This window comes from Campylobacter sp. LMG 17559, assembly GCF_024723605.1.
GTDB lineage: Bacteria > Campylobacterota > Campylobacteria > Campylobacterales > Campylobacteraceae > Campylobacter_D.
In genome coordinates this window covers 1-87,016 of sequence record NZ_JANQCZ010000007.1, presented here as the reverse complement: position 1 = coordinate 87,016, position 87,016 = coordinate 1, and the positions used below count along the sequence as shown (strand labels likewise).

Below are 87,016 nucleotides of genomic sequence, written 5' to 3'. Positions count from 1 at the left end.
AATCTTGTATTTTTTTCTGATCAAAACTTTTTTAAATTACATTCTTATTTTAATTATTTTTTTAAGTGTTTTATATTAAAGCTAAATTCAAATTTCTTATATGTTAAATTAGAGTATTAAAACTAATGAAAATCATTAAAAGCAAGATTAACAATATTTTTATTTACTATTAATTTAAATTCTTTGAAAAATTTTATTAGGAAATTGGTTGCGAAGGGGAGATTTGAACTCCCGACCTTCGGGTTATGAGCCCGACGAGCTAACCACTGCTCTACTTCGCGGCATCATATGAAGTGGATGGGGTAAAGGGATTCGAACCCCTGAATGACAGGACCAAAACCTGTTGCCTTACCGCTTGGCGATACCCCAATAAATCGAAGTAATTTTTAAATTAAAAGTGGTATTATATATTATTTTTTACATAATGTCAAGAAAAATGTTATATAATTTCTTAAAAAATAAAAAAGGAGATTAATAGTGGGATATATTAGTGTAGAACAAGCTATAAAAGAACTTCAAGATGGCAAAATGCTAGTTATGGTAGATGCAGAAGATAGAGAAAATGAGGGGGATTTGATTTTCCCTGCGCAATTTAGCTCACAAGAAAAAATAAATTTTACCATTACTCACGCAAGAGGTGTGGTGTGTGTAGCATTGAGTGAGAACTTAGCTAAAAAATTTGAACTACCTTTAATGGTACCTAAAAATACATCAAATCACGAAACAGCTTTCACCATAACCGTTGATGCAAAAAATGCAACAACGGGAGTAAGTGCTTATGAAAGGGATATGACTATACAAATTTTTGCTGATGATAATGCAAATGCATGTGATTTTGTACGTCCTGGCCATATTAATCCTTTGATAGCAAAAAAAGGTGGAGTTTTAGAAAGAACAGGCCATACCGAGGGAACAGTGGATTTATGTCGCTTGGCAGGATTAAAAGAAGCATGTGTAATATGTGAAATTGTTAAAGATAATGGAGATATGGCTAGAAGAAGCGATTTGCTTGAGTTTTGCAAAAAACACGCTATTAATATGATTACTATTTCAGATTTAATCGAGTATCGTTTAAAAAATGAAAGTTTGATTTCTTTAATTAAAGAAGAAGACAGTATTTTAGCAGGTTTTAAAGCTAAAAAAATGACTTTTAAAGATCACAATGAAAATGAACACATAGCTTTTAGCTTTGGTACTTTGAAAGAATGTGAGAATGTTAAATTTTATCTTAGTGGAAGCGACTTTGAGCTTCTAACTTCTAATAAATTCAATGAATTATTAAAACAAATTGAGTTTTTAAGCCAAGAAGGTGGCGTAATCATTTTCATGAAAAATGAAAAACAAGAAAACACACAATTTAAAAATTACGGCATAGGAGCGCAAATTTTAAGGTATTTAAAAATTTCAAAAATCAAACTTCTAAGTCAAAATACCGATAAAGAATTTATAGGCTTAAAAGGTTTTGGGCTTGATATTACAAGCAGTGATTTTAAAGCTTAAATTCTAAAAACTTAAACTTATCGCCAAAGTTAAACATCAAATTTTTACTTTGGCTGGTAAAGTTTTTACAAATTTTGGGGTTAGCATTTTTAGCTTGTTCGATAATTTCTTCTAAACCAAAGTCAATTAAGGCTTGATTTTGATTTTTATATTCTAACACTTCAAAGCCCTCTTCTTTTAAAACTTGTAAAAAATGGTCAAAATTTACATTATATGTAATATCACTTTTAGCAAAAAAATCTTTTAAATTCTCTTCAAAAAGATTATACACTTGATGATTTTTATACATTCTAATGCTAATTTTTTCTTCTTTTTTTGCATAATCAAAACATGCAAAAGTTAGTTTTTCACAAGTTTGTTTTAGTTTGGATAAAAAAGGCTTATAAGAGATACAAAGCTCGCTATTAGTGATAGCATATTTTTCACATTCTTTTAAAAGATCTTCATTCATAGGCTTAAAAACAATGTTTAAATCATCATCAACATATGCCATTGTTCTATCTTTTATAAGTTCACATGCAAAACAATCAAATAATTCATTAGCATAAAAAAAGGCATTTTTAAAATGACATTCTTCTAAAGAATTATAAATTTTCAAATCTAAATCATATTCATCAAAAAGTTTTTTTTGAACACATCTTAACTTTTCATGTGGCTCTATGATAAAACACTCAATCTGCTCTAAAACATCAGCTCTAAGAGTGTATAAAGCTTGTATGAAATCAAGCATTAAATGCCCTTCATTTGCCCCTATTTCTACAACTTCAACCGGTAAAGTTAATTTTTTATCATCTATAAGTTTTAAAAAATGATTAGCTAAGAGCACTCCAAAAAGATTTCCCACACTAACTGCAGTATAAAAATCTCCATTTTTGCCAACACTCACAGCTTGGGAGTAATATTTATCAATCCAAATTTGAAAAAACTCACTAAAAGCTATCATTATAAAGCATTAAATTTAGCTATAAAATCAAGTGGATCAACTTGCACACCATTGACTAAAATTCCAAAATGCAAATGCGGTCCTGTAACTCTACCACTAGCTCCACTCAAACCTACAAGCTCGCCTTTTTTTACCTTTTGCCCTACTTTTACATTAAGTTTTGATAGATGATAATACTGAGAATAAATCCCATATCCATGGTCAATCACCACTGAATTTCCTGCATAGTAACGATTTGAAGCAATCCTTACAATACCATCATTACTCGCATAAATTTTTGTCCCACTTACTGCTCTAAAATCAGTTCCGCTATGATAACTTTTAAGAGTATCATTAAACAATCTTGCTTTTCCAAAAGCACTTGTAATTTTACTTTCTAAAGGATATGCAAAATTGCCTTCAAATAAAGCTGTATTAGTATAAGTATTATAAACCTTAATAGCTTCTTGATATTCTTTACTAATGCGCTCAAGTGTTTCTTTAGGTGGATTAACCTTAGAAGCACTAACTTTTAAAAATTCTTTTTTATAGTTTCCTTCACTAAATTTTATGTTAATTTCTTCTTTGGAATTATCTTTAAATTCAGCTATTAATTTTCTATCTTTAGGATTTTTATAAGGCATAGCTATACTAACAATAACTTTATTTTTATACTCAAAAAAAGGAAGTTTTTTAGAATTTGAACTAACTTGCAAAAAATTACTTTTATCAAATTCTAAAAAAACTACTTGACCTTTTACAAGCTCAATCTCTCTAGCTTCTAAAGTAAAAATCAAAAAACATAGAAAAAAAAGAATTCTTCTCATACACTAAGCTCTTTAATATCAGCTATTTTTAAAAACTCACGATAGATTGCACACACCAAAGCTTGACGATTATTTTTGATATTTTCATCTTTATCATTAATCATTACTTTATCAAAAAAAGCATCAATTTGTGGTTTTAGCGCAAAAAGACTTTCTAAAAGCTCTTGGGTATTGTTTTCTTTTGTTTTACACTGCATAAAAACTTGGTATAAATCTTTTTCCTCTTGAGCGTTAAACAAATTTTCATTAACTTGAGCTTCACTCAATACTGCAATATTTGCTAAACGCTTAAAAGTAGCAAAATTTTGACTAAAATCTGCCTTATTTGCGCTTTGAATCAAAGCTTTCATACAAGAATCAATATAAATAACATCATAAGTTTTAGAGCTAAGCACAGCTTTAACAAAAGAAGCATTTACTTCATAAAAAGTATACAAACGCTCTAAGATAAAATCTAATAAAATTTTCAAATCAAAGCTTTTATATTCACTAGCTATTGCTTCTAAAAACATCTTAAGATCAAAATTTTTATTTAAAGCTAGGATAATTTTTAAAACACCATTTGCTGCTCTTCTTAAAGCATAAGGATCTTTTGTGCCACTTGGGATTTTCCCCATTGAAAAAAGCCCCATAAGTGTATCAAATTTATAAGCTAAAGCTACAATAGAGCTAAATTCATTACTTGGCATAGCTGAATTATCGCCATTTGGAAGGTATTGCTCTTTAATCGCCAAAGCAAGCTCATCGCTCATACCCATAGCTTTAGCATAATAAGATCCCATAATACCTTGAAGATCAGTAAATTCATACACCATTTGAGTACTTAGATCAGCTTTTGAGTATTCTATGGCTTTTAAGATTTCATCTTTTTGGGTATTAGCAAAAATCTCACAAAGCTTAGCAGCGATTTTTTGTTCTCTAATGATTTTATCTTTTAAGGTTCCAAGTCCTTCAAGATAAACCATTTGGCTTATTTTATCATTATTTAAGCCCTGTGCTAAGTCATTTTTCCAAAAAAACATCGCATCACTTAATCTTGCTCTTAAAACCCTTTCATTTCCATTAATGATTTTAGAATAATCCTCACAAACCGCATTAGAAACTACAATAAAATGATTGCTTAAAGTATTGTTTTTAAATACTGCAAAATAGCGTTGGTTTTCTCTCATGGAAGTGATGATTACCTCACTTGGGATTTCTAAATACTCTTTTTCAAAATGCCCTAATAATGCCTTTGGATACTCTGTAATAGCTACAACCTCAGCTAAAAGCTCATCATCTTCTGCAATAGTAATATCATTTTCTTTTTCAAGCATCTTTAACTGTTCAATGATAAGCTTTTTTCTTTGTTCTTGATCTAAAATAATATAATTTTGCTCTAAAGTTTTAAAATACTCATCAATATTCGCAAAAGCTATCAAATCATAACTAACACTTCTATGTATAAAAGTACTTTTTGCACTTTTAACACCATAGCTTTCAAATTCAATCAACTCATCATTTAATACACAACAAAGCGAGCGAATAGCTCTAATAAATTCAAAACTACCATCGCCCCATCTCATAGTTTTACCAAAGCTCAAGCTTTTTAAGAAAGCTTCAATCATTTGAGCTAAAACTGCTTTGCTCTGTAATCCTTGCACTTGTTTTTGACAATACAAGACTTCTTTGCCTTTAATTTCTTTAAATTCAAGCTCTTCTTCTTTTAAACCACTTTTTTCTAAAAAACTAAGCCCTGCTTGAGTAAGCTTTCCATCTTTATAAGCTATCGCCCTAGGTGCACCTATAAATTCCACAAAAGAATCATCTTGTTTTTCTTTAAAATTTTCATGAATAAAAACTAATCTTCTAGGAGTATAGAAAAATTTAAATTCAGATTCTAAATGATACTCTTGTAAAATCTTTTCCCATTTTTTAGTAATATTTGGAAGCTCTTTTAATAAAGGAATAGCAGGAAGTTCTTCTGTGCCTATTTCTATTAACAATTTCATTTTACACTCTTTTTTAAAAAATTTTAGTGTATTTTACCTATTTTTTTTAAAATCTTTCTTTGTTTTTAGTTTTTCTTCTCTTTGTTTAGCTTTTTCTTGCATTTGGCGGTTAAAGCCAAACACAAGAAAAACCATAAAAGCTATAAACAAAGCAATAATAATATAATCTATCATTAGTCCCAACACTCTGCGTTTTTAATACCAAGTTTTGAAGCACTAAATACCGGATCTCTACCTTGTCTTTTTTGCTCGCTAAAGTCTTTTAATACCTTTTTCACTATACCACCAAGCAATAAAATAGAAATGATATTAATCGTAGCCATAAACGCCATGGTAGTATCAGCTAAATCCCACGCAAATTTTAAATCCATATTTGCACCAATAAAAATCATAAGCACAGCACTTGCTTTAAAAAGATTGATAATAATAGGATTTTGAGTAAGGTATTTAATATTTGCTTGAGCATAATAATAATTTCCTATCAAAGAAGTAATAGCAAATAAAACTATACTAACAGTAGTAAAATGCACACCTAAATTTCCATAATATTCTTTCATGGATTCTTGCACCAAAGGCAGTGCTGTTAAAATAGGCTTACCATCTACGCCGATATTATTTGCATAAGCAAGTGAAAATAATACTAAAAATCCTGAACTTGTACAAATAATCACATCAATTAATACAGAAAATGCCTGAATAACCCCTTGTTTTGCAGGATGAGTTGTAAGAGCAGAAGCTGCTGCATTTGGTGCTGAACCCATACCCGCTTCGTTTGAAAACAGTCCTCTTTTTATACCTATAACTAAAGCAGAGCCTGCAAATCCACCAAAAATAGCTTCAAAATCAAAAGCACTTTTAAAAATCATAGAAAACACTTCAGGAATTTTATCAAAATTCATAAACATCGCTATGATAGATAAACCCACATAAATCATCGCCATAATAGGAACGATAACCGAACTTACTTTACCTATTTTAGTGTGATCACCAAAAAACATATAAGCAGCAAAAACAGCTAAAATTGCTCCTATTACAATAGGCCACCAACTTTGAGCAAAACTCACTTCGCTAGCATCAACCATGCCTTTATAGTAAAACTCAAATGCTGAAGTCATAGTTTGGCTTTGAAGACCATTAAATCCATAAGCATAAGTGATGATCAAAATCACCGCAAAAACAGCTCCAAGCCATTTTAAATTTAAGGCTTTGCTAATATAATAAGCAGGACCACCTTTAAAACTTTTACCATCACGACTTTTATAAACCTGTGCTAAAGTACTTTCTGCAAAAGCTGAGGCACCACCAAAAAACGCCATAGCCCACATCCAAAATAAAGCACCTGGTCCACCCAAAACAACTGCTACTGCGATACCTGCGATATTTCCTATACCAACTCTTGAAGCTGTTGAAATCATCAAAGCTTGAAAAGGAGTAATATGGTGTTTTTCATGCTTTTCTTGCTTTTCTGTTAAGATATCAAACACATAAGGGAGCATTCGAAATTGCACAAAACCGGTCAAATAACTGTAATAAAACCCTGTGACAATAAGTAAAATTACTAAAATAGAATAATACTGATTATTCACAAAGGCAACAAATTGGGATATCAAATCCATATTTATCTCCTTTTTTATAATTTCTGAGCATAAATTTATCATAAAAAAAATGAATTTGTCATAAAAAAATATAATTTTAGGTTAAATTTATTTTATTTTTTAAAGCTATGTGAAAATTTAACTCAAAATACTAGTAATAAAATCATATAAGACACCTTTAAGTAAAAAGAAAACTTAATTTTTATACACTTAGATTTTTAAAATTTTACAAGGTGTGTAAGTTGAAACAAAATACGATGAAAATTTTTGTATTTTTTGCCATTATTGTTTTTTGGGCTTATTTCTCATTTCCTATTGAAATTTTACAAGTCAAAGATCAAAATGGTTTAGCCACAGGTGAATATGCTTATACCATAGAAGCTAAAGCTTATGTTCATAGTTATTTCACAACACTTGGTTTAACAGTGGGTGGGATTTTAATAGGAATAGTGCTTGGTTTTTTCCTAGCATTTTTAAGATTTTTAGAAATCCAAAGTTTAAATTTTATTATAGATGAATACATAGACATTATACGTGGAACCCCACTACTTTTACAACTTTTAATTTTTTCAGTAGTGATTTTTGCTACTTGGAGTGATAATTTTTATGTAGCTATTATCGCGCTTGGGCTTAATAGCTCTGCTTATGTAGCTGAAATCGTAAGAAGTGGAATTCAAAGCGTAGATAAAGGACAAATGGAAGCAGCAAGAGCAATGGGACTTAATTATTCTGCTTCTATGAGACTAATCATCTTCCCACAAGCAATTAAAAACATTTTACCTTCTTTAATGAATGAATTTATTTCCTTATTTAAAGAAACTTCAATAGTGGGTTATATTAGTGTTATGGATATTACCATGCAAAGTAAAAGCTTACAAGCAATCTATTACAACCCTAAGCCTATTATTTTTACAGGACTTGTGTATTATGTAAGTGTTAAAATTTTAACACTCATTGCAAGATTTATAGAAGTGAGATTAAATAAACATGATTAAAATAGAAAATTTGATTAAAAAATACGGAGATTTAGAAGTTTTAAAAGATATTAGCGTTGAAGTGCATAAAGGCGATATTATTGCTATTATAGGGCCTAGTGGAGGCGGAAAAAGTACTTTTTTACGCTGCTTAAACAAACTTGAGACACCAGATAGTGGTAATATTTATATTAATAATGTCAATATACTTGATAAAAAAGCAGATATCAATAAAATTCGTCAAAAAGTAAGCATGGTGTTTCAACATTTTAATCTTTTTAATAATAAAAATGTTTTAGAAAATTTATGCTTAGCACCAGTACAAACTAAAATCATGAGCAAAGACGAAGCAGTAAAAAAAGCGCGGGAGCTACTCAAAAAAGTTGGCTTAAGTGACAAAGAAAGCTATTTTCCTCACAAGCTTTCAGGTGGACAAAAACAGCGTATTGCTATAGCAAGATCATTGATGATGAATCCTGATGTGATTTTATTTGATGAGCCAACTTCGGCTTTAGATCCTGAGATGATAGGTGAGGTTTTAAACATTATGAAAGAAGTGGCTAAAGAAGGTTTAACTATGCTTGTAGTTACACATGAAATGGGCTTTGCAAGAAATGTAGCTAATCGAATTTTCTTTATGGATAAAGGTATTATAGCAGTAGATGAATGTCCTAAAGTAGCTTTTGAAAACCCAAAAAATGAAAGATTGAAAGAATTTTTAAATCAAGTTTTAAATCATTAAAATTTTTTAAAAGAGGCAAAATTTTGCCTCAAAGCTTCATAACTCACTATGCCTACGCTTGTAGCTAAATTTAAACTTCTGCCACAATCTTTCATCGGTATAGTAATAGCATTTTCCCATTTTTTTTGCATTAAATCCATAGGTAAACCAAAGCTTTCACTTCCAAAAAACAAAAAATCGCCTTTTTGATAATTTACGTCAAAATAAGCTTGAGTGGTTTTAGTTGTTGCAAAGAAAAATCTATCTTGAAATTTTTCATATTCTTTTAAAAAATCTTCTAAATTATCCCATAATAAAGGATTTAACTTTTTCCAATAATCAAGCCCTGCTCTTTTAACTGCCTTTTCATCAATACTAAAAAGTGGATTAATAATATGCAAAGTAAATCCTGCATTAAAACACATTCTACCTATACTTCCTGTATTTTGCGGTATACGAGGCTCAACTAAGACTATATGAAACATCTTTTTCCTTAAATGGTGTCCCCAGCAAGGTTTGAACTTGCGGCCTCAGAATTAGGAATTCTGCGCTCTATCCAGCTGAGCTATGAGGACAAATATTTTTATTATTTTAAGAAAAAATTTATTTTATAGAGCTTAAATTTTAAGCTCTATAAAAAAACATTTTGGATTTTCATCAAAACCTAAAATTCCATTATGTGCATCAATAATTTGTTTTGACAAAGAAAGTCCTAGACCATTGCCTTTTAACTTAGTTGTTTTAAAAGCTTCAAAAACCATTTTTTTATCTTTGATACTTACCCCGTTATCATAAACTTTAATAAAGATTTTATCTTCTTTTTGCTCACATTTAACTTTTATACAACCATCATCATTTTCACTTTCTTCAATAGCATCTATGGCATTATAAAGCAAATTTTGCAAAACCAAAGCAAGCAAAGATTTATCTGCGTTGATTTTTAAATCTAAAAATTCAAATGTAAAATCAATATTAGCTAGATAATTATAAGCTCCAATAGCTTGTTCGCATTCATCTTGTAATTCTTTTAAATTAAATTCATTTAAATTAACATGCACTCCTTTTGTAAAAAGCAAAGTAGAATTTACAATACGCTCCACCCTAGAAATAGCTTTTTGAATTTCTAATACTATATGCTTATTTTTTAACTCACTTCTTTCAAACAAAGTTGAACTTAACAAAGAAATAGAACCGATAGGATTGCGTATTTCATGTGCTAGGTGTGCTGCTACTGTACCCATACTGGCTAATCTTTCATTCCTTTTTTCATCGCTAATATCAGTGGCGCTAACTATAAGTTTATCCGCATGAGAGGTGACTTTTATTAAATAAAATTTATGATCAAACTCAAGCTCATAGTGAGTTTTTTCAAGATCAATTTTTTCTAAAAGTTTTGGTTGTTGATTAGCTAAGTTATTTTGAAGTGTTATCTTTTTATTAGTATCTAAAACCCATAAAGCCATTGGTAAAACTTCTATAATATCACTTACCATTTGTCTTAACGCAGTGTAGTTTTCATTAAGTTGCTTATATTCATTTTCTATAACATAGGTTTGCTCTATTAAGGCTTTTAGCCCTTGTTGTAAGTTTTCTTTTTCACTAGAATCTAAACTTTTTAAAATATTCTCATCCACACTTAATCCTTAATTAAAAATTGAAAATCTTCTAAAGTATATAAAAGCAAATTACGCTCCTTATTTAAAATAAGCTCTTTACTAAAGCCACTCTTTGAAAAAAGCACATATAAATTAGGTTGAATTTGTAACTGTTTTGCTTTGTTTTTTAAGGTATTTAAAATATTTTTACATATTTTTCTTTCTTTAAATTTAACCTCACCTAAAACACAAAAATTTTCTTTTTTATAATAAAGATCTATCTCACAATAATAATTCCAAAAACTATACACCTGCTCTACCTTAAGCTTTTTAGCTAAAAATTCTTTACACAAAAGCTCAAAAGTAAAGCTTTGATATTTTTCTAAATTTTCTTGGATTACCTCCATTATCTCGTTGTATCTTTTCATCGTAATTAAGTTTAAATTAGGATATATAAAATAAAAGAAAAATCTCAATCCTTGATTTTTAAAAACAACCTTATCTTGAATGCTATATGAGCGTAATTCTTTTTTAATCTTTTGTCTTTTATTTTTCACAATAGGCTTTTCTTGACTTTTTTCCAAAGTCAAAATATTTTTTTCTAAAAGTTTATTAACAAGTCCTAGAGCTTGAAAATGCGGAATAGATTTATTGATAGAATAGCGTTTTCTATCATTTTTACTTAAAACGCTCAAAGCCTTCAAAGCATTATCATCTAAATTTAAATAAGATAAAATATCAAAAGCTTTTAAAATAAAAACATTTAAAATATTATCATATAAACTTAATTTCAAATCAAATTCAAACTCATCAAAAATACTATAAAAATCAAAAATATTTTTAAGCTCCAAAGTTTCACAGCGTTTTGAAAAATCACTAAAATTTATAACCACATCCTTATTTTAAATATTTTGTATGATATAATTTTAACAAATTTTTGGGGGATTTTTTTGAATATTGAAACATTAAAACAAGATATTATTTTAAAAAAAGGCATATATTATTTTGATTTTACAGCTAGCGCTTTAGCATTAAAAAGTATAGAAAAAGAAATAAAAAAAATTCTTACAACTTATGCAAATACACATTCAGATAGCTCTTTAAATTCTTTCATCACGCAACAGCATTATGAAAATGCAAGAATAAATTTAAAAAAATACCTTGAATTAGATGATAGCTTTGCTCTTATAGCTTGCGGTAATGGATCTTCAGCTGCTATTAAAAAATTTCAAGAACTTTTAGGTCTATATATACCCCCGCTTATTAAAGAAAAATACTTTAAAAATACAGATAAAAGCACCTTACCTTTAGTTATAGTAGGACCTTATGAACATCACTCTAACGAACTTTCATTCAGAGAAGCTTTGTGTGAATGCGTTCGCATACCCTTAGATAAAAAAGGCGAGTTAGATTATGCTTTTTTGGAAAAATTGTTAAAAAAATCCAAAAACAGACAAATCATAGCAAGCTTTAACGCTGCTTCAAATGTCACAGGAATTTTAAGTGATTATAAAAAAATCTACACTCTAATCAAACAATATGATGGCGTAGTCGCCTTTGATATTTCCACCTTAGCTCCTTATGCTAACTTAAATCCTAAATTTTACGATGCAGTGTTTATCAGTTCTCATAAATTACTTGGTGGTGTAGGATCTTGTGGCTTACTTGCTATTAAAAAAAATCTATGTGGTAATACTCCTAGCTTTGCTGCAGGTGGAACCGTAGGCTATGTTTCAAGAACTTCTCAGCAATACTTATGCGAGGTTGAAAATTTAGAAGAAGGTGGCACACCTGGAATTATTCAACTTATTAGAGCAAGTTTAGCTTTTAAAGCACGCAATGAAATAGGTTTAAAAAATATAGAAAAAAAAGAAAAAGAGCTTTGTGAGTATTTTTTAGAACAATGTACAAATTTTCCAAAAATGATCTTATATGCAAAAAATATCACTCATAGATTGCCTATTTTTGCTTTTAACATAGAAGGAATTTCTCCTTTTGATTTAGCTTACAAACTAAGCAAAACTTATAAGATAGAAACAAGAGCAGGCTGTGCTTGCGCAGGACCTTATGGGCATGATTTACTAAAATTAAAAGATAATCAAGAGCTAAAATTTAAACCGGGTTGGCTAAGAGTGGGTTTTCATTATACACACACAAAAGAAGATATAGAGTATTTTTTTAAAGCCTTGAAAGCAAGTATCAAGGCTTTAAGTTGATTATTGTAAATCGTATTTTTCTACGATTTTTTGGTAAGTACCATCAGCTTTAACTTTTTCTAAACCTGCATTAATTTTTTGAACAAGCTCAGTTTGTTTTCCTTTATCAAAAGCTATACAAAATCCTGAACTTCCATCATTTTCTTCTAAAAATGCTTCTAACTCTTCATTAGTTTTTAAATAACCTTTACCGATATCTTTATCTGTTAAAACTGCATCAACTTTACCAGCTTTTAAAGCCAAAATTGCAGCTAACATTTCTTCGCTAGCCACCACTTGAGCATTTGGAATAGCCTTAGCAGCACTTTCTTGGATGGTTCCAAGTTGAACACCTATTTTTTTACCTTCCAAACTTTGTTTATCACTAATACTAGAATCTGTTTTTAGTTTTAAATATAAATTTTTGGTATTAAAATAAGTATCACTAAAATCCATACTAGTAAGTCTTTGTGGTGTTGAACTCATAGCAGAAGCTATCATATCAATCTTTCCAGCTTTTAAAGCAGGAATCAAACCATCAAAACTCATGTTTACCCACTCAAGTTTTAAATTTTCTCTTTTTGCAATCTCTTCTAGTAAATCAACATCAAATCCGGTAATTTTTGCATCTTTAACAAAATCAAAAGGAGGATAATTTGCAGCTATACCTACTTTATAAACTTTTTCACTAGAAGCACTAGCTTGATTTTTATCGCTTGAGCAAGCACCTAAAGCCAATATACCAAATAACGCCAAAACAACATATAATATTTTTTTCATTTCTTTCCTTTGTTAAAAATTAAAAATAAAATTGATAAATGATTATAATGTGTTTAAACGCCTGTATTTCTTCATATCCGCCTCCTTGTATAATAAATATAGCATAATTATAGCAGAAAAAAGTTTTTTGTAAAGACTTGATAGCAAATATTTTTTATTTAAGTTATTTTTTATATATTTTAATTAACAAATTTATATTTTTACCTTTTTGCTAATCATTAAAACATAGCCTATTCCAAGACAAATAGACCACATTGAACTACCTCCATAGCTTAAAAGCGGCACAGCAACACCTTTTAATGGAGTCAAGGAAATAATTCCAAAAGCATTCATAAAAAATGAAAACAATAAAAGCAAAGCTACACCCGAACAAAACAAAAAATGAACTTTATTTTCACAACGCCCTGCTATTCTAAAAATTCGAAGTATTACCATCAAATATATAAAACAAATAATACTTAATCCCAATAGTCCTATCTCTTCAGTAATCCCTGATAAGACAAAGTCCGTGTGCACCTCACTTAAAAATCCTAGTTTAAAAGTTCCAAGCCCCAAACCCTCTCCAAAAAATCCACCATGAGCTATAGCATTTAAACTATGTGAAATTTGATAAGGCTCTGAGTTGTGACTTACTCTTAAAACACTTGCTAGCCAATCAGGAAAGAAAGGTAAAAACGCATCTTGGATATTTCCCCACCAAGCAGAAATACGCTGAATTCTTCTTTGATTACTTAAGATTACCAAAACCCCAATCATTCCAACAATAACCACACCAAAAGCAAAAAGTCTTTTACTAGCTCCTGCAAAAAAAGCTAAAGCAAAAACCAAGAAAAAAGAAATAACGCTTTGCCCTAAATCATTTTGTGTCATATAAATATAACCAATAACAAAAGCAGCTAAAATAAAATAAGGAATTAAAATTAAAACTTCATGTTTGATTGCTTTTTTGCTATCATCGATTCTTCTTGTATAAGACCAAGCAAGGAAATAAATCAAACCTATTTTAAAAAATTCAACTGGAGAGATAGATAAAGGACCAAGCCTAATCCACCTTTTAGCACCACCTGCTGCAGTAGCAAGAAAGGTAGGCAAAAAAGGTAAAATAAGTATAAATAAAAAAGAGATGAGTAAAACGCTTATCATCAAATAATGCGCCATTTTACTATCAGGATTTAATCTTGAAACAAAATAAATAATAGCTATACCACTAAGCCCAAAAAAAAGCTGTCTGATAAAAAAGTGAAATTCATTATATTCTAAATAAAGAACAGTAAAAGCACTTAAAGAATATGAAAAAAGTATTCCTATAGTTATAAGAATGCAACTTAAAAAAAATAACTTTCTATCAGCAACCAATGTTATTCCCTAAATTTTTATAAAAAATTAATTTTAATAAATTGCAACTTAAAATGATGTTATTTTAGCGTCAAGTGTTATTTTTATATAAAGATTTTAAACTCTCATAAGCAAGCTGAATTTTCTCAAATTCTTCACGGCAATAAGCTTGTTCGATCTTACTTTTACCTTGATGGCGATCAGGATGATAAATTTTAACCAAATTAAGATAATTTTGTCTAATAGTAGCAAAATCATCACTAGAATTACATCCTAGTGTTTGAAAATAATTTTCAAAAAGCTTTGCCAGAGCATTAAATTTCCAATTAGTACTAGCTTTGTTTTTCATTTTATTTCTAAATTCTAAAAGCTGAGTTTCATTAATCGTAAAATCAACACAATATTTCAAATGCTCATTTACACTAGCTAAAATTTCTAAAAGATTTAAAGTATTATCATCTTTGTATTCTACTGAAAAAATACAATTTTTTTCATCATACACGCTTTTATGATCTTTAAAATACTGCTCTAAATACACAGCAAATAATTTTTCATTCGAACTTAGTGTGATTAAAATATTCTTTTGTGCAAAACCTATTTTAGCAAAGATTACAGGTTTTAAAGTATTTGCTTGAGCAAGATTTAATTTAAAGGTTTTATAATGTGCAAAAGCAAGATTATCAATTTGATTTCCAGTATTTTTTTTATATTTGTGGTTAACAAGTTTTAAAAAATATCTTCTTTGAGGAATTTCATTTTCTACAAAAAAAGACAAGGTTTTATTTTTATTACCTATAACTTTGGAAAAATTTTTACGGATAAGATCTTGAAAATATTTAAACATTAAAAAATCATCAGTATTAACACTAACTGATTCTAAAGTTTGCACTACTTGCATAAAATCCTCTCTATAAACCTAACTCCACAAAAATGCTTGCTCATTTAAAGCACTAGTGTGTTTTAAAATTTCATTTGGACTATAATCGGCTTTATATGCTAAAGATTGACACCCTTTTACAAAATATCCCAAATAAATATATTTTAATTTTTTTAATTGTGCAAGTTTAATTTCTGTTAAAAGTGAGTATTTACCAAGACTTAGATGGGAAAAATCTGGATCATAAAAACAATATATACTAGAAATTCCATCTTCTAAAATATCAATCAAATCAACACAAACTAACTTATTGTCTATATAAAAATCAAGCTCGTATCCAAAAGTACCAGCATTATCTACATAAAGATTATAATATTTTCTAAAATTTAAATCATAAATTTTCCAATTTCTTTTATCTTTTTGGTAATGGTGATATTTTTCATAAAGCAATAAATGCTCATCACTTAAAGAAGGTTTTTGTAAGATTATTTTAGTGGCTGTATTTTTTTTCAAAACCCTGCGATAACTTTTGCTAAAATGAAAATTTTCTACTAAAATACGTAAATTTTGACACTCATTACAATCATTACATATTGGTCTTGAAAAATACGAACCAAAGCGACGCCAACCTCTTGAAACTAGTTCTTGATTTTGTGTTTTTGTGATAAAAGATATATAATTATACTCATTTCTACAGTATCTATTTTCAAGATAAGGACATTCTTCTTCTAAAGTACAAAAACCAATAATATTATTCATTAAATCTTTTTAATATCACTATTTTTTACAAATTCTATAAATTCATTAGCCAAACGCTCTTCTTTTAAAAACATATCTTCAAATTCTTGCTCTTGTTTTTTATCTTCATTTTGTCTAGCTAAATCTTTTTGTATGGCATCTAAGTCAGTATTTTTCATACTAACTCCACTTTTACTCGCTTTAACCTTTTCTTTTTTTACTTGACCTTGTTCTTTTTGGAGTGCTTTTTTTATATCTTTTAATTCATCTAAAAAACTCATGATTGTCTACTTTCTTTTATCTTTTTTAAAGTCGCAGCTATTGCAGCAATTACTTCTTCTTTGTTTTCTTGGTGTCTATCTTCTGTTTTTTCTAAAAGCTCTTCCATATGTGTTTCTATAAAAGAAGTATCAAAATACCCTCTTCTAAATTCTCTTATTTTGGTAATTGCAATCAAAAATGGCACAGTTGTTCTAATATCATCAATCACAAATTCTTTCAAAGCTCTCTCAAGTCTATTAACCGCACTATCATAACTTGAACCTTTAACGATTAATTTTGCAAGCAAAGAATCATAATAAGGTGGCACAGTATAGTCTTTATATAAATGACTATCCACTCTTACAGACGGTCCTAAAGCTGGAAAATATTCTGTGATTTTACCCGGACTTGGAATGAAATTTTTCCATACATTTTCTGCTGTAATCCTAGCTTCTATCGCAAAGCCTCTTGGTTTTATATCGCTTTGCTCAAGATCTAAAATTTCCCCATTTGCTATACGAATTTGTCTTGTGATAAGATCAATTCCTGTGATTTCTTCTGTGATTGGGTGTTCTACTTGAATTCTTGTATTCATTTCCATAAAATAAAATCTATTATAATCATCAAGTAAAAACTCAACCGTCCCAACATTGGTATAACCCACAGCTTTTGCAGCAGCTACTGCGGTAACTCCTATGGTTTTTCTTAGTTTTTCTGAGATACTTGGACAAGGTGCAATTTCAATAATTTTTTGATGTCTTCTTTGTATTGAACAATCCCTTTCACAAAGATGGATGATATTACCATAATTATCTGCTAAAATTTGAAACTCAATATGCCTTGGATTAATAACATATTTTTCCATAAAAACTTCATCATTTTTAAAAAAGCTTAATGCCTCTCTTTTGCACGCTTCAAAAGATTTTTCTAAATCTTCTTCTTTATGTACTACGCGTATACCTCTACCACCACCGCCACCACTGGCTTTTAAAATCACCGGATAACCTATTTTTAAAGCTTGAAGTTTGATTTCTTCTAATGTACAATGATTTAATTTTTCAGTACCTGGAACCACAGGAATTCCATTTTTTTTCATTAAATATCTTGCTATATTTTTATTTCCCATTTTACGGATAACATCTGATTTTGGCCCTATAAAGATAATCCCTGCTTCTTCACATTCTTTAGCAAACTCATAATTTTCACTTAAAAAGCCATATCCAGGATGTATAGCATCAGCCCCGCAAGCTTTAGCAATTTCAACTATTCTTTTACCATCTAAATATCCTCTTATAGCATCAGTTCCTATTCTATACGCTTCATCAGCAACTTTTACATGCAAACACTCATGATCAGGCTCAGTATAAACAGCAACGCTTTTTATATGTAAATCCCTACAAGCACGGATTACCCTTACTGCAATCTCACCCCTATTAGCTATTAAAATCTTATGTATCATTACTTTGCCTTAAGCTAAAATATTATTCAAAGAAGATTAGCATAAAAATATAAAAATTCTATAAAATTACTTATTTTTGCTAATTTTAAGAATTTTTTGATAAAATTACTCTTTTATTTTGCGCCCATAGCTCAGCTGGATAGAGCATTTGATTGCGGTTCAAAAGGTCAGAGGTTCGAATCCTCTTGGGCGTACCACTTTATTTACATTCTTTGTCTATAAAATTCCTTTCTAAAATTTTCAAATTCATCTTTGATAATAGCTTCACGCATTTGCTTTACCAAATTTAGATAATAATGCAAATTGTGAATACTTGCAAGTCTAAAAAAGGTTAATTCTTTAGCTTTAAATAAATGATTCAAATAAGCCCTTGAAAAGTTTTTACATGTATAGCAAGAACATTTATTATCTATAGGGGCATGATCAGTGATAAATTCTGCTTTTTTGATATTAAATTTTCCAAAGCTAGTAAATAAAGTTCCATTTCTTGCATTTCTTGTTGGCATCACACAATCAAACATATCAACACCTCTTGCTACATTTTCTACTAAATCTTCAGGTGTGCCAACTCCCATTAAATATCTAGGACGATTGTTATCCACATAAGGCATCATAGCTTCAACCGTATCGTACATAGCCTCATTTTCTTCTCCTACGCTCAATCCACCTATAGCAAGTCCATCAAAATCCATCTCACAAAGTGCTTGAGAACAAATTTTTCTAGCTTCAAAATCCGTTCCACCTTGGATAATACCAAAGATATTTTGCCCTATTCCTACACTTTGGCTTTGCTTTAATTTATGATAATCAATAGCTTCTTTTGCCCATTTTATAGTACGTTTTAAAGAAAGCTCTATTCTTTCTTTACTTGCAGGCAAAGCCACTAAATCATCTAAAATCATCATAATGTCTGAGTTAAAATCATACTGAGCATCTAAAACACTTTGCGGGGTAAAATAATGCAAACTTCCATCAATATGACTTTTAAACTGAATTCCTTTTTCATCAGGTTTGGAATTTTTACTTAAAGAAAAAGCTTGAAAGCCTCCACTATCTGTTAAAAAAGATCCATTAAATTTACTAAAACCATGCAAGCCACCCATTTGCTTAATCACTTTAGAACCTGGTCTTAAATACAAATGATAAGTATTTGCTAAAATAATTTTTGCATTTAAAATTTTACTCATATCAACAGCATCTAAACTTTTAATCGCAGCTAAAGTCCCAACTGGCATAAAAATAGGAGTTAAAATTTCACTATGTGTAGTTTTTATACGACAAGCTCTGGCATTTGCACTTTTATATTGAACTTCAAATTCCATTGATTTTCCTATATTTTTTGCATAATCATACCAAAGACTTGCTTATAAGTTTTTTGAAAGAAAGCCTGTTTTTAACAGGCTTAAGATTTTAGTAGTTTTTTACAAATTCAACGATTTTTTCACAACCTTCAATGATATCTTTTTCATTAGTTGCATAAGAAAGTCTAAAATACCCTTCCATACCAAAACCTATGCCTGGTACTAAAGCTACTTTTTGCTCTTCCAATAATCTTTTACAAAATCTCATAGAATCATTATCAACTTCCTTGCAAGAGATAAATAAATAAAAAGCTCCTTGTGGAATTTGTTCTAATTTTAACTTATCGCTTTTAGCTAAAATTTCACACGCTAATTCTCTACGTTTTAAAAAGGCTTGTCTCATCATTTCAATATCGCTATCTGCTTTTCCAAGCAAGGCCGGTAAAGCTGCATGCTGAATGATTGAGCAGATATTTGAAGTGCTTTGTCCTTGTAGTTTTTTAACAGCATTATTAAACTCACTCATTTTACTTGCCATATAACCAAAACGCCATCCTGGCATAGCACCGCATTTACTAAGACCATTAATACTTACAGTTCTATTTAAAGCATCTTCACTCACTTGCGCAAAAGCACAAAATTCTCCATCATAAACTAATTTTTCATAAATCTCATCACTCAAAACTACGATTTTAGTTCCTTCTAAAACCTTAGCTAAAGCAGTAATTTCTTCTTTAGAATATATAGCACCTGTAGGATTTGATGGGGAATTAAACATCAAAACCTTTGTTTTTGGAGTAATAGCTTGTTTTAATTGCTCAGGAGTAATTTTAAAGCCATTTTTTGCTTCACCTTCTATAAATACAGGAGTTCCACCTGCAAATTTCACCATTTCAGGATAACTCACCCAATAAGGACTTGGTATAATAACCTCATCACCTTCTTCAACCAAACACTCAATCGCCATAAATAAAGAATGCTTAGCACCAACATTAGTAATGATTTCGCTTGCTTTATATTCTAAATTATTATCATTTTTAAATTTATATTGTATAGCTTCTATAACTTCTTTTATACCCACAACAGGTGTATAAGCCCCACAACCTTTTTCAATAGCTTCAATTGCCGCTTTTTTAATAATTTCTGGAGTATCAAAATCAGGCTCACCTGCTGAAAAACTAATAACTTTTTCACCATTTGCTTTTAAAGTTTTGGCTATATCAGTCATTACTAAAGTTAAGGATTCTCCTAAATTTTGAGATCTTTGACTTAGCATTTTTTATCCTTTATTTTTTGCTTTGATTTTTATTTGTGTTAATTGTTACAACTTGGAGCTTAAAAAAATCTACGAATAAAATTAAGAGTGTATATTTTTATAAATTTGTGTAGAAACTATACATTTTCTACACATAAAAATTTTACATTGTTTCTTTGAGTAATTATTCTAAAGCTTCTATATCGCTTTCATTATGATGGATAAAACGTTCATCTTTTTCTATAGTTTCAACCAAACGCCCTACTCTTTCCCATCTAACTTTTTTGTTTTCATCCCATGAAAAATAAATAAACCAAGGCTGTCCAACTATATATTTATAATCTACACTTCCCCAAAATCTACTATCACTAGAATGATCACGGTTATCACCCATCATAAAATACTCATTTTCAGGTACCTTATAATAATAAGCATTAAAACCATAAATATTATTAGCACCTAATTCATCAAAAGAAGCAGGCTTCATAGCAAATTGACCTAAATTTAAATAGCGAAAAAACACGCTTTCTATATCTACTCTAGAATCATAATGTATTCCTTTTTCTACAAAAGGTTCTTTTACAAAAAGCCTTCCGCCTATGATTTTTGTTTTATTAGGATAATAATCTTTCATATACTCATCACCCTCAACCATACGCACATACAAGGTTTTATTTGCAAAAACAACCTCATCCCCACCCTTAGCCACACATCTTTTTACATAATGAATTTTTGGCTCATGTGGATATCTAAATACTACAATATCTCCTCTTTTAGGACCCTCAGCGCTTACTAAATGTCCATTTTTATTAAAATCAGGTAAAACAGGCACTTCTATCCAAGGAATATGCGGAGTTGGAATACCGTAAGAGAATTTTTTTACAAATAAAAAATCCCCTACTAATAAAGTATTTTTCATAGAACCACTTGGTATAGTAAAAGCTTGTATAAAGAAAAATATAATCAATAAAACAACTATTAAAGTCCCTGTCCAAGATTGCGTGAATTTATAGATTTTTTTCAAAAAATTCATTTTTTAATCCTATTTTTAGCCGATTTTATAGTATTTTCTAAAAGCATTGCTATAGTCATAGGCCCTACCCCGCCTGGCACAGGAGTAATATAACTAGCTTTTTTACTTACATTTTCAAAATCAACATCACCCACTATTTTCCCATCAACCCTATTAATCCCCACATCAACTACTACCACACCCTCTTTAACCATATCTTCTTTTAAAAGATTTGGACAACCTGCTGCTACGATGATAATATCAGCATTTTTTGTATAAGCTTTTAAATCTTTTGTATAAATATGACAAATACTCACACTAGCATTAGCATTTAATAAAAGTGTAGCCATGGGACGACCTACTATATTAGAAGCTCCTATTACAGCTACATCAGCACCTTGTAATTTTATATCATAATGCTCTAAAATTTTCATAACACCCAAAGGTGTACATGGCAAAAAACCACCTTTTAAATTTAAATTTAAATTCCCGACATTAAAAGGATGAAAACCATCTACATCTTTATTAAAATTAATACTTTCTAGGATGATATCTTTATTAATATGTGCTGGTAATGGAAGCTGAACTAAAATTCCATCAACACTATCATCATGATTTAAGGTATTAATCAAAGCCAAAAGTTCATTTTGAGTTGTATTTACATCAAGTCTATAAACCAAAGACTTAATCCCACATTGCTCGCAAGCCTTTGCTTTAGAACCCACATAAGTAGCACTAGCAGGATCTTCACCTACTAAAATCACGGCCAAACAAGGCTCTATGCTTTGGGTTTTAAGTTCTAATACTTCTTGTTTTAGATTATTTTTTATCTCATCACTTAGCTTTTTACCATCTAAAAGTGTCATTTCTTTCCTTAAATTTATAGCTTTCTTTAACTTAAAAAATTGTATCATAATAAAACTTCTTTTTTGTTAAAGGTGATAAATGAAAATTATTTTATTTTTGTTTTTTATAGTTTATGGTGTTTGGGCTGAAGATTTTATCTCACCTAAAGAATACCAAGAATCCCTTTACAAAAATCCAAGAGGCATAAGTTGTGCTAAATGTCATGGTGATGGAGGTCAACAAATACTAGGATATTATACTAAAAATGGAGAAAAAACTCCTTTTATAGTGCCAAGTATTAAAAACACTCCTTATACACGTTTTAGAGAAATTCTAAGCCAACCTCAAGAGGCAAAAAGCATTATGCCAACTTACTCATTAACAGAAGATGAGATGAAATCGCTTTATGATTATATTACTAACAACAAAAGGAGTAACAAATGAAAAATAATAAAAAGGCCTTTGAAGAAGCTTGTGAATATATAGCGGGTGGGGTTGATTCTCCTGTGCGTGCTTTTGCTAGCGTGGGTAGCAATCCTTTATTTATCAAGCAAGGAAAAGGTGCTTATATTAGCGATATAGAAGATAATGCTTATATAGATTATGTACAAAGCTGGGGACCTTTACTTTTTGGACATTGTGATGAGGATATTGAAAAAGCTTGTAAAAAAGCTTTAGAACATGGTTCAAGCTTTGGCGCACCAACCCTAGCTGAAACTAAATTAGCTAAATTTATCCTAAAAGATTGGCCGCATTTAGACAAAATACGCTTTGTAAGTAGTGGCACAGAAGCTACTATGAGTGCTATTCGTCTTGCAAGAGGATTTAGCAAAAAAGATAAAATCATCAAATTCGAAGGGTGTTATCATGGGCATTCTGATTCTTTACTAGTAAGTGCTGGAAGTGGCGCCGCTACTTTTAACACCCCAAGCTCACTAGGAGTATTAACCGATGTAGCTAAAAATACTCTAGTAGCTATTTATAATGACATTGATAGTGTTAAAAACTTAATCAATAATGATGATAATATAGCTTGTATCATTATAGAGCCAATTGCAGGAAACATGGGCTTAGTACCTGCTAAAATAGAATTTTTACAAGAGCTAAGAAAACTATGTGACGAGCATCAAATTCTTTTAATTTTTGATGAAGTTATGAGTGGTTTTAGAGCTTCATACCTAGGCTCTTTTGGAATTAATAATATAAAAGCTGATATAGTAACTTTTGGTAAGGTTATAGGCGGAGGTATGCCTGCGGCTGCTTTTGCTGCAAGAGCTGAAATTATGGATTTATTAAGTCCTTTGGGCGGGGTATATCAAGCAGGAACACTAAGTGGCAATCCTCTTGCTATGGCTGCAGGTTATGCGAGCTTAAAAAAAGCAAGAAATTATGAAGGTTTATATGAAAAATTAGAAAAACTAGGTAAAAGACTTACTCAAGGCTTTAAAGAAGCTGCAAATGATTGCAAAATTCCTTTGCAAGTTAATTGCGTTGGTTCTATGTTTGGATTTTTCTTTTGCGAAAACCCTGTTAATAATTATCAAGATGCTTTAAAATCAGATACTAAATTATTTGCTAAATTTCATGCACAAATGCTAAGCAAAGGTGTGTATTTAGCACCATCTCAATTTGAAACAGGTTTTATATGTGAATGTATGGATAAAAAAATCATTGATAAAACTATACAAGCAGCACAAGAAAGTTTTAAAGCCCTATGAATAAAAGACAAAAAATCATTCGCAAAGGTATAGAAGCTGCAGATGGATTAAGCCTTGGCATATCCATGGTTGTAGCTGTTTTAATCGGAGTTGGCATAGGCTATTTTTTAAAAAACTTAACCGGCATTATTTGGCTTTTTTGGGTAGGAGTGTTTATAGGAGTAGCTGCAGCGATTTTAAATGTTTACAAAGCTTACAAAGCACAAGTAAAAAGCTATGAGGAATTTAAAGAAGAAAATCGCTATAAAGATTTAAAAAATGATCCTAAAGCCTAAAATTTTACTAAAACTCTTGCTAGGATTGAATTTACTTTTCTTAGCAGGAGTTTTTTTCTATAAAGAATTAAGCTTTAAAACCTTTATAAGCTTTGAATTTGGCTTTTTAGCCCAAAATTTAATCATTCTAATCTCTTTTTTAAATTATAAAAATTTTATTTTTAAAGCAGCTAAAAATTATGATTTCACACAAAAGCCTTTGCAAATTTTTGCTAAAAAACAATATTCTTTGCCAAAAATTATAAAATTTATCTATATAGATGACGATTTAAAACCAAAATTTAAAAGTATTTTTAAAAACGCATTAGCTTTTTTTTCTTTGTTCAAAATTTTTGCTTATGTGTTTTTAATAGCAGGATTTTTATTTTTAGAGTTTCAAGGCTTAATGAGTATTTTTGCCTTGTTTTGTGCAATGTTTGTCACACCCATAGCGGTATTAATATATAATTTTTTAATAAGAAAATGTTGAGCTCAAAGAGAACGATTAGATCATTAACTGCATTGTTTTTTGGTATGATTTTTGTTTTTATAGGAAGTGCTTTAACGGTAAATTCTATAGCAATTATTTTAAAACATAACGATGTTAGTAATTTTTATATAGGGATAATAGGCAGTTGTTATTTTCTTGGTGCTATGGTAAGCACTATTAGCGCCCATAGAATAGTTTCTAAAGTAGGACATATAAGATCTTTTGGGATTTTTGCCATCATTTTTGGTATAGCCACTATGCTTCATAGTTTAAACTCTAATCTATATTTTTGGATGATTTTGAGATTTTTGCTTGGTTTTTGTTACTATGCGCTTTTAATGGTCATAGAATCATGGCTTAATGAAAAAGCAAAAAATGCTATTCGCTCAAGAGTAATAGCCTTTTATGAAGTAGTATTTTATTCATCATCAGGCTTTGGAATTTTACTTATGTCATTTGATTTCCCAAGTAATACAGTATTTATTTTAAGCGCTAGTTTTATTATGTTTGCTTCTATTCCTTTATTTTTAATCCGTATTAAAGAGCCGGTTTTACCACAAAAAACCAAAATTTCCATCCCTAAAGTTTTTGATATAGTGCCTTTAGCTTTAGTGACAAGCTTTATAGCAGGTATGCTTTTAAATGGATTTTTCTCCATGGCCTCTTTATTTATACTCATACAAGGATTTGGCGCAAAAGAAGCTTCAATTTTTATATTTTGTACCATGTTAGGAGGATTTATATCTCAACTTTTCATCGGAACCCTTTCTGATAAAATTAGTCGTAAATTTGCTATTATTTTATGCGCTTTTACCGCTTTAAGTGCTATGCTTTGTATTTTATTATTAAGCTATAATATTTATTTAAAATACTTTTTTGGCTTTTTACTAGGTATGGGAATGTGTTGTTTATATGCTCTTTCTTTAGCTAGAGCAAATGATATGCTTGATGATTCTAGCAAAAGAGTTGAGCTAGGTAGAGCCGTTCTTTTTACTTATTCTTTTGGTGCTTTATTTGCGCCTGCTGTGCTTGGAACTTTGATGTATTATTTTGAAGGCAATGGTTTTATGTATTTTTACATCGTTTTGTTAGCTGTTTTAATTGCCTTTGCTATAGATAAACCAAAATTTAAAAATCTAACCAAATTTAAAAGAAAACCAGGTAATATGGTAATGCTAGATGATAACTAATATTTCTAACAATCAAAATCAATTTGCAAAAAACGAAACAAGCAAAGACAACAAAAGCGAGAAAACAGACAAAAAAACCTCACTTAATGATGCTTTAAAAAATCCTTTATTTTCTAAAAATGATCCTGAAGTCAAATTACCTAAAGATTATGTAAGCAAAATTGATCAAAAATTACAAGAATTATTAAATAAACTTTTAGATCAAATCAAAACCAACAAAGATCCTGATTTAGCAGTGTTAAAAAATCACAAAGATTTAAATTTTGCACCTAATTTTGCTAATGAAGTTAAAAAACTTCAAGCAGAGCTTTCTAAAAATCCTGAATTTGAAAAACTACTTAAAGTTTTAGAAGATCTAGTTAAACCCGCTAAAGATATCAACAATAAAAATCTTTCATCTTTGGTAAAAAATTCAGGTGTATTTTTAGAAGCAAAACTCAATCATTCTTTAAAAGAGCAAAATTTACCACAAAGCTTTTTTAATCTTTTAAATACCATAAAAGGGGCTACTAGCGAAAATCTAAAACGTGATATAAGTAATTTAGATCTTAAAAATCTTGACACCACAAGCACCTTAAAAGAACTTATTCACATCTTACAAAATCATAAAAAAGATAATAAAATTTCTTTAGAAAATACAAACTACAAGACACTTTTTAAACTATTTGATAAAATAGAAAATTTTAAAAACTATATCAATAAAAATCCAAACTCCATTAGCCAAGAAAAGCTACAAAATATTGCTAATAATTTCATTAAAAATCTTAATAAAAATTTAGCACTTATCAACAAAGAACTAGCCAAACCTGAAAATATAAAAATTCAAAATACGCATATATTAAAAGAACTTAGTCAAAACATTAAAGATCTTATAACGCTTTTAAAAGACATAAAAAATCACAAAAACAAAACTGAAATAACACAAGAAAATTTAAATAAAACTTCACACACTAAAGACATCAAAGAAGAGTTAAAAGAGGAAATAAAAACTCCACAAAAAAACACAGAGGATAAAAAAGAAATTCAACAAAAACAAGAAAGCATAGCAAAAGATAAAGAAATTCAAAATATAAAAGAAGAAAAAACATCACAAAGCAAAGAAATCAAAGAAAATCCCAAAGAAGAGCCAAAAACACCACAAAAAAATACTGAAGAACCAAGCAAAAATGATAGCAAAAGTCAAAATTTACAAACAAATAATACCAAATTAGAAGATATATTTAAAAGCACTTCGGGTAAAATTTTACTAGAAGATATTTTCAAACAAAATGTAAGTAAAAATCTTAATTTTAGCCAAAATCTACAAGAAGAGCTTTTAAATAATCTTAACAAAGAACTAGGCCTAATAGGAAGAAAACTCAACGAGGTTTTAAAAGCTTTAGATCCTAAAAATTATGAGGCAAAAAATTCTTTAGATGATATAAAAAATATAGAAAAAAAATTAGAACTTTCTATAAAAGATCTTGGAAAAATTACTCCAAAAGATAGCACAGAAATTTCTTCAGAATTACAAAAAGATATCAAATCCACTCTTTTACAAGTTTCCAATCTGGCTAAAAATTTAGACAATGAAAACATACTAAATCAAGCAAATCGTCTTATAGCTCAACTTGAGTTTAACCAGCTTTTATCTTTAGCTAATAATAGTATTCATACTTTTTTACCTTTCTTTTGGGATGATTTAGAAAAATCCAATGTAGTTTTTAAACGTGGCAAAAAAGATAAATTTTATGCGCAAATTAATCTTGAATTTGAAAAATTAGGAAAAATCAATGTATTTTTATCTCTAAGTAATGATAAATACATTGATATAAATATGATGATAGAAAATGCTAATTTTAGAAAAAAACTTTATGAAAGAGCACATGAGCTAAAAAAATCCTTAGTTAAAGTAGGACTTCTAAGCTCTAATTTTTTCATCAGTGATATAGTTAAAAGCAAATTTCATAATCAAGAAGAATACAATGACTTTAATATGGGTTTTGATACAAGGGCTTAAAAATGGCTAAAAAAACAAAAAAAGCCGTTGCGCTAGGCTATAACAAAGAAGATCAAAATGCACCAAAAATTCTAGCTAACGCTAAAGGTGAAAACGCTGCTAAAATCATCTCTTTAGCTAAAGAAAATGGCATACCCATAAAAGAAGACAAAGATTTAGTAGAAGTTCTTAGCAAGCTTGACTTAGGTGATGAAATCCCACCTAATATGTATAAAGCGGTGGCTGAAATTTTTGCCTTTTTATATAAAGTTGCTAATGAAGATGAGACTAAGCAAAGTCCGCAATCTTCTTAGAAAATTCAACTTGCTCATAAGCGTTTTTACTAAATTTTAAAAACCCTTTTTGAGCGATTAAAACTATAGTTGAACCTAGCTCAAAATTTCCAAGTCTTTGACCTTTTTTTACAAAAAGCTCATCATAAGTATGAGTAAAATCAAAATTTGCAGCGTTAGTTTGTATGCTAGTATCAAAGCTAAAATGCATTTTACCAACATTTAGCGCACCCACAAATACCATCCAAAGTATAAATTTTCCTTCCACTAAGCACTTTAAAACTACTCTTTCATTTTTAGTATAAAGATTTATAATCTTAGCCAACTTTGCCTCACTCACACTAAATAAAGCCCCGCTCATATAAGTAGCACTTAAAATTTGCATATTACAAGGTGCATGATAATGATGATAATCTTTTGGAGATAGATAAATATTTGCATAATCTATGCCGTTTTCTAATTCTTCTTTACTAGCTGAGTTTTTTAAAAGCTCTTCTATACTATAACTTGAACCTTTAATGCTAAAGGCTAAATTTTCTTTTAAATCATTTTGAAAACTACTTCCAAGTTCTAAAATTTTACCATCACTTGGACTTATAAAGCCATCTTCTAATTCTCGTTCATTTAACAAAGTTCTTGTAAATAAAGCATTTAAGCTCTCGTATTCTTCTAAAGGTTTAAATTCACTCATATTAATATTAAAAGAATTTACATAAGCTTTATTTATATTTTTTTGTATGATTTTTGGAAATTTATATTTTGCTATGATTCCAAATATTTTTGAAGCACTATTACTAAATCCCACTCATTCTCCTTTTAATCTAATCAAAGCTATCTCACTAGGAGCTAAAAATCTCACAGCAGGCCCCCAAAATCCAGCCCCACTGCTTACATAAAGCAAACTATCTTTGCTTAATTTATAAAGCCCATACACAAAGCCTTGCTCTAAATATACTAGCAAAGAAAAAGGGAAAATTTGTCCTGCGTGTGTATGTCCTGATAAAATCAAATCAAACCCACTCACATCATAGGTTTTTACATATTTTGGCTGATGCGTGATTAAAATATTAACTTTTTCTTGATTGATTTGAGTTTTAATTTTTTCTATATTGCTTTCTTTAAAACCCAAACGTTTAGCAGCCAAATCCAAAGTCCCACTTAAAGTAAAATCTCCAAAATCAATACTTTCATCTTCTAAAACTTTGAAATTTTTAAGCGTTTTAAGCTTTTTGCTTATTGCATTTATATCATTATAATACTCATGATTTCCATAAACAAAATAAGTACCATATTTTGATTTAAAATTTTCTAATAGATCAATATAAGACATACTAGCAATATCTGCATCAATTAAATCCCCAGCTATGATAATTATATCAGCATTTAAAGCATTAACCTCATCGATTAAGGTTTTTAAAAAATCTTCACCTAAATTTTTACCCAAATGCACATCAGAAAGCAAAGCTATGTTTAAATCTTCTTTTAAATTTTTAATTTTAATATCTACTTCATTAACCCTAGGTGTACTAATAGCATTTACAAAACCTTTAAACACCATACTAACGCTAAGTATAATAAGCCAAGAATCAAAAATTAATTTTAAAAACTTTCTTCTTTGGACACTGAAAATTTGCTCTTTTTTATTTTCGTTAAAGAAAATCCATGAGCCAATTTCAAAAACCACTCCAAAAAGCAAGAAAAAACAGGTAATAGTAGGAAAAATCGCTAAAATATAATAAAGCTTTTCATGCAAAAAATCCCCGCGCATATTTATAAAAAAGATTAATTCACATGCAAAAACTATTAAAACAAAAGCTAATACAAGCTTTTTATAAGGTTTTAAAAAATCAACCTTACTTAAAAATCTTTTATAAATATACCAATTTGCCAAAGCAAAAAATAAAACTAATAAAGTAAAAAAAACAAACACTCTCATAGTGTAATTTTATTTAAGCAAAATTAATACTTTTTAAAGTAAAATCGCAAAAAACATTTGGGAAAGAAATTTGGCTTTAATAGATTTAATTGACGCAAATAAGAAATTTAATACAAAAATAGTTTTAGAAAATGCAAATTTTAGTGCAAATTTAGGAGAAAACATCGCCATTATAGGCAAAAATGGCGAAGGAAAATCAAGCTTTCTAAAAGCCCTTATGGGAACTTTAAAACTAGATAGCGGTAGAGTGATTAAACAAAATAATGCTAGCATAGGCATGCTAAGCCAACAAGTAAGCTTTGAAAGCACCTTAAGTGTGAGCGAAGCCATCAAAAAAGAACTTGAAGAAATTTATCAAGCCTTAAAAGAATTTGAAAACTATAATGAAAAACTAGCTCTTGATCCTGAAAATAAAGAATATTTAAAGAAAGTAGATGAATTAAGTTTATTTATAGATTCAAAAGATGCATGGAATTTAGACCAAAAAATACAAAGAATACTAGAAGAGTTTAAACTATTAGAGTATAAAGACAGAACACTTTGCTCTTTAAGCGGAGGAGAGATAAGACGTGTAGGGCTTTGCACGCTTTTGCTGAAAAATCCTGATATATTATTGCTTGATGAGCCAACCAACCACCTAGATGTATATATGAGTGGATTTTTAGAAGAAAGATTAAAAGCTTCTAAAATGTGTGTTATTTTCATCTCTCATGATAGATATTTTATCGATGCAATAGCACAAAAATGCGTAGAAATAGAAGCAGGAAAATTAAGCGTTTTTGAAGGCGGATACACACAATATCTAGAAAAAAAAGCAGCTATTTTAGCTTCCTTAGCTAAAAGTCATGAAACCTTACTTAAGCAACTAAAAAGCGAGGAAGAATGGCTAAGAAGAGGAGTTAAAGCTAGACTTAAACGCGATGAAGGACGCAAAGAACGCATTTTTAAAATGCGCGAAGAGGCTAAGAAAAACCCAGGGGCTATCAAACGCTTACAGCTTGAAATCAAAAGAGCAAGTAAAAATTTCAACCAAACCCAAAGTCAAAACCGCAAAAAAATGCTTTTTGAACTTAAAAATATCTCAAAATCCATAGCAGGCAAGACACTTTTTAAGGACTTTAATGCACGAATTTTACAAGGTGAACGCATAGCCATAGTAGGTAAAAATGGCTGTGGGAAATCTACTTTCTTAAAGATTTTACTTGATCAAATTCCACTTGATAGCGGGGAAATTAAAAGAGGTGAAGTTAAAATAGGCTATTTTGATCAAAGTAGGAGCTTACTCAATACCGATAAAAAACTTTTAGAAATTTTTTGCCCAAATGGCGGTGATCATATTCAAGTGCGTGGTAAAAATATGCATGTTTATGGATATTTAAAACAATTTTTATTTCCAAAAGAATTTTTAGAGCAAAGTGTGAGTGTGTTAAGTGGTGGCGAGAAAAACAGAGTTGCCCTAGCCTTACTTTTTACTAAAGAATATGATGTGTTAATCTTAGATGAACCAACAAATGATTTAGACATAGCTACGATTAATATCTTAGAAGAATACTTACTTTCTTTTGAAGGTGCGATTTTGCTTGTCTCGCATGATAGATATTTTGTTGATAAAATAGCAACTAAACTTTATGCTTTTGAAGATAATGCAAATATTAATATAGAAGTTCTTTCTTATAGTGAATATTTAGAAAATGAAAAAGAATATAAAGACTTTGAAGAATTTTCTAAAAGCTTAGAAACAAACACCACCGCAAGCGTAAAAACAAAAGAAAAATCGAGTAAAAAACTAAGCTATAAAGAAAATGAAATTTTAAACTCATATCCTGATAAAATTCATAAATTAGAAGAAGAAATCAAAGAAATCAAAAATGCCCTAAGCAATCCTGCAATCTATCAAGAGCTAGGTATAAATACCCTTTATAAAAAGCTAAATTCCTTAGAAAATGAACTTAGTATTTTAGAAGAAGCTTATTTTGATGTTTTGGAAAAAAGTGAAAGCACTGATTAATTTTATATATTTTAAATAAGATAAAATTACTCAAATTTATTTAAGGAAAAATTATGACTTTAATAACTATTTTATGTATTTACACGGCCTTTTTGGTTTTTATATCTTATATGCAAATTTCTTTTTTAAAAAAAGAAAGAGAAAAACAAGCAATTATTTTAAATGAGCATGATTATAAAAATGCTGCAAATATCGCCATAGAAAATGAAAAATACAAAATCTTTTCTAATCTTTATAATCTGATGATTAATATTTCTTGGATTAGCTTTGGCTTTTTATATTTAAAAGAAATTTTCATCAAAGAAAATTCTACTTTAGAAAATACTTTATTTTTACTTACATTTTTATTTATTATTAGTATTTTAAATTTACCACTTAGTTATTATGAAAGCTTTATAAAAGATAAAAAACACGGCTTTTCAAATATGACTTTAGCACTTTTTATTAAAGACAGCATTAAATCTTTAGCCCTAATGCTTATTTTTGGCTTTTTAATCATCTATGCTTTAGTGTTTTGTTTTGAATTTTTTAGCACATACTGGTGGATTGTTGCTTTTGCTTTAAGCTTTATAATCATACTTATTATAAATCTCATCTACCCTACGCTTATTGCACCTATGTTTAATAAAATGAAAAAACTTGAAGATGAGAATTTATTAGAAAAAATCACCAATTTAATGCAAAAATGTGGCTTTAGTGCAAATGGTGTTTATGTTATTGATGCAAGCAAAAGGGATAAAAGATTAAATGCTTATTTTGGCGGTTTATTTAAAAGTAAAAGAGTGGTGCTTTTTGATACACTTTTAAATGCTTTAAAAGAAAAAGAACTCATTGCTGTTTTAGGTCATGAGCTAGGTCATTTTGTGCATAAAGATTTACTAAAAATGTTATTTTCTAGTGCTTTGATGCTTTTTGCTTTATTTTTTATCTTTGCACATTTACCAAGCTTTTTTTATATTGAAAGTCATTTAGATGGGGTTAATGCTGGAGTTTTTGCGCTTTTATTGATTTTTGGAAATATTTTTACTTTTATTATCTCTCCACTACTTAATAAAATGAGTCAAAAAAATGAATTTAATGCTGACTTACATGGAGCAAAACTAAGCTCTAAAGAAGATATGAAAAATGCTCTCATAGCTTTAGCAAAAGAAAATAAAGCCTTTGTTAAAACAAGTAAAATTTATACTTTCTTTCATCTAAGTCATCCTTGTATTTATGATAGAATCAAAGCTTTGCAATGATTTCAATCAAACAAGCTTTAAAGCAAGCTTACGCAAAAGATCCTACTCACAAAGAATATATACTTTTTATTCTTTGTGAGCTTTTGCAAAAAGATAAGGCTTGGATTTTTTTAAATCCTGAATTTCAAATCGATGAAAAAGTTTTTTTAGAATATGTAGATAGATTTTTAAATGGCGAACCTTTTGAGTATTTATTTCAAAAAACACAGTTTTATGGTTTAGATTTTTTTACTAAAAAAGGTGTTTTAATACCGCGTTTTGATAGTGAAATATTACTTGAAAGATGCTTAGAAATTTTAGATCATAACTCTTTTGAAAATATACTTGAAATTGGTTTTGGGAGTGGAATTTTAAGTATCTCTCTAGCAAAGTTAAAGCAAATTTTCATACAAGCTTGCGATATTAATCCAAAAGCACTAGAGCTTGCTAAAAAAAATGCAGATTTTCATAATGTTTCAAATTTGATTGATTTTCAACTTTGTGATTTTAAAAATATGCAAGGAAAATTTGACTTTATTTTTTCTAATCCACCTTATATAAAAAATAATTATCCTTTGGATAAATGGGTGCAAAATGAACCGCATAATGCTTTATTTGGCGGGGACAAAGGTTGGGAAATTTTACATGAAATTATCCTTTTTGCCAAAAATCATAACACAAAAGTCTTAGCGTGCGAGTTTGGTTATGATCAAAAAGCAATTTTAAATAAAATTTTAGAAGAAAATGATTTTAAAGCTACTTTTTATCAAGATTATAATGGATTTGATAGAACCTTTGTTGCGTGGAATTTAAAAAATTAGACTATAATTATCTTTTTATAGGAGAAAATATGAAATCAATATATTTATTTTTATTAGCAAGTTTAATTGGGATTGAAATTAGCATAGGTGTATTTTTAGCTCCGACTATATTTTATCCTGCTAAATTCATAGGCGAAGGGGTTTTAACTCATTTTCAAAGCGGACTTTTAATGACACACATTTTTGTGCAATTTGGTTATGTTTTGCTAGGCGTGAGTGTTTTATCTATTTTAATGGAAATTTTCTCATTTAAGGATAAAAATTTAACTTTTAAAATAAATTTTTCAAAATTTATGCTTTCTTTAATCATTTTGGCACTAAGTTTGCTTTTTGTATTTTACTTCACTGCTTATGTTTTAGAAGCGCAAAGCTTAGGAGAAGAAGCAACTAAGACTCAAGAATTTATAAAAATTCATGGTGCAAGTGAAGTTGTGATGAAAATTATCATGTTATCACAAGTAATTTTGTTTTTTTTAAATTTTAAAACAAAAAAGTGATATAATAAAATAAGTCTTTAAAAGGAGTCAAAGATGAAAATAGGCGACATAGGAACAACTCAACAAAACCATTACTTAAATCAAGCTCAAAAAAGCCAAGAAAAAGCTTTAGAAAATATAGCCGCAATGCGTGCTATAGACGGGAGTGATGGGGCAAATTTAGCCATAGCTGATTCTTTAAGAAGTCAGTATAGCACTATAGATCAAGGTATTTTAAACGCTTATGATTCAGTGGGTGTTTTGCAAATTGCAGACTCAGCGCTAAATAATATCTCAGCTACTGCAGATAGACTTAATGAACTTTCAGTACGCTCAAATAGTGCTGCATTAAATGATAGACAAAAAAGTATGCTAAATGCCGAAGCAAATAAACTTATAAGTTCAATCAATGATGCATTTTCAAATGCAACTTTTAATGGAAAAAATGTCTTCCAAAGTATGGATTTTGTTGTTGGAGCTGGGGTTGAAAGTATTAATTTAAATCAACCAAGCACAGCAAACTTAAGTCTTGAAAACCAAGATGGAATTCGCGATTTTCAAGATCAAGTAGGTTCTTTACGCGCAGATATTGGTGCTGGGATTAATGCTATCCATTCTAACATCAACTCATCTTTGCAAACTAGCATTAATACTAAAGAAGCTGAAAGCAAATTGCAAAATAATGACTTAGCACAAAATATCAATGATTTTAATGCAAACTACTTAAAAGAAAATGCATTTTTATTTGCAAATGCTCACTCAAATGTAATGTTGCAAACTAAACTAGCAAGTTTGCTTCAATAAAAAAACTCCCAAATAAGGGAGTTTTTCAAGGAAAAATATGCAAGATAGTGCTTTGTTAAAGCAAGTTTTAAAACATCCTTTATATGAAAAAATCCAAAAACTTAGTATCAAAATTCAAGAATCAAGTTATCTTATAAATGATAGCTTTGATATTTTTTGTGATAAAAGCTTAGATGATGAAATTAATAGTATTGCCTTAGAATTAAAACCTTGGCGCAAAGGACCTTTTAAAATTAATGATTTATTTATAGACACAGAATGGCAAAGTTTTATAAAATTTAATATATTAAAACCATATATGCAAGAGATCAAAGGCAAAATAGTTGCAGATATTGGCTGCAATAATGGTTATTATATGTTTAAAATGCTTGAATTTAATCCTTCAAAACTCATAGGTTTTGATCCTTCTATAAAGTATTATTTACAATTTTTACTTTTAAACTCTATTGTAAAAACTCCTATACAATATGAACTTTTAGGTGTGGCTGATGTACCAAATTATGGCATAAAATTTGATGTAATTTTTTGTCTTGGCGTAATTTATCATCGCAGTGATCCTATAGCCATGCTAAAACAACTCAAGCAATCTTTAAATAAAGATGGCGTAGTCTTTTTAGATACTATGTATATAGAAGATGAAAGAGAAATTGCACTTATCCCTCAAAAAACTTATTCAAAAATACCAAATATTTTTTTCATTCCGTCGATATTGGGTTTAAGAAATTGGTGTTATAGAGCTGGATTTAGTGAATTTGAAGTTATAGCAACCAAACAAACTGATTTTGAAGAACAAAGAAAAACACAATGGATTGATTCTTATTCTTTAGATCAATTTTTAGACGAAAATGACTCAAATTTAACTTGTGAAGGCTATGAAGCACCAAAAAGAGTTTATGTTAAATTAAAGGTGTAAAAATGGCAAGAACAGTAAGTGCTGTTACTATAGAAGAGCTAATAGACCCTGAAGAATTAAATCGCATTAAATCAGAACTTATCACTTGTCCAGGGATAAATAATGCTTTAGCAGGAAGTATTTCTCATATAGAAAAAAACTTTGCTAAAGGTATCTTAATCACAACCCATGATATGGCAGTAGATGAGCTAGGATTAGTGCATAGTGGTTTTGTATTTAATGCGGCAAATTATATAGCTCAAGCTGCAATCAATAAAGAATTTAGCGTCTTAATAGGCTCAAGAAGCTTTTTTTATGCGCCTTTAAAAGTTGGAGATGTTTTAAATCTTGAAGCAAGCGCTCTATTTAGCGATGATTCAAGAAAAAGAGAGGTTAAAGTAGTTGGCTTTGTAAATGATATTAAAATTTTCGATGCATCTTTTCAAGTAATCACCACAGATGATCATATATTTAAATTAAAACAAAGTCAAAGCACAAGCTCTAGCAGTCAAAACCAACAAGAAACCTCCAAGCAAGATGCTACTCCAGAGGAATTAAATGCTGTTTTAAAAGGAATCGGGGGTTAAAGGTAAATCCACCCAATTCTTTGGGCATTCTTTATGGTAAGTCCCGCTTGCATCATAATATTCTTTACAATCATCATAAAAGCGGTTTGAAATTCCTCTTTCATTTACAAAACAACCGCCAAAAAATAATGCTAAAAATCCAATGAAAAATATTTTTTTAAACATCTCTTTTCCTATTTTAATCTTATTTGTTTACGCCATTTGTAAGGCTCTATAGGATTTTCATCTACCCATAAGCCTTTTTTATTTTCTTTGGCATAATTTTGCTCATTTACATATAAATCACTATAATGTTCATAAGCCCAAGCAAAACCATTTTTAACCATAACTTGATTGATATCTTTATCATTTAAATACACAATGGCTAAAATTCTACCATATTTATCCTCATCTTTTACATTCAAAACCACTTCTTTATTCAAGACAATTGCATTTAAAAATTGCGTAGCCATTTTTCCATAGGCTTGATCACTCTCAGGCGCGTCTATACCAAAAAGTCTGATTTTAAGCTTTTCATCTTCAAATTTAGCCTCAATAGTGTCTCCATCTACTACACGACTTACTTTAGCATTAATATATGAGCCACTATCATAATTTAAAATATAAGCAAAAGCAAACAAAAAAAGTACAATTAAAAATTTCTTTGGATCTTTTAATAAAGTTATCAATAATTTAATTTGCTTTTTAGAAATTTTCATTTAAACCTCATCTATATAAAAATATGCCATAATTACAATAAAAAGGAGATTTTATGCAAGAAATTATACAAAATTTTAAACAAATTACTCAAATACCTCATTGTAGTTTTAAAACCGAAGAATTAAAAAATTTTCTCATTGACTTTGCTAAAAGTCAAAACTGCCAAGTAAGTGTTGATAAAGCGGGCAATATCCATGCATATAAAGGAAAACCTAAAATTTGCTTACAAAGTCATTATGATATGGTTTGCATGGGAGAAGCTCCAAATATACAAATGTATGAAGAAAATGGATATTTAAAGGCTAAAAACTCGAGTTTAGGTGCAGATAATGGCATAGGAGTATCATTAATGATGCAAGCTTTAAAAGAATTTGAAAATATCGAATGTCTTTTTACCAATGATGAGGAAGTTGGACTTTGTGGAGCAAATAATCTTACCCACATTTTGATTTCAAACAAGCTGTTAAATTTAGATCATGAGAGTGATGATGAAGTTGTTATAGGTTGTGCTGGTGGTGTAGATATTTTTGCTAGCTTAAACTTAGAAATAGGCGAAAAAGAAGGTGAATGCTATGAAATAGAGGCAATTGATTTTAAAGGTGGACATTCAGGGATTGATATAGTAAAAAATATTAAATCTTCTATTAAAGAAGCAAGTTATTTTATCACTCAAAACCAAGGTGAGCTTTGTGAGTTTAACGCAGGTGAGAGAATCAACTCTATACCAAAACATGCTAAAATCATAGCATTTTTTAAAAATCCCCCAAAAGAAAATAATCATTTTAAAGTGAATTATATAGGTAAAATCAAAAGGACATATTATAAAAATTCTCAAATCATTTTAAATCTTATCAATGCTTTTGCACAAGGTGTTAGAACTTTTAATCATCAATTAAATTTAGTCCAAACGAGTATCAACCTTTCGTTAGCTTATGAAAAAGAAGGTAAATTTCATTTTGAACTTTTTGCAAGATCAAATGATTTACAAGAGCTTAAAAATATAGAATTTGAAACCTTAACTTATTTTAAAATGCAAAATTGTGAAGTTTCAAGTGCAAATTTTTATCCGCCTTGGGCTAACAAAGATACTAATTTTGGAGAAGAAATTCTAAGTTATTTCAAAAAAGAAAATCCAAACGCCAAGCTTTATACTATACATGCTGGTTTAGAATGTGGTATTATAAGTGAAAAACAACCGCTAGAATGTTGCTCCATAGGCCCAAATATCCATAGCCCTCACTCAACAGATGAAAAATGTGAAATAGCTTCTATTGAAAAAATCAGCAAAATTCTTTTTGCTGTCTTAAAAAATTACCAATAAGCAAAAAACCAATATTTTGACAAACAAATTCAAAATATTGGTAAATATTTATTTAAATAAGAAAAAATTTTATTTACTATTAATAAAACTTACACTATACTCTCGCATATTTTAAAAACAAGGAGAGAGTATGGAAATGCTAACTAGCCTTAGCGAAGGCACTCAATTTAGTATCCAACTAGCCGTAGTTCTCATTTGTCTTTTTTATGGGGCAAAAAAAGGCGGTATCGCTCTTGGTTTACTAGGCGGTATAGGTTTATTAGTTTTAAGTTTTGGTTTTGCTGTAGCACCTGGAAAACCTTCTATTGATGTTATGCTTACTATCTTAGCTGTTGTTGTTGCTAGTGCAACTTTACAAGCTAGTGGTGGTTTAGATGTAATGTTGCAAATTGCAGAAAGAGTTTTAAGAAAAAATCCTAAATTTTTAACCATCTTAGCTCCTTTTGTAACTTGCTTTCTGACCATGCTTTGTGGAACCGGACATGTTGTTTATACTATGATGCCTATTATTTATGACATTGCTATTAAAAATGGCATTCGTCCAGAAAGACCAATGGCTGCTTCTAGCATTTCTTCTCAACTTGGAGTTATAGCAAGTCCTGTTTCAGTTGCTGTTGTAAGTTTAACCGCATTACTTTTAAATCCAGAAATTAATAAACATCCTTTAGCAGGATTTGATGGCTATGTAGATTTACTTGCTATTACTATACCTTCTACTTTAGTGGGCGTTTTAGCTATAGGAATTTTTTCTTGGTTTAGAGGAAAAGATCTTGATAAAGATGAAGAATTTCAAGCTAGAATTAAAGATCCAGAACAAAGAGAATACATCTATGGTGATAGCAAAACTCTTCTTGGACAAAAACTTCCAACTATTCAATGGGTAGCTATGTGGATTTTCTTAGGTGCTATTGCAATAGTGGCTATACTTGGAGCCTTCCCAGAACTTAGGCCACAATTTACCTCAAAAGGCGTTACTAAACCTATGAATATGGTTGCAGTAATTCAAATGTTCATGCTTTTAGCAGGTGCGGCACTTATCATCTTTACTAAGCTTGATGCAAGTAAAATTGCAAAAAATGAAATCTTTAAATCAGGTATGATAGCTTTAGTAGCTGTTTTTGGAATTTCTTGGATGGCAGATACTATGTTTGCAGTACACACTCCTATGATGAAAGAATCTTTAGGAAATATTGTTATAGAACACCCTTGGACTTATGCAGTTATGCTTTTATTAATTTCTAAATTTGTTAATTCTCAAGCAGCAGCAATTGCAGCTTTTGTGCCACTTGCATTAGGAATTGGTGTTGAACCAGGTATTATCATTGCTTTTGCGGCAGCTTGTTATGGATATTATATTTTACCAACCTATCCAAGCGATCTTGCAACTATACAATTTGATAGATCAGGTACTACAAAAATAGGTAAATTTGTTATCAATCACAGCTTCATCTTGCCAGGTTTAATTGGTGTAATTGTTTCTTGTATAGTGGGTTATTTCTTAGCTTTAGGTGCAGGATATTTATAAAATCAAAGGGCTTGTTTTAAAGCCCTTTTTTATTTAAATGCTTTTTCTAAATCAATAGGCATAGCCTGATAACCAGTACTTGCTCCACTAAAGCGAATTTGTACTGAAGGTTCTTTAGCTCCCCATTTAAACTCATCTATTTCAGGTTTTGGTTCTCCTATAGCAACACCCTTGCTTAAATCAAAAGCCATACCAGCACTAGCACTATAAACCATAATCGAATTTTTATCTTTATAATACTCAGCTAAAGAAGTAATAGGTGAAAACCATTTATTGCCTCTTTGTTTGCCATATTCCCAAATTTGCTCTACGGTTTTATTTTTTTGATCTATTTTATATACAACCGCTCTTGAATATTTCATCGAAGCAAAAGCAGGTTGTGTTATAGCTCTTGCATCACCATTGTCAAAAGCTGTAATATAAATATATCTTTTATTAGATTTTTCATCTATTCTAAAAGCAGTGTGTTGTGTCCATGTAAAATCAAAGCCACCTTCCTTATTTTTATAACCAGGACATTTGCTATAATCATCTTCACAAATTATATTTTTGCCATTTTTATCAATGGGTTGTAAAAGTGCTTTTTTATACTTTTCTCCCCAGCCCTTATGTGCTCCTAATATCCATTTTACTTTTTTATCACGTCCGATTTTTATAATAGCGCTTTGATGACGACTTGAAATGATAATGCTATCATCACTTGGATCATAATCTACACTATTTACATGAGCCCAGTTACGCCCTACTCCAGTGCCTGCTATATCCCCAAAAATTTCACTTGTATCCATTTTGGCTAATTCTTCATTGCTTAGAGTTTTACCCGCTTTTGAAACATCTACATTTAAACAAACCGCACCTTGATCTAAAACTTTGATAATATTAGCTCTATATGGATCTAAAATTTCAAAAAGCCTCCACTCATCTACCACATTGCCATTATTATCAACCTCTAATATCACATCACGCACCGAGCGCACATTTTTACCATCAGGACGCTTAACATTAGCCAAGGCTACTCTTAAAAGATAATTTCCATTTGGCATTTGACTCATAGAATGAGAAAAATCTATATAAGAAGAAGGTAAAATGCGGTTAAAAATTTCTCTACCCATTAAATCATATTTTACATATCTTTGACCAAACCCAAAGCTTAATGCCCCATCTGAATTTTGTCTAAAGCCCATCATAATACCACGATTATAAATATTGTTTTTATCCATTAGCTTATCATTATCTAAATACCAACGAATTTCACCCTTTGTATCGACAATGAAGGCATTAGAAGCCTCATCCCATTCTAAAGCACCACCACTTGGGTTATTCCATATAGCTTGAGAGCTTTTTGCGCTGTATTTTCCTGGAGTATTATTTACTAGATATAATCTATCTTCAAATTCTTTATCTACTTTAAGTACTTCCACTTTTTCAAAAGGCACACCTCTTTGCACAAGACTTCCACTTGGCTCTATATTTACCCCACCTGTTGCTATTTTATATACCTCATCTATTACTTTTTCACTTTTTCCAAAAGCACTTTTAGTATAGCTTACTTTTACTGTGTTTAAATATGATGGATAAAGCCCAAAAATAGGAATTCCTCCATAAGTTTTAATTTTATTAGAACTTACCTTATAAGATATGGTTTGTCCATTTGGCTTTGGAACTATAGTCACACTCACATCGCTTAACTCATATCCTCCATCTACAATCACAGCACTAAGCGGGGATAAACCATAAGGATTAAGCTTTATGGTTCCAATTTGTCCTTGCACATGATAGTCTATCTTAGCCCCACTTGCTCCGCCTACAGCTAAAGCTAAATTTGGCGCTAAAACCACGCTAGCTAGCAAGCTTAAGCTGATGATTTTTTTAATTTTCATGCTTGTCCTTTATTAAGATCAATAACACCTTTAAAATAAAGGCATTACTTAACTGAAAGTTCTTTAACTATACGGATTAGTTCTTCTAAAGAAGTAATGTATTCAGGATTGATTTGATACTTACCATTTACTACAAAAGCAGGCGTGCCATAATTTCTTGAAATTTCATTAGCCACATCATAAGCAACTAAAAGCTCTTTGGCTTCTTTAGTTTGTAAAAATTTTTGCAATTCTTCTTTACTAGAACCGATAGCATTTAAACCTATTTTATAAAACAAATCAAGATTATTTAAATTTAACTTTTGCTCAAAATGACTTACAAAATACACATCAGCAAGCTTATAAGTAAGACTTTTTTCACTAGTAACATCTAAACCTAAAGCTTTTTCTTTAAAAGAAGCTAAAGCAAACATCTCATTTAAAGCCCCACCATACTCACTCATAGAACTTACCGAAAAAAGATCATATTTTAAATTTGGCAAAACCTCTTTAACCTTTGCTAAAGTGTGAAATTGATGATGGGTGTAACAATGAATGCAACGATAAGAAAATACCTCTATTAGAGAATTTTGTGCATTTGGGATAGGTGTTTTTAAAGTAATATACTCTTTACCCTCACTTAACGCATTTGCATTTATAGCAAAACTGAGCGTACAACAAACAATCAAAAAAATATTTTTTAAATTCAATTTTAACTCCTATATCATGATATTGCAATATAATTATATTGCAATATCATAAACATCAGGATTCAACCACACCTCCAGCATCTTTTCTTGATTGCTCACTAGATTGAACCATAATTCCTTTTGTATATTTCAACAGTTCCTCCCATTCTTTCTTTTGTAGCAAGATGCCTTTTTGAACACTCTCTTCGTAATTTTTTTCAATAATATCATGAGAAATACTTACATTCTCATCATTTCTGATTAAAGGATTTTTAGAAATTTCAATATAAAGCGCTCTTTCATCTAAATTACAAGGTATATTTTTCATTAAAATATCTGGAAAATCTTCATTATTTTTTATAAAGTATTCCACATACTGAGATTGCTTTATGTCATACCAATAAGCTTTAACATATAAATTTTTATTTGATAATCTTTTTAACTGAGAATACACAAAACACCTATTATAACATTTTGAAATTTTTATATTTAAAGAATTATATTGATTTAAAAAATCAAGCGCATACGCAATAATAATTTGAATATGACATAATATGCTATGATGATTAAGATCAACACTTAAATACTCATTTGTAATATTTAATGTTATATCTAAATTGTCGCTTTTCAAATAAGGCGCAGCTTTAAGAAAATTTGACAATCCATTTAATCCAGCCATTTGCATGTCAATAACCATAGATGCAATTAAATCAGCTTCTCCAAGATTTAATTTTAATCCATTATAAGCTTTAATACAAGCAGCTTTAAGTTCGTTTTTGGAAACATAAACATTATTATTAGATAAATCACAAACATTATGCTTATTTTTTGGCAATAATGGAAACATCCACTCATTAGCATGAATTTCATCCATTAAAGGTGCATTCTGAAACAATGTCACTTGAACCCATCTATCTGATCTTGGATCATACTTTGTTACACCAAACATAGACAATTTAGCTCTTAAAAGATGCATAGGCAAAAAGTCTTTTGCTAAAACATTAGCTCTTATATCACCCATTGCACAGTTTCCCATAGTCCAAGCTCTTCTAGCTATAGATGTAAAACAAGGGTTTTCTAGTAAAAATTTACTTATATGTAAATAATCATCCTGATTTTTTAAAGCATTGTAAAATTTAACCACTTGCCTAGCAATATCTAAAGGTTGTTCTAGTTCATCTCCATTATCAATACCTCTTACTCCAAGCCTAGGCTCTTCTTTTTCTTCAGATATATACCAAAACCAATAATTATTTTCAGGATTTTCAAAATTAATACCTAAAGCCCAATCATATTTTTTCTCTATTACATTTTTAATTTCAGAAATTTTAACACCAGTAAGTTCTAATGGAGTTTCATCGATTGTCATCATTTTATCGTGTATATCAACTAATTCAGGATACAGTTCTAATAAACACGAAAGTACGATTTCTTGTGCTTCCAAAGAATATTTTTTTGTATATTCTACAAATTCCTCAATAACCATAGAAGCATTTATTTTTGTTTTTATTTCTTTTACTATATAAGAAAGCTCACTTGAAGCTATTTTGTTTAAATTATCTTGCCTTGAATCTATTGTTGTTATTTCTTTAAGATGTAAACTTGCTCTTTTTAAATAATCAATCAATTCTTTAGCCTTACTCATATCAAGCTTTTGTTGCATAACTTTTGACAACGCTAATTCTCTTTGATAAAGCCAATTATCAACAACTTTTGGGTGTTTAATCAAATAAGGAGCCATACCAAGTCCAGTAGCATTTCCCACACCTAAATATCTTTGAATATCTCTATCAAGTTCTACAGCTTTATCTCCACCACGCTGTTTGGCTATATAATTTACCCAATCTAAACTAAATTGCCTTACAATATAAACAGCGCACATTTCAGCAGAAAATGACTGAGAAAAATCTCCATTTTTTTGCAGATTATCAAAATCAGAAATTCCAAATTTTCCACTTCCATATACAGCTGTGGTTCTTAATATATAACCAACTTTAGCTAGTTCATCTAAATCAGGTTGTTTTCCATTAGCTAAAGAATTAACAATATATTCAAAAATTCTTACACTTTTATTAGCCCTTGCTAAAACAAAAGCATTGTTAAAATTTCTACCAGCTTCTTGCAGTGGAACATTTTCTTTTAAAACAGTCAATAATCCACTATCAATCTCTCCATTTACAAAAGTAAAAGTAACATCCCACTTATTTGCTATAACTCTATCATTTCTTTCTTCATCTTTTATATAATTAGCGAATATAACAAGATGATATATTCCATGAGGTGTTCTAACTTGATATATTACATCACCAAATCCTTTATCATCTAAATCCCATAAAATATTTTTTAATACCCATTTTTCTTGAGCAATTTTCCTCATCAAAGTTCTAGTAAAACTAAGTCTAGATGAGTGCATAGAGCCCAGTCTTTCTAAAGACATGACTTCTTGTGGACTTCTTAATTTCATATCATTTTTCATTTTGTCTCCTTTTTTGTATTAACGTAAATTTTGCTCATCTGCCATTTTAATTGCAATCTGTATAGAGTTCCATAAGGTTGGTAATAATATAAATGAAACAGGTACAGCAGTAATTACTATAAATGATTGTAAAGCCGAAATTCCTCCCTGTCCGATAGATATTAAAATAATTGCCAATACCCCCATTAAAATTCCCCAAAAAGCTCTAAGAAGTTTACTAGGTTCAGTGTTCCCACTAACAATAACACTCATAGTATAAGTCATAGAATCACCAGTTGTAATAATAAAAATAGCTGCCAATATCAAAAATAATGCTGAAATAAATGTTGACAATGGCAATGACTGTGTGATTGCTATTAATGCAGCAGGTATATTAAAACCTTTAAAAGCAGAGCTTATGCTGCCTGGATTTTCAATCTCAAAATACAATCCTGTTCCACCAACAATAGTAAACCAAAACATTGTAATAATTGGTGCGCAAATACTTACAGCTATAATAAGCTCTCTTAAAGTCCTACCTCTTGAAATTCTAGCAATAAAGATAGCCAATACTGGACCATATCCTAAAAACCACCCCCAAAAAAACAAAGTCCAAGATGCAAGCCAAACAGTATCTTCTCTATAAGTAGCCATAGGTATAAAATTTTGTATCAAAGTTCCAACACCTTGAACATAAACATCCAAAATAAATTTTGTAGGACCAAAAATAAAAATAAAAAACATCAAACCTACAGCTAAAATAACATTCCATTTACTAAGAATTTGAATGCCTTTTGCTAAACCTCTAAGTGAAGATATAGTATAAACTAAAATAGCCAAAATAATAATACTCATTTGAGTGATTATATTATCTGGTATTTGAAAAATCATATTTAGTGCATAAGAAATTTGTAAACCTAAAAATCCTATAGGTCCTATAGTACCAGCAGCAACAGCCACAATACAAAAAGCATCTATTAAAGAACCAATCCATCCGTGTATAACTTTATCACCAAAAATAGGATAAAGAATAGTTCTAGGTCTTAAAGGAAGGCCTTTTTCATAGTGTAAATACATTAGCACTATTGTGGTAATAGTTCCAGAAACAGCCCAAGATAAAAAACTCCAATGCATGTAAGATTGCGCTAGAGCTTCTGTGATTTTTTGAAAAATATTACTAGTATTTCCAAATACAGGAGATGGAGAAACAAAATGAGCTATAGGCTCTCCAGCAGCCCAAAAAACACCTCCGCCTGCAAGTAAAGTACACATAATAATAGATATCCATTGAAATGTACTCATTTCAGGATTTTTAATATTACCCAAAACTACGCCGCCTGTTCTTCCCCAACTAAGCCCGATCCCAATAATAAAAGTCAAAAGTAGTAAAATTTGCCAATATGCACCAAAGTATTTTGCTGAGACATTAAAACCAAACTCAACGATCGCACTAAGTAACTTTGAATCAATTAAAGCTATTACAACAAATATCATCAAAAATCCACTACTACAAATTAAAGTCAACTTATCAATACGAGTATTGTTTTTAGGAGCACTGTTTAACATTTTAACTCCTTAGCAAGTTTGAGCTTTTAAGCCATCTTGTAAAAAATGAAGCCAATTAAGACCCATGATTTTTTTTACATCATTCTCAGAAAACCCATAATTAATCAATCCTTTATAAATATTATATAAGCCACTAGAATCATTAAACCAAGACACATTTTTAGGCCATGTGGAATTAGTAGCACTACCTTCGCCATAATCTTTTATCTTAGACCATCTGCCATTGCGCATCCATTCTAATACATCTAATGGTTGATTTAAACATAAATCACTTCCTATACCTATATGATCAACCCCTATCATATCTGCCAAATCAGCACTCATTTTACAAAAATCATCCAATGTACAATCACTTCCATTTGGCAAATGAAAAGGATATAAAGACAAACCTATCAAACCTTTTCTCTTAGCTAAAGCTTTTATCACCTCATCGCTTTTATTTCGCAATCCATTGTGCGCAAATTTAGGATTAGCATGAGATATACATATAGGGCGAGACGATATGTCAATAGCTTCCAATGTTGATCTATCACTACTATGAGACATATCAACAATCATACCAACCCTATTCATTTCTTCAATCGCTTGTTTGCCAAAGCGAGTAATACCACTGTCGTTTTTTTCATAACAACCAGTAGCCAATAAGCTTTGATTATTATAAGTTAGCTGCATAATCAACAAACCAAGCTGTCTCATAACAGATATTAACCCTATTTCATCATCAATCAAAGAACAATTTTGCGCTCCAAAAAAAATCCCTACCTTATTTTGAGCTTTTGCTTTTAAAATATCTTCGCTTGAAAAAACAGGCAATATATATTCATTAAATTCTTCAAAAAATCTATGCCACTGGGCAAATCTAGTGAGTGTTTCTCTAGCATTTTCATGATATACTAAAGTAACATGCACAGCACTAACACCACTTGATTTTAAAAATTTAAAATATTCTTTATCCCATTTGCAATATTGCAAACCATCTATAATGATATCTTTCCCAAACATAACCACCTCCTTTTTGTAAACAACATTTAATAAGCTTTTACATAAGTTGTTTTTACAACTGTGTAAAATTCCTTCGCATAAGAACCTTGCTCTCTTGGACCAAAGCTAGATTCTTTTCTGCCTCCAAAAGGTACATGATAATCTGTTCCAGCTGTAGGAAGATTAATCATAACACAACCACTTTTTGCTTCTTTTTTAAATATGTTTGCATTTTTTAAACTCGATGTTACAATCCCTGAAGTCAATCCAAAACGAGTACCATTATTAAGCGCAACAGCTTCTTGTAAATCTTTTGCTTTAATCACACATGCTAATGGAGCAAAAATTTCTTCCTGATTAACATCCCAATCATTTTTAGTATTAATAAATAAAGTAGGAGACATATAGTAACCATTTTTATCAAGTGATAATTTTTTACCACCAAATACCAATTCCGCTCCAAGATCTTTAGCTCTTTGAACCCATTTGAAATTAGATTCAAATTGTTTATTATCGGCTACTGGTCCCATAAAAATTCCATCATCTAAGCAATGGCCAACCTTTAATGTTTTCATTCTAGAAACCATTTTCTCAACAAAAGCATCGTGAATACTTTCTATAACAATCAAACGAGAACTTGCTGTGCATTTTTGTCCAGTACCTGAAAAAGCTCCTGCAATAGCACACTCAACAGCAAGATCAAGATCTGCATCATCCATAACAACTAAGGCATTTTTACTACCCATTTCTAATTGACATTTAACAAAATTTGCAGCCGTAGCACGTGCTATTTTTCTACCAACATCAACAGATCCAGTAAAAGAAAGTGCGTTGATATTTCTAGAATTAATAATAGTCTCACCAACTTCTCCACCACTACCTAAAACTAAATTAAATACACCGCTTGGCAATCCATGCTCATGAATAATCTCAGCCAAAGCTACAGCAGAAGCTGGAGTGGTATTAGCTGGTTTCCATACTATACTATTACCAAAACAAAGAGCAGGAGCTATTTTCCAAGAAGCTGTTGCAATAGGGAAATTCCAAGGAGAAATAATACCAACAACACCAACAGCCTCTCTTGTAATCTCAACATCAACACCACTTCTTACAGACGCTGCATTTTCCCCAATTTGTCTTAATACTTCAGCTGCATAATATTGAAAAAATTGACCTGATCTAAACGCTTCTCCTTTTCCTTCTATTTTTGTTTTTCCTTCTTCTAAAGATATGATTTTTCCAATCTCATCGCTTCTATTCATTAAAGATTCACCGATTTTATAAAGCAAATTTGCCTTTTCTTCTAAAGGAGTTTTTTCCCAAGAAACTTGAGCCTCTTTAGCAGCATCAATAGCTAGCTCTACTTGTTTTTTATCAGCCTGTGCTACATCCCCTAGATCATTATCAATATCAGATGGATTAATATTTTTTATAGTATTAACACCCTCTACCCATTGACCATTAATATATAAACCCTTAGTACAATCTAACATTTTATCTCCTTTATAATTTTAATTATGAGTTTGCGCATAAACTACAAATTCAACCAGCATTTCTTCTCTAGCCAAACCAGAAACAATAAATGCAGCTCTATTTGGATAAACTGTATTGAAATAGGTTGAATATATCGAATTTACAAATTTTAAATCTTCTCTTTTTGTAACATAAATTAAAATCTGTAACACATCATCTAATTTAGAACCAGCACATTCTAAAGTATGAATAAGATTTGAAAAAACTTGCTTGGTTTGCGCTTCTATACCACCAGTAACAACCTCTCCATTTTTATCAATAGGAATTTGTGCTGTATATAAAATATTATTTGATACAACCGCCCATTCTAATGGAGATTTTGAGGGGAATAATCTTGTTTTAACCGCTATTTTACTTGACATACAACTCCTTTTTGTATTGTTATATTTTCAAGTCTATAGGAAAAAAACTTAATAAATACTTAATGCCGACAATAAATATATTATATATTTTCTTACCTTGAAAAAACATGTAAATATGTGAATATTGGTAAATATATTTAAAAGATATCCCTATGATTAAAACATCAAATAAGTTAGTAAGGTAGTTTTAGTTTTAAAATTGAATATATACTTATTATATGATTATATCAAATCAAATATTGTTTAACAAAATTCTCAAAATAATCAATAATGTCATCAACATATTCCAAAGCTTTTTCTGTGTTTTTTTGATACACAGCTTTTAATATATTCTTGTGTTTTTCTTTTACAATATCATGTTGACTATTTTGAGCATAGCGATACCAAAATCTCCTTGAAATCCCTTGCACGTTTCTCAATTCTTCGTAAATAAAATAATTTTTAGAAGCTTTAGCTAATACATCTTGTCTTTTATCAAGCCATGATAAAAAATTTATTTCATCATAATTTTCAATTTCATTTAAAAGTTCATTTATAGCTTTTTTATCATCCTCAGTAAGTCTTTTTATAGCACATTCTATACAAAGTTTCAAAATAACTCTTCTTACTTCCAAAAGTTGCATTTGTAAAGAAGCATTCATTTGTGGAACCATTATTCCTGCTTTTGATATATTCACCAAATAACGTTTTGAAAGCAACAATAATGCTTCTCTTACAGGCGTACGTCCAACATCAAGCATATTTGCTATGCCCTGTTCTGTTAAAATACTACCAGGTTCTATTTCACAAAAAACTATTCTTCTTTCTAGTTCATCATATACTTGTTCGGCTAAAGTTTTATTTTTCACTTTTTTCATGTAATTTCCAAATATAAAATAAAAATTATAGAATAATATCTAATTATTAATGTATTTAAGACAGAATATTAATGATTAAAATTCATATTTGATATTCAATTTACTTTAAATATAATGTATTATAAAAAACAAAAAAGGATTTTTAAATGCAAATACGAATTTATTATGAAGATACCGATGCGGGTGGAGTGGTATACCATAGCAACTACTTAAAATTTTGCGAAAGAGCAAGAAGTGAGATATTTTTTCAAAAAAACGCAAAAATTTTTGATAAAAGCAAAGGACATTTCCTACTTACTAAAGCAAATTGTAGCTTTTTAAGACCTGCTAAACTTGGAGATCTTATAGAAGTAAAAACATTTATCACAAAGCTTAAAAAAGCTTCAGTTTGTATAAAACAAGAGATTTACAAAGATAGCACCAAGCTTTTTGAGGCTGAATTTACCCTAGCCTTTTTAAAAAATGAAAAAATAGCCCCTATAGATGAGGCTATAACTAAGGTTTTTACTGATCTTACAAAGGAGTAAAACCTAAGCCTTGCGAGCGTATGATTTTAACCTTATAGTCAAATTGATTATCATTTAAACTCTCATCGAAAATTCTTTGAGAGTCTTTATCTAAAAACTGCGTATAAAAATAATCAAGCCCCACGCTAGTTGCATACGCTATCCAGTTGTAATTAATATTTTGCGAAAAAAGCTCATTAAGATAGCTTAGAGTTTGATCCTCATTAGAAATGGAATTTGCTAGTAAAAGTTTTTTTCTATCATTAATTTGCGTTAGGCTTAGCAAAATAGGATTATAATTAATCTGAGTTGATAATAACACAAAAGGTTCTATATCATAAGTTCTTATTTGTGAGCTTATAAGTGCTGTTTTTATCAAAGAAGTATTTAAAATAATACTAGAATCTTGAAAACTTCTATTTTGATTTAAAATACTTCTAAAATCAAATTTAGAACTATTAATAGTATAAATTTTCTCGCTACCATTACCTATGTTTAAAACATTCTCATCTAAGCGATTTGCCAAAGGTGTTCCATCTGAAAAAATAATATTTTTACCATTGGAGTATTCTAAAAGTTTTTGAATTTGTTTTTGATAGTCTATACTTCCAAAATACACATTTTCATTTTGCGTATCAAAATTTCTTTTATGTGCAGTAGGTATGAAAACTTTTACATTTAAATCAAGGCTTTCTTTTAATAAATTTTTCACACCTTTATCTGTAAAACCTGCGATAATATAATTAAATTTTTCTTCTTGAGCTTGTTTAAAAGCTTTAGTTATCTTGTTCTCATCTTCTGTGCCTATTAAAAACACCTTTACTTTTATTTGCGCTCTTTGTCTTAATAAATACGCTATGCTTGAGTTTATAATAGTGTTAGAATAGCTTTTAATCGTTTGCTCAGGTATAATAATAGCTAATTTTACACTAGCATTTTTTTGAATTCTTTTTTCAAAATCTATGATGGAATTTAAAAGTTTAGTATAAATATTAACCAAAAGTTCATTTGCATTATCATTGTTAAATCTTGATAAGAAATTAAAATAAAGTCCTGTTTCTAACAAAGTAAATAAACAATCATTATCACAATTTTGAAATTCTAAATTAGGATAAAAAGACTCACTAGGTTCTATGGGCGATGGTTTTTGCTCTTTCGCAAAAGCACTTAAAGTTAAAACAAAACTCATCATCAAACAAACTAAACTTTTTCTCATAAATAACCTTTTATTTTTTTAATATCTTCTATAAATTCAGCATAAAAGCTAGGATTTTTACTCAAAAAATTCAAATCATAACTTGGCAAAAGCAAAGCATTATTAAAACGCATACATTGCCCTTTGTATTTTTGAAAGTTCTCAAAACCCAAACTTGCAAAAGCTTCTTGACCAAGACATAAAATAATCTTTGCTTTTACAAAATCAAGCTCGTTATAAAAAAACGGCAAGCATAATTTTAGCGCCTGATCATCTATTTTAAAATTACTAAAACATTTAAACATATAAGAAAAATATATCTCATCTTCTTTTAAATTTAAAAGCTCTTTACATAATCTTAAAAACTCTTGTTTATTCTTAGAAGCAAAAAACTTTCCACTTTCGTTTTCTTCTTTATCAATAAAAGCTTGATAAATCAGAATTTTAGCATTTTTGGCTTCTTTTTCTATTAAACTATACTTTCTTAATTTAGAAAAATGACAAAGATTGCAAGTTTCTACTCTTTCGTTTAATTCTTTAAAACTTAAGTTAAAATGTCTAATTTGCTTTTGTTCATCAAAGTATTCATAACCAAAAGCTTTTAGATAATACAAACTGCGTTTATTCATCACATCAATGCTTCTAAATTTTCACCCTCTAAACGATAAGTTCTCCACTCACTCATATGTCTTGCATTTAACTTGGTATAAAATTCAATCCCCAAATCATTATCATTTAAACAAACCCACTCTAAGCGTTTAAGATTTTTTTCTTTGCAAATTTGCGCTAGATATTTAAAAACAGCTCTAGCATAACCTTTTTTTCTATGCTTTGGTTGTATGTAAATATCTTCTAAGTACAACCCACCCAAGCCCCAAAAAGATGAAAAAGTAAAATAATACATCACATAGCCTATTATCTCACCATCAACCTTTAGGCTCAAAGCCTTAGCGTATTCATGTTTAAAGAATGATTCTTCAAGTTCTTTGCTTGTGCATTTTACATCTTCAAGCATATTTTCATGAATAGCAAGTTCTTTGAGTAATTCTAAAATTTTTTCCAAATCTTCTTTTTTACTCTCACAAATTTCAAAAGCCATTATTTTTCCTTAGTTTACAAAATAAAATCAAAATTTAGCAAAAAGTTTTAAAATAACTCTTAATTAAAAGCAGATTTAAGTAAGATTTTGCTAACATACTCGCTTATTATTTTGTTTTTTATTTTAAGTTAAGGAAAAAATATGAAAAGAACATATCAACCACATAAAACTCCTAAAAAAAGAACTCACGGCTTTCGTGTACGTATGAAGAGCAAAAATGGTCGCAAAGTGATCAATGCTAGACGTGCTAAAGGTAGAAAAAGATTAGCGGTATAAAAGATTTTCTAAGTATTAACGACTTAGGAGAGTTTGCAGCAATTTATAAAGAAGGTAAAAAATGGCATTGCGAAGGCATGATTATCTTTTACTCTTTAAGCGAAGAAAAAAAATTCGCCGTTGTTGCTAGTAAAAAAGTTGGAAAAGCTGTTATAAGAAATAGAGCCAAAAGGCTCTTAAGATCAGCTTTTTTTCAGGTTAAAAATCAAGTTGAAAACGGAAAATACATACTTGTAGCCAAAACGAGTATCACTGAAATTCCTTTTTTAAAATTAGAAAAAAACTTGAAATGGGGTTTGAAAAAAATAGGATGCATAAAATAGTTTGTCTAAAATTTATCAGATTTTATCAACTCTTTATCAGTCCTTTTAAACCACAATGCTGTAGATATTACCCAAGTTGCTCTGAGTATGCCTTATGGCAATTTAAAAAAAATAATATTTTTAAAGCATTTGGTGCAGTTTTTTTAAGAATTTTAAAATGCAATCCGTTTTTTAAAGGTGGTATTGATTATCCTAAAATACGCAAGAATAATCTAAACTCAGGTATATGTTTTAAACCTAGTTTTAATGCTTTAAAACAACTCAATTATCTTTATATCCCTTGCAACGATAATCAATTTTTTTTAATTAAGATTATATTTCCAAAGGACAATCCGTGTCAGAAAATTTATCTCAACAAAAACGCATATTAATTGCTGTTGTATTATCATTTTTATTTTTTGTAGTTTATGATTATTTTTTTATACCCAAAGCTCCACAAACTGAGCAAAATATCACTCAAATAGAACAAAACAACTCAGCTCCACAAAGCACTACAAGTACTAACTCTCAAGCTCCAAAAACAGAACTTAGCGTTAATCAAAAAGAAGAAATAGCAGTTGTTAAAAGTGAACATTTTGAAGCACATATTGACTCTTTAGGTAGGATAGCTAAATTTTATCTAAGTGATGAAAAATACAAAGATGAAAATGGCAAAAGTATTAATCTAGTAGATACTTCTTTATCACCTTTACCATTAGAAATAAGATTTAGCGATGCAAAAATCAATCAAGAGGCATTTAATACACCATATACCACAAGTCAAAAAACTATCAATGTCAGCGATGAAAACACAACCTTGATCCTTACTCAAAATTTAAATGATTTAGTAGTAACCAAAAAAATCACTTTCCATAAATATGGAAACTATGATTTAGAGGTTAATCTAAGCAAAGACGCAGCTTATTTTATCACACCAGGTTATCGTCCAAATATAGCAGTTGATAGCTATACAGTACATGGGGTTTTGATCTTAGATAAAGATGATAAAATCACAATGTTAGAAGATGGCGATGTAGAAAATGATGAAAGTTTTTCTAATGTAACCCTTATGGCGGCTTCAGATCGCTATTATAGTGTTTTCTTTTATAATTTTGAAAAACCTTTAAATGCAGTAGTTACTAAAGATAATCACGAAAATTCTATCGTTTTTGCAAGTGCGACAAATACTTTTAAGGCAAGCGGTTATGTTGGCTCAAAAGAGCATGAAATTTTAAGAAGCATTCATGCGGATTTAGATGATGTTGTGGAATATGGTTGGTTTACTTTTATAGCTAAGCCTATGTTTGAATTTTTAAATTTCTTACATGGCTACATGGGCAACTGGGGTTGGGCTATTGTAGTGATGACTTTAATTGTGCGCATTATTCTTTTCCCACTTACTTACAAATCAATGATTTCTATGAATAAACTCAAAGATTTAGCGCCTAAAATGAAAGAAATCAGAGAACGTTATAAAGGCGATCCGCAAAAGATGAATTTGCACATGATGGAACTTTATAAAAAACATGGTGCAAATCCTATGAGCGGATGTTTACCAATACTCATTCAAATTCCAATTTTCTTTGCAATTTATAGAGTTTTACTAAATGCTATAGAGCTAAAAGCTGCACCATGGGCTTTTTGGATTACAGATTTATCTGTGATGGATCCATGGTTTATCTTACCTATATTTATGGGTCTAACTATGTTTATCCAGCAACTTATCACACCAATGGCTATACAAGATCCTATGCAAGAAAAGATTATGAAATTTTTACCATTAATTTTCACTTTCTTCTTCTTAACCTTCCCAGCAGGTTTAACTTTATATTGGTGTGTAAATAATATATGCTCACTTATTCAACAAGTGATTGTAAATAAACTTTTCAAAAACCACAAAAAAGAGGAAATAGCTAAACATGAACATAGAAGCTAAAGACTTACAAACTGCACTCATAGAAGCCTCAAAACAACTTGAGTGCTCTGTGATTGATCTAGAATATGAAGTTATTCAACATGCTAAAGCAGGATTTTTTGGTTTGTTTAGAAAAAATGCTATTATTTGTATTAAAGGACACAAAAAAACCAAAAAACCTCATCAAGAAAAAGCTAAAAAAAATCAAAACGAGAATTTTAGCAAACATTCACAAAAAAATCTTGAAAAAAATGAACACTACAAAGAACACAGAGAAAGTTTTCAAAAACCACTTGAAGCCAATGCTCCAACGAAAGAACATTATAAAGTAAAAAATGATGCTATTTTTGATTCATTTCATAAAGAATCACCAGAAGAAAAAAATATCGCTTCTTATATTGATGAGATAAAAATTTCACTAGAAAATTTACTGGCAACTTTTGATTTTGATATCAAGGTTATACAAGTTAGTGTTTGGGACGAAAATTGTGTATTGATAAAACTTGATGGAGAAGATGCAGCTTTACTTATAGGCAAAGAAGCCCATAGATATAAGGCTTTTTCATATTTACTTTATAACTGGCTTAGCGCTAAATATAAAATTCAGCCAAGACTAGAAATCGCTCAATTTTTAGAAAATCAAACCCAAGCTATAGAAAATTATTTAAAAATTCTTATAGAAAAAGTAGAGAGTACAGGAAGAGTCCAAACAAAGCCTTTAGATGGAATTTGGCTAAAACTTGCATTAGAAAAATTAAGAGAACGTTTTCCTGATAAATATGTAGCTATTAAACAAAATGACGATCAAAGATACATCGTTGTAAATGATTTTTTGAAGAAAAATGAATGAATGACACTATAGCTGCTATAGCCACAGCCCATGGAGTGGGCTCTATAAGTATCATTAGAGTAAGTGGGAAGAAAGCTTTAGAGCTTGCATTGAAAATTACCCACAAAAAAGAATTAACGCCCCGCTATGCACACTTGTGCAAACTTTATAAAAACAACAATGACTTCTTAGATGAAGCTTTAGTGATTTATTTTAAAGCACCCTACTCTTTTACAGGAGAAGATATAGTAGAATTTCAACTTCATGGGGGTTTTTCTTTGAGTGAAATTTTACTTGATGAGCTTATTTTAGCAGGAGCGCGTCTTGCTAGCCCTGGAGAATTTAGCAAAAGAGCTTGTTTAAATGGCAAAATGGATCTTTTAAAAGCTTTAAGTATACAAGATGTCATCATGTCAAAATCAACAAGTGCTGCAAATATCATAGCAAAAAACATTAAAGGTGATTTAAGTAAATTTTTAAATACCATTAGAATGGATCTTGTTCAAACCCTTGCTTTTGTAGAAACTAGTATTGATTATGCAGATGATGACTTACCACAAGATTTACTTGATCAAATCATTACCATGTGTGAAAAAAATTCAAAACTTTTACGCGATATAGTAGATATTTCTTTAAGTAAAAAAGGACTTATAGAAGGCTTTAAAGTTGCTATTATCGGTAAGCCAAATGCAGGAAAAAGCTCCTTATTAAATTCACTTTTAGCTTTTGATAGAGCTATTGTTTCGAATATTGCAGGCACCACAAGAGATCGTATCGAAGAAAGTTTAAAAATAGGTTCACATTTAATCAAAATCATCGACACAGCAGGTATAAGAAATGCAGATGATGAGATAGAAAAAATCGGAGTTAACTTAAGCTATGAAAGTATTAAAGAAGCAGATATTATCATAGCTGTTTTTGATGGATCTAAAGAATTTGAAGAAGAAGATGAGCGTATTTTACAAGCTTTAAAAGATTGTGATAAAAAAATCATTTATGTTTTAAACAAAAGTGATCTAGCCACCAAATTTAAACATGAAATTAGCACTTCTTGTATACGCATTTGCGCCCAAGAAAACACCCAAGCCATTAAGGAAAGTTTAAATGAATACTTAAATACTTTAGATGGTGATGGAATGCTAATTAGCAATACCTTAATACTCAATGCTTGTAAAAATGCTAGCGAAGCTATTTTGCGTGCAAGAGATTTATTAAAAGAAAGTTCTTTAGAGCTTTTTGCTTTTGAATTAAATTTAGCCATAGGAGAGATAGCTCAATTTACAAAAGATTTTGAAAGAGATGAAATTTTAGATGCTATGTTTAGTAATTTTTGTTTAGGAAAATAAAAAGGAGAGAAAATGGATAAAGAAATTATAAAACAACACAAAATTAGCGACGAGGAATATCAAGAAATTTTAAATATATTAGGTAGAGAACCTAATTTGCTAGAGCTTGGAGTTATTTCTGCTATGTGGAGTGAGCATTGCTCATATAAATCAAGCAAAAAATACCTTAATGGCTTTCCGACCAAAGCTCCTTGGGTGATCCAAGGTCCTGGCGAAAACGCTGGAGTAATAGATATAGGCAAAGGAATGGCAGCTGTATTTAAAGTAGAAAGTCATAATCACCCAAGCTTTATAGAGCCATTTGCAGGTGCAGCAACAGGTGTGGGTGGAATTTTACGCGATGTTTTTACCATGGGCGCAAGAGTTGTTGCAGGTATGAATTCTTTAAAATTTGGTAATATCCATGATGAAAAAATAGGCAAACATCAAAAATATTTAGTTAAAGGTGTAGTAAGTGGAATTTCACACTATGGTAATTGCATGGGTGTACCTACCATAGGTGGAGAATGTGCTTTTGATGAGTGCTTTAACGGAAATATCTTAGTTAATGCTTTTGCACTTGGAACTTGCAAAATCGAAGATATTTTTTATGCAAAAGCTGAAGGTATAGGCAATCCTGTAATTTATGTGGGTTCAAAAACTGGTCGCGACGGGCTTGGCGGAGCTGTAATGGCAAGTGATAGCTTTAATGAATCTAGTAAAAGCTTAAGACCAACCGTGCAAATTGGCGATCCATTTGCTGAAAAATTGTTAATGGAAGCTTGTTTAGAACTTTTCAAAACTGATTATATAGTTGGAATTCAAGATATGGGTGCAGCAGGACTTACTTCAAGCTCTTTTGAAATGGCAGGACGCAGTGGTAGCGGTATGAAACTTTATCTTGACAAAACCCCTATGAGAGAAGAAGGTATGACTCCTTATGAGTTAATGCTAAGTGAATCTCAAGAAAGAATGCTAATTTGTGCCAAAAAAGGCTATGAAGAAAAAGTTATTGAAATTTTTAACAAATGGGGGCTTGATGCAGCTATTATAGGTGAAGTTACCGATACTGGCAAAATGGAACTATTTTGGCATGATGAATTAGTTGGCTTAATCCCTATTGAACCGCTAAGTGAAAAAGCACCTATACTTGATAGACCTGTGGCTAAACCAAAATACTTAGATGAGATAAAAAACTATCAATTTAAGCTCAACATTCCTACCCAAGAAGCATTTGAAAAACTCCTTGCAGATGAAAATGTTAGCAATAAAGCTTATATTTATGAGCAATTTGACTCAAGCGTACAAACTAATACTTTAAAAAGCAATGGAGCTTTAGGAGCCAATAGCATTAGAATCAAAGAAAACAATTGCTTACTTTCTATGGCCATTGAGTGTAACTCAAGATTAAACTATGTAAATCCAAAAATCGGCGCAGCAGCAGCTGTTGCAAGTGCAGGAAGAAAAATAGCATGCTCAGGAGCTAGACCTTTAGCAATTAGCGATTGTTTAAATTATGGTAACCCACAAAACCCCGAAGTAATGTGGCAATTTGCCCAAGGTTGTGAAGGTATTAAACTCGCTTGTAAAGAACTCAATACACCTGTAGTAAGCGGAAATGTTTCTTTATATAATGAAACCGATGGAGTAAGTATTTTTCCAAGTCCAACCATAGCTTGTGTTGGAGTAAATGAAAAAGCAGAAAATGTTTTAAAATCATATTTTAGTAAAGATACTAGCGCTATTTATCTACTTGGAGAAAGCAAAGGTAATTTTGGAGGATCTTTAATTGCTAAAGTGCTAGATCAAAAAGTAGCAGGAGAGCTTGAAGATATAGATTTTAACGCAGAATTAAAACTATGGGATTTCCTATTAAAAGCAAACGAAGCAAAATTACTTGATTGTGCTAATAGCATAGGTATAGGTGGTCTTGCTATTACCTTAGCTAAAATGAGTGCAAAGGCAAATTTAGGTATTGAAATAAAAACTAATTTTGAAGATAAGAGTTTTATTTTCGAAGAAAGTCCAACAAGAGTTATAGTTGGTGTTAAAAATGAAGAAAAATTTATCAAATTTGCAAATGAAATGGGAATTAAATTTACAAAACTTGGAAATTTAACTGAAAAAGATTTCATTTTAGATGATATTAAGATATCTTTAGCAAAACTACAAACAATTTATTTTGATAAATTTAATGAGTATTTAGGATAAAAATGCTTTTTGTTTTACTCGTATTGGCAATTTTGGCATTTTATTGGTATTATAAAACATGGGGTAAAGATGATCTTTTAGACTCTTTTAAAAAAGGAGCTAAAAGTTTCTCTCAAGGTTTTAAACAAGGCTATCACGAAGAAAGAATTGATGGATTTAAAAGAAGATTAAACTACTATGTTATAGCACTTTTAGCAAAAATAGCAAAAAGTGATGGCAGAGTTAGTGAAAATGAAGCTAATATGATCTCACAAATTCTTGATTACAATGCTAAAGATTCAAGAGAAAGAGAATTTTTAAAACAAAGTTTTAATGAACACAAAAACACCTTAAATGACACCCATGAAGTAGCCAAAGAACTCATCAAGGAAGTACCTTTACCTCAACAAGAAAGAATTAATATATTAAATGTTTTGGTCGCAATGGCCTTGATTGATGGAGAACTTAACAGCACTAAAAAAGATGTATTAAAAGCCATTGTCAAAGCATTTAATCTTGATGTAAATATACTTGAGAGACTTCTAAATTCTATGCAAACTCAAAAGGTAGGTATGAATTTGCAAAAAGCATGCGAGGTCTTAGGTGTAAGCGAAAATGTAAATTTACAAGAGCTTAAAAAACGCTATAGAGAACTTGCTAAAAAATATCATCCTGATATTTTAAACGCAAACAACAGCGATGAAGCAAAAATAAAAGAAGGTGTAAAAAAATTTCAAGAAGTTAATGAATCTTATGAATTTTTAAAACAATATATAGAAAGGAAAAATCAATGAAAGCACTAATTAGTGTCAGTGATAAAGAAGGAGTAGTAGAATTTGCTAGTGAGCTTGCAAAATTAGGTTTCGAGCTTTTATCTACTGGAGGCACTTATAAGCTTTTAAAAGAAAACAACCTGCAAGTACAAGAAGTTAGTGATTTTACTCAAAGTCCTGAAATGTTTGAAGGGCGTGTAAAAACCTTACACCCAAAAATTCATGGCGGAATTTTATACAAAAGAGAAGATGAAAGCCACCAAAAGCAAGCTAAAGAGCATAATATAGAAAGCATAGACTTACTTTGTGTGAATTTATATCCTTTCAAAAAAACTACAATTTTAACCCAAGATTTTGATGAGATTGTAGAAAATATCGACATTGGTGGTCCTGCTATGATACGCAGTGGCGCAAAAAACTTTAAAAATGTCATTGTAGTTTGTGATATTTTAGATTATGATAAAATCATACAAGCTTTAAAAGATAATACTTTAGATCTTGATTTTAGAAGAGCTTTGATGATCAAAGCTTATGAGCATACAGCAAATTATGATGCTTATATAGCAAATTATATGAACGAGCGTTTTAATGGTGGTTTTGGAGCAAGTAAATTTATTGTAGGTCAAAAAGTGTTTGACACAAGATATGGAGAAAATCCTCACCAAAAAGGTGCTTTATATGAATTTGATGATTTTTTCACACACAATTTTACAACCTTAAAAGGCGAGACAAGTTTTAACAATCTAACCGATATTAACGCAGCTTTAAATTTAGCAAGTGCTTTTGATAAAGCTCCAGCAGTAGCCATTGTAAAACATGCAAATGCTTGTGGTTTTGCTATAAAAGAAAACTTACTCCAAAGCTATATCCATGCGCTTAAATGCGATACCTTGAGTGCTTATGGAGGAGTTGTAGCTATCAATGGAACCTTAGACAAAGAATTAGCGCAAAAAATCAATGAAATTTATATAGAAGTAATCATTGCAGCAAATGTAGATGATAATGCTTTGGAAGTTTTTAAAGATAAAAAACGTATTAAAATCTTTACACAAAAAGCGCCATTTTTAACTAGAGCTTATGATAAATATGATTTTAAACATATAGATGGTGGTTTTGTATATCAAGATAGCGATGAAGTTAGAGAAGATGAATTAAAAAATGCAGTATTAAAAAGCGAAAGAAAAGCTAATGAACAAGAATTAAAAGATCTTGAAATAGCTATGAAAATTGCTGCATTTACCAAATCAAATAACGTAGTTTATGTAAAAAATGGAGCTATGGTAGCCATTGGTATGGGCATGACAAGTCGTATCGATGCAGCTAAAGCAGCTATTAATAAAGCTAAGGAAATGGGGCTTGATTTAAATGGTTGTGTTTTAGCAAGCGAGGCTTTCTTTCCATTTAGAGATAGCATAGATGAGGCTAGTAAAATAGGTGTAAAGGCCATTATCGAACCAGGTGGAAGCATAAGAGATGAGGATATCATCCAAGCTGCCAATGAATATGGTATTGCATTATATTTTAGCGGTGTAAGACACTTTTTACATTAATACAAGGAGCTTCAAATGTTTAAAAGCATAGGTGCGAAGATATCTTTAGCAATGATTTCTACATTGCTAATTAGTTTTATTATCATGCAAATTATCTTACAAAAAGATTCTCAGCAAACGACCGATAGAATCAGCCGTGCACATTTAGATACCTTAAGCACTTCTGTTTTTCAAACATTAAGAATGGCGATGAATTTGGGTGATCCTGCCATTATAGAACAAGCTATAAAAGAAGCAGGCGAGATAGAAGGTATAAAAGATATTAAAATTTATCCTTCCAAAAGCACCGTTGAGCTTTTTGAAATGCAAAAATATACAAAAAGCGATGAAAGTATCATCAACGAACAATTTAACAAGCCGCAAATACAAGCTGTTGAAATCAATAACAATCAAGGACATTATCTAAGACTTATACGCCCATTAATCGCTAATGAAAGTTGCTTAGCTTGTCATGCTAATGCTAAAGAAGGTGATGTTTTGGGTGTTATGGATATGTATAATGATTTAAAACATGTAGATGATGATTTGGCAAACTCAGCTAGAACTTATATTGTTATTTTTAGCATAGCTTTGCTTTTTACTGTTTTTGCTGTGCTTTATATTTTAAAAATAGTTGTGGGTAATCCTGTTTTAGATCTTTTAAAACACGCTAAAGAATTAGCTAGCGGCGATGGAGATTTACGCGCAAGAATCAACATAAAAAGCACTGATGAAATAGGCAAAGCTTGCACCTACATCAACCAATTTATTGAAAAAATTCAAAATGCAGTGATTTCTACTAATGAAAATTCTCAAATGGTAGATAAACAATCTAAGCTTTTAAATACCAATGCACTTGATCTAGCAAATAGAACAAAAGAAGGTCACACAAAAACTGATGAATCTTATCATTTAAGTGAGCAAATTCATACAGAGTTGCAAGATCTTGCTGAGCTTTCAAACAATGCAAATAAAGCCAATACAAAATCTTTTGAAGTTTTAAACACCATGCTTGATTCATTAAATCAGGTAGTAGATAAAGTAAGAGTTGTTGCAGAAAATGAAGATGTTTTATCTCAAAAAGTTGAAGTTATGGAAAAACAAGCAGAAGAGATCAAAAAGGCTTCTGACATGATGGGAGAAATTGCTGATAAAACCAATCTTTTATCATTAAATGCAGGTATTGAAGCAGCACGTGCTGGAGAATTTGGTCGTGGTTTTTCAGTTATCGCTGAAGATGTAAGAAATCTTGCTCAAAGCTCAGAAGAATTTTTAAAAAATATTGCTATTGTCACCAAGCAATTAGTAGATAGTATTAATGAAGTTTCTAAAGAATTAAAACACAATGCTAAAGAAATTAATTCTTTAAACCAAGATGCAAAAGATCTTGTAGAAGGGACCAATGAAGTAAAAGTTTGCAATGAAAACGCAAGAGACTTAGCAAATGCTTGTATGCAAAAAATCTCAAGCACACAAGAAACTTTACAATCTTTACTTGATAAAATGCAAGAAACGGTAAAATTAAGCGATAAAAATGAAGAAATTTCAAAAATTTTGCTTGATGTTGCTCATGAGTTAAATGTAGTTTGTCAAAATTTAGAAGATGAATTAAAACATTTTCATGTATAAGGAGAATAAAAATGAGAAAAATAATCACATTAAGCATAGCAAGTTTAGCTGTTTTTAGTGGGTGTTCTGTGGCAAATTTAAGTGTTGATGATTTACAAAATAAAGAATTTACCATAAGTTCTTATGAAGCAAATGGAAAAAGCTACGAACTTCCTCAAAATACAAAAACAAGTATTAGTTTTGACAATAAAGACAAAAGGCTTTTTGGAACAGCAGGATGTAATAGATTTTTTGGAAATTATAAAGATCAAGGAAGCAGCATAAAAATAGAAGACAATCTTGCTTCAACAAAAATGCTTTGTGATCAAGAATCTATGAAATTTGAAGACAATTTCCTAAGATACTTTAATGGAGAATTTAAAATCATTAACGATGATGATGGAATTGTTTTAGAAAATAAAAAAATGAAAGTTTATTTAAAATAAGCCTTAAGGCTTATTTTAAATGCTCTAATATATCCTCGCAAACCTTTCTAGGTTCTTTTGCTTTATAAATAGGTCTTCCAACCACAATAAAATCTGACAAATTATCCTTAGCACACTCTATATCAGCTACTCTTTTTTGATCATCTGAATTTTCTTTAAACGGACGAATTCCAGGCGTTAATGTAATAAATTTTGTACTTGTATTTTCTTTTATCAGCAAGCTTTCATATACTGAGCAAACCATACCATCAAGACCACTTTCATAACTAATTTTAGAAAAATCTTTAACAGCTTGTTTAATATCTTGTTTATACACACTAAAAAATTCTTGCTCATCAAAGCTAGTTAAAGCAGATACGGCAAGCACTAAAGGTCTTTTGCTTAAAGCATTTAAGCGCTCCATAATCATACACATAGCACTTTTACCTGCACTTGCATGGATATTAAACATATCTACATCAAGCTTAGCAAGTTCTTCACAAGCATCTGCCATAGTATTTGGTATATCATAAAGCTTTAAATCTAAAAAGATTTTAAAATTATCCACTTTTTTAATCGCTTCTAAAAGCTTTACTCCATCTCTTAAATACGATCTAAGCCCTATTTTAACCCAAAGATCTAAACCTTTTAATTCCTTGGCTAATTTTATACACTCATCATAGCTTGCCACATCAAAAGCCACACAAAGTTTCATTGCTTTTCCTTGTTGATTTTATCCAACACCCCGTTGATAAATTTAGGAGCATTATCTCCTGCCATTTCTTTTGCAAGCTCTATGGCTTCGTTGATAATAATCGCTTTTTGTGTAGAAGTAAATAAAATCTCATAAGCACCCAAACGCAAAATAGCCTTTTCTATACTAGCTACTCCATCTAACTTATGCTCTTTTAAACACTCATTAATTTTCTCATCAAGCAAAGTAAGTTGCTCATTAATGCCATTATACAAATCTAGAGTGAATTTTCTTTGGTCATTGCGAATTTTTTTCTCATCTAAAAATTCATTAATAAAATCTTTATTTTCTTGATTTAGCTGTGCTGCATAAAGCAAAGAAACAATACTTTGTCTTACTTGGTGTCTAGTAGCCATTTTAAGCCTTAATTTTTTGGATTAAATTAAGCATTTCAACCACAGTAAGCATAGCTTCAAAACCTTTATTGCCTGCTTTACTACCTGCTCTTTCTATGGCTTGCTCTAAAGTATCAGTTGTTAAAACTCCAAAGCTTACAGGCACATTAGCTCCAAGCCCCACACTCGCTATACCTTTAGTAGTTTCAGCTGCTACATAATCAAAATGTGGCGTACTTCCACGAATTACCGCTCCAACACAACAAATTCCATCAAATTTTTTACTCTCACAAGCTTGTTTTAATGCAAAAGGAATTTCAAAAGCACCTGGCACTAAAATAAGACTTAAGTTCTCTTCCTTACCCCCATGTCTTAAAAAAGCATCTTTAGCACCTTCAACTAAACGATCTGTGATAATATGATTAAATCTTGCATTAATAATTGCAATTTTCTCATCACCTTTTAAACTTAAATTTCCCTCTATTATCTTCATATTTTTCCTTTTTTAAATGATTTCTTGAATTTTTAAAAGTGTATTTACGCAGTTTTTAAGTCTTGAAAGATCAAGCATATTTGGTCCATCACATAAAGCCTTACAAGGATCAATGTGTGTTTCAAAGAAAAATCCATCTACACCCACACTAGCAGCAGCTCTTGCTAAAGGCTCTACAAATTCACTTTTGCCTCCACTACTTCCACCATTTGCTCCTGGCATTTGCACACTATGAGTAGCATCAAAAACAACCGGAGCATATTTTCTCATGATAACCAAACTTCTCATATCTACAACTAAATTTCCATAACCAAAACTCGAACCTCTCTCAGCTACAAAAACCCCATTTTCTTTGGCTATTTCAAAACCTTCTTTGTTAATGCCTCTAGTTTGTAAAATTTTAGCTACGCTGTATTTAATGTCTTCAGGGTTTAAAAATTGCCCCTTTTTTACATTTACCTTAGCTTTTGTTTTAGCAGCAGCCACCAATAAATCAGTTTGCCTGCATAAAAAGGCTGGAATTTGTAAAACATCTACAACCTCAGCCGCAATACTTGCTTGAGAACTCTCATGAATATCAGTTAAAATTTGCATGCCAAATTTATCTTTCACTTTTTGCAAAATTTCCAAGCCTTTTTCAATGCCTGGCCCTCTAAAACTATTAATACTAGTTCTGTTTGCTTTATCAAAACTTGATTTAAAATAAAAATCAATTCTATCATCTTTTAAAAAGCATTCAAGCTCTTGTGCAACCTTAAAAACAAGCTCTTCATTTTCTATCACACAAGGCCCTGCTATTAGTATCATTTTTTTCATCATTTTTTCCTTGTTTTTTATTATTTTACTTTATTTTTATTATTTTCTTCAAGAGGAAAAACAAAATTTAAAATAATAGCTGTAATCCCACCTGCTGCAATCCCTGAAGAAAATAAAGTTTTAAACCACATTGGCATAAATTCTAAAATATCAGGATTATTAGAAACTCCAAGTCCTATACCCAAACTCATAGCTATGATGATAATAGAACGACGGTTTAAATTTTCTTTAGAGATAATCCTAACCCCCGTTGCAGCTATAGTACCAAACATCACTAAAGTTGCCCCACCTAAAATAGGTTCTGGAATTTGCAAAGTAATATCAGCCACAATAGGAAATAAACCCAAAATCATCAACATAAAAGCTACAATAAACCCTACATAGCGACTTGCAACACCTGTTAAAGCTATGACACCATTATTTTGCCCAAAACATGAGTTTGGAAAAGTATTAAAAAAGGCCGAAACAAAAGAATTAAAACCATTTGCCAAAACTCCACCTTTTAATCTTTTTGCATAAAGTTCACCTTTAACCGGCTGATTTGAAACTTCACTAGTAGCGCTAATATCACCAATTGTTTCTAAAGAAGTTACCATAAAAACCAAAATCAAAGGTAAAATGAGATTATAATCAATACTCAAACCATAGTGCAAAGGATCAGGTAAAAACATTAAAGGTAAATTTTCATTAAAATTAAAGCTAAAATTTTCAAAAGTCATAGCCACTAAAAGCCCTATTATCATAGCTATAAATAAAGAAGAAATTCTTATATAGGCATTGTCAAAACGATTTAATATAATAATACTTAAAATCACAACTCCGGCTAATAATAAATTTTGCAAAGAACCAAACTCACCACTTGCCTTAGCCGCAAATCCACCTCCTGCACTCACAAGACCAACATTAATCAAACTAAGACCTATAATCATCACTACTATACCTGAAACCAAAGGCGAAATCACTCTTCTAATAAAAGGTAAAATTTGAGAAATAATCATTTCAGTGGTAGAACAAAGCATTAAAGTGCCAAAAATAGCCCCAAGCATTGCTTCTTGTGATAAACCATTATTTTTTAAAACAAGCCCACCTAGTATAATAGGCGCAACAAAGTTAAAACTAGTCCCTTGAATAGATAAAAGTCCACTCCCTATAGGACCCCAAGTTTTAATCTGTAAAAGCGAAGCAACACCTGAAGCAAAAAGTGACATGCATATAATTCTAGCTGTATTAGTATCATCTATTCCAAGACCCTTACAAATCAATAAAGCAGGTGTAATCACAGCCACAAACATAGCCATTAAATGCACCAAAGCAGCAAAAAAAGCTTTAGCAAAAGGCGGTTTATCTTCTAAACCATAAATTAAATCTGTTTTATTTTCCATTTTTATTTCCTTTTGTTTGCTTACTAACCAAAATAATTCCTCCTATAATAATGCTAAAAATTCCTATAAAAACCATCAAACTAGGAAATTCATCTCCTAATAATATGCCCAAAAATAAAGTAAAAACTACATCTATATAACTAACCCCAGCAACAACTCCCGCCTTTTTTGCCACCCCATAAGCTTTGGTAACATGAATTTGATACATTGCTCCAAAAACACCCATTAAAATAATAAAAATCCAAGCTTTAAAACTAGGCATAACAAAAGGAGCAATTAAAAAATCAAGTTCTTTTATTTCATAAAAAGAACCTATAATCATAGACATTAAAGGCATTAAAGTACCAATTAAAACAAAAGATAAAGCTATAAAAGGTGCTGGATATGATTTTCTAAGCTCTCTTACACTAGTTAGCGCCAAGGCTGCACAAAAACCACTTAAAATTCCCAAAATGCTATTTTTTAAATCAAAACCTGAGTGCATAGCACTATCTGCGAAAGGCTGACAAATTAATAATACTCCTATAAAAGCAATCAAAATCCCAAAACAAGCTTTTAATCCCAAGCTTTCTTTAAAAAATAAAAAAGCAATTAAAGCTATAAAAATTGGTGCTGTTTTTTGAAAAGCAAAAGCTCCACCTAAAGAAATATTAGAAACATTATAAAAGAAAAGATATAAGGCAATCGTTCCTATAACACCTCTAAAAATAAGCAAACCCAAACGACCGCCGCTTTTATGAAAATTTAATTTTGAAAGCGCATAAAGCATAAAAGCTGTGCCTATGATATTTCTAAAAAACATAATTTCAATCGATGATAATTCTTCACTAAGAATTTTTGCACAAGCACCTACAAGTGCAAATTCTATGGAAGCAATAATCATAAAATATATACCTAAATTTTTTTTAACTATTCTTAACATATAAATTCCATATAAAAATTCCCGTTATTTTAGTCTTTTTTGCTTAATTTTAAGGCAATTTTTATATAATCACAAATAAAAATTTAAAAATGAGTATTAATGCAAAGTATTATTTTAATAGGAAAACCAAATGTTGGCAAATCAAGTCTTTTTAATAGACTTGCAAGAAAGCGCATAGCTATCACCAGTGACATAAGTGGGACTACAAGAGATACTAACAAAATAGAAGTGGAAATTGATGGTAAAAGAGCCTTATTAATAGATAGTGGTGGACTTGATGAAAGCAATGAGCTTTTTAAAAATGTCAAAGCAAATTCACTAAAAGCTGCTAAAAATAGTGATATTATCTTTTATATGGTGGATGGAAAATTTCTGCCCGATGATGAAGATAAAGCTTTTTTTTATGAAATGAAAAAACTCAACAAACCCATAGCCTTAGTAATCAATAAAGTCGATAATAAAAAGGATGAAGAAAGATCTTGGGAATTTTCTAATTTTGGCGTGAAAGAAGTTTTTAATATCTCTGTTACACATAATATAGGCATTGATGAGCTTTGCATGTGGGCTGGTAAGTTTTTAAATGAAAGTTTTTTAAATGCAGATGAAGAAGAAGACTTTGAAAGCTATTTAGAAAATTTTGATGAAAATAGCGGAGATTTTAAGCTAAAAACTATCAATGAAAACCATATTAAAGTAGGAATTATCGGTAGGGTAAATGTAGGAAAATCAAGTCTTTTAAATGCTTTGGTCAAAGAAGAACGTAGCGTGGTAAGCGATATAGCAGGCACTACGATTGATCCTGTTAATGAAAGCATTATGCATAAAGATAAAATCATTGAGTTTGTAGATACTGCAGGGATTAGAAAACGTGGTAAAATACAAGGCTTAGAGCGTTATGCGCTAAATAGAACCGAATATGCCCTAGCTAATGCTCAAATTGCACTTTTAGTGCTTGATGCAGCCGAAGGCTTTAACGAACTTGATGAGCGTATTGCAGGACTTGCTGCCAAGCATTGTCTAGGTGTGATTATTGTGCTTAATAAATGGGATAAAAGCGAGCTTGATTTTGATAAAACTTTAAAAGAATTAAAACTAGATCGTTTTAAATTTCTAGCTTATGCACCCGTTGTAAGCGTATCAGCTTTAAGCGGAAAAAGAGTGCATGTACTTTTAGATAAAATTTTAGAAGTTTTTGCCAATTTTACACAAAAAATTCCAACTGCAAAATTAAATGCCTTGGTAGAAGAAGCCACAAGAGCCCACCCATTGCCTCATGATTATGGAAAACTAGTTAAGATATACTATGCTGTGCAGTATGACTTAGCACCTCCAAAAATAGCTCTAATCATGAATCGACCTAAAGCTTTGCATTTTAGCTATAAGCGCTATTTGCAAAATCAAATTAGAAAACAATTTAATTTTGAAGGTGTTCCTTTGATTTTAGCTTCAAGAAAAAAAGGTAGCAAAGATGAGCAAGAAGGATAATCTCCTTTTTGTAGGCTTTATGGGTTGTGGTAAAACAACCATAGCAAGAGCTTATGCTAAAAAATATAATAAAATATTTTTAGATACGGATAGCTTAATCAAAGAAAAATTTAATCTTAAAATTGATGAAATTTTTAAAACATATGGTGAAAAAAAATTCCGTAAAGAAGAGAAAAAACTTGTTTCTTTTTTAACTTGTGTGCAAGATTGTTCTATTGCAAGTGGTGGTGGTTTCATAGAACAAAAAAAACTAAAAGACATTGGGACAATTATATATTTAAAAGCAAGCTTTGATTATCTTTTACAAAGATTAAGCAAGGAAGAATTAGCCACTAGGCCTTTACTTGCAAATATAAATAATGCCAAAATTCTTTTTAATCAAAGGGCAAAAAAATATGAAAAAAAAGCAGATATTATAATTAACATTGAAAACAAAAGTATTAAAGAACTTATCAAAGAGATTAAAAAAGAGGTAAAATGAGAGTTATTACAGGATTGCAACCAAGTGGAGATTTACATATAGGCAATTATTTTGGCTCAATCAAACAAATGCTAAATATGCAAGAAGAAAATCAAATGTATATGTTTATAGCAAATTACCATGCTATGACTTCAAGTTTTGATGGTGAAAAACTCAGACAAAATTCACTCAGAGCTGCAGCAGCTTTTTTGAGTTTAGGGATTGATCCGCAAAAAAGCGTGTTTTGGTTGCAAAGTGATGTAAAAGAAGTAATGGAACTTTATTGGATTCTTTCTCAATTTACCCCAATGGGACTTTTAGAAAGAGCGCATAGCTATAAAGATAAAATCGCCAAAGGTTTAAATGCCAACCATGGACTTTTTTCTTACCCTGTTTTAATGGCTGCAGATATTTTGCTTTTTAATGCTCAAATAGTTCCTGTAGGCAAAGATCAAATTCAACACGTTGAAATAGCAAGAGACATAGCCTTAAAAGTAAATAATGAATGGGGTGAAATTTTCACTCTACCTCAAGCTAAGGTTAATGATGAAGTTGCGGTAGTACCTGGCACTGATGGAGCCAAAATGAGTAAATCTTATCAAAATACAATCGATATTTTTAATACACCAAAAGCTATTAAAAAACAAATTTCTTCCATTGTTACAGATAGTACAGCTTTAGAAGATCCAAAAGATTGGCAAAATTGCAATATATTTAAAATCGCAAAATTATTTTTAGACAAAACAGAGCAAGAAGCTTTAAAAAGCCGTTATGAAAAAGGTGGCGAAGGTTATGGGCATTTTAAAATGTATTTAAATGAAATCATTAGTGAGTATTTTGCCTCAGCCAAGGACGAATATGAAAAATTATTAGCTAATCCTTCAAAAATTGAGGAAATTTTAGAATTTGGTGCAAGTAAAGCAAAAAAACAAGCCCAAGAAACAATGGAAAAAATTTATGCTAAAATAGGACTATAAAAGGAGTTAGAATGTTAGATTTAAAACTTTTACGAAATAATTTCGATGAAATTGCACAAAAATTAAAAGCTAAAAAAGTGGATGAAAATTTACTCAAAGAATTGAGTGATTTATTTATAAATTTAAAAAAAGAAAAAGCACTTTTAGAAGAATTTCAAGCTTTCCAAAACAAATTTAGCAAAGAACTTGCAACAGCACAAGATAAAGAAAGCTTAAAAGCACAACTAAGTCAAAATAAAGAAAAAATTAATACTCAATCAAAAATCGTTAATGAATTAGAAGAAAAACTGGAGCAAATTGCTCTAGCAGTACCAAATACCCCTGATGATTGTGTGCCTTTTGGGGAAGATGAGGATGAGAATGTAGAATTAAAAAAAGTTCTTACCCCACCTAGTTTTGATTTTGAAATTAAAGAACATCATGATTTAGGAGAAAAATTAAATTGGCTTGATTTTACAAGAGGAGTTAAAATCTCGCAAAGTCGCTTTTGTGTACTTAAAAATGAAGGAGCTTTACTAAGTAGAGCCTTAGTAAATTATATGATAGATTTTAATAGAAGTAGAGGTTTTGAGTTAGTTAATGTGCCATTTTTAGTAAATAGTGCGACCATGTATGGTACTGGACAACTTCCTAAATTTAAAGATGATATGTATAAGGTAGAAAATGATGATTTATACCTCATTTCAACTTCTGAAATTCCTGTAACCAATCTTTATTCTAATGAAATTTTAACTCAAGAAGAATTACCTTTAAAAATGACTTGCTATAGCGCTTGTTTTAGACAAGAAGCAGGAAGTGCAGGTAGAGACACAAGAGGCATTATAAGACAACATCAATTTGAAAAAGTAGAACTTGTTAGTATATGCAAGCCTGATCAAAGCGAGCTAATGTTTGAAGAAATGCTAAATTGTGCTAGTGATTTGCTAAGCTCTTTAGGTCTAGCACACAGACATTTGATGCTTTGTACTGGAGATTTAGGTTTTTCAGCCGCAAAAACAGTGGATTTAGAAGTTTGGCTTCCATCTCAAAATAAATACCGTGAAATTAGCTCTGTATCTAATTGTAAAGATTTTCAAGCAAGACGTGCAAAAATTCGCTTTAAAAACGATAAAGGCAAAAACGAATTAGTGCATACACTTAATGGCTCTTCGCTAGCTGTTGGAAGAACCTTGGTAGCTATTATGGAAAACTATCAAGAAAAAGATGGAAATATAAGAATTCCTGATGTGTTAAGAAAATACTTTTAAGAGAAAACATGGCCGAAGAAGTAACACTTAAAGAACAAGACAACCAAGAAAAAGCTTTCTCTGAGTTAGATGAAAATCCAGGAGTAGAAGAACAAGCTATCCCTCCTGGCATGATACCTCCTGAATTAGAGGAGGAAGAAAGTACCTTTCAAAGGGTGGAAGAAGAACCTCAAGCACCGCAACCTGAAGAGAAAAAAAAGCTTTTTGATAAAAAATTTATTATTTTAATTTCTACACTTGGAGCTCTTGCTCTAATATTGCTTGTAGTTTTAATTTTACTCATAGTTTTCAAAGAAGATAAACAAGCTATTTCAAATACTCAAGTCTTAGATGATAATACTAGCTCAAGCATCACTAAAGTAAAACAATCAGCATTAGATCTTGTAGTACAAAAAGCAAATTTATTATATGAAAAAGGTGATGTAGAAAGTGCTTTAGAACTTTACAATAATATTAACATTTTTAATCAATCCCTATCTAGTTATAATCTTGGCGTAGCCCAAATGAAACAAAAAGATTATGCTAGCGCAATTGAAAATTTCAAGCAATCTTTAGAATTAGAAGAGCACAAAGTGGCTGCTGCCATAAACACTGCTGTGTGCTATTTTAATCTTGGTAATAAAGAAAAATTTAATTATTATCTTGACTTAGCAAGAGTGCATTTACCACAAGATTCCAAATCATCTTTGTATGATTATTATCTAGGTTTAATTAATTATTATCAAGGATTTTACCCTGAAGCCTTACAAATGTTTATGCGCTCAAACAACATCAATGGTTATCAAGGTGAATCTTATTATCTTGGAGCAAAAGTTTATGCTTTATTAAAATCAGAAAAAAACGCCATTGATTTTTTACAAAAACAAGAAGATTATGAAGCAAGCTTACCCTTAGGCTTATTATATGCAAAATCAGGAAACTATCAAAAAGCTAAAGAATATCTTGAAAAAGCCTCAAAGATAGGAGAACATGAAGCTAGAAGTAAGGTTGCTTTAGCCTTAGTTGAATTAAAAACTGGTCAATTTGAAAGTGGTGCGCAAATTTTAAAAGCTCTTTACATCAAAGATAAAGATATAGGTTCAAAATACTATAATATCAAAACAAGATTAAAAAGAAATTTTTCAAATATTGATATTGCCCAACAAAATTTTGCCAAGAGATTGATTACTGGAAAACAACAAATATATGATTTACTGTTTTACTTTTCACCATATCGTGTTTTTGATGTTAAACAAAGCATGGAGCTTATTACAAAGGCTGATTTGGGAAATTTTATACAAGGATATGAGTACGAAAATGAATTACTTGTTAAAAGTAAGGCTTTGTCAGGGGTTAATATAGAATTATCTCATGCTATTAACTTAGCTTTTAATTTTCATCTAAGAGAAGCTAATCAAGAATTTAAAAACTTAAGTGAAATTTATCATGCTCATGATGTAATTCATTATAATCTTGCCCTAACTTACGCACAATTACAAGATTATAACAATGCTTACAAGCACTTTTCAACCGCATATCATTTAAATCCTAAAAATTATATTGCAGGAATTTTTGGCATATATTGTATGGATCTAGCAAAGAAAGATTATACAAAACTTGCTAATGAACTTTTAGAAAATCTCCAAGCAGATAATACCATTGATCAAAACAACAATATATATAAATATTTACTATATTTAGCTAAAAATGACTTTACTGCTACTATTCCTTACCTAGATAATCTTTCAAATACCAATAACACGCCTTTGGAGTTAATATTTGCTATTATAGCTGCAAATGGCAATAATCTTGAAACCCTAAGAAACCAAAAAATAAAAGAATTAAAAGATTTATTAAGTGAGGATATTATTAGCAATATTTTATATTTTAACTCCAAAAATATGAACTTAAATATCAAAGAATACGCCAAACAAGCTCAAATGTATTTTTTAAATACCAAACTTGATTATAATTCTTTATTTGGAGGAGCTGGGATAGTTAAAGATAGCTATGTAACGCTTATGCAAATAACAGGCTTGCTTAATCATGTTAGAAATGATATTAAAAAAAGACTAGCCATGAGTAATAAAAATTCCATTGGATTAATCTTTGCTCTAGCTTATGTAGATATATTTGCAAAAGAATACCAAGAAGCATATACACTTTATAATATTTTAATAGATGATTACAAAATTAAAGATGCTCAAACTTTATTTTTAGCTGCAGTCGCAGCAATAGGTTCAAACAATCCAAATTCAGCTATAGCTTTACTCGAACTAGCAAGATTAGAAAATGAAGAAACCTTAGAAGCAAGGCTTGCCTTAGGTCTTTTATATCATGAAGTACAAAATCTAGAACCTGCTATGTTTCAGTATGAAAAAGTAGGCAATAACTTCGAAAGCAAATTCTTTACTTTTGATATCAAAAACTAGTATTTTCATAACGAAAATACTAGTTATATAAAAATCATATAATTTATTTAACACTTATAAAAATCAGGATTATAATCTAAAAAGGAAGTGGCTCCGGATGTAGGATTCGAACCTACGACCAATCGGTTAACAGCCGACTACTCTACCGCTGAGCTAATCCGGAACATCAATAAATAAGAAATGACATTATATAAGAAAAAAACGCTCTTGTCAAGAGTTTTTCAAAAAAATTATATTTTTTTATAAAATTTCACTCCAGCTAGATTTTTTACAATAATTTTTTGCTCATTAAGTAGCTTTTCTAATATATCTTTGCTATATTGACTAAATTTGTTTTCTATATCAAATTCACTTTGAGCTCTAAGTTGCAACATTTTTAAAAGCTCTTGAGCATTAAAATCAATTTTTTCATCTTTATAATAATGCTTAGCAAGCACAACAGGGGCGCTATTAATATACATACTTAATTCTTCTAATTTTTCCATAGATACACCTTTAACAGGATAAGCTGGAGGTCTATCAATAGTGCTGAAATCTACTCTTAATGGCTTTATTTTATCAAATACCTCATTTAAAGCCAACATTTCTTCTTTATTGTCATTTAAACCTTGTACAACTAAAACTTCCATAACAAGCTCACCTAGAAATTTTTCCCTAAAAGTAATCATTTTATCAATCATTGCTTCAAGTTTAATTTGTTTTAGAGCTTTATCTATTCTATAAAATGTTTTTTCTTTAGCACTATCAAGACTAAATTTAACTACATCAATATCCAATAAAGCATTGAATGCATTTGGATTTAACACACCACTACCATTACTTAAAATCAAAAGTTTTTTATCTTGTTTTATTTTATTTAACTCACAAACTAATTCTTTTAAATAAGGATACAGACTAGGTTCACCATTTGCAGTTAATGTGAGAAAGTCAAATTTCACATCGCTAGCTAAAGATTGCTTTACCTGTTCTAAGATATCTTGAATTTTTGGATATACTAAAGATTTTTCCACAGGTTTTGCAGCTTGTAATTCACAATACACGCAGTCAAAATTACATTGTTTTTGATTTGGACTTAAATCAATCCCTAAAGAAAGTCCAAATCTTCTTGAGCTTATAGGTCCAAAGGTAATTTTATTCACTTTTGTGATTTCTCTTGAACTAGCTTGATAAAATATTTAGCATTTTCAACAGGAATATCAGGCAAAATACCATGTCCAAGGTTAAAAATATGCGCACCATCTTGCATGATATTTAAAATTTTATCTACACCCTGCTCAATAGCTTTTTTATCATACAATCTACAAGGCTCCATATTACCCTGTAAAGTATATTTAGCGCCTAGCTTTTCTTTTGCCAATTCTAAAGGCGTACTCCAATCTACACCAAAAACATCAAAATTTCCATTTATACCATCCAAAAATCCACTAACACCTTTAGGAAATAAAATCACGGGAATATGTGGATATTTTTCTTTAATAAAATTAGCAATTTCAAGCATGTATTTAAAAGAAAACTCAAAAAACACTTCTTTTTCTAAAGCACTTGCCCAACTATCAAATATTTGTATAGCATTAGCTCCTGCTTTAATTTGCTCTTGAACATAATGCTTTAAAGCTAAAGTAAGTTTAGATAAAATTTGATGTAAAAATTCAGGATTTTGATAAACTAATTTTTTGCATTTTGCATAATTTTTACTACCGCCACCCTCTATCATATAAGTAGCAATAGTCCAAGGACTTCCACAAAAACCAATCAAAGCTTTATCATGCGCAAGTTTTTCTCTAGTAAGCGCTAGTGCATCATAAACATAAGAAAGATTTTTAATACTTTTTTCAGCATCTAATCTTTCCAAATCTTCCTTAGTTTTAATGGGATTTGAAAATACCGGCCCTTCGCCTTTTTCAAATTTTAAATCCATACCCATTTCTAAAGGCACCACTAAAATATCTGAAAAAATAATAGCTGCATCAACGCCCAAAATATCCACAGGTTGCAAAGTAACTTCACTTGCTTTTTTATAGTCCTTGCAAAGTGATAAAAAATCCCCAGCACTTGCTCTAACTTCCATGTACTCAGGCAGATATCTTCCTGCTTGACGCATCATCCAAACCGGAGTATAAGGAGTTGATTTTTTAAAACACGCATCAATAAAAATCATTTTTATTCCTTATTAATGATCACTTTTATGCAAGAAATAAAGCCCCACACAAAGAGCCAAAATAGAACCTGCTAAATAAGTCATATCCAAAACTGTATTAAGTTGCATTTGTAAAATTCTTTGAAAAAAATTTACAACTAAAACCATGATAATTACTTTTGCAAGCTTATCTTTTAGCTGATCCAAACTATGTACTTCTAAAACTTTTGACTGCTTTGTTTGTTTAAAATCCTCTATTTCGCTAATAAAAAGCTCATAAATTCCAAAAGAAAAAATAAATAAAACCAAAGCCATCAAATATAAATCCACAGCTCCTATAATCAAACCAACAATATCTTCATGCAAATCTACCGTAGAATTTGGCAACATAAAGTATTCAAATACATATTTTAAAACTTTAATCACATCATAACTTGCGATAAAAAATAAAACAAAAGCCCCTATTAAACCAAAAATCACAGGTAAAATAGTAACCAAACGACTTTTAACTAATAAATTCTCAAAAAATCTTTCTAGCATTTTTCTCCTTTTTAAACCAATTCTAGCCATTTTTGCGCAATACGCACTGCATTTGTAGCAGCTCCTACACGAATTTGATCAGCCACGCACCATAAATGTAAAATGTTTTTGTGATTAATATCACGTCTAATTCTTCCTACATAAGTTTCGTTAGTGTCACTTGTAAAAAGTGGCATAGGGTATTTTTTATTTTCTACATCATCAATCACAACAACACTTGGTGCCTTAGAAAGTATCTCTTTAACTTTAGCAACATCAACATCTTTTTCAAAATGCATAGTAATGGCTTCACTATGGCTTCTAAGCACAGGAACTCTTACGCAAGTTGCTGAAATTTCAAGTTTTTTATGCAATATTTTTTGCGTTTCATTTACCATTTTTAATTCTTCTTTAGTGTAGCCATTTTCACTAAAAACATCAATTTGAGGAATTAAATTTAAAGCCAAAGTATATGGAAAAGTTTTTGCTTCAAATTCATCTAGTTTAAAAGCAAAAAAACTTTGCATTCCTTGAACTAGTTCTTCCATACCTTCTTTACCTGCGCCACTTGCTGCTTGATAAGTACTTACATCTACTCTTTTTAGATTAAATACATCATCAAGTGGTTTTAAAACATGTACCATTTGTATGGTAGAGCAATTTGGATTAGCAATAATCCCTGTTTTTTCCCAATCTTTAATATCTTCACTATTGCACTCAGGAACCACCAAAGGAACATTCTCATCCATTCTAAAATGGCTCGTATTATCAATCACCACAGCACCACATTCTACTGCGTATTTTGCATACTCAGCACTTATATTTCCTCCAGCACTAAAAAAAGCGATATCTACAGGATTTTCTTTAAAAACACTTGGAGTTAATTCTTTTACTTTATAGCTTTTACCTCTAAATTCTACTTCACTACCTGCACTTTTTACACTTGCTAATGGCAAAATACTTTCAACTGGAAAATCAAGCTCATCTAAGACATTTAAAAGTTCTTCGCCAACTGCTCCTGTTGCACCTACAATAGCTATTTTTTTCATTGTCCGTCCTTTTTTAAGTAATATTGTATTTTTTCATTTTTTCGCTAAAAATTTTCTCACTCATCCCTATAAGCTTAGCTGCTTCTGTAATATCTTGCGAATTTTTTAAAGCTTCTAAAATCAATTCTTTTTCAAGATTTTTAATATCTTTACCTTTTCTACTTTCTAAAAATAAATCTTGAACACTAATCTCATCATTTTCACTTAAAATACAAGCTCTTTGTATAATAGAAATCAATTCTCTAATATTACCTGGAAAATCATAAGCTAGTAAAGCATCTTGTGCTTCTTGGCTTAAAGTTTTTTCATTAAAATCATATTCTTTACACGTATCAAGTAATACCTTTTGCGCAATTTGCAAAATTTCTTCTTGACGCTCTCTTAGCGGTGGTATATTAATAGGAATAGTATTAAGTCTATAATATAAATCTTGTCTAAATTCATTATCTGCAATCTTTTTTTCTATATGAGCATTAGTTGCACTGATAATTCTTACATCAATCTTTATACTTTTAGTACTCCCTAATCTTGTAATTTCTTTTTCTTGTAAAGCTCTTAATAATTTTGCTTGAATTTCATAAGGCATTTCACCTATTTCATCTAAAAACAAAGTGCCTTCACTAGCAAGCTCAAACAGCCCTATTTTAGTAGTATTAGCATCAGTAAATGCACCTTTTTCAAAACCAAAAAGCTCACTTTCTATCAAATTTGATGGAATTGCTGCCATATTAATAGCCACAAAAGGTTTTTGTGCTCTTTTTGAATTTTTATGCACAAAATTTGCAAAAACTTCTTTACCTACCCCACTTTCTCCAAAAAAAAGCACACTTGCATCTGTCTTAGCAGCTTTTAAAGCCAAATTTAGACAATTTTCCAAAGCCTTAGAAGTACCGTAAAAATCTTGATTTTCTTCTTTTTTAGTAGTCTTTTTATTTGTTTTTTTAGAAGTCTTTTCTTGAATTATTTTTGCGCGTTTTATTGCAGTTACTAAAGTATTAATATCAAATGGTTTTACTAGAAAATCTTTTACTCCAAGCCTTACTGCCTCTATAGCGCGATTTAGCGTTGCATTACCTGTAATAATAATAAAATCATATTTATTCTCACAAGCTTGTACAAATTCAATACCATCCATACCCGGCATATTAATATCTGTAATAATTAAATCAACATCATCATTTAATTTTTTTAGCGCTTCAGTTGCTGATTTATAGGATTTTATAGTAAATTCTTCATACTCACCCAAAGCTATTTCGAGTGATTTTCTCATATTTATATCATCTTCAACTATAACTAAATTCATCTCAAACCTTAAGCTAAAATACCTTTTTTAGGACCACTTTTACCATGACATTCTTTATATTTTTTGCCACTACCACAAGGACAAGGTGAATTTCTAGGTACTTTAGTAATTTGTGCTTCACCGTTTTCATTAACACCACTTTCTGTAGTATTTGATAAAAACTGCTCATTTTGTTCATGGCTTTTTTCTTCAAAATTTTGTGCTTCTTTTTGAGTAAAAACTACATTAAATAACAATTTTAAACTGTCAAATTTAATACGCTCAACAAGCTCCATGAAAAGATTATAACTTTCTTTTTTATACTCCACTAAAGGATCTTTTTGGTTATAACTTCTTAAACCTATACCAGTTTTTAAAATATCCATTTGGTATAAATGCTCTCTCCATAGATTATCTAAAATTTGAAGATATAAAATTCTTTCAATTCTTCTAGCTTCCTTATCTTCAATAATACTCATTTTGTCTTTATAAGCTTTTTCTAAAATTTCACTTAATTTGTTTTCTACTTCAATCACACCTAAATCTTTAAAATCAGCTTCGTTTAGTTCAAGGTTACACTCATAACTTACTTTTTGCTTTAAGCTTTCAAAATGTTTAACATCATCTTCAAGCTCTGCATTTAAATAAATTTGACTTACCAAATGATTGCTATATTCAGCAATATTTTTTAAAATTTTATCTTGTAAATCAAATTCTTCATCTAACAATTCATTTCTATAATTATAGATAGTCTTTCTTTGTTCATTTGCCACATCATCATATTCAAGCAAATGTTTTCTACTTTCAAAATGTAAACTTTCAACTTTTTTTTGAGCATTTTCTACAGCTCTTGTAACAATGCGACTTTCTATATGCTCACCCTCTTCTATACCCAATCTTTCCATGATATTTTTAATGCGATCACCGCCAAAAATTCTCAAAAGATTATCCTCTAAACTTAAATAAAATCTACTTACACCAGGATCACCTTGACGCCCTGCACGACCACGAAGTTGATTATCTATTCTTCTACTTTCATGGCGTTCAGTTCCTATGATATAAAGCCCTCCTAAAGCTCTTATTTCATCATCTATTTTTATATCAACGCCACGACCTGCCATATTGGTAGCTATAGTTACTGCACCTTTTTTACCCGCATCTTGGATAATCAAAGCTTCTTGCTCGTGATTTTTAGCATTAAGCACATGATGAGGAATGCGTTCTTTTACAAGCATATTATGAAATACTTCACTTCTTTCAATACTTGCAGTCCCTACTAAAACCGGTTGACCTTTTGCATTTGCTTTTTTTATCTCTTCAATAACTGCTTTAAATTTTTCTTCTTGTGTTTTATAAATCAAATCATCTTTATCTATTCTTGCAACCTGTATATTTGTAGGTATGGAAACCACATCTAAATTATATATTTGAGAAAATTCTGTTGCCTCAGTTTGTGCAGTACCTGTCATACCTGCTAATTTTTTATACATTCTAAAATAATTTTGGAAAGTAATATCTGCTAAAGTTTGACTCTCTTCTTGAATTTTTACTCCTTCTTTAGCTTCTAACGCTTGGTGCAAGCCATCACTAAAGCGTCTTCCTTCACTTAGCCTTCCTGTAAATTCATCAACAATTACAACTTCTTTATCTCTTAATACATAATGCACATCTTTTTCAAATAAATTATGTGCTTTTAAAGCTTGATCAAGCTGATGGGCCAATATTGCATTATCTAAGCTATATAAATTTTCTACTCCAAATAATTTTTCTGCCTTAGAAATTCCAGCCTCTGTAATCATGATAGTTCTATTTTTCTCATCAACAACAAAATCTCCACTTGGTAATTCTTGAGGAGTAGTCGCTGCTTGGCCTTTTTGCATTTGTTTTGCTACTTCATTTGCTTTAATATAACCATCTAAAGTTCTATTTGTAGGCCCACTTATAATAAGCGGAGTTCTTGCTTCATCTATTAAAATACTATCTACTTCATCAACTATAACAAAATTATGCTCTCTTTGTACTTTTTCAAGCTTTGAAAATTTCATATTATCACGCAAATAATCAAAGCCAAATTCATTATTTGTACCATAAGTTATATCACACTCATAAGCTTTTTTATGTGCTTCATCGCTATTTTGCTCTGAAAGTATCACACCTACACTAAAGCCTAAAAAATTATAAATAGCACTCATTTGCCCTGCATCTCTTTTGGCTAAATAATCATTTACGGTAACTACGTGCACACCCTTACCGCTCATAGCATTTAATACAACAGGTAAAGTTGCAACCAAGGTTTTACCTTCCCCGGTTTTCATTTCAGCGATTTTTCCCTCATGTAAAACCATACCACCGATTAATTGCACATCAAAATGACGCATATTAAGCGTTCTTTTTCCTACTTCCCTAACTATTGCAAAAACATCATTTAGTATTTGGTCTAAAGTTTTTTCTTCTTTTTGAATTTGTGTTTTAAAATCTATAAAATTTTGTTTTAATTCATCATCACTTAAATTTTGGTATTTTGACTCTAAAGCATTAATTTGCGCAACTCTCTTTAAATATTTTTTTACTTCTCGATCGTTTTTTGTGCCAAATATTGCTTTAAATACACTAGAAAACATTTTTTTACCTTTAATTACAAAAATATATGCTAGATTATACCTTGATTTTAATTAGAACTATATAAAATTTTATTTGCATAAATTTTATATAATTTGTAAAATTTTTAAAGGATAATTATGAAATATTTTGTATTTTTAATGATATTTGCTTGTAATATTTTTGCTTTTGATATAAATTTTAAAAATTTTAGCAGTGATTTTGAACAAAAAGTGCAAAGTAATAATTCTTCGCTAAATTACAAAGGAAATTTTATCATCACTCAAAATAAAGCCTTTTGGAATTATACTAAGCCGAATAAAAAGCAAATTTATATCAATAATAAAGAAGTTGTTATCATAGAACCTGAATTAGAACAAGCCATTTATACTCAATTACAAAATTTACCAAATCTTCAAGCAATTTTTAAAAATGCAAAATCAATATCTCACGAAAGCTATGAAGCAAAATACGAAAATATCATATATAATATCAAACTAGAAAACGGTAACCTTGACAGTATTTCTTACAAAGATGAATTGGGAAATTTAGTCAGTCTTTATTTTTACAATCAAAAATTTGATCAAAATATCAACGATAATATTTTTATACCAAAAATTCCAAGTCATTTTGATATAATCCATTAATCAAAATGGTATCTCTTTAAACAAATCTTGTTCTTTGCTTGGTGCTAACATTTGCATTTGAGTATTTTCCATGGTTTTTAAAATCATATCCATAGCTTCTTTGCTTGTATTAACATCTTGATTAAAACTTATATTACTATCTTTAATACTGTTTGTTTGAGTAGCATTTATGTCTTTTGGCTGGGTATTATTTTGATCTGAAGTTTTAGCAACTTTAAGAATATTTTGAATTTCTTCTTGCTTAGCAGTTTCTTTTAAATCTTCTTCCTTTTTTTCTAAATCTTTTACAAAACGCTTAAGCTCTTCTATATCAAATTGAGCCACTGAGTTAATTTTTAAAATATAAATGTTTTTTATTTGGGTTTTGTATTTTTTATTGCTAAATTTAAGCAAAGTTTCTTTGAAGTTGTTTTTACCCACTTCTGTAAACAAATCTTCATAAAAATAACTAGATACAATAGTATTTAATGCGTCTGTAATTTTCTTTTGTTCTAAATTTTCTCCCTCAAAATCTAAAGTCATTTCAATCTTTTTTAAAGTATTATTTCCAGCTTTTGAATACAAATCTGTTTTAAAATCTTCTATGCTTAAAGAATTAGCATAAATACTACAAAAAGAAAAAAATAAAATTACTACCCATCTCATAATCACTCCCTATCTTCTTCTAAATTTATAAACTTTTCTTGCAGATAAAATCGCTTTACCTCTTTATCGAATTTTAAAATTTTTAAAAAATAATCCTCAAAAGGCATTTTATAATTATATATTATTTTTAAATTACTTGGATTAATGGCTCTTGATAAACATACATATAATTGTCCTTTTTCAAAAATTCCATCAATATCGCATATTAATTTATCTATACTCATGCCTTGAGATTTATGGATTGTTATAGCATAAGCTAATTTTATAGGAAATTGAACAAATTTAGCTTTTATCTTAACTTCTAGTTTTTCATCTTTATCTAACTCATACTCTTCTAAGGTATATTCATATGGTTTTAATTTCAATCTTTCACCATTATTTTTTTCTATCAGAATATATTCTTGCTCTTTATCTTTTATAAAATCTAAAACAACACCTTGCTCCCCATTATAATAATTTTCTTCTTTATTATTCACACAAAAAATAATCTTAGCAGCTATTTTTAATTTTAACTCACTCAAAGAATTAAGTCCATTAATCCACTGCTCGTAAGTTTTATCATCTAAGGTACAATCTAGTTTTTCAGCTTTTGCTTTAAATATACTTTCTTTACCTTGCAAAAGATTTAATTTTTCAGTATTAATATGATTAGTCTTTTTATTGGTAGCGCATAATAAAGTATACTCATCCATATACTCAAGTAAATTTTTTGAACTAATTAACATTTTTTTAAAGAAATTCAATATTTCTTTATTTGTTTCACCCATTCTAAGAAAAAACAAATATTCGTAAAATTGTTTATCTAAAGTTCTTTTTGTAACACTAAGTTTTAAATTAATAAATTTAAAATCGTTCCAGGCTTGTGAAGAAAAAGCATATAAAGTATTTTGAAATAAAGTACTTTGAATTTGATTTTCTTTATGCTTAACCACGGGTGGAAGTTGAAAAAAATCTCCAACTAATAAAATTTTACCATTAAAACCACTTCTTGATAATCTATAATAAATCATTTCCATCAACGAAGCACTTACCATAGAGATTTCATCAATAACCAATAAATCGCATTGTTTTAAAATTCTCTTTAATTTTTCTAGTTTATCTTTTTGCTTTCTATCTTCATAATATAACTCATCATAATTTTGACATCTTTTAAAAGCAAAAAAACTATGTAAAGTAACCCCACCTATATTAAAAGCACTAAGAGCAGTAGAACCCAATACAATAACAATGTTTCCTTGAACTCTATAAGATTTTATAAGTTCCATAGTTAAAAAAGACTTACCAACACCTGCACCACCACTTAAAAATACATTATTATTTTTTAAAAAAAATCTTAATTTATCTACAACCAAGTTCAAGCTACTCTTTCATGCAAGATATTATCAACATCATTGGCCTATGCCATTCTTTTTTAAATTCATTTTTGAATTCAGAAAAAAGATTAATAATTTTATTAGAAGGCTTTGGCTCAATAATATTGGTTATTTTAAAATTATTTTGCAATAAGGGAGAAATATAACTTGTTAAGGTACGGTGATATTTAACCACACCCTCACCTAAAAAATTATATTTATTTTTATTTTCATAAAAATAATTTTTAATAGGAAAATATTGAATATCTCCATTATTATCATATATAAAATCTTGGGAAATATTTGCGGTAAAAACAGGATGCTCAACACTAAAAACCAAACTACCATTTTTATTAAGAAGATTTGAAATATTAAAAATTAATTTTTCATAATCCTTTATATAATGAAAAACTAAAGAACTAATAACTATATCAAATTTCATATTTTGTAAGTCAGTGATTTTATCTATTTCTTCACAAGAACCTCTATAAAAGGATATTTTATTTTTATATTTACTTGTTTTAGTCTTAGCTTTATCTAACATTTTTAAAGATAAATCAATAGCAAAAACTTTTTTAGCCCCATTTTCTAAAGCATAAATACTATGCCATCCATATCCACAACCTAAGTCTAATATAACTTTATCTTTTAAGCTTGGTAAACATGTTTTAAAATCTTCCCATTCACCAGCACCATCCAATCCTACTTTAGATCTTAGCATTAAGGCATATTTATCAAAAAAAATATTATCATCATACTTATTATCTAACATTATACATCCTTATAATAACTTTATTATATCAAAACTTTTCATTTTAATCTCATCAAAACCCCC

86 protein-coding genes and 5 tRNA genes are annotated in these 87,016 nt (G+C 29.9%); 39 read left to right on the top strand and 52 right to left on the bottom strand.

Annotation, left to right across the window (positions count from 1 at the left end; all coding sequences use genetic code 11):
- Positions 1–205 precede the first annotated feature (205 nt).
- Together CAMP5082_RS05240 and CAMP5082_RS05235 are read right to left on the bottom strand one after the other, a co-directional pair.
- Positions 206–281 (bottom strand) — tRNA-Met (locus CAMP5082_RS05240).
- A gap of 13 nt (positions 282–294) precedes the next feature.
- A tRNA-Gln gene (locus tag CAMP5082_RS05235) sits at positions 295–369 on the bottom strand.
- A gap of 108 nt (positions 370–477) precedes the next feature.
- Here CAMP5082_RS05235 and CAMP5082_RS05230 point away from each other — a divergent pair.
- Positions 478–1,500: a bifunctional 3,4-dihydroxy-2-butanone 4-phosphate synthase/GTP cyclohydrolase II gene (locus tag CAMP5082_RS05230; RefSeq protein WP_337206112.1), complete on the top strand. Its 1,023-nt coding sequence runs from the start codon at positions 478–480 to the stop codon at positions 1,498–1,500.
- Here CAMP5082_RS05230 and CAMP5082_RS05225 read toward each other — a convergent pair.
- Genes CAMP5082_RS05225 through CAMP5082_RS05205 form a run of 5 tightly spaced genes read right to left on the bottom strand, consistent with a single transcriptional unit; the run spans position 1,490 to position 6,856 of the window.
- Entirely contained in the window at positions 1,490–2,440 is a 951-nt protein-coding gene (locus tag CAMP5082_RS05225; protein ID WP_337206116.1) for an SAM-dependent methyltransferase, read from the bottom strand. The genes CAMP5082_RS05230 and CAMP5082_RS05225 overlap by 11 nt on opposite strands.
- A gap of 2 nt (positions 2,441–2,442) precedes the next feature.
- Complete coding sequence (locus CAMP5082_RS05220; protein ID WP_337206111.1) at positions 2,443–3,249, bottom strand: M23 family metallopeptidase; 807 nt, start codon at positions 3,247–3,249, stop codon at positions 2,443–2,445.
- On the bottom strand, positions 3,246–5,240 hold the full coding sequence (gene glyS, locus CAMP5082_RS05215; protein ID WP_337206110.1) for a glycine--tRNA ligase subunit beta: 1,995 nt from the start codon (positions 5,238–5,240) through the stop codon (positions 3,246–3,248). Before glyS ends, CAMP5082_RS05220 begins: the two co-directional genes overlap by 4 nt.
- Positions 5,241–5,273: 33 nt before the next feature.
- Positions 5,274–5,414, bottom strand: coding sequence for a hypothetical protein (locus CAMP5082_RS05210; protein WP_164717489.1), 141 nt, complete (start codon positions 5,412–5,414; stop codon positions 5,274–5,276).
- Positions 5,414–6,856 carry an alanine/glycine:cation symporter family protein gene (locus CAMP5082_RS05205; RefSeq protein WP_214100050.1) on the bottom strand — a complete coding sequence of 481 codons (1,443 nt, stop codon included), beginning with the start codon at positions 6,854–6,856 and terminating at the stop codon, positions 5,414–5,416. The genes CAMP5082_RS05210 and CAMP5082_RS05205 overlap by 1 nt, the downstream gene beginning before the upstream one ends.
- 221 nt (positions 6,857–7,077) lie before the next feature.
- Here CAMP5082_RS05205 and CAMP5082_RS05200 point away from each other — a divergent pair, with 221 nt between their 5' ends.
- Positions 7,078–7,830, top strand: coding sequence for an amino acid ABC transporter permease (locus CAMP5082_RS05200; protein WP_039617975.1), 753 nt, complete (start codon positions 7,078–7,080; stop codon positions 7,828–7,830).
- Positions 7,823–8,551: an amino acid ABC transporter ATP-binding protein gene (locus CAMP5082_RS05195; RefSeq protein WP_039617973.1), complete on the top strand. Its 729-nt coding sequence runs from the start codon at positions 7,823–7,825 to the stop codon at positions 8,549–8,551. Before CAMP5082_RS05200 ends, CAMP5082_RS05195 begins: the two co-directional genes overlap by 8 nt.
- Here CAMP5082_RS05195 and CAMP5082_RS05190 read toward each other — a convergent pair.
- From CAMP5082_RS05190 to CAMP5082_RS05175, 4 genes are all read right to left on the bottom strand, one after another.
- Entirely contained in the window at positions 8,548–9,015 is a 468-nt protein-coding gene (locus tag CAMP5082_RS05190; protein ID WP_337206109.1) for a tRNA (cytidine(34)-2'-O)-methyltransferase, read from the bottom strand. The two genes, CAMP5082_RS05195 and CAMP5082_RS05190, sit on opposite strands and share 4 nt — an antisense overlap.
- A 13-nt stretch (positions 9,016–9,028) precedes the next feature.
- A tRNA-Arg gene (locus tag CAMP5082_RS05185) sits at positions 9,029–9,105 on the bottom strand.
- Positions 9,106–9,147: 42 nt separating this feature from the next.
- Positions 9,148–10,164, bottom strand: a complete 1,017-nt coding sequence (locus CAMP5082_RS05180) for a fla regulon two-component system sensor histidine kinase FlgS (protein ID WP_263702777.1) — start codon at positions 10,162–10,164, stop codon at positions 9,148–9,150.
- Positions 10,165–10,166: 2 nt separating this feature from the next.
- Complete coding sequence (locus CAMP5082_RS05175; RefSeq protein WP_337206108.1) at positions 10,167–11,018, bottom strand: DUF234 domain-containing protein; 852 nt, start codon at positions 11,016–11,018, stop codon at positions 10,167–10,169.
- Between the two features lie 57 nt (positions 11,019–11,075).
- Between CAMP5082_RS05175 and CAMP5082_RS05170 the strand changes: the two genes are divergently transcribed.
- Positions 11,076–12,341: an aminotransferase class V-fold PLP-dependent enzyme gene (locus CAMP5082_RS05170; RefSeq protein ID WP_337206107.1), complete on the top strand. Its 1,266-nt coding sequence runs from the start codon at positions 11,076–11,078 to the stop codon at positions 12,339–12,341.
- Here CAMP5082_RS05170 and CAMP5082_RS05165 read toward each other — a convergent pair whose 3' ends face one another.
- The 6 genes from CAMP5082_RS05165 to CAMP5082_RS05140 form a co-directional block, all read right to left on the bottom strand.
- On the bottom strand, positions 12,342–13,100 hold the full coding sequence (locus tag CAMP5082_RS05165; protein ID WP_263663955.1) for a basic amino acid ABC transporter substrate-binding protein: 759 nt from the start codon (positions 13,098–13,100) through the stop codon (positions 12,342–12,344).
- Positions 13,101–13,292: 192 nt separating this feature from the next.
- Entirely contained in the window at positions 13,293–14,456 is a 1,164-nt protein-coding gene (gene ftsW / locus CAMP5082_RS05160; RefSeq protein ID WP_257397039.1) for a putative lipid II flippase FtsW, read from the bottom strand.
- Between the two features lie 70 nt (positions 14,457–14,526).
- Positions 14,527–15,333: an adenylosuccinate lyase gene (locus CAMP5082_RS05155; RefSeq protein WP_039617961.1), complete on the bottom strand. Its 807-nt coding sequence runs from the start codon at positions 15,331–15,333 to the stop codon at positions 14,527–14,529.
- An 18-nt stretch (positions 15,334–15,351) separates the two neighbouring features.
- Complete coding sequence (locus CAMP5082_RS05150; RefSeq protein ID WP_263663958.1) at positions 15,352–16,071, bottom strand: arginyltransferase; 720 nt, start codon at positions 16,069–16,071, stop codon at positions 15,352–15,354.
- Positions 16,071–16,331, bottom strand: a complete 261-nt coding sequence (locus CAMP5082_RS05145; protein WP_337206106.1) for a hypothetical protein — start codon at positions 16,329–16,331, stop codon at positions 16,071–16,073. The genes CAMP5082_RS05150 and CAMP5082_RS05145 overlap by 1 nt, the downstream gene beginning before the upstream one ends.
- Positions 16,328–17,770 (bottom strand): acetyl-CoA carboxylase subunit A, encoded by a 1,443-nt coding sequence (locus CAMP5082_RS05140; protein ID WP_337206105.1) that lies wholly within the window; start codon positions 17,768–17,770, stop codon positions 16,328–16,330. Before CAMP5082_RS05140 ends, CAMP5082_RS05145 begins: the two co-directional genes overlap by 4 nt.
- A 120-nt stretch (positions 17,771–17,890) precedes the next feature.
- Here CAMP5082_RS05140 and CAMP5082_RS05135 point away from each other — a divergent pair.
- Positions 17,891–17,967: transfer RNA gene (locus CAMP5082_RS05135), tRNA-Arg, on the top strand.
- 6 nt (positions 17,968–17,973) lie between these two features.
- Here CAMP5082_RS05135 and tgt read toward each other — a convergent pair.
- The 4 genes from tgt to folD form a co-directional block, all read right to left on the bottom strand.
- Positions 17,974–19,092, bottom strand: a complete 1,119-nt coding sequence (gene tgt / locus CAMP5082_RS05130; protein ID WP_337206104.1) for a tRNA guanosine(34) transglycosylase Tgt — start codon at positions 19,090–19,092, stop codon at positions 17,974–17,976.
- A gap of 88 nt (positions 19,093–19,180) precedes the next feature.
- Positions 19,181–20,347 carry a pyridoxal phosphate-dependent aminotransferase gene (locus tag CAMP5082_RS05125; protein WP_039628197.1) on the bottom strand — a complete coding sequence of 389 codons (1,167 nt, stop codon included), beginning with the start codon at positions 20,345–20,347 and terminating at the stop codon, positions 19,181–19,183.
- Between the two features lie 163 nt (positions 20,348–20,510).
- Positions 20,511–21,359 (bottom strand): signal peptidase I, encoded by an 849-nt coding sequence (lepB, locus tag CAMP5082_RS05120; RefSeq protein WP_039617949.1) that lies wholly within the window; start codon positions 21,357–21,359, stop codon positions 20,511–20,513.
- On the bottom strand, positions 21,356–22,204 hold the full coding sequence (gene folD, locus CAMP5082_RS05115; protein ID WP_337206103.1) for a bifunctional methylenetetrahydrofolate dehydrogenase/methenyltetrahydrofolate cyclohydrolase FolD: 849 nt from the start codon (positions 22,202–22,204) through the stop codon (positions 21,356–21,358). Before folD ends, lepB begins: the two co-directional genes overlap by 4 nt.
- 79 nt (positions 22,205–22,283) lie before the next feature.
- Here folD and CAMP5082_RS05110 point away from each other — a divergent pair, with 79 nt between their 5' ends.
- From CAMP5082_RS05110 to CAMP5082_RS05080, 7 genes are read left to right on the top strand one after another with little or no spacing between them, the layout of a single operon-like run.
- Positions 22,284–22,628 (top strand): c-type cytochrome, encoded by a 345-nt coding sequence (locus CAMP5082_RS05110; RefSeq protein ID WP_337206102.1) that lies wholly within the window; start codon positions 22,284–22,286, stop codon positions 22,626–22,628.
- On the top strand, positions 22,625–23,902 hold the full coding sequence (gene hemL / locus CAMP5082_RS05105) for a glutamate-1-semialdehyde 2,1-aminomutase (RefSeq protein WP_337206101.1): 1,278 nt from the start codon (positions 22,625–22,627) through the stop codon (positions 23,900–23,902). Before CAMP5082_RS05110 ends, hemL begins: the two co-directional genes overlap by 4 nt.
- Positions 23,899–24,177 (top strand): AtpZ/AtpI family protein, encoded by a 279-nt coding sequence (locus tag CAMP5082_RS05100; protein WP_263678902.1) that lies wholly within the window; start codon positions 23,899–23,901, stop codon positions 24,175–24,177. Before hemL ends, CAMP5082_RS05100 begins: the two co-directional genes overlap by 4 nt.
- 25 nt (positions 24,178–24,202) lie before the next feature.
- Positions 24,203–24,646 carry a hypothetical protein gene (locus CAMP5082_RS05095; RefSeq protein WP_337206100.1) on the top strand — a complete coding sequence of 148 codons (444 nt, stop codon included), beginning with the start codon at positions 24,203–24,205 and terminating at the stop codon, positions 24,644–24,646.
- On the top strand, positions 24,643–25,836 hold the full coding sequence (locus CAMP5082_RS05090) for an MFS transporter (RefSeq protein ID WP_337206115.1): 1,194 nt from the start codon (positions 24,643–24,645) through the stop codon (positions 25,834–25,836). The genes CAMP5082_RS05095 and CAMP5082_RS05090 overlap by 4 nt, the downstream gene beginning before the upstream one ends.
- Positions 25,826–27,835, top strand: a complete 2,010-nt coding sequence (locus CAMP5082_RS05085; RefSeq protein ID WP_337206099.1) for a flagellar hook-length control protein FliK — start codon at positions 25,826–25,828, stop codon at positions 27,833–27,835. The genes CAMP5082_RS05090 and CAMP5082_RS05085 overlap by 11 nt, the downstream gene beginning before the upstream one ends.
- Positions 27,836–27,837: 2 nt before the next feature.
- Positions 27,838–28,128: a FlhB-like flagellar biosynthesis protein gene (locus CAMP5082_RS05080; RefSeq protein ID WP_012661291.1), complete on the top strand. Its 291-nt coding sequence runs from the start codon at positions 27,838–27,840 to the stop codon at positions 28,126–28,128.
- Here the strand turns inward: CAMP5082_RS05080 and CAMP5082_RS05075 are convergent.
- Together CAMP5082_RS05075 and CAMP5082_RS05070 are read right to left on the bottom strand one after the other, a co-directional pair.
- A complete protein-coding gene (locus CAMP5082_RS05075; protein ID WP_337206098.1) occupies positions 28,103–28,912 on the bottom strand; it encodes a phosphatidylserine decarboxylase in 810 nt (269 codons plus the stop codon). The two genes, CAMP5082_RS05080 and CAMP5082_RS05075, sit on opposite strands and share 26 nt — an antisense overlap.
- Complete coding sequence (locus CAMP5082_RS05070; protein WP_337206097.1) at positions 28,913–30,043, bottom strand: metallophosphoesterase; 1,131 nt, start codon at positions 30,041–30,043, stop codon at positions 28,913–28,915. It lies immediately after the preceding gene.
- A gap of 70 nt (positions 30,044–30,113) precedes the next feature.
- On the opposite strand from CAMP5082_RS05070, the gene CAMP5082_RS05065 reads away from it, so the two are divergent.
- The 7 genes from CAMP5082_RS05065 to CAMP5082_RS05035 are packed head-to-tail and all read left to right on the top strand — an operon-like array spanning position 30,114 to position 36,851.
- Positions 30,114–32,051, top strand: a complete 1,938-nt coding sequence (locus CAMP5082_RS05065; protein WP_337206096.1) for an ABC-F family ATP-binding cassette domain-containing protein — start codon at positions 30,114–30,116, stop codon at positions 32,049–32,051.
- A 53-nt stretch (positions 32,052–32,104) separates the two neighbouring features.
- Complete coding sequence (locus CAMP5082_RS05060) at positions 32,105–33,292, top strand: M48 family metallopeptidase (RefSeq protein WP_337206095.1); 1,188 nt, start codon at positions 32,105–32,107, stop codon at positions 33,290–33,292.
- Positions 33,292–34,092 carry a HemK/PrmC family methyltransferase gene (locus CAMP5082_RS05055; protein WP_337206114.1) on the top strand — a complete coding sequence of 267 codons (801 nt, stop codon included), beginning with the start codon at positions 33,292–33,294 and terminating at the stop codon, positions 34,090–34,092. The genes CAMP5082_RS05060 and CAMP5082_RS05055 overlap by 1 nt, the downstream gene beginning before the upstream one ends.
- Before the next feature lie 29 nt (positions 34,093–34,121).
- The gene (locus CAMP5082_RS05050) at positions 34,122–34,589 is read left to right on the top strand and encodes a DUF4149 domain-containing protein (RefSeq protein ID WP_039628182.1); all 468 of its coding nucleotides are present in this window, start codon (positions 34,122–34,124) and stop codon (positions 34,587–34,589) included.
- Between the two features lie 33 nt (positions 34,590–34,622).
- Positions 34,623–35,372, top strand: coding sequence for a flagellin (locus CAMP5082_RS05045; RefSeq protein ID WP_337206094.1), 750 nt, complete (start codon positions 34,623–34,625; stop codon positions 35,370–35,372).
- Positions 35,373–35,409: 37 nt separating this feature from the next.
- Positions 35,410–36,285 carry a tRNA 5-methoxyuridine(34)/uridine 5-oxyacetic acid(34) synthase CmoB gene (gene cmoB, locus CAMP5082_RS05040; RefSeq protein WP_337206093.1) on the top strand — a complete coding sequence of 292 codons (876 nt, stop codon included), beginning with the start codon at positions 35,410–35,412 and terminating at the stop codon, positions 36,283–36,285.
- Between the two features lie 2 nt (positions 36,286–36,287).
- Positions 36,288–36,851 (top strand): hypothetical protein, encoded by a 564-nt coding sequence (locus CAMP5082_RS05035; protein ID WP_263663982.1) that lies wholly within the window; start codon positions 36,288–36,290, stop codon positions 36,849–36,851.
- On the opposite strand, the gene CAMP5082_RS05030 is transcribed toward CAMP5082_RS05035, so the two are convergent.
- Together CAMP5082_RS05030 and CAMP5082_RS05025 are read right to left on the bottom strand one after the other, a co-directional pair.
- Positions 36,831–37,016, bottom strand: coding sequence for a hypothetical protein (locus tag CAMP5082_RS05030; RefSeq protein WP_039668212.1), 186 nt, complete (start codon positions 37,014–37,016; stop codon positions 36,831–36,833). The two genes, CAMP5082_RS05035 and CAMP5082_RS05030, sit on opposite strands and share 21 nt — an antisense overlap.
- Before the next feature lie 8 nt (positions 37,017–37,024).
- On the bottom strand, positions 37,025–37,549 hold the full coding sequence (locus CAMP5082_RS05025; RefSeq protein ID WP_337206092.1) for a thermonuclease family protein: 525 nt from the start codon (positions 37,547–37,549) through the stop codon (positions 37,025–37,027).
- A gap of 53 nt (positions 37,550–37,602) precedes the next feature.
- On the opposite strand from CAMP5082_RS05025, the gene CAMP5082_RS05020 reads away from it, so the two are divergent.
- Both CAMP5082_RS05020 and CAMP5082_RS05015 read left to right on the top strand, forming a co-directional pair.
- Positions 37,603–38,871 (top strand): M20/M25/M40 family metallo-hydrolase, encoded by a 1,269-nt coding sequence (locus CAMP5082_RS05020; protein WP_337206091.1) that lies wholly within the window; start codon positions 37,603–37,605, stop codon positions 38,869–38,871.
- A gap of 130 nt (positions 38,872–39,001) precedes the next feature.
- Positions 39,002–40,396 carry an anaerobic C4-dicarboxylate transporter gene (locus CAMP5082_RS05015; protein ID WP_263663985.1) on the top strand — a complete coding sequence of 465 codons (1,395 nt, stop codon included), beginning with the start codon at positions 39,002–39,004 and terminating at the stop codon, positions 40,394–40,396.
- A 29-nt stretch (positions 40,397–40,425) separates the two neighbouring features.
- Here the strand turns inward: CAMP5082_RS05015 and CAMP5082_RS05010 are convergent, their stop codons facing one another.
- From CAMP5082_RS05010 to CAMP5082_RS04975, 8 genes are all read right to left on the bottom strand, one after another.
- Positions 40,426–42,276 (bottom strand): aryl-sulfate sulfotransferase, encoded by a 1,851-nt coding sequence (locus CAMP5082_RS05010; RefSeq protein WP_337206090.1) that lies wholly within the window; start codon positions 42,274–42,276, stop codon positions 40,426–40,428.
- Positions 42,277–42,320: 44 nt separating this feature from the next.
- Positions 42,321–42,965: a thiol:disulfide interchange protein DsbA/DsbL gene (locus tag CAMP5082_RS05005; protein ID WP_337206089.1), complete on the bottom strand. Its 645-nt coding sequence runs from the start codon at positions 42,963–42,965 to the stop codon at positions 42,321–42,323.
- A 55-nt stretch (positions 42,966–43,020) separates the two neighbouring features.
- Positions 43,021–45,420: a DUF3726 domain-containing protein gene (locus CAMP5082_RS05000; RefSeq protein ID WP_337206088.1), complete on the bottom strand. Its 2,400-nt coding sequence runs from the start codon at positions 45,418–45,420 to the stop codon at positions 43,021–43,023.
- Positions 45,421–45,438: 18 nt separating this feature from the next.
- On the bottom strand, positions 45,439–46,965 hold the full coding sequence (locus tag CAMP5082_RS04995; protein ID WP_214126123.1) for a BCCT family transporter: 1,527 nt from the start codon (positions 46,963–46,965) through the stop codon (positions 45,439–45,441).
- Between the two features lie 9 nt (positions 46,966–46,974).
- Positions 46,975–47,967: a dipeptidase gene (locus CAMP5082_RS04990; protein WP_263678876.1), complete on the bottom strand. Its 993-nt coding sequence runs from the start codon at positions 47,965–47,967 to the stop codon at positions 46,975–46,977.
- Positions 47,968–47,993: 26 nt separating this feature from the next.
- Positions 47,994–49,439 carry an aldehyde dehydrogenase family protein gene (locus CAMP5082_RS04985; protein ID WP_263678874.1) on the bottom strand — a complete coding sequence of 482 codons (1,446 nt, stop codon included), beginning with the start codon at positions 49,437–49,439 and terminating at the stop codon, positions 47,994–47,996.
- Positions 49,440–49,457: 18 nt separating this feature from the next.
- Positions 49,458–49,841, bottom strand: coding sequence for a RidA family protein (locus CAMP5082_RS04980; RefSeq protein WP_337206087.1), 384 nt, complete (start codon positions 49,839–49,841; stop codon positions 49,458–49,460).
- 227 nt (positions 49,842–50,068) lie between these two features.
- A complete protein-coding gene (locus tag CAMP5082_RS04975; RefSeq protein ID WP_263663994.1) occupies positions 50,069–50,698 on the bottom strand; it encodes a GntR family transcriptional regulator in 630 nt (209 codons plus the stop codon).
- Between the two features lie 146 nt (positions 50,699–50,844).
- On the opposite strand from CAMP5082_RS04975, the gene CAMP5082_RS04970 reads away from it, so the two are divergent.
- Entirely contained in the window at positions 50,845–51,225 is a 381-nt protein-coding gene (locus CAMP5082_RS04970) for a YbgC/FadM family acyl-CoA thioesterase (RefSeq protein WP_337206086.1), read from the top strand.
- Here the strand turns inward: CAMP5082_RS04970 and CAMP5082_RS04965 are convergent.
- From CAMP5082_RS04965 to CAMP5082_RS04955, 3 genes are read right to left on the bottom strand one after another with little or no spacing between them, the layout of a single operon-like run.
- Entirely contained in the window at positions 51,212–52,420 is a 1,209-nt protein-coding gene (locus CAMP5082_RS04965; protein WP_337206085.1) for a hypothetical protein, read from the bottom strand. The two genes, CAMP5082_RS04970 and CAMP5082_RS04965, sit on opposite strands and share 14 nt — an antisense overlap.
- Complete coding sequence (locus CAMP5082_RS04960; RefSeq protein ID WP_337206084.1) at positions 52,417–53,028, bottom strand: uracil-DNA glycosylase family protein; 612 nt, start codon at positions 53,026–53,028, stop codon at positions 52,417–52,419. Before CAMP5082_RS04960 ends, CAMP5082_RS04965 begins: the two co-directional genes overlap by 4 nt.
- The gene (locus tag CAMP5082_RS04955; protein WP_153801293.1) at positions 53,028–53,501 is read right to left on the bottom strand and encodes a GNAT family N-acetyltransferase; all 474 of its coding nucleotides are present in this window, start codon (positions 53,499–53,501) and stop codon (positions 53,028–53,030) included. The genes CAMP5082_RS04960 and CAMP5082_RS04955 overlap by 1 nt, the downstream gene beginning before the upstream one ends.
- Before the next feature lie 138 nt (positions 53,502–53,639).
- On the opposite strand from CAMP5082_RS04955, the gene rpmH reads away from it, so the two are divergent.
- The 11 genes from rpmH to CAMP5082_RS04900 are packed head-to-tail and all read left to right on the top strand — an operon-like array spanning position 53,640 to position 64,691.
- Positions 53,640–53,774, top strand: coding sequence for a 50S ribosomal protein L34 (gene rpmH, locus CAMP5082_RS04950; RefSeq protein WP_012661270.1), 135 nt, complete (start codon positions 53,640–53,642; stop codon positions 53,772–53,774).
- A complete protein-coding gene (gene rnpA, locus CAMP5082_RS04945) occupies positions 53,771–54,097 on the top strand; it encodes a ribonuclease P protein component (RefSeq protein WP_263664026.1) in 327 nt (108 codons plus the stop codon). Before rpmH ends, rnpA begins: the two co-directional genes overlap by 4 nt.
- Entirely contained in the window at positions 54,085–54,468 is a 384-nt protein-coding gene (yidD, locus tag CAMP5082_RS04940; protein WP_263664027.1) for a membrane protein insertion efficiency factor YidD, read from the top strand. The genes rnpA and yidD overlap by 13 nt, the downstream gene beginning before the upstream one ends.
- Positions 54,432–56,012, top strand: a complete 1,581-nt coding sequence (yidC, locus tag CAMP5082_RS04935) for a membrane protein insertase YidC (protein WP_337206083.1) — start codon at positions 54,432–54,434, stop codon at positions 56,010–56,012. The genes yidD and yidC overlap by 37 nt, the downstream gene beginning before the upstream one ends.
- The gene (locus tag CAMP5082_RS04930; protein WP_337206082.1) at positions 55,996–56,841 is read left to right on the top strand and encodes a Jag N-terminal domain-containing protein; all 846 of its coding nucleotides are present in this window, start codon (positions 55,996–55,998) and stop codon (positions 56,839–56,841) included. Before yidC ends, CAMP5082_RS04930 begins: the two co-directional genes overlap by 17 nt.
- On the top strand, positions 56,838–58,166 hold the full coding sequence (gene mnmE, locus CAMP5082_RS04925) for a tRNA uridine-5-carboxymethylaminomethyl(34) synthesis GTPase MnmE (RefSeq protein WP_337206081.1): 1,329 nt from the start codon (positions 56,838–56,840) through the stop codon (positions 58,164–58,166). The genes CAMP5082_RS04930 and mnmE overlap by 4 nt, the downstream gene beginning before the upstream one ends.
- A 12-nt stretch (positions 58,167–58,178) precedes the next feature.
- Positions 58,179–60,356, top strand: coding sequence for a phosphoribosylformylglycinamidine synthase subunit PurL (purL, locus tag CAMP5082_RS04920; protein WP_337206080.1), 2,178 nt, complete (start codon positions 58,179–58,181; stop codon positions 60,354–60,356).
- A gap of 2 nt (positions 60,357–60,358) precedes the next feature.
- Positions 60,359–61,129: a tellurite resistance TerB family protein gene (locus CAMP5082_RS04915; protein ID WP_263725212.1), complete on the top strand. Its 771-nt coding sequence runs from the start codon at positions 60,359–60,361 to the stop codon at positions 61,127–61,129.
- Positions 61,126–62,658 carry a bifunctional phosphoribosylaminoimidazolecarboxamide formyltransferase/IMP cyclohydrolase gene (gene purH, locus CAMP5082_RS04910; RefSeq protein WP_337206079.1) on the top strand — a complete coding sequence of 511 codons (1,533 nt, stop codon included), beginning with the start codon at positions 61,126–61,128 and terminating at the stop codon, positions 62,656–62,658. Before CAMP5082_RS04915 ends, purH begins: the two co-directional genes overlap by 4 nt.
- A 15-nt stretch (positions 62,659–62,673) precedes the next feature.
- Positions 62,674–64,266 carry a methyl-accepting chemotaxis protein gene (locus CAMP5082_RS04905; RefSeq protein WP_337206078.1) on the top strand — a complete coding sequence of 531 codons (1,593 nt, stop codon included), beginning with the start codon at positions 62,674–62,676 and terminating at the stop codon, positions 64,264–64,266.
- A gap of 11 nt (positions 64,267–64,277) precedes the next feature.
- Positions 64,278–64,691 (top strand): META domain-containing protein, encoded by a 414-nt coding sequence (locus tag CAMP5082_RS04900; protein ID WP_263725209.1) that lies wholly within the window; start codon positions 64,278–64,280, stop codon positions 64,689–64,691.
- Between the two features lie 10 nt (positions 64,692–64,701).
- Here the strand turns inward: CAMP5082_RS04900 and pyrF are convergent, their stop codons facing one another.
- The 6 genes from pyrF to CAMP5082_RS04870 are packed head-to-tail and all read right to left on the bottom strand — an operon-like array spanning position 64,702 to position 69,372.
- Positions 64,702–65,385 (bottom strand): orotidine-5'-phosphate decarboxylase, encoded by a 684-nt coding sequence (pyrF, locus tag CAMP5082_RS04895; RefSeq protein ID WP_337206077.1) that lies wholly within the window; start codon positions 65,383–65,385, stop codon positions 64,702–64,704.
- A complete protein-coding gene (nusB, locus tag CAMP5082_RS04890) occupies positions 65,382–65,780 on the bottom strand; it encodes a transcription antitermination factor NusB (protein ID WP_263659333.1) in 399 nt (132 codons plus the stop codon). Before nusB ends, pyrF begins: the two co-directional genes overlap by 4 nt.
- A 1-nt stretch (position 65,781) precedes the next feature.
- The gene (gene ribH, locus CAMP5082_RS04885; protein ID WP_012661257.1) at positions 65,782–66,252 is read right to left on the bottom strand and encodes a 6,7-dimethyl-8-ribityllumazine synthase; all 471 of its coding nucleotides are present in this window, start codon (positions 66,250–66,252) and stop codon (positions 65,782–65,784) included.
- Positions 66,253–66,264: 12 nt separating this feature from the next.
- Complete coding sequence (kdsA, locus tag CAMP5082_RS04880; protein ID WP_337206113.1) at positions 66,265–67,089, bottom strand: 3-deoxy-8-phosphooctulonate synthase; 825 nt, start codon at positions 67,087–67,089, stop codon at positions 66,265–66,267.
- Positions 67,089–68,450 carry a uracil-xanthine permease family protein gene (locus CAMP5082_RS04875; RefSeq protein ID WP_337206076.1) on the bottom strand — a complete coding sequence of 454 codons (1,362 nt, stop codon included), beginning with the start codon at positions 68,448–68,450 and terminating at the stop codon, positions 67,089–67,091. The genes kdsA and CAMP5082_RS04875 overlap by 1 nt, the downstream gene beginning before the upstream one ends.
- Positions 68,440–69,372, bottom strand: a complete 933-nt coding sequence (locus CAMP5082_RS04870) for a DMT family transporter (RefSeq protein WP_263728033.1) — start codon at positions 69,370–69,372, stop codon at positions 68,440–68,442. The genes CAMP5082_RS04875 and CAMP5082_RS04870 overlap by 11 nt, the downstream gene beginning before the upstream one ends.
- 99 nt (positions 69,373–69,471) lie before the next feature.
- On the opposite strand from CAMP5082_RS04870, the gene der reads away from it, so the two are divergent.
- From der to CAMP5082_RS04845, 5 genes are read left to right on the top strand one after another with little or no spacing between them, the layout of a single operon-like run.
- Positions 69,472–70,857 carry a ribosome biogenesis GTPase Der gene (gene der, locus CAMP5082_RS04865; RefSeq protein WP_263728032.1) on the top strand — a complete coding sequence of 462 codons (1,386 nt, stop codon included), beginning with the start codon at positions 69,472–69,474 and terminating at the stop codon, positions 70,855–70,857.
- Entirely contained in the window at positions 70,841–71,338 is a 498-nt protein-coding gene (locus tag CAMP5082_RS04860; RefSeq protein ID WP_337206075.1) for a shikimate kinase, read from the top strand. The genes der and CAMP5082_RS04860 overlap by 17 nt, the downstream gene beginning before the upstream one ends.
- Complete coding sequence (gene trpS / locus CAMP5082_RS04855) at positions 71,335–72,294, top strand: tryptophan--tRNA ligase (RefSeq protein WP_337206074.1); 960 nt, start codon at positions 71,335–71,337, stop codon at positions 72,292–72,294. Before CAMP5082_RS04860 ends, trpS begins: the two co-directional genes overlap by 4 nt.
- Before the next feature lie 11 nt (positions 72,295–72,305).
- Complete coding sequence (gene serS / locus CAMP5082_RS04850) at positions 72,306–73,541, top strand: serine--tRNA ligase (RefSeq protein ID WP_337206073.1); 1,236 nt, start codon at positions 72,306–72,308, stop codon at positions 73,539–73,541.
- A gap of 8 nt (positions 73,542–73,549) precedes the next feature.
- Positions 73,550–75,952: a tetratricopeptide repeat protein gene (locus CAMP5082_RS04845; RefSeq protein WP_337206072.1), complete on the top strand. Its 2,403-nt coding sequence runs from the start codon at positions 73,550–73,552 to the stop codon at positions 75,950–75,952.
- A gap of 88 nt (positions 75,953–76,040) precedes the next feature.
- Here the strand turns inward: CAMP5082_RS04845 and CAMP5082_RS04840 are convergent.
- From CAMP5082_RS04840 to secA, 7 genes are all read right to left on the bottom strand, one after another.
- Positions 76,041–76,115, bottom strand: a tRNA-Asn gene (locus CAMP5082_RS04840).
- Positions 76,116–76,182: 67 nt separating this feature from the next.
- The gene (locus CAMP5082_RS04835; protein ID WP_337206071.1) at positions 76,183–77,091 is read right to left on the bottom strand and encodes a radical SAM protein; all 909 of its coding nucleotides are present in this window, start codon (positions 77,089–77,091) and stop codon (positions 76,183–76,185) included.
- The gene (gene hemE / locus CAMP5082_RS04830) at positions 77,088–78,110 is read right to left on the bottom strand and encodes a uroporphyrinogen decarboxylase (protein WP_337206070.1); all 1,023 of its coding nucleotides are present in this window, start codon (positions 78,108–78,110) and stop codon (positions 77,088–77,090) included. The genes CAMP5082_RS04835 and hemE overlap by 4 nt, the downstream gene beginning before the upstream one ends.
- Positions 78,111–78,122: 12 nt before the next feature.
- On the bottom strand, positions 78,123–78,629 hold the full coding sequence (locus tag CAMP5082_RS04825; RefSeq protein ID WP_012661246.1) for a YqhA family protein: 507 nt from the start codon (positions 78,627–78,629) through the stop codon (positions 78,123–78,125).
- 11 nt (positions 78,630–78,640) lie between these two features.
- Positions 78,641–79,657: an aspartate-semialdehyde dehydrogenase gene (locus tag CAMP5082_RS04820; protein ID WP_337206069.1), complete on the bottom strand. Its 1,017-nt coding sequence runs from the start codon at positions 79,655–79,657 to the stop codon at positions 78,641–78,643.
- A 13-nt stretch (positions 79,658–79,670) separates the two neighbouring features.
- Positions 79,671–80,960, bottom strand: a complete 1,290-nt coding sequence (locus CAMP5082_RS04815; RefSeq protein WP_263728026.1) for a sigma-54-dependent transcriptional regulator — start codon at positions 80,958–80,960, stop codon at positions 79,671–79,673.
- 8 nt (positions 80,961–80,968) lie between these two features.
- A complete protein-coding gene (gene secA / locus CAMP5082_RS04810; RefSeq protein WP_337206068.1) occupies positions 80,969–83,560 on the bottom strand; it encodes a preprotein translocase subunit SecA in 2,592 nt (863 codons plus the stop codon).
- Positions 83,561–83,677: 117 nt separating this feature from the next.
- On the opposite strand from secA, the gene lolA reads away from it, so the two are divergent.
- Positions 83,678–84,184: a LolA-like outer membrane lipoprotein chaperone gene (gene lolA, locus CAMP5082_RS04805; protein WP_263708755.1), complete on the top strand. Its 507-nt coding sequence runs from the start codon at positions 83,678–83,680 to the stop codon at positions 84,182–84,184.
- On the opposite strand, the gene CAMP5082_RS04800 is transcribed toward lolA, so the two are convergent.
- Genes CAMP5082_RS04800 through CAMP5082_RS04790 form a run of 3 tightly spaced genes read right to left on the bottom strand, consistent with a single transcriptional unit; the run spans position 84,185 to position 86,953 of the window.
- Entirely contained in the window at positions 84,185–84,829 is a 645-nt protein-coding gene (locus CAMP5082_RS04800) for a flagellar basal body-associated FliL family protein (RefSeq protein WP_337206067.1), read from the bottom strand.
- A gap of 2 nt (positions 84,830–84,831) precedes the next feature.
- Complete coding sequence (locus tag CAMP5082_RS04795; RefSeq protein ID WP_337206066.1) at positions 84,832–86,187, bottom strand: ATP-dependent DNA helicase; 1,356 nt, start codon at positions 86,185–86,187, stop codon at positions 84,832–84,834.
- A 1-nt stretch (position 86,188) separates the two neighbouring features.
- Positions 86,189–86,953, bottom strand: a complete 765-nt coding sequence (locus CAMP5082_RS04790; RefSeq protein WP_263708753.1) for a class I SAM-dependent methyltransferase — start codon at positions 86,951–86,953, stop codon at positions 86,189–86,191.
- Positions 86,954–87,016 lie beyond the last annotated feature (63 nt).

Coding starts and splice junctions, on each gene's coding strand:
- CAMP5082_RS05145 (WP_337206106.1), bottom strand. CDS start 16,331: ATGAGTTTTTTAGATGAATTAAAAGATATAAAAAAAGCACTCCAAAAA.
- CAMP5082_RS05060 (WP_337206095.1), top strand. CDS start 32,105: ATGACTTTAATAACTATTTTATGTATTTACACGGCCTTTTTGGTTTTT.
- CAMP5082_RS04930 (WP_337206082.1), top strand. CDS start 55,996: ATGAACATAGAAGCTAAAGACTTACAAACTGCACTCATAGAAGCCTCA.
- CAMP5082_RS05195 (WP_039617973.1), top strand. CDS start 7,823: ATGATTAAAATAGAAAATTTGATTAAAAAATACGGAGATTTAGAAGTT.
- CAMP5082_RS04900 (WP_263725209.1), top strand. CDS start 64,278: ATGAGAAAAATAATCACATTAAGCATAGCAAGTTTAGCTGTTTTTAGT.
- CAMP5082_RS04800 (WP_337206067.1), bottom strand. CDS start 84,829: ATGAGATGGGTAGTAATTTTATTTTTTTCTTTTTGTAGTATTTATGCT.
- purH (WP_337206079.1), top strand. CDS start 61,126: ATGAAAGCACTAATTAGTGTCAGTGATAAAGAAGGAGTAGTAGAATTT.
- CAMP5082_RS05210 (WP_164717489.1), bottom strand. CDS start 5,414: ATGATAGATTATATTATTATTGCTTTGTTTATAGCTTTTATGGTTTTT.
- CAMP5082_RS04995 (WP_214126123.1), bottom strand. CDS start 46,965: ATGTTAAACAGTGCTCCTAAAAACAATACTCGTATTGATAAGTTGACT.
- ribH (WP_012661257.1), bottom strand. CDS start 66,252: ATGAAGATAATAGAGGGAAATTTAAGTTTAAAAGGTGATGAGAAAATT.
- trpS (WP_337206074.1), top strand. CDS start 71,335: ATGAGAGTTATTACAGGATTGCAACCAAGTGGAGATTTACATATAGGC.
- folD (WP_337206103.1), bottom strand. CDS start 22,204: ATGACACTTTTAGATGGTAAAAAGCTAAGTGATGAGATAAAAAATAAT.
- pyrF (WP_337206077.1), bottom strand. CDS start 65,385: ATGAAACTTTGTGTGGCTTTTGATGTGGCAAGCTATGATGAGTGTATA.
- CAMP5082_RS05070 (WP_337206097.1), bottom strand. CDS start 30,043: ATGAGAGTGTTTGTTTTTTTTACTTTATTAGTTTTATTTTTTGCTTTG.
- CAMP5082_RS04915 (WP_263725212.1), top strand. CDS start 60,359: ATGCTTTTTGTTTTACTCGTATTGGCAATTTTGGCATTTTATTGGTAT.
- tgt (WP_337206104.1), bottom strand. CDS start 19,092: ATGGAATTTGAAGTTCAATATAAAAGTGCAAATGCCAGAGCTTGTCGT.
- hemL (WP_337206101.1), top strand. CDS start 22,625: ATGAAAAATAATAAAAAGGCCTTTGAAGAAGCTTGTGAATATATAGCG.
- CAMP5082_RS05000 (WP_337206088.1), bottom strand. CDS start 45,420: ATGAAAAATGATATGAAATTAAGAAGTCCACAAGAAGTCATGTCTTTA.
- CAMP5082_RS04820 (WP_337206069.1), bottom strand. CDS start 79,657: ATGAAAAAAATAGCTATTGTAGGTGCAACAGGAGCAGTTGGCGAAGAA.
- CAMP5082_RS05165 (WP_263663955.1), bottom strand. CDS start 13,100: ATGAAAAAAATATTATATGTTGTTTTGGCGTTATTTGGTATATTGGCT.
- CAMP5082_RS04965 (WP_337206085.1), bottom strand. CDS start 52,420: ATGAGAAAAAGTTTAGTTTGTTTGATGATGAGTTTTGTTTTAACTTTA.
- CAMP5082_RS04970 (WP_337206086.1), top strand. CDS start 50,845: ATGCAAATACGAATTTATTATGAAGATACCGATGCGGGTGGAGTGGTA.
- CAMP5082_RS05050 (WP_039628182.1), top strand. CDS start 34,122: ATGAAATCAATATATTTATTTTTATTAGCAAGTTTAATTGGGATTGAA.
- CAMP5082_RS04790 (WP_263708753.1), bottom strand. CDS start 86,953: ATGTTAGATAATAAGTATGATGATAATATTTTTTTTGATAAATATGCC.
- hemE (WP_337206070.1), bottom strand. CDS start 78,110: ATGATTTTTATTGATGCGTGTTTTAAAAAATCAACTCCTTATACTCCG.
- CAMP5082_RS05085 (WP_337206099.1), top strand. CDS start 25,826: ATGATAACTAATATTTCTAACAATCAAAATCAATTTGCAAAAAACGAA.
- CAMP5082_RS04975 (WP_263663994.1), bottom strand. CDS start 50,698: ATGAAAAAAGTGAAAAATAAAACTTTAGCCGAACAAGTATATGATGAA.
- mnmE (WP_337206081.1), top strand. CDS start 56,838: ATGAATGACACTATAGCTGCTATAGCCACAGCCCATGGAGTGGGCTCT.
- purL (WP_337206080.1), top strand. CDS start 58,179: ATGGATAAAGAAATTATAAAACAACACAAAATTAGCGACGAGGAATAT.
- lolA (WP_263708755.1), top strand. CDS start 83,678: ATGAAATATTTTGTATTTTTAATGATATTTGCTTGTAATATTTTTGCT.
- CAMP5082_RS04815 (WP_263728026.1), bottom strand. CDS start 80,960: ATGAATTTAGTTATAGTTGAAGATGATATAAATATGAGAAAATCACTC.
- CAMP5082_RS05020 (WP_337206091.1), top strand. CDS start 37,603: ATGCAAGAAATTATACAAAATTTTAAACAAATTACTCAAATACCTCAT.
- CAMP5082_RS05150 (WP_263663958.1), bottom strand. CDS start 16,071: ATGAATAATATTATTGGTTTTTGTACTTTAGAAGAAGAATGTCCTTAT.
- CAMP5082_RS05025 (WP_337206092.1), bottom strand. CDS start 37,549: ATGAAAATTTCTAAAAAGCAAATTAAATTATTGATAACTTTATTAAAA.
- yidD (WP_263664027.1), top strand. CDS start 54,085: ATGCATAAAATAGTTTGTCTAAAATTTATCAGATTTTATCAACTCTTT.
- CAMP5082_RS04985 (WP_263678874.1), bottom strand. CDS start 49,439: ATGTTAGATTGTACTAAGGGTTTATATATTAATGGTCAATGGGTAGAG.
- CAMP5082_RS05125 (WP_039628197.1), bottom strand. CDS start 20,347: ATGCTAAGTCAAAGATCTCAAAATTTAGGAGAATCCTTAACTTTAGTA.
- CAMP5082_RS05015 (WP_263663985.1), top strand. CDS start 39,002: ATGGAAATGCTAACTAGCCTTAGCGAAGGCACTCAATTTAGTATCCAA.
- CAMP5082_RS05155 (WP_039617961.1), bottom strand. CDS start 15,333: ATGCAAGTAGTGCAAACTTTAGAATCAGTTAGTGTTAATACTGATGAT.
- CAMP5082_RS05035 (WP_263663982.1), top strand. CDS start 36,288: ATGGCAAGAACAGTAAGTGCTGTTACTATAGAAGAGCTAATAGACCCT.
- CAMP5082_RS05080 (WP_012661291.1), top strand. CDS start 27,838: ATGGCTAAAAAAACAAAAAAAGCCGTTGCGCTAGGCTATAACAAAGAA.
- nusB (WP_263659333.1), bottom strand. CDS start 65,780: ATGGCTACTAGACACCAAGTAAGACAAAGTATTGTTTCTTTGCTTTAT.
- CAMP5082_RS05100 (WP_263678902.1), top strand. CDS start 23,899: ATGAATAAAAGACAAAAAATCATTCGCAAAGGTATAGAAGCTGCAGAT.
- rpmH (WP_012661270.1), top strand. CDS start 53,640: ATGAAAAGAACATATCAACCACATAAAACTCCTAAAAAAAGAACTCAC.
- secA (WP_337206068.1), bottom strand. CDS start 83,560: ATGTTTTCTAGTGTATTTAAAGCAATATTTGGCACAAAAAACGATCGA.
- CAMP5082_RS04860 (WP_337206075.1), top strand. CDS start 70,841: ATGAGCAAGAAGGATAATCTCCTTTTTGTAGGCTTTATGGGTTGTGGT.
- CAMP5082_RS04845 (WP_337206072.1), top strand. CDS start 73,550: ATGGCCGAAGAAGTAACACTTAAAGAACAAGACAACCAAGAAAAAGCT.
- lepB (WP_039617949.1), bottom strand. CDS start 21,359: ATGAATTTTTTGAAAAAAATCTATAAATTCACGCAATCTTGGACAGGG.
- CAMP5082_RS04960 (WP_337206084.1), bottom strand. CDS start 53,028: ATGAATAAACGCAGTTTGTATTATCTAAAAGCTTTTGGTTATGAATAC.
- CAMP5082_RS04825 (WP_012661246.1), bottom strand. CDS start 78,629: ATGCTAGAAAGATTTTTTGAGAATTTATTAGTTAAAAGTCGTTTGGTT.
- CAMP5082_RS05110 (WP_337206102.1), top strand. CDS start 22,284: ATGAAAATTATTTTATTTTTGTTTTTTATAGTTTATGGTGTTTGGGCT.
- CAMP5082_RS04875 (WP_337206076.1), bottom strand. CDS start 68,450: ATGGAAAATAAAACAGATTTAATTTATGGTTTAGAAGATAAACCGCCT.
- CAMP5082_RS05140 (WP_337206105.1), bottom strand. CDS start 17,770: ATGATACATAAGATTTTAATAGCTAATAGGGGTGAGATTGCAGTAAGG.
- CAMP5082_RS05205 (WP_214100050.1), bottom strand. CDS start 6,856: ATGGATTTGATATCCCAATTTGTTGCCTTTGTGAATAATCAGTATTAT.
- CAMP5082_RS05030 (WP_039668212.1), bottom strand. CDS start 37,016: ATGTTTAAAAAAATATTTTTCATTGGATTTTTAGCATTATTTTTTGGC.
- CAMP5082_RS04870 (WP_263728033.1), bottom strand. CDS start 69,372: ATGTTAAGAATAGTTAAAAAAAATTTAGGTATATATTTTATGATTATT.
- CAMP5082_RS04980 (WP_337206087.1), bottom strand. CDS start 49,841: ATGTCAAGTAAAATAGCGGTTAAAACAAGATTATTCCCCTCAAAATCT.
- cmoB (WP_337206093.1), top strand. CDS start 35,410: ATGCAAGATAGTGCTTTGTTAAAGCAAGTTTTAAAACATCCTTTATAT.
- CAMP5082_RS05190 (WP_337206109.1), bottom strand. CDS start 9,015: ATGTTTCATATAGTCTTAGTTGAGCCTCGTATACCGCAAAATACAGGA.
- CAMP5082_RS05045 (WP_337206094.1), top strand. CDS start 34,623: ATGAAAATAGGCGACATAGGAACAACTCAACAAAACCATTACTTAAAT.
- der (WP_263728032.1), top strand. CDS start 69,472: ATGCAAAGTATTATTTTAATAGGAAAACCAAATGTTGGCAAATCAAGT.
- CAMP5082_RS05010 (WP_337206090.1), bottom strand. CDS start 42,276: ATGAAAATTAAAAAAATCATCAGCTTAAGCTTGCTAGCTAGCGTGGTT.
- CAMP5082_RS04905 (WP_337206078.1), top strand. CDS start 62,674: ATGTTTAAAAGCATAGGTGCGAAGATATCTTTAGCAATGATTTCTACA.
- CAMP5082_RS04990 (WP_263678876.1), bottom strand. CDS start 47,967: ATGTTTGGGAAAGATATCATTATAGATGGTTTGCAATATTGCAAATGG.
- glyS (WP_337206110.1), bottom strand. CDS start 5,240: ATGAAATTGTTAATAGAAATAGGCACAGAAGAACTTCCTGCTATTCCT.
- serS (WP_337206073.1), top strand. CDS start 72,306: ATGTTAGATTTAAAACTTTTACGAAATAATTTCGATGAAATTGCACAA.
- CAMP5082_RS05220 (WP_337206111.1), bottom strand. CDS start 3,249: ATGAGAAGAATTCTTTTTTTTCTATGTTTTTTGATTTTTACTTTAGAA.